Annotated in this window: 105 protein-coding genes and 2 pseudogenes (1 of these 107 only partly in view); 38 read left to right on the forward strand and 69 right to left on the reverse strand. The window is 68.0% G+C overall.

Annotated elements, in window-relative coordinates:
* Positions 1–240 (reverse strand): annotated as a pseudogene (locus ACFSXZ_RS27585) (hypothetical protein); the annotation flags it as partial.
* 524 nt (positions 241–764) lie between these two features.
* Here ACFSXZ_RS27585 and ACFSXZ_RS27590 point away from each other — a divergent pair.
* The gene (locus ACFSXZ_RS27590) at positions 765–1,292 is read left to right on the forward strand and encodes a phosphonopyruvate decarboxylase (protein ID WP_378268129.1); all 528 of its coding nucleotides are present in this window, start codon (positions 765–767) and stop codon (positions 1,290–1,292) included.
* Positions 1,276–1,890, forward strand: coding sequence for a thiamine pyrophosphate-dependent enzyme (locus ACFSXZ_RS27595; protein WP_378268130.1), 615 nt, complete (start codon positions 1,276–1,278; stop codon positions 1,888–1,890). Before ACFSXZ_RS27590 ends, ACFSXZ_RS27595 begins: the two co-directional genes overlap by 17 nt.
* 6 nt (positions 1,891–1,896) lie before the next feature.
* On the opposite strand, the gene ACFSXZ_RS27600 is transcribed toward ACFSXZ_RS27595, so the two are convergent.
* Positions 1,897–2,154, reverse strand: a complete 258-nt coding sequence (locus tag ACFSXZ_RS27600; protein ID WP_378268131.1) for a DUF1829 domain-containing protein — start codon at positions 2,152–2,154, stop codon at positions 1,897–1,899.
* Positions 2,155–2,661: 507 nt separating this feature from the next.
* Complete coding sequence (locus ACFSXZ_RS27605; RefSeq protein WP_378268132.1) at positions 2,662–3,378, reverse strand: GntR family transcriptional regulator; 717 nt, start codon at positions 3,376–3,378, stop codon at positions 2,662–2,664.
* A 222-nt stretch (positions 3,379–3,600) separates the two neighbouring features.
* Between ACFSXZ_RS27605 and ACFSXZ_RS27610 the strand changes: the two genes are divergently transcribed.
* A complete protein-coding gene (locus ACFSXZ_RS27610; protein WP_378268133.1) occupies positions 3,601–3,735 on the forward strand; it encodes a hypothetical protein in 135 nt (44 codons plus the stop codon).
* Positions 3,736–4,137: 402 nt separating this feature from the next.
* On the opposite strand, the gene ACFSXZ_RS27615 is transcribed toward ACFSXZ_RS27610, so the two are convergent.
* The 7 genes from ACFSXZ_RS27615 to ACFSXZ_RS27645 form a co-directional block, all read right to left on the reverse strand.
* Complete coding sequence (locus ACFSXZ_RS27615) at positions 4,138–5,589, reverse strand: MmgE/PrpD family protein (RefSeq protein WP_378268134.1); 1,452 nt, start codon at positions 5,587–5,589, stop codon at positions 4,138–4,140.
* Positions 5,586–6,845, reverse strand: a complete 1,260-nt coding sequence (locus ACFSXZ_RS27620; protein ID WP_378268135.1) for an NAD(P)-dependent oxidoreductase — start codon at positions 6,843–6,845, stop codon at positions 5,586–5,588. Before ACFSXZ_RS27620 ends, ACFSXZ_RS27615 begins: the two co-directional genes overlap by 4 nt.
* 2 nt (positions 6,846–6,847) lie before the next feature.
* Complete coding sequence (locus tag ACFSXZ_RS27625; protein ID WP_378268136.1) at positions 6,848–8,323, reverse strand: aldehyde dehydrogenase; 1,476 nt, start codon at positions 8,321–8,323, stop codon at positions 6,848–6,850.
* Between the two features lie 42 nt (positions 8,324–8,365).
* Positions 8,366–9,862 carry an FAD-dependent tricarballylate dehydrogenase TcuA gene (gene tcuA / locus ACFSXZ_RS27630; RefSeq protein WP_378268137.1) on the reverse strand — a complete coding sequence of 499 codons (1,497 nt, stop codon included), beginning with the start codon at positions 9,860–9,862 and terminating at the stop codon, positions 8,366–8,368.
* The gene (locus ACFSXZ_RS27635; RefSeq protein ID WP_378268138.1) at positions 9,863–10,705 is read right to left on the reverse strand and encodes a phosphosulfolactate synthase; all 843 of its coding nucleotides are present in this window, start codon (positions 10,703–10,705) and stop codon (positions 9,863–9,865) included.
* Positions 10,706–10,802: 97 nt separating this feature from the next.
* Entirely contained in the window at positions 10,803–11,303 is a 501-nt protein-coding gene (gene rraA / locus ACFSXZ_RS27640; protein ID WP_378268139.1) for a ribonuclease E activity regulator RraA, read from the reverse strand.
* A gap of 114 nt (positions 11,304–11,417) precedes the next feature.
* A complete protein-coding gene (locus ACFSXZ_RS27645) occupies positions 11,418–12,302 on the reverse strand; it encodes an AraC family transcriptional regulator (RefSeq protein WP_378268140.1) in 885 nt (294 codons plus the stop codon).
* 96 nt (positions 12,303–12,398) lie between these two features.
* On the opposite strand from ACFSXZ_RS27645, the gene ACFSXZ_RS27650 reads away from it, so the two are divergent.
* From ACFSXZ_RS27650 to ACFSXZ_RS27675, 6 genes are all read left to right on the forward strand, one after another.
* Positions 12,399–13,331, forward strand: coding sequence for an MBL fold metallo-hydrolase (locus ACFSXZ_RS27650; RefSeq protein ID WP_378268141.1), 933 nt, complete (start codon positions 12,399–12,401; stop codon positions 13,329–13,331).
* Positions 13,332–13,391: 60 nt separating this feature from the next.
* A complete protein-coding gene (locus ACFSXZ_RS27655; protein ID WP_378268142.1) occupies positions 13,392–14,246 on the forward strand; it encodes a GH12 family glycosyl hydrolase domain-containing protein in 855 nt (284 codons plus the stop codon).
* 145 nt (positions 14,247–14,391) lie between these two features.
* Positions 14,392–14,625, forward strand: coding sequence for a hypothetical protein (locus ACFSXZ_RS27660; protein WP_378268143.1), 234 nt, complete (start codon positions 14,392–14,394; stop codon positions 14,623–14,625).
* A complete protein-coding gene (locus tag ACFSXZ_RS27665) occupies positions 14,622–15,050 on the forward strand; it encodes a TA system VapC family ribonuclease toxin (RefSeq protein ID WP_378268144.1) in 429 nt (142 codons plus the stop codon). Before ACFSXZ_RS27660 ends, ACFSXZ_RS27665 begins: the two co-directional genes overlap by 4 nt.
* Before the next feature lie 191 nt (positions 15,051–15,241).
* The gene (locus ACFSXZ_RS27670; protein WP_378268145.1) at positions 15,242–20,701 is read left to right on the forward strand and encodes a prolyl oligopeptidase family serine peptidase; all 5,460 of its coding nucleotides are present in this window, start codon (positions 15,242–15,244) and stop codon (positions 20,699–20,701) included.
* Between the two features lie 199 nt (positions 20,702–20,900).
* Entirely contained in the window at positions 20,901–21,233 is a 333-nt protein-coding gene (locus tag ACFSXZ_RS27675; protein WP_378268146.1) for a plasmid stabilization protein, read from the forward strand.
* A 52-nt stretch (positions 21,234–21,285) separates the two neighbouring features.
* Here ACFSXZ_RS27675 and ACFSXZ_RS27680 read toward each other — a convergent pair whose 3' ends face one another.
* Positions 21,286–21,747, reverse strand: a complete 462-nt coding sequence (locus ACFSXZ_RS27680; protein WP_378268147.1) for an SRPBCC family protein — start codon at positions 21,745–21,747, stop codon at positions 21,286–21,288.
* A 156-nt stretch (positions 21,748–21,903) separates the two neighbouring features.
* Here ACFSXZ_RS27680 and ACFSXZ_RS27685 point away from each other — a divergent pair, with 156 nt between their 5' ends.
* On the forward strand, positions 21,904–22,998 hold the full coding sequence (locus ACFSXZ_RS27685) for an Rv2629 family ribosome hibernation factor (protein ID WP_378268148.1): 1,095 nt from the start codon (positions 21,904–21,906) through the stop codon (positions 22,996–22,998).
* Between the two features lie 188 nt (positions 22,999–23,186).
* Entirely contained in the window at positions 23,187–24,545 is a 1,359-nt protein-coding gene (locus tag ACFSXZ_RS27690; RefSeq protein WP_378268391.1) for an amino acid permease, read from the forward strand.
* Positions 24,546–24,697: 152 nt separating this feature from the next.
* Here the strand turns inward: ACFSXZ_RS27690 and ACFSXZ_RS27695 are convergent, their stop codons facing one another.
* The 3 genes from ACFSXZ_RS27695 to ACFSXZ_RS27705 form a co-directional block, all read right to left on the reverse strand.
* Entirely contained in the window at positions 24,698–27,391 is a 2,694-nt protein-coding gene (locus ACFSXZ_RS27695; protein ID WP_378268149.1) for a bifunctional YncE family protein/alkaline phosphatase family protein, read from the reverse strand.
* Between the two features lie 169 nt (positions 27,392–27,560).
* A complete protein-coding gene (locus ACFSXZ_RS27700) occupies positions 27,561–28,931 on the reverse strand; it encodes an ABC transporter permease (RefSeq protein WP_378268150.1) in 1,371 nt (456 codons plus the stop codon).
* Positions 28,928–29,869 (reverse strand): ABC transporter ATP-binding protein, encoded by a 942-nt coding sequence (locus ACFSXZ_RS27705; RefSeq protein ID WP_378268151.1) that lies wholly within the window; start codon positions 29,867–29,869, stop codon positions 28,928–28,930. Before ACFSXZ_RS27705 ends, ACFSXZ_RS27700 begins: the two co-directional genes overlap by 4 nt.
* A gap of 117 nt (positions 29,870–29,986) precedes the next feature.
* Here ACFSXZ_RS27705 and ACFSXZ_RS27710 point away from each other — a divergent pair, with 117 nt between their 5' ends.
* From ACFSXZ_RS27710 to ACFSXZ_RS27720, 3 genes are all read left to right on the forward strand, one after another.
* Complete coding sequence (locus ACFSXZ_RS27710; RefSeq protein ID WP_378268152.1) at positions 29,987–30,877, forward strand: helix-turn-helix domain-containing protein; 891 nt, start codon at positions 29,987–29,989, stop codon at positions 30,875–30,877.
* Positions 30,878–30,956: 79 nt separating this feature from the next.
* Positions 30,957–31,526: a hemerythrin domain-containing protein gene (locus tag ACFSXZ_RS27715; protein WP_378268153.1), complete on the forward strand. Its 570-nt coding sequence runs from the start codon at positions 30,957–30,959 to the stop codon at positions 31,524–31,526.
* A 99-nt stretch (positions 31,527–31,625) separates the two neighbouring features.
* Positions 31,626–31,811, forward strand: coding sequence for a hypothetical protein (locus tag ACFSXZ_RS27720; RefSeq protein ID WP_378268154.1), 186 nt, complete (start codon positions 31,626–31,628; stop codon positions 31,809–31,811).
* 17 nt (positions 31,812–31,828) lie between these two features.
* Here the strand turns inward: ACFSXZ_RS27720 and ACFSXZ_RS27725 are convergent, their stop codons facing one another.
* The 3 genes from ACFSXZ_RS27725 to ACFSXZ_RS27735 all read right to left on the reverse strand — a co-directional run bounded on the left by ACFSXZ_RS27725 (position 31,829) and on the right by ACFSXZ_RS27735 (position 33,482).
* A complete protein-coding gene (locus tag ACFSXZ_RS27725; protein WP_378268155.1) occupies positions 31,829–32,833 on the reverse strand; it encodes an aminotransferase class I/II-fold pyridoxal phosphate-dependent enzyme in 1,005 nt (334 codons plus the stop codon).
* A 138-nt stretch (positions 32,834–32,971) separates the two neighbouring features.
* Positions 32,972–33,205 (reverse strand): hypothetical protein, encoded by a 234-nt coding sequence (locus tag ACFSXZ_RS27730; protein ID WP_378268156.1) that lies wholly within the window; start codon positions 33,203–33,205, stop codon positions 32,972–32,974.
* Positions 33,183–33,482 carry a hypothetical protein gene (locus tag ACFSXZ_RS27735; protein ID WP_378268157.1) on the reverse strand — a complete coding sequence of 100 codons (300 nt, stop codon included), beginning with the start codon at positions 33,480–33,482 and terminating at the stop codon, positions 33,183–33,185. Before ACFSXZ_RS27735 ends, ACFSXZ_RS27730 begins: the two co-directional genes overlap by 23 nt.
* Positions 33,483–33,571: 89 nt before the next feature.
* Here ACFSXZ_RS27735 and ACFSXZ_RS27740 point away from each other — a divergent pair, with 89 nt between their 5' ends.
* Positions 33,572–34,759 (forward strand): TetR/AcrR family transcriptional regulator, encoded by a 1,188-nt coding sequence (locus ACFSXZ_RS27740; RefSeq protein WP_378268158.1) that lies wholly within the window; start codon positions 33,572–33,574, stop codon positions 34,757–34,759.
* Between the two features lie 183 nt (positions 34,760–34,942).
* On the opposite strand, the gene ACFSXZ_RS27745 is transcribed toward ACFSXZ_RS27740, so the two are convergent.
* Positions 34,943–36,421, reverse strand: coding sequence for a peroxidase family protein (locus ACFSXZ_RS27745; protein ID WP_378268159.1), 1,479 nt, complete (start codon positions 36,419–36,421; stop codon positions 34,943–34,945).
* 297 nt (positions 36,422–36,718) lie between these two features.
* Entirely contained in the window at positions 36,719–37,297 is a 579-nt protein-coding gene (locus tag ACFSXZ_RS27750; protein ID WP_378268160.1) for a TetR/AcrR family transcriptional regulator, read from the reverse strand.
* 84 nt (positions 37,298–37,381) lie between these two features.
* On the opposite strand from ACFSXZ_RS27750, the gene ACFSXZ_RS27755 reads away from it, so the two are divergent.
* From ACFSXZ_RS27755 to ACFSXZ_RS27765, 3 genes are read left to right on the forward strand one after another with little or no spacing between them, the layout of a single operon-like run.
* Positions 37,382–37,753, forward strand: coding sequence for a DUF4267 domain-containing protein (locus ACFSXZ_RS27755; RefSeq protein WP_378268161.1), 372 nt, complete (start codon positions 37,382–37,384; stop codon positions 37,751–37,753).
* A 26-nt stretch (positions 37,754–37,779) separates the two neighbouring features.
* Positions 37,780–38,289, forward strand: a complete 510-nt coding sequence (locus ACFSXZ_RS27760; RefSeq protein ID WP_378268162.1) for a cupin domain-containing protein — start codon at positions 37,780–37,782, stop codon at positions 38,287–38,289.
* Positions 38,286–38,615 carry a monooxygenase family protein gene (locus ACFSXZ_RS27765; protein WP_378268163.1) on the forward strand — a complete coding sequence of 110 codons (330 nt, stop codon included), beginning with the start codon at positions 38,286–38,288 and terminating at the stop codon, positions 38,613–38,615. The genes ACFSXZ_RS27760 and ACFSXZ_RS27765 overlap by 4 nt, the downstream gene beginning before the upstream one ends.
* Positions 38,616–38,725: 110 nt before the next feature.
* Here the strand turns inward: ACFSXZ_RS27765 and ACFSXZ_RS27770 are convergent, their stop codons facing one another.
* Positions 38,726–39,691, reverse strand: a complete 966-nt coding sequence (locus tag ACFSXZ_RS27770; RefSeq protein ID WP_378268164.1) for an Lrp/AsnC family transcriptional regulator — start codon at positions 39,689–39,691, stop codon at positions 38,726–38,728.
* Positions 39,692–39,807: 116 nt separating this feature from the next.
* Between ACFSXZ_RS27770 and ACFSXZ_RS27775 the strand changes: the two genes are divergently transcribed.
* Positions 39,808–41,280 (forward strand): FAD-dependent monooxygenase, encoded by a 1,473-nt coding sequence (locus tag ACFSXZ_RS27775; protein ID WP_378268165.1) that lies wholly within the window; start codon positions 39,808–39,810, stop codon positions 41,278–41,280.
* Here ACFSXZ_RS27775 and ACFSXZ_RS27780 read toward each other — a convergent pair.
* Positions 41,267–42,028 (reverse strand): hypothetical protein, encoded by a 762-nt coding sequence (locus tag ACFSXZ_RS27780; protein WP_378268166.1) that lies wholly within the window; start codon positions 42,026–42,028, stop codon positions 41,267–41,269. The two genes, ACFSXZ_RS27775 and ACFSXZ_RS27780, sit on opposite strands and share 14 nt — an antisense overlap.
* Positions 42,029–42,270: 242 nt before the next feature.
* Positions 42,271–42,684 carry a DUF6153 family protein gene (locus tag ACFSXZ_RS27785; RefSeq protein ID WP_378268167.1) on the reverse strand — a complete coding sequence of 138 codons (414 nt, stop codon included), beginning with the start codon at positions 42,682–42,684 and terminating at the stop codon, positions 42,271–42,273.
* A 229-nt stretch (positions 42,685–42,913) separates the two neighbouring features.
* Here ACFSXZ_RS27785 and ACFSXZ_RS27790 point away from each other — a divergent pair, with 229 nt between their 5' ends.
* Positions 42,914–43,729, forward strand: coding sequence for an ATP-binding protein (locus ACFSXZ_RS27790; protein WP_378268168.1), 816 nt, complete (start codon positions 42,914–42,916; stop codon positions 43,727–43,729).
* Here ACFSXZ_RS27790 and ACFSXZ_RS27795 read toward each other — a convergent pair.
* The 6 genes and pseudogenes from ACFSXZ_RS27795 to ACFSXZ_RS27820 all read right to left on the reverse strand — a co-directional run bounded on the left by ACFSXZ_RS27795 (position 43,674) and on the right by ACFSXZ_RS27820 (position 49,318).
* Positions 43,674–45,587: a CheR family methyltransferase gene (locus tag ACFSXZ_RS27795; RefSeq protein WP_378268392.1), complete on the reverse strand. Its 1,914-nt coding sequence runs from the start codon at positions 45,585–45,587 to the stop codon at positions 43,674–43,676. The two genes, ACFSXZ_RS27790 and ACFSXZ_RS27795, sit on opposite strands and share 56 nt — an antisense overlap.
* Positions 45,588–45,618: 31 nt before the next feature.
* Complete coding sequence (locus ACFSXZ_RS27800) at positions 45,619–46,650, reverse strand: chemotaxis protein CheB (RefSeq protein WP_378268169.1); 1,032 nt, start codon at positions 46,648–46,650, stop codon at positions 45,619–45,621.
* A 242-nt stretch (positions 46,651–46,892) separates the two neighbouring features.
* Positions 46,893–47,354: pseudogene (locus ACFSXZ_RS27805) on the reverse strand (phosphate ABC transporter ATP-binding protein); the annotation flags it as partial.
* Positions 47,351–47,611 carry a hypothetical protein gene (locus ACFSXZ_RS27810; protein WP_378268170.1) on the reverse strand — a complete coding sequence of 87 codons (261 nt, stop codon included), beginning with the start codon at positions 47,609–47,611 and terminating at the stop codon, positions 47,351–47,353. The pseudogene ACFSXZ_RS27805 and the gene ACFSXZ_RS27810, both read right to left, overlap by 4 nt.
* A 122-nt stretch (positions 47,612–47,733) precedes the next feature.
* Positions 47,734–48,597, reverse strand: a complete 864-nt coding sequence (locus tag ACFSXZ_RS27815; RefSeq protein WP_378268171.1) for an NAD(P)H-hydrate dehydratase — start codon at positions 48,595–48,597, stop codon at positions 47,734–47,736.
* The gene (locus tag ACFSXZ_RS27820) at positions 48,575–49,318 is read right to left on the reverse strand and encodes a histidine phosphatase family protein (RefSeq protein WP_378268172.1); all 744 of its coding nucleotides are present in this window, start codon (positions 49,316–49,318) and stop codon (positions 48,575–48,577) included. Before ACFSXZ_RS27820 ends, ACFSXZ_RS27815 begins: the two co-directional genes overlap by 23 nt.
* Before the next feature lie 156 nt (positions 49,319–49,474).
* Here ACFSXZ_RS27820 and ACFSXZ_RS27825 point away from each other — a divergent pair, with 156 nt between their 5' ends.
* Together ACFSXZ_RS27825 and ACFSXZ_RS27830 are read left to right on the forward strand one after the other, a co-directional pair.
* On the forward strand, positions 49,475–50,179 hold the full coding sequence (locus tag ACFSXZ_RS27825) for a methyltransferase (protein ID WP_378268173.1): 705 nt from the start codon (positions 49,475–49,477) through the stop codon (positions 50,177–50,179).
* Positions 50,163–50,378 carry a CDGSH iron-sulfur domain-containing protein gene (locus ACFSXZ_RS27830; RefSeq protein WP_378268174.1) on the forward strand — a complete coding sequence of 72 codons (216 nt, stop codon included), beginning with the start codon at positions 50,163–50,165 and terminating at the stop codon, positions 50,376–50,378. Before ACFSXZ_RS27825 ends, ACFSXZ_RS27830 begins: the two co-directional genes overlap by 17 nt.
* Here ACFSXZ_RS27830 and ACFSXZ_RS27835 read toward each other — a convergent pair.
* Together ACFSXZ_RS27835 and ACFSXZ_RS27840 are read right to left on the reverse strand one after the other, a co-directional pair.
* The gene (locus tag ACFSXZ_RS27835; protein ID WP_378268393.1) at positions 50,373–51,311 is read right to left on the reverse strand and encodes an iron-containing redox enzyme family protein; all 939 of its coding nucleotides are present in this window, start codon (positions 51,309–51,311) and stop codon (positions 50,373–50,375) included. The two genes, ACFSXZ_RS27830 and ACFSXZ_RS27835, sit on opposite strands and share 6 nt — an antisense overlap.
* A gap of 120 nt (positions 51,312–51,431) precedes the next feature.
* Positions 51,432–52,547: a carboxylate-amine ligase gene (locus ACFSXZ_RS27840; protein ID WP_378268175.1), complete on the reverse strand. Its 1,116-nt coding sequence runs from the start codon at positions 52,545–52,547 to the stop codon at positions 51,432–51,434.
* 215 nt (positions 52,548–52,762) lie between these two features.
* Here ACFSXZ_RS27840 and ACFSXZ_RS27845 point away from each other — a divergent pair, with 215 nt between their 5' ends.
* Positions 52,763–54,301, forward strand: coding sequence for a long-chain-fatty-acid--CoA ligase (locus tag ACFSXZ_RS27845; protein ID WP_378268176.1), 1,539 nt, complete (start codon positions 52,763–52,765; stop codon positions 54,299–54,301).
* On the opposite strand, the gene ACFSXZ_RS27850 is transcribed toward ACFSXZ_RS27845, so the two are convergent.
* On the reverse strand, positions 54,246–55,091 hold the full coding sequence (locus ACFSXZ_RS27850; RefSeq protein WP_378268177.1) for an enoyl-CoA hydratase-related protein: 846 nt from the start codon (positions 55,089–55,091) through the stop codon (positions 54,246–54,248). The two genes, ACFSXZ_RS27845 and ACFSXZ_RS27850, sit on opposite strands and share 56 nt — an antisense overlap.
* Before the next feature lie 435 nt (positions 55,092–55,526).
* Between ACFSXZ_RS27850 and ACFSXZ_RS27855 the strand changes: the two genes are divergently transcribed.
* The 4 genes from ACFSXZ_RS27855 (at position 55,527) to ACFSXZ_RS27870 (ending at position 60,155) form a co-directional block, all read left to right on the forward strand.
* A complete protein-coding gene (locus ACFSXZ_RS27855) occupies positions 55,527–56,201 on the forward strand; it encodes a hypothetical protein (RefSeq protein WP_378268178.1) in 675 nt (224 codons plus the stop codon).
* Complete coding sequence (locus tag ACFSXZ_RS27860; protein WP_378268179.1) at positions 56,201–57,499, forward strand: NRAMP family divalent metal transporter; 1,299 nt, start codon at positions 56,201–56,203, stop codon at positions 57,497–57,499. Before ACFSXZ_RS27855 ends, ACFSXZ_RS27860 begins: the two co-directional genes overlap by 1 nt.
* A gap of 236 nt (positions 57,500–57,735) precedes the next feature.
* Positions 57,736–58,902, forward strand: coding sequence for a transcription termination factor Rho, short form (locus ACFSXZ_RS27865; RefSeq protein WP_378268180.1), 1,167 nt, complete (start codon positions 57,736–57,738; stop codon positions 58,900–58,902).
* Between the two features lie 68 nt (positions 58,903–58,970).
* Positions 58,971–60,155, forward strand: coding sequence for a cytochrome P450 (locus ACFSXZ_RS27870; protein WP_378268181.1), 1,185 nt, complete (start codon positions 58,971–58,973; stop codon positions 60,153–60,155).
* Between the two features lie 9 nt (positions 60,156–60,164).
* On the opposite strand, the gene ACFSXZ_RS27875 is transcribed toward ACFSXZ_RS27870, so the two are convergent.
* Together ACFSXZ_RS27875 and ACFSXZ_RS27880 are read right to left on the reverse strand one after the other, a co-directional pair.
* Complete coding sequence (locus ACFSXZ_RS27875) at positions 60,165–61,328, reverse strand: aKG-HExxH-type peptide beta-hydroxylase (protein ID WP_378268182.1); 1,164 nt, start codon at positions 61,326–61,328, stop codon at positions 60,165–60,167.
* Positions 61,325–62,431: an FxsB family cyclophane-forming radical SAM/SPASM peptide maturase gene (locus ACFSXZ_RS27880; RefSeq protein ID WP_378268183.1), complete on the reverse strand. Its 1,107-nt coding sequence runs from the start codon at positions 62,429–62,431 to the stop codon at positions 61,325–61,327. Before ACFSXZ_RS27880 ends, ACFSXZ_RS27875 begins: the two co-directional genes overlap by 4 nt.
* A gap of 240 nt (positions 62,432–62,671) precedes the next feature.
* On the opposite strand from ACFSXZ_RS27880, the gene fxsA reads away from it, so the two are divergent.
* The 4 genes from fxsA to ACFSXZ_RS27900 all read left to right on the forward strand — a co-directional run bounded on the left by fxsA (position 62,672) and on the right by ACFSXZ_RS27900 (position 68,872).
* Positions 62,672–62,842 (forward strand): FxSxx-COOH cyclophane-containing RiPP peptide, encoded by a 171-nt coding sequence (gene fxsA, locus ACFSXZ_RS27885; RefSeq protein WP_378268184.1) that lies wholly within the window; start codon positions 62,672–62,674, stop codon positions 62,840–62,842.
* Positions 62,843–62,848: 6 nt separating this feature from the next.
* Positions 62,849–66,487 carry an FxSxx-COOH system tetratricopeptide repeat protein gene (fxsT, locus tag ACFSXZ_RS27890; RefSeq protein WP_378268185.1) on the forward strand — a complete coding sequence of 1,213 codons (3,639 nt, stop codon included), beginning with the start codon at positions 62,849–62,851 and terminating at the stop codon, positions 66,485–66,487.
* Positions 66,468–67,487 (forward strand): hypothetical protein, encoded by a 1,020-nt coding sequence (locus ACFSXZ_RS27895; RefSeq protein WP_378268186.1) that lies wholly within the window; start codon positions 66,468–66,470, stop codon positions 67,485–67,487. The genes fxsT and ACFSXZ_RS27895 overlap by 20 nt, the downstream gene beginning before the upstream one ends.
* 173 nt (positions 67,488–67,660) lie before the next feature.
* Positions 67,661–68,872, forward strand: coding sequence for a hypothetical protein (locus ACFSXZ_RS27900; RefSeq protein WP_378268187.1), 1,212 nt, complete (start codon positions 67,661–67,663; stop codon positions 68,870–68,872).
* Here the strand turns inward: ACFSXZ_RS27900 and ACFSXZ_RS27905 are convergent.
* The 4 genes from ACFSXZ_RS27905 to ACFSXZ_RS27920 all read right to left on the reverse strand — a co-directional run bounded on the left by ACFSXZ_RS27905 (position 68,830) and on the right by ACFSXZ_RS27920 (position 73,529).
* Complete coding sequence (locus ACFSXZ_RS27905; protein WP_378268188.1) at positions 68,830–71,040, reverse strand: AAA family ATPase; 2,211 nt, start codon at positions 71,038–71,040, stop codon at positions 68,830–68,832. The two genes, ACFSXZ_RS27900 and ACFSXZ_RS27905, sit on opposite strands and share 43 nt — an antisense overlap.
* A 20-nt stretch (positions 71,041–71,060) precedes the next feature.
* On the reverse strand, positions 71,061–72,077 hold the full coding sequence (locus tag ACFSXZ_RS27910; RefSeq protein ID WP_378268189.1) for a hypothetical protein: 1,017 nt from the start codon (positions 72,075–72,077) through the stop codon (positions 71,061–71,063).
* A complete protein-coding gene (locus ACFSXZ_RS27915) occupies positions 72,017–72,814 on the reverse strand; it encodes a hypothetical protein (protein ID WP_378268190.1) in 798 nt (265 codons plus the stop codon). Before ACFSXZ_RS27915 ends, ACFSXZ_RS27910 begins: the two co-directional genes overlap by 61 nt.
* A 94-nt stretch (positions 72,815–72,908) precedes the next feature.
* Entirely contained in the window at positions 72,909–73,529 is a 621-nt protein-coding gene (locus tag ACFSXZ_RS27920; RefSeq protein ID WP_378268191.1) for a TetR family transcriptional regulator, read from the reverse strand.
* A 225-nt stretch (positions 73,530–73,754) separates the two neighbouring features.
* On the opposite strand from ACFSXZ_RS27920, the gene ACFSXZ_RS27925 reads away from it, so the two are divergent.
* From ACFSXZ_RS27925 to ACFSXZ_RS27945, 5 genes are all read left to right on the forward strand, one after another.
* Entirely contained in the window at positions 73,755–74,612 is an 858-nt protein-coding gene (locus tag ACFSXZ_RS27925; protein ID WP_378268192.1) for an aldo/keto reductase, read from the forward strand.
* Between the two features lie 46 nt (positions 74,613–74,658).
* The gene (locus ACFSXZ_RS27930) at positions 74,659–75,672 is read left to right on the forward strand and encodes an NADPH:quinone reductase (protein ID WP_378268193.1); all 1,014 of its coding nucleotides are present in this window, start codon (positions 74,659–74,661) and stop codon (positions 75,670–75,672) included.
* A gap of 140 nt (positions 75,673–75,812) precedes the next feature.
* Positions 75,813–76,682, forward strand: a complete 870-nt coding sequence (locus tag ACFSXZ_RS27935) for a class II glutamine amidotransferase (RefSeq protein WP_378268194.1) — start codon at positions 75,813–75,815, stop codon at positions 76,680–76,682.
* Between the two features lie 111 nt (positions 76,683–76,793).
* Positions 76,794–77,567, forward strand: a complete 774-nt coding sequence (locus tag ACFSXZ_RS27940) for an NYN domain-containing protein (protein ID WP_378268195.1) — start codon at positions 76,794–76,796, stop codon at positions 77,565–77,567.
* 53 nt (positions 77,568–77,620) lie between these two features.
* Positions 77,621–78,028, forward strand: coding sequence for a DUF6292 family protein (locus tag ACFSXZ_RS27945; protein WP_378268196.1), 408 nt, complete (start codon positions 77,621–77,623; stop codon positions 78,026–78,028).
* 9 nt (positions 78,029–78,037) lie between these two features.
* Here the strand turns inward: ACFSXZ_RS27945 and ACFSXZ_RS27950 are convergent, their stop codons facing one another.
* From ACFSXZ_RS27950 to ACFSXZ_RS28025, 16 genes are all read right to left on the reverse strand, one after another.
* Positions 78,038–78,982 carry an acyl-CoA desaturase gene (locus ACFSXZ_RS27950; RefSeq protein ID WP_378268197.1) on the reverse strand — a complete coding sequence of 315 codons (945 nt, stop codon included), beginning with the start codon at positions 78,980–78,982 and terminating at the stop codon, positions 78,038–78,040.
* A gap of 501 nt (positions 78,983–79,483) precedes the next feature.
* The gene (locus ACFSXZ_RS27955) at positions 79,484–80,407 is read right to left on the reverse strand and encodes an acyl-ACP desaturase (protein WP_378268198.1); all 924 of its coding nucleotides are present in this window, start codon (positions 80,405–80,407) and stop codon (positions 79,484–79,486) included.
* A 113-nt stretch (positions 80,408–80,520) separates the two neighbouring features.
* Positions 80,521–81,120, reverse strand: coding sequence for a TetR/AcrR family transcriptional regulator (locus ACFSXZ_RS27960; protein ID WP_378268199.1), 600 nt, complete (start codon positions 81,118–81,120; stop codon positions 80,521–80,523).
* 34 nt (positions 81,121–81,154) lie between these two features.
* Positions 81,155–82,096, reverse strand: a complete 942-nt coding sequence (locus tag ACFSXZ_RS27965) for a quinone oxidoreductase family protein (protein ID WP_378268200.1) — start codon at positions 82,094–82,096, stop codon at positions 81,155–81,157.
* Positions 82,097–82,138: 42 nt separating this feature from the next.
* Complete coding sequence (locus tag ACFSXZ_RS27970) at positions 82,139–83,047, reverse strand: alpha/beta fold hydrolase (RefSeq protein ID WP_378268201.1); 909 nt, start codon at positions 83,045–83,047, stop codon at positions 82,139–82,141.
* An 81-nt stretch (positions 83,048–83,128) separates the two neighbouring features.
* On the reverse strand, positions 83,129–83,617 hold the full coding sequence (locus ACFSXZ_RS27975; RefSeq protein WP_378268202.1) for a YbhB/YbcL family Raf kinase inhibitor-like protein: 489 nt from the start codon (positions 83,615–83,617) through the stop codon (positions 83,129–83,131).
* A gap of 102 nt (positions 83,618–83,719) precedes the next feature.
* On the reverse strand, positions 83,720–84,748 hold the full coding sequence (locus ACFSXZ_RS27980; RefSeq protein ID WP_378268203.1) for an NAD(P)-dependent alcohol dehydrogenase: 1,029 nt from the start codon (positions 84,746–84,748) through the stop codon (positions 83,720–83,722).
* A gap of 51 nt (positions 84,749–84,799) precedes the next feature.
* Entirely contained in the window at positions 84,800–85,891 is a 1,092-nt protein-coding gene (locus tag ACFSXZ_RS27985) for a sugar ABC transporter substrate-binding protein (protein WP_378268204.1), read from the reverse strand.
* Positions 85,892–85,951: 60 nt separating this feature from the next.
* Entirely contained in the window at positions 85,952–86,977 is a 1,026-nt protein-coding gene (locus tag ACFSXZ_RS27990; RefSeq protein ID WP_378268205.1) for an ABC transporter permease, read from the reverse strand.
* Positions 86,974–88,422: a sugar ABC transporter ATP-binding protein gene (locus ACFSXZ_RS27995; protein WP_378268206.1), complete on the reverse strand. Its 1,449-nt coding sequence runs from the start codon at positions 88,420–88,422 to the stop codon at positions 86,974–86,976. The genes ACFSXZ_RS27990 and ACFSXZ_RS27995 overlap by 4 nt, the downstream gene beginning before the upstream one ends.
* A 225-nt stretch (positions 88,423–88,647) precedes the next feature.
* Positions 88,648–89,391, reverse strand: coding sequence for a hypothetical protein (locus ACFSXZ_RS28000; RefSeq protein ID WP_378268207.1), 744 nt, complete (start codon positions 89,389–89,391; stop codon positions 88,648–88,650).
* A gap of 2 nt (positions 89,392–89,393) precedes the next feature.
* Complete coding sequence (locus ACFSXZ_RS28005; RefSeq protein WP_378268208.1) at positions 89,394–90,314, reverse strand: acetamidase/formamidase family protein; 921 nt, start codon at positions 90,312–90,314, stop codon at positions 89,394–89,396.
* Positions 90,315–90,339: 25 nt separating this feature from the next.
* A complete protein-coding gene (locus ACFSXZ_RS28010) occupies positions 90,340–91,050 on the reverse strand; it encodes a class II aldolase/adducin family protein (protein WP_378268209.1) in 711 nt (236 codons plus the stop codon).
* Between the two features lie 181 nt (positions 91,051–91,231).
* Positions 91,232–92,068, reverse strand: coding sequence for an HpcH/HpaI aldolase/citrate lyase family protein (locus ACFSXZ_RS28015; protein ID WP_378268210.1), 837 nt, complete (start codon positions 92,066–92,068; stop codon positions 91,232–91,234).
* A complete protein-coding gene (locus ACFSXZ_RS28020) occupies positions 92,061–92,546 on the reverse strand; it encodes a MaoC family dehydratase (protein WP_378268211.1) in 486 nt (161 codons plus the stop codon). The genes ACFSXZ_RS28015 and ACFSXZ_RS28020 overlap by 8 nt, the downstream gene beginning before the upstream one ends.
* The gene (locus ACFSXZ_RS28025) at positions 92,543–95,992 is read right to left on the reverse strand and encodes an indolepyruvate ferredoxin oxidoreductase family protein (protein ID WP_378268212.1); all 3,450 of its coding nucleotides are present in this window, start codon (positions 95,990–95,992) and stop codon (positions 92,543–92,545) included. Before ACFSXZ_RS28025 ends, ACFSXZ_RS28020 begins: the two co-directional genes overlap by 4 nt.
* 134 nt (positions 95,993–96,126) lie before the next feature.
* Here ACFSXZ_RS28025 and ACFSXZ_RS28030 point away from each other — a divergent pair, with 134 nt between their 5' ends.
* Positions 96,127–96,630 carry an Lrp/AsnC family transcriptional regulator gene (locus tag ACFSXZ_RS28030; RefSeq protein WP_378268213.1) on the forward strand — a complete coding sequence of 168 codons (504 nt, stop codon included), beginning with the start codon at positions 96,127–96,129 and terminating at the stop codon, positions 96,628–96,630.
* 186 nt (positions 96,631–96,816) lie between these two features.
* On the opposite strand, the gene ACFSXZ_RS28035 is transcribed toward ACFSXZ_RS28030, so the two are convergent.
* The 14 genes from ACFSXZ_RS28035 to ACFSXZ_RS28100 all read right to left on the reverse strand — a co-directional run bounded on the left by ACFSXZ_RS28035 (position 96,817) and on the right by ACFSXZ_RS28100 (position 111,223).
* Complete coding sequence (locus tag ACFSXZ_RS28035; protein WP_378268214.1) at positions 96,817–97,209, reverse strand: SCO5389 family protein; 393 nt, start codon at positions 97,207–97,209, stop codon at positions 96,817–96,819.
* A gap of 132 nt (positions 97,210–97,341) precedes the next feature.
* A complete protein-coding gene (locus tag ACFSXZ_RS28040; RefSeq protein ID WP_378268215.1) occupies positions 97,342–98,130 on the reverse strand; it encodes a mechanosensitive ion channel family protein in 789 nt (262 codons plus the stop codon).
* A 239-nt stretch (positions 98,131–98,369) separates the two neighbouring features.
* Positions 98,370–99,458, reverse strand: a complete 1,089-nt coding sequence (locus ACFSXZ_RS28045; protein WP_378268216.1) for a 3-deoxy-7-phosphoheptulonate synthase — start codon at positions 99,456–99,458, stop codon at positions 98,370–98,372.
* Between the two features lie 16 nt (positions 99,459–99,474).
* Entirely contained in the window at positions 99,475–100,275 is an 801-nt protein-coding gene (gene dpgD / locus ACFSXZ_RS28050; RefSeq protein ID WP_378268217.1) for an enoyl-CoA-hydratase DpgD, read from the reverse strand.
* Positions 100,272–101,579: a (3,5-dihydroxyphenyl)acetyl-CoA 1,2-dioxygenase DpgC gene (gene dpgC / locus ACFSXZ_RS28055; protein WP_378268218.1), complete on the reverse strand. Its 1,308-nt coding sequence runs from the start codon at positions 101,577–101,579 to the stop codon at positions 100,272–100,274. Before dpgC ends, dpgD begins: the two co-directional genes overlap by 4 nt.
* The gene (gene dpgB / locus ACFSXZ_RS28060; RefSeq protein WP_378268219.1) at positions 101,576–102,229 is read right to left on the reverse strand and encodes an enoyl-CoA-hydratase DpgB; all 654 of its coding nucleotides are present in this window, start codon (positions 102,227–102,229) and stop codon (positions 101,576–101,578) included. Before dpgB ends, dpgC begins: the two co-directional genes overlap by 4 nt.
* Positions 102,230–102,240: 11 nt before the next feature.
* Entirely contained in the window at positions 102,241–103,341 is a 1,101-nt protein-coding gene (gene dpgA, locus ACFSXZ_RS28065; protein WP_378268220.1) for a 3,5-dihydroxyphenylacetyl-CoA synthase DpgA, read from the reverse strand.
* A gap of 179 nt (positions 103,342–103,520) precedes the next feature.
* The gene (locus ACFSXZ_RS28070; protein WP_378268221.1) at positions 103,521–104,858 is read right to left on the reverse strand and encodes a cation:proton antiporter; all 1,338 of its coding nucleotides are present in this window, start codon (positions 104,856–104,858) and stop codon (positions 103,521–103,523) included.
* A gap of 12 nt (positions 104,859–104,870) precedes the next feature.
* Complete coding sequence (locus ACFSXZ_RS28075) at positions 104,871–105,947, reverse strand: alpha-hydroxy acid oxidase (RefSeq protein ID WP_378268222.1); 1,077 nt, start codon at positions 105,945–105,947, stop codon at positions 104,871–104,873.
* A complete protein-coding gene (gene hppD, locus ACFSXZ_RS28080; RefSeq protein WP_378268394.1) occupies positions 105,944–106,942 on the reverse strand; it encodes a 4-hydroxyphenylpyruvate dioxygenase in 999 nt (332 codons plus the stop codon). The genes ACFSXZ_RS28075 and hppD overlap by 4 nt, the downstream gene beginning before the upstream one ends.
* A gap of 309 nt (positions 106,943–107,251) precedes the next feature.
* Entirely contained in the window at positions 107,252–108,442 is a 1,191-nt protein-coding gene (locus tag ACFSXZ_RS28085; protein ID WP_378268223.1) for a cytochrome P450, read from the reverse strand.
* 14 nt (positions 108,443–108,456) lie between these two features.
* Positions 108,457–110,205 carry an amino acid adenylation domain-containing protein gene (locus ACFSXZ_RS28090; RefSeq protein WP_378268224.1) on the reverse strand — a complete coding sequence of 583 codons (1,749 nt, stop codon included), beginning with the start codon at positions 110,203–110,205 and terminating at the stop codon, positions 108,457–108,459.
* Positions 110,202–110,378 (reverse strand): hypothetical protein, encoded by a 177-nt coding sequence (locus ACFSXZ_RS28095; RefSeq protein ID WP_378268225.1) that lies wholly within the window; start codon positions 110,376–110,378, stop codon positions 110,202–110,204. The genes ACFSXZ_RS28090 and ACFSXZ_RS28095 overlap by 4 nt, the downstream gene beginning before the upstream one ends.
* Positions 110,375–111,223, reverse strand: a complete 849-nt coding sequence (locus ACFSXZ_RS28100) for an alpha/beta fold hydrolase (RefSeq protein ID WP_378268226.1) — start codon at positions 111,221–111,223, stop codon at positions 110,375–110,377. The genes ACFSXZ_RS28095 and ACFSXZ_RS28100 overlap by 4 nt, the downstream gene beginning before the upstream one ends.
* A 275-nt stretch (positions 111,224–111,498) precedes the next feature.
* Between ACFSXZ_RS28100 and ACFSXZ_RS28105 the strand changes: the two genes are divergently transcribed.
* Complete coding sequence (locus ACFSXZ_RS28105) at positions 111,499–112,782, forward strand: aminotransferase-like domain-containing protein (protein WP_378268227.1); 1,284 nt, start codon at positions 111,499–111,501, stop codon at positions 112,780–112,782.
* Positions 112,783–112,833: 51 nt separating this feature from the next.
* Here the strand turns inward: ACFSXZ_RS28105 and ACFSXZ_RS28110 are convergent, their stop codons facing one another.
* A complete protein-coding gene (locus tag ACFSXZ_RS28110; protein ID WP_378268228.1) occupies positions 112,834–113,298 on the reverse strand; it encodes an acyl-CoA thioesterase in 465 nt (154 codons plus the stop codon).
* Between the two features lie 40 nt (positions 113,299–113,338).
* A protein-coding gene (locus ACFSXZ_RS28115) for an ArnT family glycosyltransferase (RefSeq protein ID WP_378268229.1) crosses the window boundary here: on the reverse strand, positions 113,339–113,871 show its 3' portion. 1,132 nt of this gene lie beyond the right edge of the window; only the last 533 of its 1,665 coding nucleotides appear in the window; its start codon lies beyond the right edge, outside the window; it ends in the stop codon at positions 113,339–113,341.

Below are 113,871 nucleotides of genomic sequence, written 5' to 3' on the forward strand. Positions count from 1 at the left end.
CAACGCCACATTCGCACACACCGCCGCCAACGTGTCATCAACCGGAACCGGCAAACCCTCGGCCGGCGCGGACGGCCGGGGTGCCGGAGTCCCTTCGATGACCAAAGGACGCCGCGGAGCCTGCGGGCTGTCCAGAAGATGCGCCGCGACCTGCCGTGAGCGGGAGAGCAGAGTGCGCGACAGATCGATGAGCCGTTGAGTTCGCGCCACCATCCACTCCCGGTTGCTTGCTCGTCCCACAGGCCGACGGTGTCGCTATGCAATCAGACGAGCGCCTTAGGTGTCCACCGCTCGCGTGATCTTGCCATGCTTCGCGACACTGAACGCAGCGGGGGTTCCGCCGGGAACACCGCATCGCGCCATTCGGGTAAGCGCTTCCCCCAATTGGAGTAGGTATCATCGAAGGCACGCATGATGCCGGAATCATCCCACTCCTCCGCTTTCGCCAGCCACATGAGTGGCGCGACGCGAAGTACCGACGGCCGTCCCGCCTCGCTTTCCATCGTGGATTTTCCTGGCGGGACTACTCCCCTATTGCACCAAAGCCGGTCAGTCAGAGGGGAAGCGGACGGTCGCGGTCCGTACTCACACCGTCCGTCAACGCGATCGACCGGGGCGGCTCCGACCGCCTTGCCCACCAAAATGTATGACGATAGTATCAGCCGACGGCTACGCCCCGTGGTCGGCCGAAGGGAGCGCGATGTCCCGCCGCACGACCTCCACGGCTCCCCTCACCGCCGCGAGGTGACCAGATTGGAAGGACGATGTCCACTCGAACACCCACCGCTCCGGCCTGGCCGGACCAGCTCTACGAGGTACTGCGGGCGAACGGGTACACCCAGTTCGCCTACGTGCCCGATTCGGGCCTGAAGCGGATCATCGAACGCGCGACCGACGATCCGGACGCGATCGCGCTGCCCCTCGCCAACGAGGGTGAAGGAGTCGGCATCGTGACCGGCTGCTACCTCGGGGGTTCGCGAGGTGTCCTGCTCATGCAGAGCGGGGGTGTCGGGAACTGCGTCAACTACCTGTCGCTGGTGCGGCACTGCGCGGTGCCTTTCCTGTCCGTCGTGACCATGCGCGGAGACTGGGGCGAACAGAACCCGTGGCAATATCCCATGGGCCAGGCGGCCGAGGGGGTCCTCAACGCCATAGGCGTCCAGACCCTGCCGGTGCACCACGCCGAGGAGGTGGCGCCGACCGTGGAGGCCGCGGCAGGCGCGGTCGAGCGTGCCGGTCGTGCCGTGGTCATCCTGCTCAGCCAAAGGTTGCTCGGTGTCAAAAAATTCTGAACCCACGTTGTCCCGCACTCCGGCCCTGCGCGCACTGGTGCCCGAGCCGGACCGCTACCTCATCGTCGCCGGACTGGGCACGCCGTGCTTCGACGCGGCCCGGTTGACCGACGACGGCGACAACCTGTTCGCGATCGACGGCGCTATGGGGACCGCCACCGCGGTCGGTACGGGTCTCGCCCTGGCCCAGCCACGCAGAAGGATCCTGGTCATCACCGGCGACGGCGAACTGCTCATGAGCCTCGGCTCACTCCCGACCGCGGCGACCGCCGCGCCGCCGAACCTGTCGATCCTCTGCATCGACAACGCCGCCTGGGGCCTGACCGGCTTCCAGCGGACCCATACCTCGTTTCGCACCGACCTCGCCGCGGTCGCGGCGGGCAGCGGCATTCCCGCGTCCACGACCGTGGCCGTCCCGGCCGACCTGCCCGCCGGAAAGTCGTTGCTGGAAGACGACACCCAGGTCACCTTCGTGGTCCTCCGCGTCCCGCCCGAACCGCCGGAGCCCTACGCCTTCGAGCGCGACGGCCCACTGTGCCGGACCCGCTTCCGCGACCACGTCCTCGGCGGCGCCCCCTCCGCGGCGGTGACTCGATAGGAAGTTCTATGCGGCCAGCGCCTCAACAATTTCATCTCGATGCGACCATGGATGAGCCGTCACCGAATATCTGTTGAACGCTTCGACAATGTCCGCGGCTACGTCTCTCTTCGTGTCATTGATCAAGGCATAGAACTGTGTGTCCGTTCCGCGGGCGTCACGGGTGTCGTTGATCGCGAAAAGCAGGTTCTCGACTCGATCCCGACGCGGACTGTTGACCACCTGGACAATCCGCTCCGGAGCATGCCGCGACTTGGGAATCACGAAATCCAAGATAGGTGGCTTTTGATCCATGAATAGTATGACTCAACAAGCAGGTCCGCATTGTTGTTCATGCCAGCCCTCCTCGCAGGTCCGGAGTCGGCAGGTTGACGGCTTTACAGAAGTGGTCAAGCGCCGAGGTCACATCGGCCACTCCCTCCACCTGCTCGGCCCAGAATACGCGGTTGTGATCGACGGACGAGACATTGCTCGGGCGGCGTGGCGGTGCGATTCGTTCTTGCCTGGCGGCTGAACGTGCGGGCTCCTCGCTGGGCAAGTCATCACATCACTCGTACGAGGAGATGTCGGGCTATCGAGTTGGCAGTGAGTCAGTTGACCGCGCGACGTTCGCTGTGACCAGTGTGGAACGTACCTCACAAGGTGTTGAATCTCTGGAGGTGCGGCCGCCCGTGACTCGCTCGTTGTATCCGGATGGCGCCAGACGACACGTAAACGAGATCGTTCACGCCGATCAGCGAGTGGCTGCGCCCCACGGGCTCGCCTAACCGCTCAGTGCGCGGTGGCTTCCGCGGGGCTCGTGTGGGGGGTTTCCGCGGCGCGGGCCGCCGACATCACGTGCCGTTCGCTGGCGGCGGCCGCCGCGTCCGGATCGCGCGCCTCGATGGCCTCCACGATGGCCTGGATTTCCTTCAGGGTCTTCTGCACCCGGCCGGGCTGCGACAGCGAGCGGGCGCGCATCAGCCGCACCCGGTCCTGGAGACTGCCGAGCAGCGAGCGCAACTCGGCGCTGCCGGCACCGTCGAGCATCAGGGCATAGAAGCGGTCCTTGGCGTCCAGGCGCTCTTGGATGTCCTTGGCACCCTTCAACAGCCTCGAAAGCTCCTTGAACCCCTCCCTCAGTGCCTTCACCTGCTCGTCCGTCGCGCGTTCCGCGAACCGCCGCCCGACGCAGGACTCCAGGAGCGCGCGCACCTCGTACAGGTCCGCGACCTCCTCTTCGGTGAGGGAGACGACGACCATGCCCTTCTGCGGGATGGTCGCCACCAGTCCCTCGGCGGCCAGCTGCCGCAGCACCTCCCGGATCGTCGTCCGGGACACGCCGGTCCGCTCGATGAGTTCGCGTTCGATCAGCCGCTGTCCCGGCTTGAAATGGAACTCCAGGATGGCGCGGCGAATGACCTCGGCCGCCTGCTCACGAAGCGGAGCGGCGACCCGGCCCACACGAAGGGAAAAGTCGCCGGCTTCTTCGCTCTCGATCGTCATCATGTCCCCAGGGTGGGTCGACGGCTCCAGCGATTGAAGGACTGTATGACAGTCTAGCGCCCGCCCGCCTGCTCCGAGAGCCCGCCGGGCCTTCGACGGCTTCCGAAAAAGGTTTCCGCAAACACCGGCGATGACCACGGTGAGCACAGGTATGATGACTCGGAGTTTTACGCTGTCGTCGGGGTAAGGGAGGCTCGACGTGCGGACGACAACGGGGACGTCGCGGTGATCGGACGCGACCTCACCGAGAACTACGCCGGCCGCCTGCCGGAGGGCACCAGCGTCGGTTCGGGCGAACGCCTCGTGGTGATCCCGAAAGGCATGGCAAGGGCAGCCAAGGCGGACATCCCCGATGCTTGATCTGCTGGCGGGCGCATCCGGGGAACGGCCCCTCGCACGTGCTCGAACAACATGCGCCCGCGCGGTACCAGTTCCACGACCTGCTCCGGAGCATCTACGTGAGCCGGAACCCGTTCGAGGATTGGATCGCCACCGCCGAGATCTGTCTCGGAAGGGGTCGCCGTCAATGCCCTCGGCCTGCTGAACTGGCGACGTCGCAGACTGACCACAGCCACACGGCGGTTCGAGGAAGCATTGGGCATCTTCCGCGGTCTCTCCAACCGCCGATGGCGACGAGAGCGAGGCACGGACCCACGCGATGGAGGCCGCGGCGATCCTGACCGAGTTCGACGATCCCCGTGCGAAGCGCGTCCTCGACCGGACCGCCGGCCTGCGTACGTGACCAAGAGTCCACTTTGGACCTCAAGCCGCCCGCACGGCGTCCAGGCAGTCGGTGACCGGGGCGCCCGAAGCCAGTGCCCGCACGGCGGCGACGAGCCGTTGCCGGGCCGGGAGGGTGAGAACCTCGGCTGTCACGCGGTCGAACTTGGCGACCGCGGCGTCCCATCCGCGGCTGGTGGCGGGTGTGCACTCCCCATAGCGGGACACCATGCGCCCATCGGTCAGGAAAACGTCCACACGCGACACGTTCGGGTCGGGGTAGGCCTCCTCCGCGCGGCGGTCGAGTTCCAGAGTGACCTTCCGGGCGAGGACTCGTGCCGGGTCCTGGGGGTCGTCCGCCACGGCCATGATCCGTAACGGCTCGTGTGCCTGCCCGAGCAGGCCCAGCGCGACACAACACTCCATGCTGTATTGGACCGACATCGCGTCTTCGGGATCGGTGTCGCTGTTCTGGTCGAGCGCTCGCCGCGAGGTTCCGACGACGACGAGTTCGACCAGCGCGGGATCGCCGATCTCCCCGGCGATTTCGTCGGCGGCCCGAACGGCACCATGCAGGGCTCCGCACGCGGCATAGGGCTTGAGGTAGATGTCGTCGACGACGTAGTGCTGTGAAAGGCCGCGAGCAAGCGCCTCGACGTCGGCTTCACCGTAGCCGAGGATGTGGACCAGGCCGAATTTTCCGGTCAAGGGCGTCGCTGGTCCGTCGAAGCCCTCGGGGACCAGCGAAGCGGCCAGTACGCCCGCCTCGGCCGCGCGCCCGGCGTGCAGTCGTTTGACCATTCCCGGTCCGTTGGTGAACGCCTTGATTCCCGCGCCGAGGGAACCGGCGATGCCCACGGCGCTGGCCACCCCACGCGCGTCATGGTTTGCCAGCATCGCCACGGCCGCCGCGGCGCCGGCGGGGCCGTGCTGGCCCGTGGCGTGGAAACCGAGTTCCCCGGCCCGCAGTCCCGTGGCGACTCCGATGCGCCCCATCACCTCGTAACCGCCGACGATGGCCGTGATGAGCCGCCTGCCGTCGGTCCGGTTCGCGGTCGCGGCGGCGACGGTCGCGGGCACGATGACGCAACCCGGGTGCGACATCGCCGGGAAATACAGGTCGTCGAGATCGAGCGCGTGCCCCGCGGTGCCGTTGACCAGCGCCGCCGTCGTGGCCGGTACCGGCTCCCGCTCGCCGTAGACGAACGCTCCCCCGCCCGCGATGCCCGCCGTACTGTGCCGATCGTTACCAATCCGACCACAGCCACGGCGGAAACGGGTGTCGACAAGCAGGTCGGCTGCGGACCGTCTCCGTCTGCTTTTGGTCGGACTGGTAACGCGACGGAGCGCCTGGGTCCACGGCATCCGCGCGCCCAGGAGCGCGCACCCGAAATGGTCCAGGATCAGCGCCAGACAGGACTCGACCGTCGCGGCGGGAAGCGCGGAAAACTCAAGCGAGCCAAGGAAATCGTAGAGCTCGCCTTCCGCCTTCATGGCAACTCCGCGAGCACCGTGCCGACATCGGCGTCCGGGCCGAAACGCACGGCCAGGGACAGCGCGACATGCCGCGCGACTTCGAAGATCGTCGCCGGCACGTCCAGACGCGCCGCGTGCTCGGTCGCGGCGTCGACTTGACCGGCGAGATCGGAGAAGCGCCAGGTGAGCCCGGAATGGTCACCCGAGAGCACCGCGCGCATCGTGTCGCTGCCACCGGATCCGCGTTCCATGTACTCGGCGGCCAGTTTCACGGGCAGTCCGTGATGAGCGGCCAGGGTCAGCGCCTCCAGCGTCACCAGCGTGGTCACCGCGGATGCCGCGGTCGCGAGCGTGGCCAGATCTCCTGCCTCACCGCCCTCGGACGCCAGAGCGGTCACCGGCTCCCCGATCGCGGCGCCCCGCTCGAGCCACCGGATGACGATCATGTGGTAGTCGTCGCCATGTCCGTGCGCGCGCACGCCGCGGTAGTACGACTCCGCGAGGCCGGTGAAGAACGCGGGTTGCCGCGCGGAACGAGCCAGCGCGCCGCACAGGCCGACGTCCTTCGACATGTAGCGCGTGCTGAACCGGCCGGGCCCCAGGTCGTCCGGCAGCACGTATCGCTCGATGTGGTTCGTCAGCACCCAGCTGTCGGCGCCGTGCGCGGCCATCGCGTCGAGGACCTGGCGTGAGGTGAAGCCCAGGCGTGCACCGAGGACGAACGCCTCACACGCCAGGATGTCCAGCGCGGCGACCACCATGTTGTTGACGATCTTCGCCGCCTTGGCCGCCTCGATCCCGGCCGTCGGCAACAGGTCGGTCGCCATCGCGTCGAACGCCGGCCGCAACCGGGTGAGGTGCTCCTGGGGCCCGCCGAGGAACAACGCCAGGGTGCCCTGCTGTGCGGCCGCGGTGCTGCGGGTCAGCGCCACGCCCACGGTCTCGATCCCTTGGGGCGCGAGTTCGTCGGCGACCCGCCGGATCGTCGCCGGAGAGATCGTGCTGAAGTCGACGTAGACCTGACCGGCGTGCCCGTGCTCGCGGACCTGCCCGCCGACCGTCCGGACATGTACGTCCGCCGGCAGCACGCTGAAGATGTAGTCCGCGTCGGCGACCGCGGCCGCAACCGATTGCGCGACCTGGCCGAAGCTCTCCGCCTCGGCCAGCCGCCGCTGGTCGACGTCGAAGAGCACGAGGTCGATACCGTCTGTCTTGGCGAGGTTGCGGGCCATCGGGAGCCCCATGGCGCCCAGGCCGACGAAGGCGATGCGCATGATCACGTCCCCAGCACGAACGGGTCTCGGACGGTGTCGGACAGATCCAGCATGGTGTTCTTCACCCGCGTGTACTCCATGAGTCCTTCGACACCGCGCTCACGCCCGTACCCGCTCCGTTTGACCCCGCCGAACGGAGCCTGAGCCGCGGAGGTCCGGTAGGTGTTGATCCACACCGTGCCGCTCTCGAGTTCCCGGGCCACCCGGTGCGCCCGGTTGAGGTCGCTGGTCCACAAGCCACCGGCGAGACCGAAGTCCGTGCCGTTGGCGATTTCGATCGCCTCCTCCTCGTCGGCGAACGGTGTCGCGGCGAGGACCGGGCCGAAGACCTCGTTCTGGGCGAGGCGCATGGCGGGCGTCACGCGGCCGAACAGGGTCGGCTCCACGAACCAGCCCTCTTCGAACGCGGGTTTGCCACCGGTCACCAGTTCCGCGCCGTCGGCCACGGCCTCCTCGATCATGCGGAGCACGTGCTCGAACTGTCCCTCGTGCGCGGCAGGCCCCATCTGGGTCTCCTCGGCCATGGGATCACCGAGCCGGATCGCTCGGGCCCGTTCGGCGACCTGCTCGACGACCTGGTCGTAGATGCTTTCCTGCACCAGCAACCGGGATCCCGCGACACACGTCTGCCCGGCCGCGGCGTAGATCCCCGACACCGCGCCGGGAATCGCGCGGTCGAGGTTGGCGTCTTCGAAAATGATGTTGGCGCCCTTGCCGCCGAGTTCCATGGTCAGCGGTATCACGTTGCGGGCCGCGTTCGCCGCGATGTGACGGGCGTTCCCGACACCCCCGGTGAAGCTGATCATGTCGACCCCGGCGTGACTGGTCAGCGCGGCGCCGGTGTCCGCGGCACCGGTCACGACGTTGACCACGCCGTCTCCGAACCCGACGGACTGGAAGATCTTCCCCAGTTCCAGCGTGCTCGCCGAGGTGTGTTCGGACGGCTTGATGATGACCGTGTTCCCGGCGGTCAGCGCGGGGGCCAGCTTGTTCGACAGGGTCTGGATCGGTGAGTTCCACGGCGCGAGCAGCACGACGACGCCGCGGGGCTCCCGCACGGTGAAGTCGAGGAACATCGGGTTGTCCAGCGGTTTGGTCTCACCGGTCAGCTTGTCGGCCATGCCCGCCATGAACCGGAAGTTGCGGACGGCGAAGCCGATCTGGTTGCGGTTTTCCTTGTAGAGCTTGCCGTTGTCGCGAGTTTCGATCTCGGCCAGCCGGTCGGTTTCCCGTTCGAGGGCGTCGGCGAAGGCGAACAGCAGCTTGGCCCGCTCGTACACGCCCATCCGCCGCCAGTCGCGGAAAGCCTTACGCGCCGCGGAAACGGTGCGATCGACATCCTCGGCCGTGGCGGTGCCGACGACGGCCCAAGCCTGCCGGCGGTAGGGGTCGACGGACGGGAACTCCGCGCCGGAGGCCGGCGTCCACTCGCCTCCGACGAACAAGTTCCGATAGTCCGCGAGCGCAGGGGCTCCCATATGTCCTCCTCAGCTTCTTCGCCGAAGATCCGGCAAGCGGATTCAGGCGTGTGCGACGACTTCGGCGGCGCGGCGCCCGGCGAGACGGCCGAGTACGGCGCCGGAGGTCAGGCCGGTTCCGCTGGCGTAGTTGAAGTAGTAGAGGCCCCCGACCATCTCCCCGCAGGCGAACAGTCCGGGTATCGGCCTGCCGTCCTCGTCCAGCACCGAGGCGTCGGTGCCGATCCGCACACCACCGAAGGTGAACGTGATGCCACAGGTCACTTCGTACGCCTCGAACGGTCCCCGCTCGAGCTTGCGGGACCAGTTGGACTTGTCGAACCTCAGCCCCTTGGTGCCTCGCCCGTCCTTGACGTAGGGGTTGAAGTCCACCGACTCGTCGACCGCGGCGTTGTACTCCGCGACTGTCCTCAGTAGATGGTCGCGGTCGACGCCACGCGCCGCGAGCTTGGCCGCGAGCTCTTCGAGAGTGTCCGCCCTCGTCCGCGCCGCCTCGGGATTCTTCGTGCGGTACTCGTCCATGAGCTGCTCTTCGCACTGCGCGTCGAACAGTTGCCAGGCTCGTTGCTCGTCCTGACGCAGGACTTCCCTGCCGTAGCGCGCATAGGTGTACGCGCCGAAGTCCGAAGCCTCGTCGATGAACCGTTCTCCGTGGACGTTCACCGTGATGCCGAACGGATAACTCTCCCGCTCGAAGATGTGGTTCGCCTTCGGGTCGCCCGCGTCACGGGAGCCGACGCTCCACGCCACCGCGTGACAGCCGGACCAGTTGCCGTACAACGCGGCGCCGAGGTCCTGGGCGATCCGGATGCCCCGGCCGGTGTTGTACCGGGAGGCCCGCACCCGCGCGAGGTCCCAGCCGGGGCCAAGGGCACGGGTGCGCCACTCGGGATCGGCCTGGAAACCACCGGACGCCAGGATGACCGCGTCGGCGTCGTGGAACACGGTCTCGCCGTGCGCGTACCGGCTGACCAGCCGGAATCCTTCCGCGCTCCGCTCGATCGAGCGGACGCCGACGCCGTGCTCCCGCCGGATGCCCGCGTTGTCGGCGGCTTTCAGCAACGCCGCCATGAGGCCCGGCCCCGCGCCGGACACCTCGACGAACCCGCCGTGCCAGCCCGGCCGGGTGTGCCGCACGCGGCCCGCGCTGTCGACGACGAGCCCGGACAGGAACGGCACCTTGTGCCCGCTCAGCCAGGTGATGGCGTCGTAACTCGTCCCGACGACGGTTTCCGCCAGTTCGGCATCGCACCGGTAGCCGGTGACCCGTCCCCAGTCTTCGAGGAAGTCCGCCTCGCTGTACTTGGCGAAGGCGTCGATCCCGGTCGAGGGGTCCATCCCCAGTGGACCGACGATCGCTTCGAGTTGATCGAGACCGTCGTAGGCCACCCGGAACAGCCCGCCGGTGAAGTACGAGTCGCTTCCCGAACCGTCGGCGGGGCCACGGTCCAGCAACAGGACTTCGGCCCCTTCGGCCCGGGCGGACAGCGCGGCGCACAGACCGGCGTTCCCGCCTCCGACCACGACAACGCGCGCCATCTATTTCTCTCCCGGCTCGGTTTTGTAGGTGACGATCCGCCCCCACAGGTCGCTGGTGCCCCACACACCGCTTCGAAGGCTCTCCAGGTGGATCGCCTGCGACTGGTCGATGAAGAGGTTGACCTCGGGGCCGAAAGTCTTGATGTACCAGGCATAGACCGACGGATCGGCCGCTTCGAAGACGATCCGTTCCAGACCGAGTTCGGCCACGAAAGCGGCCGGCACATCGGTACGCCAGGTGGTCACCGACTCCGTGACCCCCTCCGACTCCAGCACGATGTAGTCGGCTCCGGCGTCGAGGGCGGTGACGGCTCGTTTGATCGCCCAGTTGACGGGCAGCGAACCCGCGCGCTCCAGTTCCCCTTCCGACGAGGTGCCGCCCGCGCCGAACTGGATGCCGACCTCGGCCTTGACCTTCAGCCCGGTCGCCTTCGCGCGCCGAACCAGGCGGACGAAGTCACCGTCCGGGATGGCGAGCATCCCCGCCGAAACCTCGACCACGTCGTAGCCGATTGCCTTGATGGCCTCGAAATACCGCTCGACGGCCTCCGCGCCGCGGGTGACCACCCACTCGATCGCCCCACCGGCACCGGCTTCGACATCGTGCGCGTGGCACACGTCGATGTATTTCCGCTGAACCTCGGGCGGGAGAAGGATCACGCTGGGCGCGGGGATCTTGACCCAGTCCACGAACGGGGCGGCCGCGACCAGGTAGTCGTCCAGATGAGCGGGGCCGAAGGTGTTGTAGAACGGCCCCCTGACTTCGGTGATGCCCATCGTGGCCGGTTTGGCCGGCCGCTGGTTCATCCGCAGGAACGACAGGTCGTGCTCGGCCTTGAGCATGCGAGGCTCGCCCTCTCCGTCGGCTCGGGGCGGTCAATACCGTATGCCTGTCATACAATACTACCATTCACCCGATGTCAACGATCACGCTCGGTGATCAGCTTGACGCCGCGGAGAACCCCGGTGGCGCGACCACGACGCCGTCCTCGTCGGCCCAGAGCGTGCCGCCCGGCAAGAAGGTCACGCCGCCGAAGGTCACCGGAACGTCGATCTCCCCGCGCCCGGTCTTGCCACTGCGGCGGGGCACCACGCCGAGCGCCTTGACACCGATGTCCACGGCACCGAGCCCCACGCTGTCACGGGCCATGCCGTAGACCAGGACGCCGGTCCAGCCGTTGCGCGCGGCCGTGCCGGCATGACGGTCGCCGATCAGGGCGCACCGGGGCGAGGCCTCACCGTCCACCACCAGCACACATCCTTCGCCCGGCCCGGCGAGCACCTCCGCGAGCAGCTTGGTGTCGTCCACGCACTTCAGAGTCCTGATACGGCCACCGAACCGGCGCCGCCCGCCCAGATCGCGGAACTGCACCTCCGTGCACGCGAGTTCGGGATGAAGGTCGAGGAGGTCGCAGGTGGCCATGCCGGTTTCCACGTTCACCCTTGTCTCCCGCCCGGTATCACGATGAGGCATCCTGAGTATTGCATGACAATCATACAATCCGACAGGACTCGTGTCACCGTTGTCCGACCCTTGGAACGGGGCGCGTGCCGGTCACGCTCCGCGATCGGATTCGACGCGGTAGCGTCCCGGCGCGAGGCCGGAATGACGCTTGAAGGCGTGCGAGAACGCGAAAGGCGAGCCGTAACCGACCTGCCGTGCGATGGCGGGCAGCGGCAGATCGGTCTCGCGCAACAGGTGCGCGGCGGTGGTCATCCGCCACCACGTCAGATACGTCATGGGCGGTTGCCCGGTCAGGGCGGCGAAGCGGCGCGCCAAGGTGGCCCGCGACAGGCCGACCCGCGCCGCCAGGTCCTCGATCCGCCATGGCGCGGCCGGTTCGGTGTGCAGTGCTTCCAGCGCGGCGGCGACTTCGCGGTCCCGCAGGGCCTGGGGCCAGCCGTGCGCGGGGTTCTCGTCGAGCCAGGTGCGGACGACATAGACGAGCAGCAGATCCAGCAACCCCGAGATCACCGCGTCCCGCCCGGCCCTGCCGCCGGCCACCTCCGCCGCGAGCAGGTCGATGGCCGCGCGGAGTTCGGGATGACGCCCGAGTTGGGCCGGGAGATGAACCACCTCGGGCAGGTCCGCCAGCACGGGATGACTCCGGGTGCGATCGAAGCGGTACTTCCCGCACAAGAAGTCGGTCTCGCCTTCCGGGTCCTCCACCGCCGTCTCGAACAGCACGGCGCCGTCGGCCCGGGGAGCGTGGGACAGGACGTGCGTGCTTCCGTGCGGGAGCAGGACGATATCGCCGGTCGCCAACCGCAACGGCGGTTCACCCTCCGACAACAGCCACCCGGTTCCGCGCAACAGCACGTGGAAACCCGCACCGTCGTAAGGATCGAACCGGTAGCACCACGGGGCTCCCACGCGAAGCCGGTTCGACGCGGGCCGTCCGGTGCGCATCGCCGCGACCGCGTCGCTCAACACGTCCACGATGCCTCATCATAACAGTCGATGTTGAGACGTATGAGCATTCATTTGATGCATATGAGCATTGGAAAGCTCACCAAGTCCACCTACCGTCGCGTCATGCACAGTTTCAGCATCGGCGAGGTCGAAGTCGTGAAGGTTGTCGAGTGGCAGGGCGAGATCGCTCCCGCGCGGTTCGTCGTCCCGGACAGCCCGCCCGAGATCTGGCAGGACAACGAGTCCTGGCTCGCCCCGGATCACTGGCACCCGGAGACCGACACCTATCACGCCGCCGTGCAGACCTGGGTGCTGCGCAGCGAAGGCAAGATCGTCCTCGTCGACACGGGGATCGGCAACGACCGGCACCGGCCGCAGATCCCCCTTTTCGACCACCTCGCCACCGATTTCCCGAACCGGCTCACCGAGGCCGGCGTTCGCCCGGAGGAGGTCGACGTCGTCATCAACACGCACATCCACTACGACCATGTCGGCTGGAACACGCGACTGCGCAACGGTGAGTGGACGCCGACGTTCCCGAACGCCACCTACCTGATCCCCCGGACCGACCAGACCTACTTCGACCCTCGCAACGCCCATCGCCGCCCGGCGCCCCGCAGCGAGCACGAACAGCTCCGCCGGGAGGGCAGTCTCATCGTCTACGCCGACAGCGTCGCGCCCGTGCTGGATCGCGCTCTGCTGTGGACGGGTTCCCACCGCGTCGACGGCAACATCAGCCTGGAACCGGCTCCCGGCCACACTCCCGGGTCCTCGGTCGTCCGCGTTTCGTCGGGTTCCGACCGTGCCGTGTTCGTCGGGGACATCCTGCACAGTCCGGTCCAGATCCTCGAACCGCGCTACAGCAGCTGTTTCTGCGAGGACCCGGGGCTCGCCGCGACCACCCGCCGCAGCGTGCTGGAACGCGCCGCCGACAACAAGGAACTCGTGGTGCCCGCGCACTTCGCCGGTGCCGGCGCGGCCGAGATCCGGCGCGACGGCAGCCGCTTCACGGTCAGCCGGTGGGCGTCCACGGTGAGTGAGAATCTCCTCCCCTGAACCGCGACCGCGCGCGAGCCGTGTACCAGTCTTGAGCGCGAGACCGTGAGGAGAGTGTCGATGGACCATCCGCTGGCCCAGACGGCGTTCCGGGTGTCGATCACTTTGGCGACCCTCGGGTTGGGCAGCGCGGCCGTGGCCGCCCTCGGTGGCGTGGTCCTGCTCGCCTTTTCGACCTCGACGTCCGCCGAGACCGGACCCAAGGTGTGCGGCAAGGACTCCGTCGTGGCCTCCGACGGCGGGAGCTACCTCGTGCAGAACAACGTGTGGGGTGCGGACACCCCGCAGTGCGTCTCGGTGGGCAAGGACGCCTTCTCCGTGGACAGCGCGGACCACGACCGTCCGCCGAACGGCGATCCCGCGGCCTACCCGTCGTTGGTCAAGGGCTGTCACTGGGGAAAGTGCTCGACCTACAGCGGTCTCCCGGTCCAGGTCTCCACCATGCCCGAGGTGACGAGCGACTGGGTGAGCAGACAGGCCGATTCGGGTACCTACAACGCCGCCTACGTGGTCTGGTTCAACAGCACGCCCTCGACCGGCGGTGCGCCGGACGGCGCCGAACTGATCATCTGGCTGAGCAGCCACGGCGGTATCCGGCCCGGCGGCGAGCGGATCGCCGCCGGCGTGCGGCTCGCCGGCGCGACCTGGAACGTCTGGTTCGAGCAGGCCCAAGGCCACAACCGCATCGTCTACCAACGGGTCGGCGACGTCTCCGCCGTGCACGGCCTCGACATCCGCGCCTTCACCGACGATTCGGTGGCGCGCGGTTGGATCCGGCCCGAGTGGTACCTGATCGGCGTCGAAGCCGGATTCAACCTCTGGAAGGGCGGAGCGGGCAACGCCGTCGACCGGTTCTCGGTTTCCGTCGGCGACTCCCGGCGACTACCGGCACCCGGAAGCTCCGGCACCGGCTGAACTCCCCGGGCGGTGACAGCCATGTGGTGGGCGAGCGCGTGACCCTGTCCGGCAGTGCCTCCTTGCTCCGTCGATCCTGGACCCGCCGTTTACGAGCAGCATCACTGATGCTGCCCAACTAGCATCACTGATGTACACTGGGCTGGTGAGAACGACTATCCGGCTTGATGATGATGTTGTCGCCGCTGCCGAGCAACTCCGTCGCGAGCGGCACATCGGCTTGAGCCAGGCGGTGAACGAACTCGCCAGAATCGGTTTGCGGCGGGGCAGTTCACCTCGACCGTTCCACCAGCGCACCGAACACCTCGGGTTGCGTGTCGACGTGACCAACGTAGCCGAGGCCCTCGAACTGCTCGACGACATGGATCACGATCGGTGATCGTCGACGCCAATGTTCTGCTGTATGCGGTGGACCGCGGCAGCGCCTTCCATGAGCCGTCGAAGTCCTGGCTGGAGCGCGCGCTCAACGGTCCGACGCGCGTCGGTTTTCCGTGGGTTTCGTTGACGGCGTTCCAGCGGATCGCCACCCATCCGCGAATCGCCGCAAATCCGCTGAATCCGCAAGTAGCGTGGTCGCATATAGAAGACTGGCTCGAAGCCGACCAGGCATGGGTCCCCCATTCTGGGGAACGTCACGCCGAGATATTCGGGCGGTTACTCGTCGAGGGTGATCTCCACGGCAACCTCGTCACCGACGCCCACCTCGCCGCGCTCGCGATCGAGCACGGCGTCGGCGTCTGCTCGTTCGACTCCGATTTCGCACGCTTTCCTCAGGTCATGTGGGCCAACCCGGCACATACCTGACACCACAGCTGCGGCGGCGGGAACTCCCGGCCCCGGGACCGGCTGAACTCCCCCGGCAGTGCCAGCCGTGTCGTGGGCGAGGAGGCACGCGACATGCACCAACGGCGGTGGTGGTACCCGATCTTGGAATCCGGCCTGACCCGGCCACCGGACCCGGCACCGTGGCCCGTTCGGGTACGCGGGTACCGCGTATGGCGCTGATCGTCAACGACGACCTGCGTTTTCTCTTCTTGTTCGTGACGGGGGACGAGTTTCCCGACGCGAACGAGGATTTGTTGCGTGCGCTGGCCCATGCGTGGGAACAGGCGGGGCGGCGCTTACGGGACGAGGTGGCTCCCGATCTGCGACGCGCGATCGCGCCGATCGAGTCGACGTTCCAGGGCCTGGCCGCACAGGCATTCGTTGCGCGAATGGCACCGTTCGTGCTGGGCAAGGACAACTACATCGATTCCTCGGCTGCGTTCTTTTTCGAGGTCGCGGCGATTCTGCGGCAGTTGGCCCTGGATGTCGAGTACCTGAAGTATGTGGTGATTCTCGAGTTGAGCACGCTGCAGAACGAGTTCGTCTGGGCCTTCGCGGCGGGCGCGGTACTCGGTCCGGCGGTGCTGTCCTGGCTCACCGGCAGGGTCGCGATGACGCGGACCGCGCTCGAGACCTTGCTCGAATGGTTCAACCTCCGGTTGGGGACCATGGGTGAGAAGGCGGCAGTGGGTCAGGAACTGCTTCTCGGGATGACACTGAGCATAAGTAACCAGATGCTGATCACGGTCGCGGCGCAAGAAATGCAGTTCGCCAAGGGCACACGGACCGAGTGGAGCCGCGAGTATCTTTCCGACGCCGCGATGGTGGGTTTCGTGGGTGGTCTCCTGATGCCGCCGGCGTTCGAACTCGGCCGCCGGGTCGCCAGGGTCGTCAGGTCGGTGACGGAGTTGCTGGACGCTGTCCTCCGGAAGGCACACGGCGCACGGGATTGGCATCGCGCGTTCGCGGTCGGGGTGGCGCACGTCTTTCGCGAGTCGGTGCACGAGGGAACGACGGCGACCGTCGCCAATGCCATTCTCACCCAGCAACTGACCGTGAGCTGGTCGGACTTCACCGCCGGCGCCTCCTCCGGTGTGGCGCGGGTTTCCGGCCACCTCCTCGGCCACACGGCCAGGAAACTCGGGATCGCCGCAACCGCGGCAGCCGGGAGCACCGTTGACACCGAGCCTTCCCTGACCGAGAAACCGGAACCCGCGACCAAGACCGGTGGGACCTACCCGGACGAAAAACCCGGCACCACGATGCCCGGGCCGCAGCCCTACACCGGGGAGGCTCCCGGGCGCGATGACCTTCAGGACGGGGCAGATCCGGACGAGTTGCCTCCCCCCTACCACGCTTCCACCGGCGAAGTGCGATCCGTCGGTAACGGAGAACCTGACAAACCGACGACAGCACCGAAATCGGTGGTGGAATCGGTGGTGCCCAAGACGATTCCACCGGAAATGGCGGGTGGGCGGCCGCGACCGCGTCTCGATATCGCCGGGATCGCGTCAGGGTTTCCGAAGACGCTGTTGGACGATCCGAACCGCCTGAAGACGGCGGAGGACATCGTGGCCAGGACCCATCACGTGGACAAGCTACGTCAGACGGGCCACTACGACCACACGCTGTTGGCTGTCGCGGGCACGGCCGAAGGCAGCGGGACGGGCAAGGCGACGCAGTTGTCGCTGCGGGTCGCCCACGAGTGGGAGACAAACCTGCCCCCCGTGGCACCCGGCGGCGCCCCGACGTCGGAACCCGGCCCGCGGACCGAATCGTTGTGGAGCAAGACCGAGAGCGAAACCGCCGAGGACCGCTACGGACTCTCCTCGTGGGCACCGCAGTTCCACGAGGTGGCCGGGAAAACCGACGCGGAACAGCTTTTCACCGCACTCGATTACCAGGCCGGTCACCGGCCCGGTCGATCCGCCGGAAGTTCGGCGTTTTCCGCACAGCCCCCGGAGGAAATCGAGGGCGGACTGGCGGCGGTCCGTGACCGGATCGACAAGGCGGGCCGAGGCGCCAGAGCGATCGTGTTCGTGCCCCCGCGCACCGGCGGACCGGGTGGGGTCTGGCATGTCGTGCACGAACCCGGTGGCGTGCGCCTGAAACGGCACGACGGTTCACCGGCCGACACGCTGCCGGACAAGACCGACCCGGTATTGGCGGTCGGGCTGGACGGGGAGGACAAGGTCGTGATCGCCGACACCGTCGACGCGCGGTGGAACACTGCCGGACTCGACGAGGCCCGGACGAACGTGATGTTGTCGCAGCTCAAGCCCGGTGAGCGCAACCGGAGACTGCAACTGGCGGCGACCATGTCGTGGGCGGCGGCCGACCTCAGCGGCCTCACCGACACACGCCGCTTCGCGCTCATCCGGGCGACCGCCGGAGCCATGGCGACCACGCAGGCCAGGGGGCACGCCGGCCCGGACATCGAAGGCGCCCGGCGGTTCACCGAACACCTCGCGCGGCAACTCCGGATCACGTGGCCAGAGGAGACCGACTCCGGCTCGTGGACGGTCCGCCGGACCGCACAACACGCTCTGGGGACACCCGAAGCCAGGCCAGAACAGTTGGGCGAACACACCGGCATCGCGCGCGATGTCATGGACACCGTCTTCGACCGTGCCGAAACCGAACGGCTGGCACTACGTTCCGCCGTCTTCCGCACCATCAACGACGAAGTGCGCACGAACGGCGAGGAGGCCGCCACCGAACTGGCCATCAGCATGGCCGGCGACCTCGGCCTGGCCAACCCCGAATTCGCCCTCCGCTACCTCCGCGACCAAGCCGACCGGGCCGACGCCGCCTTCAAAACCCCAGACGCACTCGCCGCGGCACGTCCCGTCGTAGCACGAGCAAACAACCTCGCACAACTCGAACTTCGCGGCCTGGAAAGAATGGTCACCATCCTCGTCGCCACCAAACTCAGGGACGGCGAACAAGCGGCATCCGCCTATTCACGATGGCTCGCCCGATTCCTCAACACCACGCCGGAACACGAAACCCCACGCGGTCCACTATGGACCGAAGAGCGAGTGCTCACCGCCGGAACACGAGCCGCGCGGACACTGGACCCGGTCGAACTCCCCCGGATCCGCCGCCAGGTGGTCACCATCGTCCAGCGCTACGCGGCCGGCCCCGAACTCGCACGCACGCCCGGACTACGCGACGCCGTGAACTCACTGGTCGCCGAAGCCTTGCTCGGCCCCGGCCGGTTCGCGCGAAAACGAGCCAAAGCAACCCGGCTGGCCGCCGAAATCTCCCGGGATCTAGGACTCGGCTGGACACGGGAGAACTTCGCGCGAGCCGTCGACATCGCGCGTCGCTCACCGAGACCGCCACAGGTCCTCCTCGACCACGCACGAGACTGGGTGCGACGACGACACGATCCGAAGAAGTTCGACGACGAGAACATCACCGAGCAGAAACTGATCGCGGTCGTCGTCGTAACCGCGGAAACAGCCGGTATCACAGTGGACAACCTCCTCCCCGAAGAAAACCCCACCAAGGAACAACGCCTCACCAAAGCAGCAGCAGAAGCACACATCGAAGCGATCGCCGCCGCACTCGCCGACGGCCTGGACACCACAGCCGAAGACCCACACCTCTGGCTCGAAGACCTGACCGGTGAAGCGGCCAAGAACTGGGTCGAAGCCCGCAACGCCGAAACCACCGCCGCACTGACCGAAACCGAACGCTTCACCCGCATCCGGGACGGGATCCTCGAAGTGTACGAGTCCGAGGACCAGGTCCCCTACGCCTACCGGACAGGTGATTACTTCTACAACTTCTGGCAGGACAGCGAGCATCCGCGCGGTCTCTGGCGGCGTGCCACCTTGGAGGAGTACCGCAAGGACCAACCAGGCTGGGAGATTTTGTTCGACCTGGACGAGGTCGCCACCACCGAAAACGAGGACTGGTTCTGGCAGAGCGCCAAATTGCTGGGGCCGGATTACCGCCGCGCACTGATCCAGCTGTCCCGAGGCGGAGCGGACGCGACCGTTGTCCGCGAGTTCGACCTGAAGCAGGGCTCCTTCGTCGATGACGGTTTCGTCCTGCCCGAGGCGGCCAGGCACCAGGTCGAGTGGATCGACGAAGACCGAATCTACGTGAGCACCGATTTCGGTGCGGGATCGCTGTTCAAGTCCGGCCTTCCCCGGGTGATCAAGGAATGGCGCCGGGGCGATCCGTTGTCCAAGGCGAAGACGGTCTATGAAGGCGAGCCCGGTGACGTGATGGTCTTCGCCCGTCACGACGCTGTCCCGGGATACGAGCGCGACTTCATCGGCCGATGGATCGACGCCAAACGGCTGGTGACGTTCCTGCGTACGCCCGACCGTCTGGTCCGCATCAACGTGCCCGACGACGCACGGACGTCGGTGCACCGGGACTGGCTGCTCATCCAGGTCCGGTCCCCCTGGACCGTGGCGGGCCGGGAATACCGGGCGGGCACACTGCTCGTCACGAACTTCGATGCCTACCTCGCCGACAGTCGCGACCTGACGGTGCTGTTCGAGCCCGACGCGCACACCTCACTGCAGTCCTACGACTGGACCCGCGACCACCTGTTGCTGACCACACTTTCCCACGTGCAAACGGAAATGCTGGTGCTCACCCCGGAACGCGGCTGGCACCGAGAGCCACTCGCCGGAGCGCCGACGAAGAGCATCGTCCAGGTCCTCGGCACCGACCCTCAGCACAGCAACGAGTACTTGCTCTTCGTCGACGGCTTCATCGAGCCCTCCAAGCTCCTCTATGGGCACGTCGGTAGCGAGTCGGCCACGCTCAAGCACGAACCCGCCTGGTTCGATGCCGAAGGCATGGTCGTCGACCAGTATTTCGCGGAGTCCTTGGATGGCACGAAGATCCCGTACTTCGTGGTGCGCCACGAGGCCGGGGACGGCCCCAGGCCCACTCTGCTCACCGGTTACGGCAGTTTGGAGCGCTCGCGGTTGCCGTCCTATGAGGCGGAAGTGGGGCGGGGCTGGCTCGCCCGCGGCGGCACCTACGTCCTCGCGAACATCCGTGGCGGCGGCGAATACGGTCCGCGGTGGTACACCCCGACGGTGAAGGAAGGCCGGCACCTGGTCTACGAAGACTTCGCCGCGATCGCCGCCGACCTCGTCAAGCGGGGGATCACCACCTGGGACCAGCTGGGCATCCAGGGTGGGAGCGGCGGCGGACTGCTGATGGGCGTGATGGTGACCCGCTATCCCGAACTGTTCGGCGCGGTCGTCAGCCACAAACCGTTGCTGGACATGCGCCGCTTCCACCGGCTGCTCGCCGGCGCGACGTGGAAATCCGAGTACGGTAACCCGGACGACCCGGCGCAATGGGCTTTCATGCAACCCTATTCACCGTACGAGAACGTCTATAGTGGACGCTGGTATCCACCGGCGCTGATCTTGACCAGGGGGCTCGACGACCGGGTGCACCCCGGGCACGGGCGCAAGATGCTGGCCAGGATGCTGGAACAGGGCCACGACGTCTTCTTCTACGAGATCAAGGGCGGGCACGGCGACCTCAGCACTGACGACGCCGTCCTCGAGTACGCGCTTACCTATGAGTTCTTGTGGTCGATGCTCACCGCGATCGATCCCACGATCTCGCCCGGCCGTTCTTAATCGATAAAGCTACGGCGCTGCAGTGCCGTCCGACTAATCGAGCTGATACGTGCTGTTCTCGCCGGTGAGGGCAAGCCGCCCGATCTGGCCGTGATGAACCAGGGTGCGCCAGAGCGCGCCGGGAGGACAAGTGAATAACCCCACCCGGCCATGGGTACTTCTCGGAGAGACCCTTACACGCGAGAGAGGGGTGACGCGGATGCCGCGGGCATGGAGCGACAAGCGCGAACGACAGTACGAACATATCAAGGACTCGGCCGAAGACCGTGGCTACGGCGAGCGGCGGGCCAAGGAGATGGCGGCCAGGACGGTCAACAAGGACCGCGCGCAGGAAGGCGAGTCCCGCCGGGCGAGCAAGACCTCCACTCAGGACATGTCGCCCGAGCGACGGGGTGGCAAACGGTCCGGCAAACGCCAGGGGCCGGGTGGCCTGACCCGCGACCAGCTCTACAACGAGGCCAAGCAGCGGGGTATCGAGGGCCGGTCGAAGATGTCCAAAAAGGATCTTCAGAAGGCACTGGGAAAGTCCTGACAGACGAACGGGCCGGGGTGCGAAGTTCGCACCCCGGCCCGTTGTGCGGTGATCAGCTGCCGGGGCGGTCGACATCGCCTCGCCAGGCACCGGTTTCGCGCCCCTGGTTTTCGATGAACTTCTTGAAGCGCACCATGTCGCTCTTCACCCGCCGATCCAGAATCCCCGTCCTGTCCGCCACGTTCTCGACGAAACCCTCCGGGTCGATGTCCATCTGCGCGGTCACCCGTGTCCGGGCGTCACCGAGGCGGTGGAAGGTGATGACGCCGGCGTGGTCGGGGCCGGAGTCCGAACGCCAGGCGATCCGCTCGTCGGGGTGCTGTTCGGTGATGGTCGCGTCGAACTCCCTGTCGACTCCGCCGAACTTGGTCACCCAGTGGGTGTGTGTGGCGTCCGTCTGACGGATCTCCTCGACCCCCTCCATGAACTCGGGGAACGATTCGAACTGGGTCCACTGGTTGTACGCGGTGGTAACCGGTACCTCGACATCCACGCTTTCCATGATGGTACTCAATGTTCTCCTCCTTGGTTTCTCTTTTCCTTTGCCTACCCACGGGTGCACAACGCGCAAACACCCCAACCCGTACACCGGCGATGACGACCGAGTGATTGACACGGCGCCGGGCCGGGTACAGCCCGATCAAGTAGGCCGATCAACGAGGAGTCCGAAGTGCATACGGCAAGTCTTCGCACGCTGACCGAGGACGAAGGTCCGTTCGTCTCCGTCCACATCGACGAGTCCCACGACACCGAGGACGCCGCCAAGCGGTTACGGCTGCGGCTCAAGGAAGTCGAAGCGGAACTGGACGAGCAGGGTGCCGACCGGCCGACCACGGACGCGGTCCTCCGGGCGATCCAGGAGAGCCCACCACCGGTGGGCTCCGCCGGGCGCAGTGTGATCGCGGCGCACGGCCGGGTCCTGCTCGACCGCAGGCTGGCCGCGCCGCCCCCCGCTCAGGTGGCCCGTTTTTCCGCTTTGCCCTATCTGCTGCCGGTGTTCTCTCACACGGTCGAGGAGCCCGACCACGTCGTGGTGCTCGTCGACCGGACCGGCGCCGACATCACCGTGCACCATGCCGACGGGTCCGTCGAGACCGAGACCGCGCACGGCCGGGAGCACCCGGTGCACAAGGTCCGGGGAGGCGGTCCTGGCCATCGCGACATTCAGCACCGCGCCGAGGAAACCGCCCGGCACAACCTCGAAGAGGTGGCCGAGCAGGTGGCCAAGGCGGTCGAGCGGGCGCGGGCACGGCTCGTCGTCCTCGCCGGGGAGGTCCAGGCGCGGTCGGCGCTGCACGACCTGCTGCCGGAGCCGGTCCGGCGGATCACCAGCGCCGTCGACGAGGGCGGCCGTGGCCCCGGTGCCTCCGAAGCCGGCCTGGACCGCCGTATCCACGAACTGCTGGTGGGCAGGCAACTCGCCGTGCTCGACGATGCCGCCGAGCGGTTCCGGGCCGAGAGCGGCCGCGAGTCAGGCCTCGCGGTGGGCGGCCTGCGAGGCGTCACCGATGCCCTGGCCGAGGCGAACGTGGCGACCGTGCTGATCGGCGACCCGCCCGAGGCGACCGTCTTCACGGGGCCCGAGCCGACCCAGATCGGCGTCGAGAAGCCGCGGTTGGAGGCCGTCGGCGTCGCGTCCCCGAGCGAGCGGCGGGCGGACGAGGCGATCCCGTTCGCCGCGATCGCCGTCGGTGCCGACGTGGTGGTCATGGACGAACGGCTGGACCTCCCGGAGGGCTTCGCCGCGCTCCTGCGCCATGCCTGAGCCGAAATCCCCTAAGGGAAGCTCAAACTTGCCCGCGTTTCATTGTGCCGTCGTGATGGAGGCCACCATATTCACCGGACATGACTGACTTGTCGAATCCAGCGGACAAGACCCGGCAGGCGGCGAAGGAACATTTCGCCCACGAGGAGGCCGGGTACCAACAGGGCCTGGGCAACCGGCATGTCCAGATGATCGCCGTCGGTGGTGCCATCGGTACGGGGTTGTTCCTGGGCGCCGGTTCCCGGCTGCACACCGCCGGGCCCGCGCTCGCCATCGTGTACGCGGTCGCCGGGGTCTTCGGCTTCCTGGTCGTGCGTGCCGTCGGTGAAATGGTGATGCACCGTCCGTCCTCCGGGTCGTTCGTCTCCTACTCCCGCGAGTTCCTCGGTGAGAAGGCCGCCTTCTTCGCGGGCTGGATGTATTTCCTGAACTGGGCGACCAGCGGTGTCGCCGATGTCACCGCCGTCGCCAAGTACACCCAGTTCTTCTGGCCCGGTCTGGACCAGTGGATTCCGGCGCTGATCGCGCTGTTCGTGATCCTCGCGGTGAACCTGGTGTCCGTTCGCCTGTTCGGCGAACTGGAGTTCTGGTTCGCCGCGATCAAGGTGCTGGCGCTGGTCGCCTTCATGATCACCGCGATCGTCGTGCTGGTGCTCCGGCATCCCGTCGACGGCCACGCCACCGGCCCCTCGCTGGTCTTCGACCACGGCGGCTTCTTCCCCGCCGGCGTGCTGCCCGCGCTGATGATCCTGCAGGGCGTGGTGTTCGCCTACGCGGGCATCGAAATGGTCGGGGTGACCGCGGGTGAGACGAGCAACCCCCGCAAGGTCATCCCGAAGGCGGTCAACTCCGTCGCCTGGCGGATCGCGGTGTTCTACATCGGCTCCGTCCTGCTGCTGGTGATGCTGCTTCCGTGGAGCTCCTACAAGAGCGGGGAAAGCCCGTTCGTCACGTTCATGTCCAAGCTCGGCGTTCCCGGTGCCGGTGGCATCATGGACATCGTCGTGCTCACCGCGGCACTGTCCAGTGTGAACTCCGGCCTCTACTCCACCGGCCGCATCCTGAAGTCGCTGTCCTCGGCCGGTTCGGCACCGAAGTTCACCGCGAAGATGAGCAGGAACGGCGTTCCCTACGGTGGGGTCCTGCTCACGGCCAGCGTCTACGTGGTCGGGGTGATCCTCAACCTGGTGGTGCCCAGTTCGGCCTTCGAAATCGCGCTGGAATTCTCCGCCGTCGGCATCATCGGCATGTGGTCCATGATCATGATCGCGCACCTCGCGATGCGCCGGAAGGCCAAGCTCGGCGAACTGGCCCGGCCGGACTACCGCCTGCCGGGCGCGCCGTTCACCAACTACCTCACGCTCGGCTTCTTGCTCCTGGTGCTGGCGCTGAGCTGGTTCAACGGCGAGACCGGCCGGATCATGATCTACTGCCTGCCGGTCATCGCGGCGGCGCTGGTGGCGGGCTGGTTCGCGGTACGCCGAAGGGTCGCCGAGGTCTCCGCCGAACGCGCGAGGGCGCACCGGTTCACCACGGAAATCGAATAGCCGGCCCAGGAGAAGTCCCCGGCACGAAACTTTCGTGCCGGGGCTTTTTCTGGAAACGCGCCCAGCTTGCCGGTACCCGTGGGTAAAACACGAGAAAGGCCCCTGACCGGCGGCAACACCGGCCAAGAGCCTTTCCTCGTGATCCGGCGTGATCAGCCGTCGTTCTCCGAGGACGGGAGGTAGGCGCCCGGCACGTCGGCCGGAGCGAAGACCTTGTCCTCACCCGGGTAGGGCTGGCTCCACTCGTGCGTCTGGTACCACGTGAGGTGGTTCATCTGCGCGGGGTTGGCGAAGTCGGGCCTGGCGTCCGCACCGGTCAGGTGCTGCTGTGACTCCCACTGGTCCCACTGCGCCGCGAGCCCCTGCTTGTCCGCGGGCACGGCGGCCGACGGCGCGGGTGCCGCCGCCGGGTTCTGCGCCGCGGGGGTGTCCACGCCGCAGGAGGGAGCGGTCTTGAGTCCGTCGGTCAGCGAGGTCCGGTTCGGCAGCGCCGCGAACGGCGTGAAGTCGGGCGCCTGGGTGAAGGCCTCCCGCATCGGGGTGGCGGCGCTGTCCTTCTGGTTCATCGGGCGGATCCCGAGGATCTGCTCGATGGTCCGGATCATCGTGATCTGCGAGTAGTAGTGGTCGTCCACGGTGCCGTGCTTGGCCCACGGGCTGATGATCTGGATCGGCGCACGGTGGCCGTCGACGTGGTCGAGCCCGGCCTGCGAGTCGTCCTCGACCACGAAGATCGCCGAGTCCTTCCAGTACGGGCTGTGCGAGATGGTGTCGACGATCTTGCCGACCGCGAGGTCGTTGTCGGCGACCTGGGCGGCCGGGCTCGGCGGTCCACCGGTGTGGTCGCTGGACAGCCAGAACATGGTGAAGTCGGCCGGGCCGTTCTTCTCGAAGTCACGCTTCCAGATCTCGTACCGGTAGATGTCCGGGACGCTGGTGTCGAACTTCGGGAAGCCGGGCACCGACACGCTGTTGAGCGACGGGATCGGCGAGGACGAGACCATCGGGTAGGCGGTGTTCTGCCCGGTCGCCTGCATGTTCTTGGTGTCGCAGTACAGGTTCTGCCAGCTCGCGCCGGCGGGCTTGGTGAGGAACTGCTGGAACTCGCCGAAGTCCCGCACGCTCTTGCCCGCCGTCTGGGCACCGGTCCAGATGAAGCCGCTCCGCTGGTGGCCGAGCGCGTCGTCCTCGGTGTCGTAGCTGCGCGCGTACTCGCCGGCCGAGGACTCGGTGTACTCCGGATCGTCGGCCTGCATCAGCCAGTTGTGGCCCTCGGCGGAGTTGGTGCCGATGTCGTAGGTGTTGTCGTAGAGCCCGAACTGCTGCGCCAGCGCGTGCTGGTTCGGCGTCACGTTCTCCCCGAACTGGGCCAGCGAAGAGTCGCCGTTACCGCGCGGGTCGTCCCCGTAGACCTGGTCGTAGGTGCGGTTTTCCTTGACCAGCAGGAAAACGTGCTTGATCGTCGACGGGTCGCCGAGCCGCTGCGGTACCGGCACCGGCCGTGCGTCGCCCCGGCCGTCGGCCAGCGAGGCCGCGCCACCGTGCCAGCCGTTCTGGGTGAAGACCTTGCCGGTCTCGGACCTGATGACGCGGTCGTCCGGGAGCTTGAACCGCTGCAGGCTCGACGTGGTGTCGTGGGTACCGTGCCCGGCGCTGGTGGTGGGGCGGCGGGCGTCGATGCCGCGGGTGTTGGAGATCAGCACGTCATTGCCGGAGGCCGTGACTTCCGCGGGGAAGTAGTCCGTCGGCAGCAGACCGACGTAGCTCACCGGCTCCTTCGGGCTCGCGTAACGGTAGACGGCGAGCGCGTTGGCGCGGCCGAGCGTCACCAGCAGGTGGCCGTCATCGGTGAGGGTCACCGCGTCGGGCTCGTAGCCGACCGTCGCCTCCGGCCACGGCTGCGTGGCAATGGTCTGAACCAACTGGTCCCGGGTGGTGTCGATGACGGAGACGTCGTTGCTGGCGGTGTTGGTGACGAACAGCGCGCCCTTCTTGGCGTACAACGCCGTCGGGTGCAGGCCGACGTCGATGCTCCGCACGGCGGCGGCCGGGTTCGCCAGGTCGATGACGCTGACCGTGCCGGTGGTCGTGGCGGCGGTCGACGGGTCGGCGGGCACCGGGGTGTTGTAGGAGTTGATCGTGGTGTCACCGGGCCTGGCCGGACGCCCGCCCTCGTTGCTGACGTAGAGCTTGCCGCCGACCGTGACCAGGTCGCGCGGGGCGTTGCCCACGGCCCAGCTCTGCTTGATGGCCCCGGTAGCCGCGTCGATGGCGACCACGCGGTTCTGGCCGTTCACGGCGGAGTACACAGTGGACCCGTCAGGCGAGAAGACGGCCTGGGCCACCAGCGCGTGTTTGGGCCCGTCCGCCGCGATCGGGACGGCGACCGGGTTGGCGACGGTGCCGTCGGGATTCACGGTGAACTTGGTGTAGCCGTCGCTCTGCCCCAGCCACAGCTGCGAACCGTCGGGCGAATACGTGGGGCCCTCCTGGCCCACGTCGTTGCCCTTGATGCGCAGGTTCGCCGACGCGGAGTTGCCGACGAGCTGCTGCACCTTCCAGTTCTTCACGTCGACGATGGCGAGCGCCATGCCGCCGTCGGTGACCGAGGCCGCGAGGTGGGCGCCGTCCGGGCTCGGCGAGGACGACATGATCTTGCCGTTGTTGATCACCAGCCGCTCCCCGTAGGGCGCGATGTACTGGTCGCTGGAAATGACCTCGCCCTGATCGGTGATCTGGCCGACCTGCTGGTGGCCGAACTGGTTGGTCTGGGCGAAACCGGTGCCCGCGGCGGCCACGGCGACCGCCGCCGTGCCCGCTCCGATCAGCGTCGCCCGGCGGCGCAAACGTTGACCGAGAAGCCCGGAACGGGTCTTCCCGGCACGCCTTCTGCGGCAGTTTACCGATTCGACTGAAAGTAGGCGGAGACGGTCCGCAGCCGAACCGCTTTCAAAGACCTGTTTCCGCCGTAGCTGCCGTCGGGTCGGTAAACGGCGGCACAGTACGTGCATTCGGTCATCCCTTCGAGGTGGTAGAGAGAAGCTCGACATTGCCGTCGAACTGCCAAAGTGGGTTGGGCTCGTCCCCGGCCGGGGTCCGGACCTGGAAGTAGCCGTTCACTTCCTTGGGTCCGTCGCCGTCGGCCACGTATCGGCCGTCCGGGCCGACATCGAGCTGGTAGATGGCCGTCCCCGTGGCGGCGACGTCAGGCAGATGCCAGGACACCACGCAACGCCAGTCGTTGCCCGGACCTTCGGAGGCGACCAAACCGCCGCCCTTCGTGCACGCCGCCGTCGCCGCCAGCTGCGCCTCGGTGACATCGGGGCGATTCAGCTCTTTGGTCTGCAGACGGTAGAGATGGGCGAACGCGGTGGCAAGAGACCGCTGCACCTTGTCCTGCCCGATGCCGGATCCGAGCGCGTCCACGGACGGGACCGCCACCGTGACGACCGCGACGGTGACGACCGCCAGTCCGGCGAGGGGCAGTGCGCCCACGGTGATCGCGCGGCGCGCCGATCCGTCGGATGTCAGGTTCGTGAAGTCGCGCCGCAGAAAGAGCAGACAGGCCAGCAGGGTCGCGGTGAGTGCCCACACCAGGCTGACCACGACGCCGATGAGGAGCGGCCCCAGCTGGGCCGGGCTGGTGAACAGACCCGGCCACGCGATGAAGGCGTAGCCCGGCAGGGAAAGGCGGACGGCCACCGGCAAGGGCAGTGTCTGGGCCAGTTGCATGGCCAGCGCCACCACCGCGGGCAGCAGCAGTCCCATCGGCGACCGTCCTAACGCGACGGACCCGAGCAGCCCGATGGCGGCGAGCGCCAGCGTCGGAGCGAGCCCGCACAGCCAGGCGAGGAACACCTTTCCCGCCGCGTCGCCGGGGTCCAGCAGGTGCCCGTCGAGACCGGCGAGCGGACGGCCGCCGACGGCGAGGACACCACCGGCCACGCTGGAAACGGCCATCCCCACGACGAACACCAGAATGACGGTGAGGCTGGCCAACGCCTTCGCGGTGAAGATCCGCCGAGGCGAGGAAACCGCCACCAGCAGATGACGCCAGGTCCCGAACCGGTCCTCGGAGGCGAACACGTCCCCGGCGACCAGCGACGTCAGCAGCGGAAGCGCCCAGGCGCCCGCGAAACCGAGCATCACCAGCGACCCCGCCCACCCCGTGGCGTTCATCCAGCGCCCGAAGACCGTGTCGACGGGCAGCGAACTCTGCTGGCTCACGACGGCGACGAAAAGCCCCGGCGCGATCCAGCAGGCGAGGACCAGCAGGCGCACGCGCCATTGCGCGAGCAGCTTCACCAACTCGAAGCGGTAGGCACGAGCCACCGAGACGGGACGGGCCGCCGCGGTCTGCTCGGTCTGCTCGAGCATCGCGGTCATCGGTCGGACTCCTGCTGCTCGGTGAGGGCGAGAAAGGCGGCCTCCAGCGGCGAGACCACGGGAGCCAGCTCGCGCAACGCGATGCCCCCGCGCACGAGTCGCACCACCAGTTCGTCCAGCGCGGGCACCAGCGCCCGCACCACGAGCACGTCGGCGTCCTGCCGTGGCCCGGAATCGTCGACGACGCGGATCCCGGCCGTGTCGGCGGCGACCCGGTGAGCGGCCGTCGGGTCGGAAGTGAGCAGCCGGTAGTCGAGTTCGCGGTTCTCGGCGGCGAGCTTGCCCAGCGGGCCGGAGAACACGACGCGTCCGGTCGCGAGGAGGGTCACCTCTGAACACAGCGTTTCGACATCGTCCATCCGGTGGCTCGAAAGCACGATGGTGGTTCCGTCCGTCGCCAGGCGGGCGAGGACACCGTGCACGTGCTTCTTCCCTGCCGGGTCGAGTCCGTTGGACGGTTCGTCGAGCACGAGGAGCCTGGGCTTGGTGAGCAGGGCGGCGGCGAGCCCGAGGCGCTGACGCATGCCCAGCGAGAAGCCCCGGACCCGGTCGTCGGAGACATCGGTGAGCCCGACCTGGCCGAGGACGTCGTCGATCTCCGGCGACCGCCGGTCACCGCCGCGCAGGGAGACCAGCGCGGCGAGGTTTCCTCGTGCGGTGAGCGACGGATAAAGCCCGGGCCCGTCCACGAAACCCGCGACGCCGTCCGGACCGGCGAGCGCTCGTCCGACCGGCGTACCCAGGATCTCGAGTTCGCCGCTGTCGGCGACGGCCAGGCCCAGCAGAAGACCGAGCAACGTCGTCTTCCCCGCTCCGTTCGGCCCGACCAGTCCGTGGATCTGGCCCTGTGCCACGTCCAGGTCGATGCCGTCGAGCGCGACGACATCGCCGAAACACTTGGTGATCCCGCGAGCCCGGATCGCGAGGCCTGCTTCCATACGTCCCTGCCTTACCTGGTCTGCAAGAAACTTAGGCACGGTAACCAACCTCGGCGGGAACGGCAGGTTGAACGTTCATGGAACGAAGGGCGACCTCGAAGCGGTAGTTTTCCCGTCATGGCCGACCACGGAGAAGCCGAGTTCACGAAACGTCTCGGCGCCGAGATTCGCACCCGCCGCCTGGCGCGGGGCCTGTCACTGCGTGCGCTGGCCAAGGAACTCAACCTCAGCGGACACGGCAACCTGGTCGACTACGAACTGGGCCGCCGGATCCCGCCGGAGAACCTGGTCGACGCCTGTGAGCGGGTCTTCGACATCTCCGACGGCGCGCTGCGGAACCTGCGTGAGAAAGCGCTTGCGGAACGGGCGAACGCGCAGGTGGAGCGAATGCTGCGGACACCGGAGGAGACCACGCCCGAACCGGACACGGAACCGGTGGCGAGCCGGCCCCGTCGTCGGTGGATCGCGGTCGCGGTCGCGGCGGCGATCGTGGTCGCGGCCGGAGCCGGCGTCGGAGTCCGGCAAATGCGGAGTTCGGGCTCGTCGGCTTCGGCGGTCCGGTTCGGCTTCGAGGACGGTGACCAACGGTGGAGCCAGTTGTGGGGTGTCAAGGTTCTCGACTATTCCGTCACCCAGGTCGTGGCATACGAGGGGAAACAATCCCTCGCGCTCGTCGCGACCGGAGCGACCAACGAGAACAAGGCCAAGGCGATCGGGGTCACCCATGGCCTGGAAACCCTGAAACCCGGCATGAAAGTAAGCCTCTATCTCCGCGTACCGACCCGGCAACGGGCCAGTGTCCGATTCTTCGCCTACGACTCACAGTCGCGCGAACACTGGGCGCGGGAAACTCCGGTAGGCGGGGAAGCCGCGCTTCCGGACGGCAACGAGTGGAAACGCTACGAGTGGACGGTGCCGGACGTCGATGTGGTGCACGCGATCGGCATGGAGATCTACCAGTGGACGGAGTCGCCGGTGACCGTCTGGCTGGACGCGGTCACCTGGTGATCAGCCTCCGTCCGGCCGAAGGATATCCGCCGTGTGGGTGGGTAGTCCCTACGGGACGGACGAGAAAAGGAGGCCGACGATGGATGCGCTCGAAGTGCTACGCGAAGACCACCAGCAGGTTCTCGACATGCTCACCCGGCTGGAGGCCACGCCGACCGTCGCGGCCGGCACGAACGGCGAACTCCTGGGCGCGCGGAAGAAGCTGGTGACGGAGATCGTGGTCGCCGAATCACGGCACGAGGCGGTGGAGGAACGGTACTTCTGGCCCGCGGTCCGCGGCGAAGTACCGGGCGGTGACGCACTCGCGGAGCACGCGGTCGACCAGGAACGCGCCGCCAAGTACCTGCTCGCCGCGCTCGAAGAGACACCCGCGGACCATCCCGACATCGACTCCATGATCGAACGCCTGATCCACGAGGGACGCGAGCACATCGACTACGAACAGAACGAGGTCTGGCCGAAAGTACGCGAAGCCATCGACAAGGACGGCCTCGACAAACTGGGCACCCGTCTGGCGGAGGCCAAGAAGACCGCACCGACGCGGCCGCACCCGGACACCCCGTCGGCGGCGCCCGTCCAGAAGGCGGTGGGCCCCCTCGCCGCGCTGACCGACCGGATCCGGGACTCGATCGGCCGGCGGCGCACGTAGGTTCGGCGTTTCGGCGTCCGGCTGGAGGGCAAACCCACGCGAGATGTCCATGAACGACCTCCCCCGCGACGGAAAGGTTCACCTTGAGTCGCCACGGCGATGATGATCTTCGGGACCGCCTGGGCGACGATCGGGATCACGTCCCTCGGCTCACCGCCCGGTAGCCGCTCGGTGGTACTGGGCATCTTCATGCTCATCATCGCCGCGCTGGTCGCGCTCCAAGGCGGCCTCAACGAACAACTCGGCCGTATCACGCAAGAAGCGGGAGTCCGGCACCAGCTGTAGCGCGCTGCCCGGACGGTTCAGGGAGAGAACCGTCCGGCGGCATCGACGAACGCGTCGTTGGCGGCCTTTTCCGCGATGGTCACCCGCACTCCTTCTCCGGGCTTGCCGCAGACCACGACACCGTTTTCGGCACAGAAACCGGTCAGCGCTTCCGCGTGCTCCGGCGTGGCGATCCACAGGAAGTTCCCCTCGCTGGGGGAAACCTGCCAGCCCTGCTCCACCAGGGCCTCGCGAACCCGGTCCCGTTCGTTCCTGGTCTCGGCCCATCGGCGGGCGATCGTTTCGTGCGCGGCCAGAGCGGCCATCGCGGCGTCCTGCGCGACGCTGCTGACCCGGTTGAAGAAGGTCGTTCCGCGCAGCCGTTCGGTCACCTTGCCGTGCGCGACGAGGTAACCGACGCGCAGACTCAGCAGGCTGTAGGACTTCGAAAAGGTCCGGACCACGCAGACCCGGTCGTCGTTCCGGTACAACTCGATGCCGTCGGCGACCTCGTCCGCCGAGAAGTCCCGGTACGCCTCGTCGATGACAACGACGACATCGGAGGGCAACGCGTCGAGAAACGCCCGCATCGCCGCCGGGCCGACCGCGGTACCGGTCGGATTGTTGGGATTGCACACCAGCACCATGCGGGTGTCCGGGGTGACGGCGGCCGCCATCGCGTCGAGGTCGTGCACGTCGCCGGCCAGCGGCACGCCGATCGTGCGTGATCCGGCGTTGGCGGCCATGATCGGATACGCCTCCCAGGACGGCCAGGCGTGCACCGTGGCACCGGACGGCCCGGCAATCGTGGTGAACAGCTGCTGCAGCAACGAACCGGAACCCGGGCCGACGAGAACGTCCGTAGCGGGCACGCCGTGATGGTCCGCGATCGCGGCGCCGAGTTTGGTGCTGATGGCGTCCAGGGTCAGATGCGCCCGCTCGATGGACCGTTTGGCGGCCTCCTGTACTTCGGGCAGCGGCGGATAAGGGCATTCGTTGAGCGACATGTCGAAGAAATCGCCGTCGGCGACCTTCGGCCGCATCCTGTTCCAGCTTTGATCATGCACGGGACATCACACTCGATTCTGTGCGCGTATCAGACTGAGCAGGGATGCGCTCCCCGGTTTCGGACCCGAAAGTTTCGGTGCCACTCGGTCAGGAATCAACGGACTCGGGGTCGGTTACACCTGATCTTGTCGGATCGGGTGAGCGGCCGTCAATGCACGACGGCGAACCGCCGACGCGGGAACGGTCCGGCCGGGGACCGGGAGACGGCGTTCCAACTCCGCCATCCACCGCAACATGGCACGCGGCCGGTTCCACGCGGCGAGTCCGACAAGCCGGCCTGCCCGCAGGAATCCGGTGACGTCCTTGGCGAGTTCGACCGTGTCGTCACCGGACGACGGATCCGGCAACCACCAGCTTGTTGTTGGTCAGGTGCACACCCAGGGATTCCTTGGTGCTGATCCAGTGCCGTACCTCGGTTTTCCTGGCGAGGTCGACACGGTGATCCCGCTGAAGCCTGGTGACGGATTCGGCGATATGGGGTCCGAACCGGTACAGAGCGAGCGGTTCGCGGAAGCCGAACGGCTTGACGACATAGTCGTCGGCGCCCATCTCCAGCAGCAGGACCCGAAAGGAGGGCGGGAAGCGACCATTCGCCGTCATCGCGGGCGGCCGCCGAGCGATCACCTCACCACCGTCTCGCCGGTATCCTGAGGTTTCGCGATCTACCGGACTCGCCCACATGCCGGCGGTCAGCGCGGCGAGGGGAACGAGCGATGCGACACGAAGTCAACGAGCGCGCCCGTCCACTGCGCGGCACCCGGCCCCGTAACCGGCGCGCCCTCATCATCGCGGCCGCCACCGAGCTGTTCTACGAGCATGGTTACGACCTCGTCGGCATGAGCGACCTCGCCGAGGCCGTGGAGATCGGTCCGTCGGCGTTGTACCGGCATTTTTCCGGAAAGCAGGAGCTGCTCCGCGAGGTCGTGCTCGACGGCTTGAGGGCCTTCCGGCAGCTGCTCGCCGAACTCGATCTCGCCGACCGGGACCATGCCGTCCCGACGCTGGCCCGCCTCGCGCTCGACCATCGCGAGTTGGGCGTGCTGTGGCAGCGTGAGACGCGCAATCTCACCCCTGAAGCCCGGTCCGAGCTGCGCGAAGAAGTCCTGCGCATCGACGCCACCCTGGCCCGGCTGGTGCGTCTCGCACGTCCGGAAGTCTCCGCCGCCGCGGCGAAGGTGATCATGTCTTCCTTCACCGCCGTGCTGATCAGCCCGTCCTTTCACCGGATCGAGCTTCCCCGGGGCGAGCACGAGGCGGTACTCGCCGTGCTCGCCAACGCCGTGCTCGACTCCCCGGTGCCGCACATCGGGCCGGTCCCGCGGACCCCGGAGCCGTCCCTGCCGCCGATCCTGCCGCGATCACGTCGTGAAGCGCTGTTGACGCTGGCGATCCGGCTGTTCTCGCAGCAAGGCTATGCCCGGGTGGGCATCGAGGACATCGCGGCCGCGGCCGGGACCTCCGGGCCCAGCGTCTACGCCCACTTCCCGACCAAGATCGACATGCTGGTGACCGCGATCGACCGGGGCAACGCCGCACTGCTGATGGACCTTTCGCGCGCCTGCACGACGGCCACCGGCCCGTCGGAGGCGCTGAGCGGACTGATCGGCGGTTACACGCGCGTCGCGCTCGCCCATTACGACCTGATCGGCCTGCTCGTCACCGAGATCAGGCAACTGCCCGATGACGATCGGCACAAGGCGCGCCGGGCGCAGCACGAGTACGTCGCCGAATGGACACAGCTGCTGCGCGATCTCCGCCCCGAACTGGAACCGGCCGCGGCGCGGACACACGTGCACGCCGCGCTGAGCGTGATCAACATGACCGCGCGCGTCCCCTGGCTTCGCGCCACGCCCGGCATCGCCGAAGCCGTCGAAACGATCTGCGGCCGGCTCCTCGGCTGACCTCCGCGTTTGGGAGGAAGGAGTGTTTACTCGGCCGGAGGCGGCAACGGTGATCGCCCGCGGCATCGGCTGCCCGCCGGAGGCCGCTGCACGCGGCCGGACACGCTTTTCGTCCGGCCGCCGATAAGGCACGGACTATCCGTAGTAAACACTCCTTCCTTCCGAACGAGCCCGAACGAGCCGTCAGGCGTGGTGGACGACGCCGGCGAAACGGAGCAGGTCCGCGATGCCGAACGCGCCGTGGTCGCCCAGTGTCGGGCGCCATTCCGGGTACGCGGAGCGGTAGGAGGTGGGGTCGGCGTCGAGCAACCCGATCAGGACTTCGGCGACGAGCCTGCTGCCCACCGGGCCGAGATGCGCGCCACCGGCGAGGACTTCGGCCTCCTTGAGGATGTAGTACCACAGGTAGATCGGGCCGCTCGTGGCCAGTTGCTCGTCGGTGAGCGGGGTTTCCCCGATCTTGCGGGCCACGTCCTGTCCGGACGGCAGTCCCTGGCTTTCACTGCGGAGCAGGTTGCGCACCGCGAGCGAGGCCACGGGCCGGGCCAGCGCGCCCTCCTTGGCACCCGGCACCGCGGACACCGGGAGGTCGAGCAGCTGGGTGTTGAGCGTGGCGTTCATCTTCTTGGCGAACTGCGGCGCCCGCCGTGAGGTCACCGGGAAGAAGAAGGACCAGTCCACGGCGTGTGCCTTGTCGACCGGGCCGCCGCGCAGGTCCGTCCGGGGCGTGGTGGCCGCGTCCGGGTCGTCCGGGAAGATCTTCGCGGCGAATTTCTCGTTGATCCGGTAGCTGGAGCGGATCGTCGGGTGCCCGAACCGGTAGGCCGCGACCGCGAACTCGGCCGGGATGAACGGCCGGTCGCCTGGCCGGAAGAACCGCGGCCCGTTCTTCTCCACGTCGTGCACGACCTTCGGGTCGGCGATGATGGGCAGGAACTCGTGCACGATGATCCACTGGTAGTGCCAGCGGACCAGCCGCTGCGCGGCGGTGAACACGGTGTTGTAGTAGTTGTCCACGTCGAGCAACTGGTCCAGGGTGGCGCCCGGCTGTTCGGTGCTCGGTTCGTCCGGCGGCTTGGGCGGCAGGAACTGTCCGAAGGCATCCGTGACCGAGCCGTCGCGAAGCTTGTCGACCACGCGGTTGTGGAACTTGATGATCGCCAGGTGCAACTGGGCGAGGATCATGTTCTCGTCGTTGCGCGGATCGCCGATCAGGGCGGTGCCCGCCGCGGTCCGGCCCAGATCGACACCGTCGGCCGAGTGCGTCAGTTTCGTCTGGTGCGAGTCCTGGTCGTAGAGGTACGGGCTGACCACGGGACCGTTGCCGTACACCGAATCCAGGTCCAGCCGCGGCGACCGGAAGTCGGTCAGCGCGTTCGGGTCGGATTGCCGGTCCAGCGCCGAGGTGGCGTCCAGGGTGAGGTCGTGGTCGGTGAACTGGCCGAAATAGGTGAAGCCCGCGGGAAAGTTCGGGTTCTCCTGGCCGTCGGTGGTCTGACCGCCGTCCATCAGCCCGCCGGGCAACCCGAACTTCCGGGCGAGATCGAGCCCGGTCGGCCGGCGCGGTTCCAGCGTCGGGAACATCCGGCCGAAGCTCCCGGCCACGACCGTCCGGCCCTGCGGAATGGTCAACCCACGCAATGACGAACCATGTGCGCTCATCACGAATTCCCCCTCGTGAAAATGAAGACAGAACAATTTCACCGACCGGGCTCGCGACAAGCCGGCGGCAGCGGAAACGAATATCCGGAATCAAACAGACATACTGTGCATACGAATCCCCCTCCTCGGACGCGATCCTGGAGCTCCACGGAGATACGCGGAAAGCACCAAAGACCGCCGGACCCGAGTAAGACTCCCCCAAACGTGTGGCGAGATTATCAAAACCAGGCAGTCGCGTCAACAAATCCGGTCGCGAGGTAATTCATGGCGAATTGATCGCGAAAACAAGCCGGCGCGTCAGCCGCGGCGATCGGTGAAGCGCGCCAGAAGCAGGGCGAGGCGCCGGTCGCGAGCCACCGCGGGGAGCCGCCCGCTCCGGGTGAGCGTGGTCAGGCCGTGCAGCGCGGCCCAAAAGGTCTCGGTCAGCAGGCCCACGTCATCGCCGTGGGCGTGGGGCCGAATCGCCTCGGCCAGTTCGTCGAACCCGGCACGCAAGGCGGCCGGCGCCTCCGGCGTGGCGAACGGCAGGTCGGCCGCCTGACTGAACATCGCGTCGTAGAGGGCGGGGCGCCCTTCGGCGAAGGCCGTGTACGCCTCGGCGACCACCGCGAGGGCCTTACCCGCGTCAGCCGTTTCGCGGGCAGCACGCAGCCGGTCGGCCAGTTCGGCGAAGCCTTCCAGCGCCACCGCGGCCACGATCGCGTCCTTGCCCTTGAAGTGGCTGTAGAGCACGGGCTGGCTGTACTCGACCTTCTCGGCCAGCCGACGCGTCGTCACCGCGTCCCAGCCCTCGGTCTCGGCCAGCTCGCGAGCCGCCGCCACGATCAGCTTCTCCCGCTCCGCGCGCTCGCGCTCCCGGCGCGTCCGGATAGTCATACCTTCATTCTAGCAACGCTAGACCTGATGGCAATGCTCTGATAGCGTCGTTCGTGTTGCTAGCGTTGCTAGAAAGGAGCGGGCATGCTCACCCCCATCGCCTACGGTCTCGCCATCCTGCTGGACCTGATGATCCTGTTCATCGGGTGCCGTTTCCTGCTCGCGCCCCGCCCGGCGGCCGCCGGCTACGGAGTGCCCGCGAAGGCCGACGGCGACCCCGCCTACCTGACCGTCAAAGGCCTCCGCGACGGCGCCTACGGTCTGGTCGGCCTGGCCCTGCTCGCGTTCGCCGGGGCTCGCGCCGAAGCATGGTTCATGCTGATGGTGGCCGTGGTGCCGCTGGGCGACACGATCGTCGTGCTGCGCAACGGCGGCACCAAGGCGGTCGCGTTCGGAATCCACTTCGCCACGGCGGTCCTCGTCCTCGCCTGCGCCGCCCTGCTGTTCGTCCTCTGACCGTCCACTACCACCAGGAGGCCGCCATGTCGCTCTTCGTCCCGGACTTCGCCGACTCCGTGATCGTCCGCTACGCCGACGCCGAGGTCGTCGGCCGCGCGCCCACCACCGTCCGGCTGCTCGCCGACGCGAGCGCCACCGGCGGCGCCCTGTCCACGCAACGCGTCACCCTCACCGACGGCGCGGACGGGGCGAAACCACACCACCACGCCAATTCGGCCGAACTGTTCTATCTTCTCGACGGCACCGCCCAACTGCTGTCCGGAGACCAGGTGGTGACCGCCGAACGCGGTGACCTCGTGATCGTCCCGCCCGGCCTGGCCCATGCCTTCGCCGCCGCCCCCGGCCACAACGCCGACATCCTGATCGTCATCACGCCGGGTGTGGACCGCTTCGAGTACTTCCGCCATCTCGAACGCATCGCCTACGGCAAGCAGCCTCCGGAGTCCCTCCTGGACGTCCAAGAGCTCTACGACACCTACTTCCGGACCAGCTCCGGCTGGGAGCAGGCCAGGGCACAGCGGCCGGGCGAATGAGAGCTGTTTACTACGGACTATTCGTAGTAAACGCTCTTCAGCCACGCGGACCGATCGTGGTGCAGTACTGGCGCGACGCCGAGAAACTCCAGCGGTTCGCCCGCGACTCGCTCTTCCCCCACCTCGAGGCTTGGCGCTCCTTCAACCGCAAGGTCAAGCACACCGGGGACGTCGGCCTCTGGCACGAGACCTACGTCGTTCCGCCCGGCGGTTACGAATGCGTCTACGGCAACATGCCACGCGTCGGGCCCGCCGCCGCCGGTGAGCACGTTCCCGTTGCCCGCAAAGGGGAAACCGCGGCCGACCGGCTGCACCCGCGGGCCTGACCCACCCGTCTCCCACCACCACCCTCAACGGACACGCTCCGCGCGACAGCCACACCCAGCGTCTCCCACCACCACCCTCAACGGACACGCTCCGCGCGGCGGTTACCCGTTTACGGCCGGTTCGCGGCCCGCTTGACGGTCCTGATCACCGGTGCCGTCTCGACGTGGGTGATGGCAGGCAACGAAGCGACCCGGGTGGTCAGGTAGCGATACAGCTCCCGCTGGTCCGCGCACACCACGCTCGCGTACAGGTTCGTCGGCCCGGTCGTGGCGGCGGCGAAGGCGATTTCCGGATGCCCGGCCAGCGCCACCCCGGCTTCCTCCAGATACGCGGGAGCGACCGAGAGCCAGAGCAGGGTTCGGGTGCTGACGCCGAACAGGCGACCGTCGACGTCGACGTCCGGATACAGCACCCCCCGTTCGCGCAGTTCCGTCATCCGGCGCCGGACCGTCGTCGGTGACCAGCCGGTCACCGCGGCCAGTTCCTCGAGTCCGGCTCGGCCGTCGGTGGCGAGCGTGGCGAGCAGTTTCCGGTCGCCGTCGTCGAGTCGCACCGGCCCCGGCCGGATCGGCACCGGGGGCGGACGCAACCGTTCGATCGCGTCCTCGTCCAGCGAGCCGAGCTTGGCGACCAGACTTTCGGGACCACCGTAGAAGGCGTGCAGCACCGAATGCGCGGTCACGCCTTCCACGCGCGGGGTGCGCGGAAGCTTGGTCAGCAGCAACGTCTCGCTCTCGGCCTCGCTTTCGGTGCGCACCGTGCAGGTGATTTCGGTGCCGCCCGAGGTGAGGCTCACCCAGGACGTGTCCGGGCGCCTCGCCAGCGCCTCGGCGACCGCGACCGACGCTGCGGGGGCGCAGCGCACCCGGAGGAACCACAGCACCGCGCCGAGCGCGGCCGGGTCGACCCCGCCGAGCACCCGCACCGCTCCGGCTGACCGCAATTTCGCGTACCGGCGGGCGATGGTGCGATCCGACACGCCAAGAACCTCGGCAATGGTGCTGAACGGGGCCCTGCCGTCGATCTGCAAGGCGTGCACGAGCCGACGGTCCAGCTCGTCGTAGTCGGATTCCACCGGTACCAGCATAGTCAGTGTCGGATATCGACGCGTCGAAGCCGGTTTCTGGCACCGGGGCCTGCGCTGGGCGGAGCGTTGCTCCCGTCCTGATCGACACGACCAAGGGAGAATCCATGGACACCGACGTGCTCATCGCCGGGGCCGGGCCGACCGGCATGACCGTGGCCAACGAACTGCGGCTGGCCGGAGTTTCGACCGTGCTGGCCGACCAACTGTCCCAGCGCAGCGAATTGTCCAGGGCAGGCGGTGTGCAATCCCGGACGCTGGAAGCACTCGACCAGCGCGGCCTGCTGGAACCGTTGCTGGCCACCGGAAACTACCCGGCCGCCACCGGTCACTTCGCCGGTATCGCGCTCTCGGCCGACCACGCCCGGCAGCGTCTGCCGTGGCGCTCCGTGCCGCAGGTGAAGATCGAGGAATTCTTCGAACACCACCTTGCCGCACACGGCATCCACGTCCGGCGCGACCACCAGTTGACCGGTCTGGCCCAGGACGAGCACGGAGTCACCGCGACCTTCGCGCACGGTGCCACCATCCGCTGCCGTTACCTCGTCGCCGCCGACGGTGCCCACAGCACGGTGCGATCGTTGCTGCGGGCCGAATTCCCGGGCCGGCCGGGCACCGCGACCGTGATCGCCGCGGACGTGCGGTTGAGCGGCGCCGAAGGGGTGGCGTCGCACACCTGGAGCGACGACGGGCAGTGGGTGGCGCTGTTCCCGCTGGGCACCGATCCGCAGGGCAGGCCGCTGCGCAGGCTCGTCCTGGGTGGCCCGGGAGCGCCGTCCAGGGATGTCCCCGTCACCGAGGACGAAATCCGCGAGGGACTGCGTGCTGTGTTCGGAACCGGCGTCCGGTTGCTCGAACTTCGTTACGGCCGCCGCATTTCCAACGCGGCCCGGCAGGCCGCGCGCTACCGGCACGGGCGGGTGTTCCTGGCCGGCGATGCCGCCCACGTCCATCTTCCGCTCGGCGCGCAGGGCATGAACACGGGCATGCAGGACGCGTTCAATCTCGGCTGGAAACTCGGCGCCGCCGTGCACGGCTGGGCGCCGGAAGACCTGCTCGACACGTATCACACGGAGCGGCACCCGGCCGGTGCCGCCGTACTGCGCAACGTCATGGCGCAAAGCCTGCTGATGGACTGGACCGGCGCTCGCGAACCGGAAACGGCAGCCGTCCGGGAGATCTTCAGCGACCTCGTACGGCTGCCGAACGTGCAGCACTATCTCGCCGATCTGCAGTCCGGAATGGCCATCCGCTACCCGATGCCGGGCACCGACGACCATCCGCTCGTCGGCCGTCCTTCGCCGGATCTCGGCCTCGGTCCGGTCCGGGTCCACGAACTGCTGCGGTCCGGGCGCGGTGTGCTGCTCGATCCGGACGGCACCTTCGCCAAGGTCGCCGACCTCTGGTCGGACCGGGTGGACCGCGCGGGCCAAGGCGCCGACGTCGAGCCGATGCTCATCCGGCCCGACGGCTACGTGGTCTGGGCCGGTCACGCGGACGATCTCGAACCGGCACTGACGCGCTGGTTCGGAGAGGGGCGTGGCACGGGCCCGCGCGGTCTCCGGGTCAGCCGACCGTGACGGTCACCGCGGCGGTGTGGAGCACACCGCCGGTCTTGAACTGCACGAACAACCGCCACGGGCCGGATTTCGCCAGCATCGCCTCGAAGCTCAGCGCGGGTCCGCCGTGATCACCGTTGACGGTGCCGTGCGGGTGTAGGTGAGCGAAGGCGAGGTCACCGTCACGGAAGGCGGTCAGGTGCGCGTAGGTGTCCAGGTAGGGCTGCAGATCGGTGACCGGCCTGCCGCCCTGGGACACCGTGACGGTGAGGTCGTGGCTCATCCCGGCCATCAGCCGGTCACCGGCCAAGGTCAACGTGTAGCCGTCGACCGAGGTCGTGGTGGACGCGGGCGGCAGCGCGGTGGAAGCCGCGGGACCGGGCACCGTGACCTCCCGGCTGAGCACCAGCGGGACGGCCTTGCCGGAAGCGTCCTTCGTGATGAAGGAGGTGTAGGCCCGGTAGCTGCCGGGTGCGACCGCGGCCAGTGGTGCGGTCCAGGTACCGTCCCCGGCCATGGTGGGGTGGACGTGCTGGAAGCCGGTGAGGTCCGAACGGATCAGGTAGAAGTGCATCAGTTCGGTCTGGTCCGGCTCGAACGCGGTCACTGTTTTCCCACTGGTGTCGGTGACCCGGAAGGCCATCGACGTGGCTTGCCCGGCGGGCAGCGAGGTGGTGGCGGGGGCGAACCGGAATCCGTCCGATTCCGGTGCCAGCCCGTCGCCGGCAGGCATGTCGTCCATGCCCGGCATCCCGCCTTGTGCGGACATCGGACCGGAGGTGGAGTGGTTCATTCCGGGCATACCGGAGGAATCCGTTGTGGCGGAACCGCACGCCGCCACCAGCACACCGGTGACAGCGAGCGTTCCGAGGCTCAGCGCAAGACGACGTGAACGAGCACGAGTGAACATCGAAAAGTCTTTCTTTTTGACCGCAAGCGTTTTCGGATGCGGAAGTGAACAGGTCATCGCGAGCGAGCGAGCCGGGCAATGGCTCGCTCAGCACGGACCTGTCACGTCCGGGAAACGCACAAAGTGGTCAGAAGCCGTGATCCGGTGCGTGGCGGCGCCCGGTGAGTTCTCGGGTATCGGCCGCCGAGGTCCCATCCGGCGAGCGACATCAGCGCGACGGCCAGGGCGAGCAGCGACAGAGCCTCGAAGACATCGCTGCCGCGCGGGGCGGGCGTGAAGAGGCAAGTCGCTCCGTGAACGGCATGCGGCGCGGCAGCCTGCTCGCTCTGCGCGAGAACACGGGAAGCCTGGTCGCCATGGGCCGCCGTCGCGCCCGTGGTCATGGTCGTGGCCGGCATGTCGGTACTCGCCGTGCAGGCTTGCGCCGACAGTCCGTGCATGAGGAACAGTCCCGTGAGCACGGCGCAAACGATCAGCAGCCGGGCACCTGCCCGGGCCTGCCTTCTGTCACGCATCCGTTCCGCTCTCATGGGCGCCGCCAAGATACTCCACGCCTGAAGGCACGGCTGCCCATGCCGGAGCAAGGGGGACCCGCCCCCGCTCGCGAGGGCTCGGGATACCTGCGAACGGAGGCGGGAGTTCGTGATCCCCTTGCCCGAGTTACCCCGTGCCGCGCGGGGAAAACACATCCTTGCGGACTCGCATAACTCGGCGGTACCCGGGCAATACTTGTGGTGACTAAGGATGACGAAGATCCGGCAGCGGGAAGTGTGTCCGGTGAAGGATTCGACGGAAATCGAAGTGGCCCAGCGCGAGCAGGCCGGGTGCGCGATCGCGAGATTGACCGGACGGCTCGACTCCCTCAACTATCTCCGAACGCGGGATCAGCTGATCAAGCTGGCGCTGGAGGAGCCCCGCGCGGTGGTCGTGGAGGTCGACGGCCTCGAAGTGCCCTCCGAGCCGTTACTGACGGTGTTCTCGGCGGCGTGGATGAAGGTCAGCCAATGGCCGGGCGTGCCGATCCTGGTGGTGGCCACCGACGTGATCCGGCGGAGGTGGCTGAAGCGCTGCGCGTTCAGCAGGTTCGTGCCCGTTTTCGCGGATATCGACGAAGCCGTCGATTCGCTGGGGGTCACGCCGATGCGCCGCCGGGCGACGATCGATCTCGCGGCCGAGCCGTCCAGCGCCGCGCTGGCGCGCCGGTTCGTCCGCGGGGTTTGCGCCGAATGGTCGGTCGAGCCCGAAATCGAGGAAGTCGTCTGTGTGGCCTCGGAACTGGTCGAGAACGTGGTCAAGCATGCGGACACCGTGATGCAGTTGCGGCTGGAACTGCGCGATCGGCTGCTGACGGTCGCCGTGCGCGACGGGAGCCCACATCAGGCCGTGTTGCGGCAGAGTCAGTCCGGACTGCCCGTCGGACTGGGTTTGCGCATTGTGTCCCATTTGTCCCGGACCTGGGGCTGCACACCGGACATCCGGGGCGGCAAGGTCGTGTGGGCGGCGTTCAAGGCCGGTCCGGAGTGGTTCTTCCGGAAGTTCCCTCCGTGGCGGTCTGGCTGACGGCACTGAGGGCGCCGGCGGTTTCCATCACGAGGATGGCACCGGTCGAGTGCCCACGCCGGTTCCGCAACGCCCCGCACGAAACCCGGATCGTGACCTGCCTCCCCCGCCGGTTGACCGCCTCCACCACGACGTCCTTGGTGTAGGAGGGATCGGCGAGCGCGGGCCGGACGACCGGGCGAAGCTCGGCCACCGGCAGGCCGATGTCGAGGTTGAGCAGATGCTCGCCTTCGGTCTCGTCCGAGCGCAGGCCCCACAGTTCCTCCGCGCCCGCGTTCCACGCCACCACCCGCATCTCGCGGTCGACCACGATGACGCCCGCGCGGAGTGAGGTGAGGACCGACTCCAGGAATTCGTTGAGGTCGTCGAGTTCGCCGGTACGGTCCCGCAGCGCGTTGTTGATCGTCTGCAGTTCGTCGTTGGTGGACTGGAGTTCCTCGTTCGTGGTCTCCAGTTCTTCGTTGGTGCTCTGCAACTCCTCGTTGGTGGTCTCCAGCTCCTCCACAGTGGACTGAAGTTCCTCGTTGGTGGTTTCGAGCTCCTCGGTCGTGGACTGGAGTTCTTCGTAGGCGCTCTCCCGCTGCCGGTTCGCGTTCGCCAGTTCGGCGATCAGCCGCTGGCTCGTGGTGATGTCGTGGAACACCACGGACACGCCCAGCGGCTCGTCACTCGCCGAAATGAGCGGCGTGACGTGCAGTTCGAGCGCCAACATGTCCCCCGGCCCGCGCTGCCACTCCACGTCCTTGACCCGCAGCGCGCGCCGCTCGTTCCTGACCTGCTCGACGTAGCCACGCAATTCGACCGGGCGGTAGGAGATCTCCAGGTCACGCAGCGGGCGGCCGAGATCGCGATCGGACAGCCCGAAGATCTGCTGGGCCTGCTGGTTGACCAGGATCAGGAGGTCTCCGGAGTTGACCACGATCTGCGCGACCGGGGTCACCCCGAACGCCAGCGCGCGCAGTTCGTCGGCCTCGCCGGGTTCGCCCCGGCGGTCCTGCAGGAAATGGTGCCCGAACAGGGAACCGGCGAGCGGCGCGTTCGGCACCTTCCGGAACACGCGGTGCTTGAGATCGACCGGATCGAACATGCGGCTGTGCGAGAGCAGCATTTCGGCCTTGCCCATGAACAGCACGCCACGCGGCAGCAACGCGAAGTGCAGCTTGCGCAGGATGTCGGCCTGGGTGTCGGCGTTGAAGTACATCAGGGTGTTGCGGCAGACGAGCAGGTCGATTCGCGAGATCGGTGCGTCCTGCACCAGGTCGTTGCGGCCGAAGATGACCGAGCGCCGCAGGTCCTTGTGGAAGACGAACCGGTCGCCCTGCCGCTCGAAGTAGCGCCGGACATAGCTCTCGGGCAGCCCGTCGATGGCCTTCTCGGGGTAGCTGGCCTGCCTGGCCTGGGCGAGCGCTTCCTCGTCGACGTCCGTGGCGTAGATCTTCACCCGTTGCCGGAACTCCTCCATCCCCAGCGCCTCGGCGAACACGATCGCCAGGCTGTACGCCTCCTCCCCCGAGGAACACCCCGCGCTCCAGATCCGCACCTGGTCACCGGGACCGCGCTCGGCGAGGATCATGGGAATCACCTCGGACTGCAGGTAGTCCCACGCGTCCGGATCGCGGAAGAAGGCCGTCACGTTGATCAGGATGGTGTTGAACAGCCTGGCGAACTCGTCGGTGTTGGCCTGAAGGTGGTCGAGATAGTCGGTGTACCCCTCGAACCCGACCTGGGCCATCCGCCTGCGGACCCGGCGCATGAGGCTGCTCCGCTTGTAGCCGGTGAAGTCGAAGCCGCGAGCTTCCTTCAGATGGCCGAGTATCGCCTCGAAGCCCTCGTCGAGTTCGTCTTCCACGCCCGGCACCCTATCGGCCGGTTGCGGGCCGGGGACCCGGTCAGGCCGTTTCACCAGCCGTGTCCTTACCTGGCGGGGTCAGTCCTTCGTAGAGGAACCGGCGCAACACCTCGACCGCGTGGGAGCGCTCCTCGCGGTGCCGCCGGTAACGATCGGCCACGAGCGGGAAGCCGCGTTCGTCGGCGTCATGGCTCATCCGGGTGGCCAGATCGCGCTGCTCCTCGAGCGCCCGCAACGCCGCCCACAACGCCTGCTCGACTTCGCGGGACTGCTGCTCGAACAACGCCTGCGCGGTCCAGGCATGCCCGACCCGGCAGCGATACCGCGTGTCACGCCCGTCGAGCGAAAACAGCACGCCCTGGCAGTCCGGACACGCCAGACCGGACGGTTTGGACACTTCAACCACCTCCGGCCCCCCGTTCGGCGGGGAAAGCCCGGACACCGAGGCAAGGACCTCGGCCTCGTCGATCTCCGACAGCGTGGCCGTGCCGTCGATGTCCACCATCTCGCGCACGTATACGGCGAGGGTCGGGCCCATCTCCTTGGCAGGCAGGATGAAGTCCATCCTGACCCTGGCGAGTGCGTTGTCCGGCATTCCCCGGTACAGCGCGTCCTCCGGCTCCTGCACCCCGGCGAGCCCGCCCCGGGCCTTGATCAGTTCCAGTCCGGTCGTGCCGTCGTCGAGCGCACCGGAAAGCACCACCCCGGTCGCCGCCGGGCCGCGCGACCGTGCCGCTGAGCGGAACAGGGTGTCGATCGCGGGCCGGTGCCCGTTCTCCGTGGGCCCGTGGGTCAACTGGATCGTCGTGTCGTCGACGAGGAGGTGGTGGTCCGGCGGCGCGGTGTAGATGTGCCCGTGCTTCACCTGCTCGCCGTGGCGCGCGCTGGTGACGGGGAGCGGACCGGAACGGCGAAGGATCGCCGGGAGCGCGCTCGCGCCACCGGGCGGCAGGTGCAGGACCACGAGCACCGACCCGGCGAAGTCGGCGGGCAGACCGGCGACGAGGTCACGCAGCGCCTCGACCCCACCGGCCGAGGCTCCGACCACAACCAGGTCCCGTGGCCTTTCCACCTGCGGCCTCCGAATCCCGTGCTCGCCGCTCCTTGGACCCGCCCGTCTCCACCACCCTCAACGGACACGCTCCGCGCGGCGGTGACACCCAGCGTACCGCGCTAGCCGTCACCTCACCGGTTTGTGTACCGGCGGGTAACAGGTCCGTCAGCCGAACCGGCCGTGCACGTAATCGGCCGTGTGAGGATCGACGGGCGAGTCGAACAGGGTGCTGGTCATTCCCTGCTCCACCACAGAACCGGGCGCGCCCTGTTCCACAGCCCGCTTCTGGTCAGGCACTCTTCGACGAGATCGTCGCGCTCGTTCCGGTGGACCTTGGTGCCGGTCAGTTTGAGACCGGCCGTGACGTTGTCGTAAATGGACATCGCGGGAAACGGACTGGGTTTCTGGAACACCATCCCGATATGGCGGCGCACATCGGTGAGTTTCCACGACGAATCGTAGATGTCGGTCTCCCCGAGCAGGACCTCACCGGCCAGACTCGCGCTCGGAATGAGTTCGTGCATCCGGTTCAGCGTGCGGAGGAACGTGGACTTCCCACACCCGGAAGGCCCGATCAGCGCGGTGACCGAGCGCGCGGGCATCGCGAGCGAGATCCGGTCGAGGACCTTGTGCTCGCCGAACCACGCCGAGACGGAACGTGCTTCGAGAGTGGCGGACTCGACCTCGGCGATGTCCAGGTGCAGTGGCTGGGTGACCGTCACGTGATCCTCCGGATTTCACAGCAGGTTCGGGAGCAGCGAAGCAACAGTGCGGGAAGCTGCGCGTCGGCGGGCAACTCACCGTCGGCGCCCACCGGGTTCCCCAGCGTGTCCATGGGGCTCACGACGCCGATCGTGTCCGGCCACGGCGTGAAGACCGGCCTGCCCAGACCGCCCACCCCGCTCCCGGCGACGACCGACGACGAGACCAGCAACGACACCCAGAGCCACAGGCGTCTCCACGCCACGGGCACGGGCACGGGCACCCTCCAGGGATCAGGCTTCACCACGGTGTCGTTTCCAAGCGCCGATCCAGGCCCATCACCGGGCCGGAAGATGAACAACGGACGTCGCCGAACCGAGAAGTGGACGCCGTGCGTGGTTACTGGCTGAGCTCCGAGATCACCGTGCCGACCTCGGCCACGAGATCGCGCGCCAGCAGCCCGGTCACCCCCGTCCTCGGGATCAGCCGCTGTCCGGCGAGCGCGTGCACGTGCGTGGCCCAGCAGGCGGCCTGCGCCGGAGTGGCCGAGCGGGCGAGGTAGCCGCCGATCAGGCCGGCCAGCACGTCACCACTGCCGGACGTGGCCAGGTGGATGTGGCCGCCGCCATCGAACCACTGCTCGCCCCCGGGCGTGGCGATCGCGCCCATCAGCGTGACCACCGACCGGTATCGCTCGGCGATTTCCGTTGCGGCGGCGGAGAAATCCGTCACGTCGTGGCCCAGCAGGTACTCGGCCTCGGTCCGGTTCGGTGACAGCACGCTCTGGCCTGCCCACGGCTCGACCAGCTCGGGTTTCCGGCTGAGTGCCCCGAGCGCATAGGCGTCCAGCACGAGGCGGGACTCTTCGGCCACCAGCGGCAGAATCCGTTCCAGGAGCGCGAAAGTCTCGTCGACGTCGGTCAGCCCCGGGCCGATCACCACCGCACGCGCCTTCGGCAGCACGTCGGCCAGCACCTCGGCCGCCGCGCGGGACACCGCGCCGTTTTCCGTTTCGGGCAGCCCGAACACCGAAGACTCCGGCATGGCGACCCCGAGCGCGGTGGCGTGCCGCTCGCTCGCGCCGAGCTGGAGGGTGCCCGCGCCGGCGCGCAGCACCGCGGTTCCGCTGAGCAGCACCGCTCCCGGCACCGTGCGGGCTCCGCCGAGCACGAACGCCGTGCCGCGGTCGTCGCTGCGCACCGGCCAGTTCCGCAGCAACGCGGGGGTGACCGGCGTGACGTCAGGTGAGGGAGGGCGCGGCATCGTCATCCTCTGTCGGTGGGGTGTCGGTGGCGTGCAGGTGCGCGGTCTCCTGCGCTTCGGTCAGGCGGTAGCGGCCGTCGGCCACGTGCTCCCAGCCGGTCACCGAGCCGTTGGGGACCTCCGTGCGGGCGGCCACGCGCAGCAACTCGCGTTCCGGGATACCTTCCAGGAGGTACCGCAACGCGTACACGGTCATATCGTGCGCGACCAGCAGTACCCGCCGGCCGGCCGCGTCCGCGTGCAGTTCCCGCAGCAACGAACGCATGCGCAGCACGACATCGGCCCACGACTCACCGCCCGGCGGCCGGTAATAGAACTTTCCGTGGCGGCGCTTGCGCTTCAGTTCTCCTGGCTGACGCTCTCGCACGCCCTTGCTGGTCAGCAGGTCGAGCACACCCAGTTCGCGGTCGCGCAACCGTTCGTCGACCACCGGCGCGCGCGGTACCCGCGCACCACGCTCCGCCGCGACGGCAAGCGCGGCCCGCGCAGTCTCGACGGCCCGCACGTACGGCGACGCCACGACGAGATCCACCGGGCTTCGCGCGAGCCACTCCCCGGCGGCCGCCGCCTGCTTCTCCCCCAACGAGGTCAGCGGCACGTCAGCGTCACGCTCGGCGATGTCGATCACCTCGAGCCCACCGGACTCCGCCTCCTCTCGCGCGACATTGCCCGTGCTCTGCCCATGGCGGAGCAGTCCCACCCATGCCATCCGCGTACTCACGCAAGCCGTAGTACCCACAAGTGAACGTTGCTAAAAATCCCCTTTGGCGTGTGATCTCCGCTTCTCCGGGTTTGGCGCCGCACGGACGGGTATTCCTCGCCTGCCGACACGGTCGACGGTGGTCGTGTCACACCACCAGAAAATCCGGGAGTGCCCATGGCCACCACAATGGAACGTTTCCCCACCTGTCCCACCGCGACAGAGATGCCACCCGCGCGGTTCCGGCTGCCCGGGGTGTATCGCCCGCAGGACGACACCCGCCTGCTGGCGTCGGTCGTCGCCACCACACGGATTCCCGCGGGGGCCCGCGTGCTGGATGTCTGCGCCGGAACCGGAGCGGTCGCCCTGACCGCGGCGCTGACCGGCACGGGCGAGGTGACCGCGATCGACATTTCCCGGCGGGCGGTATTGTCGACCCGCCTGAACGCCTGGCGCCTGAGACTTCCGGTCAAGACCCGACGTGCGTCCTTTGTGGACATGAGCTGGCCGGACCGGTTCGATTTCGTGCTCGCCAACCCACCGTATGTGCCCTCCGCCGCGACCACCGGCCCGGCGGGCCGTGACCGGTCCTGGGACGCCGGACCGGATGGCCGGGCGCTGCTCGATCCACTGTGCACGATCGCGCCACGGTTGCTGGCGCCGGGCGGGTGCCTGCTGCTCGTGCACTCGAGTGTGTCCGGAGTGGACATCACACTGGACATGCTCGGCTCGGGTGGTCTGCGCGCCGGTGTGGTGGCCCGCCGCCGCATCCCCTTCGGCCCGGTGATGCGGGCGCGCGCGACGTTCCTGGAGGACGCGGGGCTGATCGACGTCGGTCAGCGCCACGAGGACCTGGTGGTGATCCGTGCCGGCCTCCCGTGAGGAACCGCGACGCCGGGTGATCGTCGAGCCCGGCGGTCCCATTCTGGTCGAAGGACCGGTGGAGTTGTCCTTGGCCGACGGCACCACGGTGCACTGCGACCGCTTCATGGTCGCGATCTGCGCGTGCCGGCGCAGCAAGCGATATCCGTTGTGCGACACCAGCCATCGCCGGAAGGTCCGCCAGAACCCGGACTCATAGCGGTATACGCAACGAAGAACGCCCAGCCGCCCAGCATCCGAGCAGATGTTCCGCGAACAGTCGCTCCAGCAGGTCGGTCGCCTGGATGCCGAAGACGATGTCGCCTGCCAGATTCCGATCCTGCTCCAGCAGGCCGCCCACGACGTCCCGGCGCATGACCTGCTCGTGCACGGCGTCGGCCTCGATGTGCTCGGTGTAGAACAGCCGGCAGGGCGCCTGGGCGTCGAGCCGGGCGAGCGCGTCGTCCATCCGCTGCGCGCTGGGCCCGGTGGTGATCTCGGCCGCGGTGAAATGGCCGGCCAGCGCCGCCCGCCACCGCCGGTGCAGGCCGAACAGGGACATCATGGTGACCGGCGCCAGCGCGCACGCGGGCACATGCTCGACATAGTGCAGGTAGTCCGGTGACATCCCGGCGGCGGCGAGCAGGTCGGCGAACAGCCGGGCGTGCACCCGCTCGGCGTGGCCGCCGCCGAACTCGTCGAACTCCACCGCGACCAGCGCCGCCTTCGGCCGTCCCGACAGCCGCGGGATGACCCACGCGTGCGGGTCGGCCTCCTTGAGGTGATAGATCGAGCGATGCGCGAAGAACTCGCGCATCTGCCACCATTCGGCCTCCTGATTCAGAAAGTGGCTCAGGCCCTGGCCGGGAACGGGCTCGACCAGCAGCGCGTCCAGTTCGCCCATCACATCGTCGCCACCGGCGACCCGCTCCCGGATGGCGGCCAGGAACGCCTTTTCGAGCGCCGCCCTCAGCCGCAGCAGCGCCGGCTCCCATTCCCAGTCCGCGGTGACACCCGCGAAGCCGCGATAGTGCAGTTCGTAGCAGGTGTGCAGCGCCAACTGGAGGTCATCGCCGAACGGGTCGGCCGCGCGCAGTTCGGCGCCGGGCATCCGGACCTCGTGCGGCGGTTCCCGCAGCGCCTCCACCACCATGGCCGAGAGCGGGCCCCGCGCGGCAGGCAGGTCCGCCTGGTCTCGCGCGGCGCCGGGTGCGGGAACGGCCAAAGTCGTCGCTTTCTCACTCACCTGAGGCGTATACCCGGAACCGGCAGTTCAGTCACCACCGGAGGCCAGCGCCATCAGCCGCGGGACCTCCGTCACACCGGCCGTCGCGGCGAGGTGCCGTTGCCGGGCGGCCCCGCTCGTGCGCCTCAGCAGTGCCCGGACCTCGTCGAGGTCACCGGTGTCTTCCAGCGCGTCACGGAGATGGAGGAGCAGTTCCCGCACCAGCGCGGTGGCGGGAACCTTGGTTTCCCGGGCCAGATCGATCGCCGGTCCGGACAGCCCGTACCGGGCGGCCGACCACACCGCGGCATCGGCCAGTCGCGACAGGGATCCGGCTTCCCTGCCCCGGTCCAGCTCCGCCAGCGCGGTGCGGACCAGCGCCCTGGTCAGCAGCGCCTGCAGCACCGCATCGTCGACGTCGGCGGCGGTGTCCGCGACGCGAAACTCGACGGTGGGCAGGCGTGGTGACGGCCGCGCGAACCAGAACGTCTGATGGACATCCGCGAGCACCCCGCAGTCCACGAGACGCGTAACCGCGGCCTCCCAGGCGCGATAGCCGGTGGTGGGCGACGCCAGGCCGGAACCGGGAAAACGGGACTGCTGCACGATGCGCCAGCTGCCGTACCCGGTGTCCCGGCCGTCGTGCAACGGCGAGTTGACCGACAGCGCCAGCAGTGTGGGCAGCCACCGGTTCACGTGACCGACCACCGCCACCGCGAGATCCTTGTCCGGCACGCCGATATGGACGTGCAGACCGCACGCTTCGTAGTCCCGGACCACCCCGGCATACAGCCCGTCGATCCGGGCGAAGCGAGCATCGGCTCCGGCGTCGCGCCCGGAATCGTGCGCGGTCGTTCCGCGCACCGGTGGTGTGCCGACAGGCACCACCAGCACATCCACGGCCCGTGCCGCCTCAGCCAGCGCGCGACGACCGGCCCGTAACTGCTCCCGAAGCACGCCCGTGTTCGAGCAGACCCCGGTGGCCGCCTCGATCTGCGAAGGCCGCAATTCCCGCTGCACCGTGCCACCGCCCGGCAGTCTGATCGAGGCCAGCTGACCGACCACCGCACCGGCCGCTCCTACGGTGACACCGCGCTCGGGTTCGACCAACAGGAACTCTTCCTCGACGCCGATCGTCTCGCCCGCCGCCCCATCCACGTTCACGCTCGGGCATACCACCACTCCGGCCGCGCTACGCATGATGTTCTTCGCCCAGGTATGCCGGATTCGCCCGCCGAGCTGTTATCTCTTCGTGTTGTGAATTTCCAATCAAGCAAGTTCAGCAAGAGAATACTGTTGACAGAGCCTTTTTCGGTAAGAAGTGAACAGTGATACAGGCTGTTGACACTTAGTAAACAACACGGCGGAGAGGGGCGGCTGTGTACCTCACTCAGGCACTGCACCGCGCGGTCCAACAGGCACCAGGGGAACCGGCGACGATCTTCGACGGGCGTACGCGCACCTGGGCCGAGTGCGCCGAACGGGTGGCCAGGTTCGCCGCGGCACTGCGGGCGCTGGGGGTCGGTTCCGGTGACCGGGTCGCGATCCTGGCCCACAACAGCGACGTGTACCACGAGTTCCTGCTGGCGGTGCCGTGGGCGGACGCCGTGGCGGTGCCGGTCAACACGCGGTGGAGCGGCCCGGAAATCGCTTTCGCGCTGCGCGAGTCCGGCGCGGCTGTGCTCGTGGTCGACGACACGTTCGCCCCGATGGTGCCCGAACTCGCCCGGCACGCCCCCGGGTTCACCGTGGTACGCATGGGCGCGTTGCCCCAGGATGCGCTGGACCTCGAGGCGTCGATCGCCGGCACCGCGCCGGTCCCCGACGCCCGGCGCGGCGGCGACGCGCCGGCCGCCATCTACTACACCGGAGGCACCACGGGCACCCCGAAAGGGGTCGTGCTCAGCCACGCCAACCTGCTGGTGTCCGCGCTCGGTACGGCGGCCACCGAGGCGTTCGTGCTGCCGGGCGGGCGATTGCTGCACGCGGCACCGATGTTCCACCTCGCGGACGGCGCGTCGTGGGTGGCGCGCAACGTCCTCGGCGGAACCCACGTGATCGTGCCGGGATTCACCCCCGCCGGGGTCGCCAAGGCCATCGAGGAACACCAGGTCACCGACACGCTGCTGGTGCCGACCATGATCCAGCTGCTGGTCGATTCCCCGGACGCGGCGGACTACGACCTGAGCAGCCTGCGCAGGCTGCTCTACGGCGCATCGCCGATTTCCGAGGCGGTGCTGGACCGGGCGGCGAAGCGGCTGCCGACCGCCGAGTTCACCCAGTTGTACGGAATGACCGAGCTGTCCCCGGTCACCACCGTGCTCACCCCGGCGGACCACGCGGCACCCGGTCTGCGCCGTGCCGCGGGGCGGGCCGCCCCGCACGCGGAAATCCGGGTCGTCGACGCGGAAGATCGCGACGTCCCGGCCGGCACGGTGGGTGAAGTCGTTTCCCGGGGCGCGCACGTCATGCTCGGCTACTGGAACCGTCCGGACGAGACGGAACAGGCCTTGCGCGGCGGGTGGATGCACACCGGGGACGGTGGCTACCTGGACGAGAACGGGTACCTGTTCGTGGTCGACCGGATCAAGGACATGATCGTGACCGGCGGGGAGAACGTGTACTCCGTCGAGGTGGAGAACGTTCTCGCCCAGCATCCGGCGGTGGCCGCGTGCGCCGTGATCGGCGTGCCGGACGACACGTGGGGCGAACGGGTCCATGCCGTGGTCGTGCTCGCCGACGGCGCCACGGTGGACGCGGACACTCTCCGCGAGCATTGCGCCCGGTCCATCGCACGGTACAAGGCACCCCGGTCGGTGGAGTTCACCGCCGCGCTGCCCATGTCGGGCGCCGGAAAGATCCTCAAGCAGGAGTTGCGGGCACGCCATTGGACGGGCGAGCGACGTTCCGTTTCCTGAACCGCGGCGGACGGCGGTCCAGGAAGGCGGCGACGCCCTCCAAACCGTCCGGTGCCGCGGCCAGTTCGGCGATGGTCCGGCTTTCCGCGTCGGATGCGGTCCGCGGATCGGCGGGACCTGCCGCCAGCAACGCTTTCGTGGCGGCCACGGCGCTCGGTGACGTGTGCGCCACCATTTCCCTGGCGTAGGTCTGGGCCTCGGCGAGCACCTCCCCGGCGGGCAGCACCCGTGACACCAGACCGGCCGACAACGCCTCGGCCGCGTCGATCAACCGTCCGCTCAGCAGCCAGTCCGAGGCCCGGGACGCGCCGACCAGACGAGGCAGGAAAAAGGTCGACGCGCCTTCCGGGCACAGCCCGAGCCGGGTGAACGGGAAACCGAACCGGGCGGAATCGGCCGCGAACCGGACGTCGGCGGCGAGCAGGACCGTCGCGCCGCCGCCGATCGCGTCACCGTTGACCGCGGCGATCACGGGCACCGAAAGCGCGGCCATGCGCAGGGTGGTGCGCCCCGCCGGTTCACGGAATTCCTTTCCGCCGTAGCCGCCGAGCCCGGCCATCAGGTCGCGCACCGCCGTGGGTCCGGTCGACAGATCGGCGCCCACGCTGAACGTACGGCCGTTTCCGGTCAACACCAGGGCACCGATGTCCGGATCCGCGTCGGCACCGGCCATGGCCTCCACCAGGGCCGCCAGCAGTTCCGCGTCGAGCGCGTTGCGGGGACCGCGGCTCAACCACAGCGTGGCGACGCCACCGTCGTCCTCCCGGCGCACGAGTTCTTCGCCGGCCATCGCTTCGGCCTTCCCATGGTTGACAAAGCTCTCCGGACATCTTGATACCACGGCACTTCACGAAGACCGGACCGGATCCGATTCGAAATTCACTTCCAGGAACTTCGGTGTGACGCCGCACACCCGGGCGAGGCCGGTGTGTAACGCGTCGGGAGACTGGGCGATACTGGTGACGGCTGCCCGGCATGTGTGGGTGCGCCGGAAACCGCGATCGAGGTGGAGGTGAGGCTCGTGCAAAACAGTGAGCCCCCCAGTAGTACCCGGTCGCGGTTCACCGTGACGACGCTCTGACGATTCGTCCCGGTTTTCCTTTTCCGTTCGACAGCGCCTGCGATTTCCGCCCCTTGCGCCGGTTGTCGCATTCGCCGGTCGTGCGCGGTGTTTCCGTGACCGTTTCCTCCATTTCCTGTTTCGTCATGCCGTCTTGTGGTGGAGGTGACTGTGGTCAGCATGCTGGGAGCCGAGTCGTTGCGGCGACGGGCGCGGCACGTGCGGGCGCGCCGCGTGGTGCGGGGCGCGCTGGTGTCGTTGTCCGGGTTGCTGGGCCGGCCGGTGTACAACCAGGCCGATGCCGAGATCGGCCGGCTGGTCGACGTGGTGTGCCGATGGGCCGGTGAGCCGTATCCGCCGGTGACCGGGCTGGTGGTGAAGATCGGGCGGCGACGCGCCTATGTCCCGGCCGCGGTCGTGGAACGGATCGAGCCCGCCGGCGTGCGCCTGCGCTCGGCCCGTCTGGATCTGCGGGACTTCCAGCGGCGCGACGGTGAGGTGCGGCTGGGGCACGACGTGCTGGATCACCAACTGGTGGACACCGACGGAATCCGGGTGATCCGCGCCTCCGATCTCTATCTGTCCGAAATGGACACCGAGTTGCGGCTGGTGGGCACCGAAGTGGGGCTGCGGGTGCTGGCCCGCCGGATCGGCCCGGCTCGCTGGCGCACCCAGCCGGCCCCGGACAAGGTGATCGACTGGTCCGCGATCCAGGCGCTGGACGTCTCGGGGCCGGAGGGTGTCGCACCCCGGCAGGTGCGGCTGCGCACGCCCAACACCGCCCTCACCGCGTTGCGCCCGGCCGACCTGGCCGATCTGCTCGCCGAGCTGGGTCGCTGATGGAGACCACGGTCAGCGACGAAGTCCGCCCGGCCGAGCCTCCGCGCGGCGGGCGACGGTGGCGTCGCCGGCTGGTCGCCGCCCTCGCGGTCGCCGGGCCCGGTCTCGTCGCGGCGAACGCCGGTAACGACGCCGGCGGCATCGCCACCTACGCCTCCGCGGGCGCCCAGTTCGGCTACCGCACCCTCTTCTTCATGGTGCTGGTCACCGTCGGCCTGGTGGTCGTGCAGGAAATGTGCGCCCGGCTCGGCGCGTACACCGGCGTCGGGCTCGGCGCCCTGATCCGCGAACAGTTCTCCATCCGGGTGTCGGCCTTCGCCCTGCTGTGCTTCGTCGTCGCCAACGTCGGGCTCGTGGTGTCCGAGTTCGCCGGAATAGGCGCCGCGATGCAACTCCTGGGCGTGTCCCGGTACGTCTCCGTACCGATCGCCGCGGCCGCGATCTGGGGCCTGGTGGTGTTCGGCTCCTACCGTTACGCCGAAAAGATCTTCCTCGTCCTTTCCCTGGCCTTCCTCGCCTACCCGGTCTCCGCGATCCTGGCCCACCCCGACTGGCCCGAGGCACTCGGCCGGCTGAGCCTGCCGCACTTCGTGGCCTCGAAGGATTTCCTGCTGCTCGGGGTGGCGCTGATCGGCACCACCATCACTCCCTACATGCAGTTCTATGTCGCCGCCGCCGTCGCCGACCGCGGCATCGGCCCCGCCGACTATCCCCGTGAGCGCGTCGACACCGTCGCCGGGTCCATTTTCGCCGACCTGATCAGCATTTTCGTCATCATCGCCACCGCCGCCTCGATCACCACCCGCGCACCGCTGGACTCGGCCGCCCAAGCCGCCACCGCGCTCGAACCGGTGGCCGGCCGCTTCGCCGGGCAGTTGTTCGGCCTTGGCCTGCTCGGCGCCTCCGCGCTGGCCGCCGCCGTGGTGCCCCTTTCGACTTCCTACGCCGTCGCCGAAGCCGTCGGGGTGGAAAGCTCCGTCTCCCGCGGTTTCCGGCAAGCACCCGTGTTCCTCGGCCTGTTCACCGGGCAGATCGTGGTCGGCGGCGCGATCGCCCTCATCCCCGGCAACCTCATCGAACTGCTCGTGCGGGCCCAGGTCCTCAACGGCATCATCACGCCCATCCTGCTGGTCTACGTGCTGATCCTCGCCAACCGCCGCAGCGTGCTCGGCAAGGCCGCCAACGGGCCCGTCTTCCGTACCGTCGCGACCCTCTGCGTCACGGTCGTCGCCATCCTGTCCGTCACCGTCCTGGTTCAGACCATTCTTGGCTGGTTCGGCGTCGGCGACGGAAGCTGAACCGGGCGAGCACGTTGCGCGTGCGATCGCCAGCCGGTACGCTCACAGTGTCTTACGCTTGCGGGCTCAGGACGATGTCCCCCACAAGCATTCGCGAGTTTCCTCTTCCGTTCCGCTGAACGTGTGCTTCGTCGAAGCCGTTCCCAACGCGAACAGGACGCTCTCCGCGGCCCATGCCGGACTGTTTCCGGCCCGCCGCATCTCCTCTTCACTCACCAGCACCGAAAGAATCCATTATGGACAGTAAAGAAACCTCTCCCGAATCGCATCCGGAAGATGCACAGCGACCGGTCGCCGGGGTGCTCGACATCGTGGACAACCGCGCGTTCCTCCGTGTCGAGGGTTACCTGGCCACGCCACACGATGTCCACGTCCGTCCCGGCCTGATCCACGCTCACGGGCTTCGCCGCGGCGACACCGTGACCGGCAGGGCACAGCCGGCCGGCCACGGTCGCAAACACCCGTCCCTGGTCCACGTCGACACGGTCAACGGACAGCATCCGCAACGAGCCACCGCGCGCCCGATGTTCTCCGAACTGGTCCCCGTCCACCCGCGCGAGCGTCTGCGGCTGGAAACCGAACCGCACGCCCTGACCACCCGCGTGACCGATCTGCTCATGCCGGTCGGAAAGGGGCAGCGAGCCCTGATCGTGGCGCCGCCGAAGGCCGGAAAGACCTCGGTGCTGTCCGCGATCGCGCACGGGATCAGCAAGAACCACCCGGAATGCCACCTCATGCTCGTGCTGGTCGGCGAGCGCCCCGAAGAGGTCACCGACTTCGCCCGCGCCGTGCCCGGCGAAGTCATCGCGGCCACCTTCGACCAGCCACCGGCCGAGCACACCGCACTGGCCGAGTTGGCCATCGAACGCGCCAAACGCCTGGTGGAGATGGGCCGGGACGTGGTGGTGATGCTGGATTCGCTGACCCGGCTCGGCCGCGCCTACAACCTGGCGGCGCCCGCCTCCGGCCGTATTCTTTCCGGCGGCATCGATTCCGCCGCCCTCACCCCGCCCAAGCGGTTCCTCGGCGCCGCCCGGGCGATCGAGAACGGCGGCTCCCTGACCATCTTCGCCACCGCGCTGGTCGACACGGGATCGGCCGGTGACACCCTGATTTTCGAGGAATACAAGGGAACGAGCAACGCCGAACTCGCGCTGGACCGCACGATCGCGGCCAAACGCGTCCACCCCGCGGTCGACGTGAGCAGAACCGGTACCCGTAAGGAAGAGCTTTTGTGCTCACCCGCGGAACTGGCGGCTACTCGGGCACTGCGCCGCGCCCTGCACCGCCGAGGGCCTCAACAGGCGGTCGACGCACTCCTCGACGGACTGCGGAGCACGCCCACGAACGCCGATTTCCTCACCCAGATCCTCAACACGACACCACGCGACGGCACCCGGTGACCCCGGCGGCCGTTGGACGAGAACCCCCGGAATCGGTACCGTGATCGACAGAAGCGGAGGTTCTCCTGGTGACACTGCCTCTCACCCGCACCTGCCCCCATGCGCCGAATCCCGAGTACCTCCGGCTACAGGAGGAAGAACCCGTCTATCGCGCGATGACGCCCAGCGGAGTGGAAGCATGGGTGCTGACGCGGCACGAGGACATCCGGATCATGTTGTCCGATCCGAGATTCAGCGCCGACCGCACGAAACCGGGTTTCCCGTCGCTGTTCGCCATGCCGCAGGTCAAGGCGGGCAGCGTGCGGTCGCTGCTGTTCATGGACCCGCCCGAGCACGGACCGGCCCGTCGCGCCGTCCTCGGCGAATTCACCGTCAAGCGGGTGGCCGAACTGCGCCCCCGCATCCACCGGATCGTCCACGAACACATCGACGCCATGCTCGCCGGACCACGGCCGGCCGACCTCGTCCGGGCACTGGCGCTCCCGGTCCCCTCACTCGTGGTCTGCGAACTGCTCGGTGTCCCCTTCGCCGACCACGAATTCTTCACCGAGCGCGCGACCACCCTCCTGAAACGCGACACACCCCCGGAGGGGCGGGGCCAGGCCATCGGCGACTTGAGGTCCTATTTGGACGAACTGGTGGCCGGAAAGGAGGCCGACCCGCCCGACGACCTGTTCGGCCGCCAGATCCGCAAGCAGCGCGAAGCCGGTGGCAAGGCGGATCGCGAAGCCTTGGTGAGTCTCGGTTTCCTGCTGCTCCTCGCCGGACACGAGACCACCACCAACATGATCTCGCTCGGCGTGTTCGGGCTGCTCCGGCATCCCGCCCAGCTCGCCGTGATCAGGGCCGATCCCGCGAAGACGCCCGGCGCGGTCGAGGAACTGCTGCGCTACTACAGCATCATCGACGCGGGAATTTCCCGGCTCGCACTGGACGACATCGAAATCGGTGGCGTGCGCATCAAGGCAGGCGAAGGCGTGGTGGGCCTCCCCCATGTGGCCGACCACGACCCGGAGGTCTTCCCGGACCCTCTGCGGTTCGACGTCGAACGGGGAGCCCGGCACCATCTCGCCTTCGGCTTCGGCGCCCATCAGTGTCTCGGCCACAATCTCGCCAGGGCCGAACTCCAGATCGTCTTCGATGCGCTCTTCGCCCGCATTCCGGACCTCCGGCTCGCCGTTTCCGAAGACCAGGTGCCCTTCAAAAGCGACGCGAATGTCTACGGCATCTACGAATTGCCGGTCACCTGGTAAGGAAAGACGTCAATCCCAGGACCTGGCCCGCTCCAGGATTCCCTTCACGAAGAACTCGCCGGCGGGGGTGAGCAGGCCACTGCCGAGCAGGGTCGCCGCCGTTTCCACGACGGCCGCTTGCCATCGCCCGAACCGCGCCTCGTCCCGCCCCCGCCAGAAGTCGGCGACCGACAAATGCGCGTAGATTCCGTGCAGCAACGGTAAAGCCGGCCGGGGGTCCGGCCGCCATGGGGCGTGGAAGGTTCTGTCGTCGTTCTTGTCCACCAACGGAATCAGGTCGTCGAGGGCGCTCAGTTTCGTGTGCTGCACCTCGTGTGTCAGGGTCACCGCCGCCATTTCCGGGCTGAGCGGCAGGGACATCGCCATACATCCGAAAGCGTCCTGTGGGGTGCCACTGGCCTGATGGACGCCGTCGCCCCGCAACGGGATGAGAGTGCGCAGCGCGCATGCCACCTCTTCGGCCGCCTCCGGGCGGTGTGCGGCCAGGATTCGCCAGCCCTGTGCCAGGATTTCGCGCCATCGCGTGCCGATCCGTTCGGCCGGGACCACCGGCGTCGTGCCGAACCAGCCACTTTCCCAGTTGTCGGCGAGAATTTCCAGCCGGAGGCCACGGTGTTCGGCGGTGAGACGAGGCAGGCTTCGCCAGCCGTCCCCACCCGCGCGAAGGTCGACGGCACCGCGTCCGGTTTCCAGAATCGCCTCCCGCGGCGAAGACACGACCCGCGCTCGACCGTCATACTCGGCCACGCCGAGCGTCGGCAAAGTGAGCGCGCCGTCGATGGAGGTGATCTCCACGGTCGCCGTGACCGCCGAACGCACCACGGCGGCGGCGGCCACGGAAGACAGCCAACCGGGCGTCGCCTCGTCGACCCGGCCTTGATCAAGCTGTAGCGCGGTGCGCAGCAGCCACGCGCTCACCGTCGGATAGTCGAGGACTGCGGCGACCGCTTCCCGATCCCACGCTTCAACCGCGACGAGCGTCGCGTAGGCGTCCTTGACGATCGCGGCCTGCTCCCCGCCGGCCTTCTTCGCCAACTCCAGCAGGGCATGCGCGAGCAGCCGGTCGCGGCTCGACCGCACGGCCGCCAGGGCGGCGATGGCCGCGGGACCACCGCGACCGGCCGCGAGCGCCGCGAAGGTGCGCGCGGGCAGATGGTGAAAAGGCACCTTCATGGCCGTCGCAGCGCCGCGAGTTCCCGGCCGATTCGCCCGCGGATGTGGGTGATGAGCGCGAACAGATCCGCGCAGTACACCGAAGGGTGGCCGAAAGTGTGGTCGGCGCCGAAGCGGTGCGCGTACAAACCGCCTCCGCACGAGGCGAAGACCTCGCACTCCGCGCAGATCGCCGACCGTGGTTCCGGGATCGTCAGCGGGAGCGCGTCGTCGAACGAATCCGTCAGGACGTTCAGGCCGGTGGCCGCCGCACCCTCGTAGGCGGCCGTCAGCATGTCGGAACGTTCGATCGCGCCGTCGGTCTCCACCACGACCGACGCGGGTTCGGTCAGCCCGAAGCCTTCCACCGCCGACGATCCACCCAGCACAACGGCCATGATCTCCTCGAACATCCGGACCCTGGTCTCCGGCGGGCGATGTGCGCACCACCGGTCGAACACCGGGATCAGCCAGTCGGCGTAGGGGGTGGCGCCCGGTTCGTGTCCTGGCGGCGGTCGCAGCCAGTTCCCCTGCGGCAACAGGAAATCGACCTTGGGCGGAGCGAACTCCAGCAGGCTCTCGTAGGTGGTGACCGGATCGTTGCGCAGGTCAACGGTGCAGAGCAGACCGGTGAACAGCGAACGGTGTGGTCCCGAGGAGAGCAGGCGCAGAGCCCGGCTGACCGCGGCGTGGCTGCCCGTCCCGTCGCGACGCCGTCGATGGCGGTCGTGAGCGCGCCTGTCGCCGTCGAGGCTGACCGCGACCTTCACGCCGAGCCGTCGCAACACCTTCAGGTAGCCGTTGTCCAGCACCATTCCGTTGGTCTGGACACTGACGCCGACCTCGAGGGAGGACGAACGCAGCGCGGTTACGCACCTTTCGACACCGGCGGGACCGGCGAGCAGTGGCTCGCCACCATGCAGCACGACATGAACCGCGGAAAGGCCGTGATCACGGGCGTGCTCGAAAATTTTCCTCGCGGTACTATTCACTATTTCGGGTGACATCGTCCGCGGGCGTTCGCGCCAGCGCTGGTCGGTCATGGTGTAGACGTAGCAATGGTCGCAGGCGAGATCGCAGCGACTGTGGATCTTGAGGATGAACTCGCGGAACGGACCCGGCATAACGCCTCTGACCTCCCCACCAGTGCGGCAGCGCAAGCAAACCATATCCGATGGGCACCGCTTCGCCCGTCGCGGAAACGAAGTTGGGCCATCCGGAGGAAACGCCGGTAATCCGGCGGGTCTGTGTCGTATGACGCATTGGGCGGCGCCGCGGTCGAGTACCATGAATTGCCCGGCAACCGCGCCGAGAACCCGGGAAAAAGCGGGTTTTTTTCGAACCGGAAGGGGAGGCCACCCGGAGTGGACAACGACGAGTCCCCTGGGGAGTCCCGTCTCGTGGACTTGAGCGAGATCACCCTGGAAATGATCAGCAGACTGGACGGCTCCGTATTGGCCGAAGCGTTGACTCGCGTCCTCCGCGAGAGCGGCAGTCCGACCGAACGGTACGCCGCGTTTCAGAACAAACTGTGAGCGACGATGAATCCTTCCGCGAACACGGCGCGTTCCCTCCGGATCGTCGCCTTCACCTCGTCGACCCGGGGCGTGGGCCGGACCTGTGCCCTGGCGAACGTGGCCTGCGTGCTCGCCTCGGCGGGCCACCGGCCCCTGATCATCGACAACGGGACCGACGATCCCCGTGTCCACGCCTATCTCCAGGCATTTCTCGCCGACGACGAACCCGGCGGCGAAACCGCCGCCCTCGCGCGCTCCTTGCTGGCCCTGCCCACCCGGACACCGTTGGCAGGCAACCGGTACCGGTTACCGATTCCGGGCGCGGCGCCGATCGACAGCATGGCCCTCGACGGCGCGCAGGCGGCACCGACCCGCACCGCCACCCTCGAACCCGGCCTCCGTGAGCGTGTCCGCGCCGCGGGATACGACTACGTCCTGCTCGACGTGTCCGCGGGCACCTCGGACGAAATGACCAAGCGGCTGGCCTATCTGTGCGACACCGTGGCGGTGTGCTTCCATCCTCGCGCCAGCGACGTCGACCACGCCGGAACGATCGCGCGCGCCCTTTCCGCCCAGGTGCCCTTCAGGCTCGACGTGGTCGCGATCGTGTTGCAGATCGACGATCAGGACAGCGCCGTCGCGCGCAACATCAGGGATCACGTCCACGCGCGATTCGAGGAGGCAGGCGGGCCGGACGTGACCATCTCCGTCACCGAAATCCCCTACCACCCCCTGGGCATGCTTTCCGACCACGCGGTCGCCGTCCTCTACGAAGCGCCGGGCGCCGAAATGTCGGATGCCTACGTCGCGGTCGCGGACCAGATCAGCCTGGGCCACGTCCGCCGGATGACCGCGTTGCCGGCCAGGGCCCAGGAAGGTTACCGGTTCTCGCTCGGCATGGGCCGGCGCGAGGCGCCGCCACGGATCTTCCTGTCCTACGCCGCCGAACACCGGTTGTGGGCGGACTGGATCTCCGACGTACTGGAGGCGGGTGGCGCGCAAGTGGCCTCCCTGCCGGAAGATCCCGCACCACCGGCGCGGGGCGGCCCGCTTTCGGTGCTGCGGATCATGCATCCCCGCCTTCCCGCCGCCCCCGGCGACGCCGAGGTGCTGACGGTGCGGGTCGACGACGGGCCGGAACCGGTCATGATCGATCTGCGCGGTCTGAACGCCGAGCGGGCGCGTCGCCGGTTGCTGCGCCATTTCGACCTGTTCGAGCGGCAGGAGGGGGACTCGGGGCGCCGGCGCGAACTCTATCCCGGCGATCCCGTGCGCCGGCCGGGACGATCCGTTCTCCCGCCCCGGGACGACCGGTTCGGCGGGCGCGAAGCCGAGCTCGACGAGGTGCGCGACCGGCTCCGCGCGGGCACCCGCGTGGTGACCTGCCGGCTCGACGGCGAAGCGGGAGCAGGCAAGAGCGCCATCGCGCTCGAATACGCGCACCGTTTCACCGCCGACTACGACCTGGTGTGGTGGATTCCGGCGGAGGACGAACGCTCCATCCGCGCGGCGCTGACCGCACTGGCCGCGGAACTGAGCCTTTCCGGAGCCGACAGGCAGGGCGCCGCGCTCGAAGCGCTCGGCTCCCCCGAGCGGTTCCGGCGGTGGCTGCTGATCTACGACAACGTGCCGGATCCCGCCCGCCTCACCGGTCTGCTGCCCGACCACGAGAACGGCCACGTCATCGTGACCACCCGCACGCCGTCGTCCTCGGCTGTCCACATCGGACGGTTGAGCCAGGACGAGGGTGCCGCGCTGCTGGCCCGGCTGGTCACCGGCCTGCCGGTCGAACACGCCGCGCGGATCGCCGGTCTGGCCGACCGGTTGCCGTTGGCGCTGCGGCTGGTCGCGGCGTGGCTTTCGGTCACCGCCGCGAAGATCCGCCCCCAGGTCACCAGCGGGGACGCCGCGGCGCGCTGGGCGGCCGACGAGTTCGCCGCCCGCTGCGAAGCCCAGCGGCGCGAGGCCGCGGCGGACTCTCTCCCGGAGTCGCTGGGCACCACGATCGGCCTGATCACCGATTCGCTCGCCGAAGACGACCTCGGCGGCGTCGCGCTCCGGCTCGCGCAACTGTGTTCGTGGCTGTCTCCCGACGGCGTGGCGCTCCGGTTCCTCCGTAGCCCCGCGATGATCCGCGCGCTGGCCGAGGTCGCCAAGGACCCCGAGGCGCTGGAGCTGGATCCCTTGGAACTCGACCAGGTTCTGCATCGGGGCGAGCAGTACGAGCTGTTCCGGATGAACTGGGAAAGGCCGGCGCGGTTGAGCATGATCCGGCCGGTTCAGCGGCTGCTACGGGCCGCGCAACCGCCGGACGAGGCGGAGGAATGCCGCCGGGCGGTCCTTTCCGCGCTCGCCGCGTTCGCGCCCACGAGCCCGGAACCCGAGGCACCGCAGGACCTCGCGGACTTCGCCGAGTTGCAGCGCCATCTGGAACCGGCGGGCGCGGCCGGAAGCCCGGACATCACGGTCCGGCGGTGGCTGGTCGACCAGGTGAACTACCTGCTCCGCCTGCCGGACAAGGAATCCGCCCGTCAGGCGGTCGAGCTCAGTGAGGCCGTGCTGGCAGGCTGGATGCCGGAGACCCGAGCCGAGTCCTCGCTGAGGATGCGGCTGGAATTCCAGCTGACGAACCTTCGCCGCGCGGCCGGAGAAGACGACCGGCTGCTGCTGGCCTGGGACAACGGCCTGCTCGAAGGACAGCAGGAACTGCTGGGCCCGGACCATCCCCGCACGTTGAAGACCTGGCGCAGCCGCGGCGCCAACCTGCGGGGCCTCGGCCGGTTCGCCGATTCCTGTGCCGCGGAGCAGAAAACGCTCGCCGGTTTCCGGGACCGGCTGGGCGAATTCCATCCCGATACCCGCCGGGCGGCCAACAATCTCGCCTACACCTATTTCCTCACCGGTGACGTGGGTTCGGCGGTCGACTTGGAGCGCCGCAACCGCGACATCCGGCTGGCGCTCTTCGGCGACGATCACCCCGATGTCTGGGTGTCGGCCTGCAACCTCGGCGTGTACCTGCGTGAGCAGGGTGCGTACGCGGAAGCCGGAGCCGTGTTGAGCGACGCGCTCCAGCACGTCATCGCGATGGAGGGACAGGGCACGGATCCCGCGCAGGAACTGCGGATCCGGTGGCATCGCGCGATTTTGCTGCGCCAGATCGGCAAGTTCGACAGCGCGTTCGAGCAGAACCTGGAAACGCGACGGCGGATGCGGCGGCTCTTGGGCACGGCCGACCCGCGTACGGCGGGCTGCACCCTCAGTTTCGCCATCGACTACCACTTGAAGCACGACACGGAGGCCGCGATCAAGCTGCTGGAGGAGAGCCGGCGCGCCTTCCCCTCGTCGGAGTCCCGGCACGTCTACACGGCGTTGCACCGCCTGAACCTCGCGGTCCTGACGCGCGAGCACTCGGCCGAGGTCAGCGCCGAACTGGCGGACTGGCTCGGTGAAGACCACCCGTGGTCGCTGGCGGGCAAGATCAATCACGCGAATGCGCTCGCGTCTCGCGGGGCCGTGGGCGAGGCGGACGCGCTCCTCGCCCAAGCGCACGACGAATGCCGGGAATACCTGCCGAAGAACCATCCCTACACCGCGCTGGTGGCCGAAAACCTGGCGGCATCGCCATCCGAACGGAAGGACATCCATGTCGACCTGCCCTTCTGAACCGTCCGAGATCCGCCTGCAGCGTGAGCCCCACGTCGACGCCAAGTACCAGGCGGCGATGGACCTGTGCCGCAACGCCATGGAAGACGTTCCCGTGCTGCACCATCTGGCGCACTTCACCAGGGGAAGCTTCGACTTCGCCTATGACCGGCTCGCTTCCCTGCCCGGCACGCCAGTGGAACGCGACATCTACGTCCGGACCGGCACCCAGATCACCAACGCGGCGGGCGAGCTGGACCGGATGCTCGCCGCGACCGAGACAGGCGCGCTCATCCGCACCGTCGTCCACGGCCCGCGAGGGCTGCTGGTCTGTGACTCGGTGATTCCCCAGGAGCATGTCATCGGGTTCTGCCACGATGCGTCGGCCCTGCCCACCGAGGACGCCTCGCCGGCGGATCTCGCCGGCGCCCGGCAGGTGGACAGCGCGATCGGCAGGCTGGTGACCGACCTGCGCGCGTTGATCAGCCAGCCGCCGCTGAACCCGGGCTCCTGGATCACCCCGAAACCGGACGACCCCGAGGACGCGGTCGTGGCGTCCCCGAGGAAAGTTTCACCACCGCATGTGGAAGACGAAGGCGGCGGCACGGTTCTGACCGATCTGCTGACCGGCCCGCTCTCCCCGGCCGACCTGCAGTTCGTGGCCTACTGCAAGGATTTCCGCGTCCTGTGCACGGCCGATCAGCTGGCGCACCCCGACATCGCCCCGTATTTTCACCAGATTTCCGTGACGGAGCGCCGCGAGTTCTACCAGGAACTGGGCCCGGCCATGCCGGCGTGGGTCCGGAAACTCGGGAGAATGGCCTCGACCGTAATCGGCCCCCGGCTCGAACGCGTCGTGCTGGATGTCGAACAGGGCGCGGTGTACTACTACCGGATCCGGCCGGGTGAATACCTGATCGGCGTGACGATGGACCAGGGCCGGGTGGCCGTGACCGACAGTAAAATGGCCGCCCTGACACTCGCCTGCCGAAAAGAATTTCGTCCCGCGATCGGGCGTTGAGCCTTTTCTGATCATTGGCTACCCTGACTGTGTCGTTCGTTACCAATCCGACGGCAGCCACGGCGGAAAGAGGTGGCGACAAGCAGGCCGGCTGCGGACCGTATCCGCCTACTTGCGGTCGGATTGGTAACAGGCGGGGCGATGACCGAACACGCCAACGGCCGGAGCTTTCAGTGACGGGAACAGCGGGTGGGGGAAAGCCGGGATCCGGCCGCCGGCTGGTGGTCATGGCCGCCGCGGTGGGCGCCGGCTGGCTGATCGTCCACCTTCCCGGGCTCGGCCATTTCACGCACAGTTCCGCCTATCTTTACGGCGCGACCACACTGCTGGCCATCGGCCTGTTCGGCAGTACCGCCGGAATCTCCCTGCCGTCGCTGAAATCCCATGCCGGAATCGTCGTCTCGGCCGTCACCGTCGGGGTCGTCCTGAAGGCCGCCCTGATCACCGCGGTGATGTACTGGGCGTATCCTCAGCCGCTTTTCCTGGTCGTCGGCATCGCCATCGCGCAGATCGACCCGCTCTCGGTCGCCGCGTTGCGCGACTCGTCGCGGCTGTCCGAGGAAGCCAGGTCGATCCTCGCCGCGTGGTCGTCGTTCGACGATCCGGTCACCACACTGCTGAGCCTGTACGCGACCGCACTCGCCGTGGACATGATGGGCGAGACCGGCACGTTCTCGATCATGAGCGTCGGTTCGTTCCTGTTCAGCCTGCTCCTCAACGCGGTGGTGGCGATCGTGGCGGCCGGCGCCTGGTGGGTCCTGACCCGCCGGGCAGGCCTGCGGTTCATCACCGACGAGCGCCTGCCGTCGAAGCCGAACATCCTGGCAACGGTGCTGCTGGTCGTCATCATGGGGCTGGCCGCCTGGCAACTGCTCTTCCTCGGCCTCGCCGCCGCGGGCCTGTTCTTCCGGCCGTGGCTCGGCCCCTGGCTCGATCGAGCCACCAACGGCGCCTTCCTCCTGGCCTCAGGCGGCCTGGGCATGCTGTTGCTCAATGGCGTGGACCTCACGAAAGGCCTGTTGCTGGGCGTCACCGGGTTCGCCGCTCAGGTGGTCGTGGCGCTGATCCTCACCGTCCGCCTTCCCTCGAAGGCGGACCGAGCCTATTTGGCCGTGAGCCAACAGAATGGGATCACCGCGATCATCCTGGCTCTGGTGCTGGAGCAGAGCCTGCCCGGCGTGGCCGCCGTCGTCGCGCCCGCGATCGTCGTGATCAATCTGCTCCACCTGGCCTCCACCCCGTTGGTCGGCAGGGTGATCGACCGGCGGAAACGCTTCAGGCCGGTTCCCCCGTGGTCCTTTCCCCTGCCGGAAGCGGCACGACCGACCGCCCCGGAACCGGATCAGTCCGACGTGCCCGCGTCCGCGGACAACAAGGCGTCCTGAACTCGTCCTCCGAAGCCGCTCAGCGCGAGGTATCCCCGTTGACGGGGAGTTCCCGACGCCCTGGTGGCGTACAGTTCGAAATCCTCGAGATCGTTCAACCGGAACACCGGGACCTGATCGTAAAGACTGTCGTAGTTGTGACAGAGCGCGCTCAAGGTCGTCCGGTCGGCGTCACGCTCCTTGCGCACGTACCGCCGGTACCAGTCCGTCACTTCACGCTGGAATTCGGCGAGGAGACTACGGATCACGGCCGCCACGCCCATCGCTTCGAACACGCGCGTCGACAACGACGTTCGCAGTGCGTCCCGTGCCCTGATGCCGCCGGACAACGCCTCGCGAATGGCGTTGTCCACCTTGCCCGCCACCGACAACGCCTCGTCGGCCTGGTCGAACAACCCCGTCACATCCGCGGGCAAACCGGGTGAGGGCGCTTCGCCGGCTTCGCTCCGCGTGGGCTGGACCGCCTGGGCCAGGTCGTCCAATGACCGGTGGAACGCCGAGAAATGGTACTCCGAAGAGGTTCGCATCGTGTCGACGCTCGCGGTGAGCTGCTGCAGGTAAAGCCTGGTGTTCGTGTACTGCCGGTTCATCCGTTCGAGACGGTTGCGCAGCAGGACGACCGGGTCCTCCGAGGAGGCCGACTCGAACACCGAGATCCGGCCGGCCAGGATCGAGCTGAGCCCGCCCTGGAAGGTCCATTGGTCGTACATCAGCGGTTCGATACCGAAGAAGTCGGTGATCTCGTCCTGCAGAACCGACGGCAGGAAGCCGACCACCACCAGAACGGTGTCGGCTCCGGGAGCCGCTTTCCGGATTTCGATGGCCGCTTCACGCAGCGGAGCCACCTCGTCCGCGTCGAAGATCGAACCGGTCACGATCACCGCGCAACCGGATTCCTCGTCACCGAAGGGTATCCAATAGTCGACCCGCACGTTCGCGCCGAGGCGGTGCTGCCGGTAGTAGAGCAGCCCCTGCGCGTCGAGCACCGCGCGCACCTCGTTGCGCACACTGTCCACAGTGTCCAGTACGATCCGGTCGCGGGCGACTTCCCGGATCATCGGCTCGGTGACCGCGGTCCGGACGTCGACCGCCCGGCGATAGAGGTGATGGCACAGCCGGATGAACTGGCGCGCGACGCCATCGGTGATCTTCAGCAGGTAGCGCACGGTATCCGGCGAAAAGGGCCACAACGTCGCCTCACCGCCGGCCGCGACCTTCGCGCGCGTGATGTAGGTTTCGGCGTCTTCGGTGGTCAGCGGCGCCATCCGGATCACCTGGCCGAGCCGCTCCACGGAGTCCTTGCCGACCACGTCGATGTAGTCCTCGAGGCCCACCAGGACGAGCAGGCCGTCCGCGGCCGCGAAAACCTGCAACAGCTTTTTCACGGCCGCGATCGTCGCCGCGGCCGGATTCCGCGCCGTGGACAACAACTTGTGCAACTCGTCGATCAACAACACGAACGAGTGCCCGCGCCGGCCGTAGAGCAGCGCGAAGACCCCCATGGCTTCGAGCACCAGCTCATCGGTCGCGATCGGGTCCCGGATGCCGCGGTCCACCAGGATCTGGTCCGGTGCCCCGCCCCGGAACCATTCCCACGCCGCGTCGTAGAAGCCCTCCCGCAGCAGCAGGGTCAACGCGATCGAGAACTCTTCTTTCTGGGTGACGTCGGTCAGCCTGCTCCGCAACCGGGCCAACAGGTCGCTTTCGATCAGATTGACCCTGTCGACCAGCTCGAGCGGGTCCAGCTGCCCGGCGCGCAACGGGCGCGCGAGCGCCTGGGTCAGCTCGGAGGATTCCAGCTCGTCCGCGACGAGGTCGGCGTAGTACTCGCGGACGCGGCGCGTCACGTCCCTCTGGTCCAGCCCACGGACGAAGCTCTTGTACAGGGCGACGAAACCTTCTTCGGACGCCTCGAGCGAGATGGTGTAGGTCAGCGATCTTCGGGGCGACCCGGCGATGTGACGGCCCATCTCGGCGACCAGGTGCGTCTTTCCCGTCCCGTACTCCCCGACGACGGCTATCACCGTGCCCCGGGAGAAGGTCGCGGGCGCCGACAGGTACTCGTCGAGCAGCCGGCGGGCCTCACGGATGGCCGCGGTGTCGAGGGTCAGCGTCTCGTGACCGGTCGCGACCGCCTGGGTGGGAAAGGGATTGCCCGGAGCCGGCACCTCACTCCTCCGCCCGCTGATCACGACGCACCGTCCGGCTGCGCGGTGCGGAAGAAGTAATCGGTGAAGTGTTCGTAGGTCACTTCCCGGGATTTTAACGAAGCCATCACTTCCGGGACATCGTCGAACTCTTTGTACACTCCATAGAGCAATGCGTGTAGCCATTTGATGGAACGGCTGTTCTGGGCGAGCAGCTTGCCCATCGTCTGCTTGGTGACCAGGGGTATCTCCCGGCCCGCCTCGTCCGGGCCCTGCCTGGCGTTCGCGAAGAGCCAGCCGTCGTCACGGTTCAACGGCCCCACCTCCAGCATGAGCGGTGGCCTGCCCTCACCCTGTCCCGCCTGGACCGATCGTCGCACATCGTCGCCATACCTGCTCTCGGCAAAGAACACCAGCCGGGGAAGCCTGGCCAGACCGACGTAGCTCGCGATCTCCCGACCGAGTTCCGACCTGGGCAGAATAATGATCCCCACCTGACCGGATGGCAATGCTCTGAGCAGGTATTTGTAGACCGTTTCGATGCCCGCGTGATGGTCTTCGTCCTTCTGGGGCAGACGATCACGAAGTTCGTTCAGCCGCCGATCCAGCTCCTGCACGTGCATTTCGGAGACAACGCTGGTTTCGCTGCTCAAATGGTAGATCAAGTCCTCGAGGACCTGTTCCATTCTCACTCTGAGGGACATGTGCGGCAGCGTGGAGGCCGCCAGCGGAAAGATCTGCGCCCGATCGCCGAGTTGGCCGGACAGCCACGCGGCACAGCGATTGATCAGGGAAGTCTTGCCGCAGCCGTCCTTTCCCGTCACGACGACCAGTCGACCGTGGGCCCGGAAGCCGCCCAGCGGTCCGATGGATCGCTGAAAGCGGTCGAACTCGTCCTGGGTACTGTCGACCTTGACGTAGTACTTCTCGTGGTCGTACAGGTACGGGCACAACGGGTCGTCCGGGGCCTCCATGCCGGGAATATGGTAGGGATTCTTCACTGGGTCGAGACCTTCGCTTCGCTCGGACGCGTCGTCCCGCGCATCGCGCGATGCCATCGCCACGGCTGCTCCAATGCTCCTACCACATCGTCGATTCCGGCGGACAGACCCTTCAGGGCCCGCTCCTGTTTCTCCGCCCGCGCTTCCGGTGTATCACCGGGCGCGAAGGTGTTCATCTCCTCCCCCAGCAACGGCTCGTCCATCAGCCTGTCCTTCAACCTCCCCGGCATTCGCCAGCCGGCGCGGAGAATCGCGATCTTGCGCAACTGGCCGGCCAGTTCGTCCCTGGCGGCCAGCATCTCCACGTCCACCGGGCGCCTGCCGCTCGGAGGGCCGAACCACTTCCGCTGCTCGGCCCGCACGGTTTTGCGAAAGTTCCGCGAGGCTTCGCGCAGCGCGTCGGCGAGCAACCTGCTCTGTGTCCGTTCGTCCCGCCAGAAACCGGTGACCCAGGTCAACGCCGCCCCCGCGACGAGCGGGATCAACGCGGTCAGCGCGGTTTTCGCCGGGCTCGAGGGCACCGCCTGCTGTTGCGGAATCCGCGCGGCGGCGGTCAACGCGTCGCATGCCCGGGTGAAATCCGGGCCTTGCCCCGTACTCGCCGCCGCGGGGGAAATTCCCAGCGCCGTCGCGGCATCGCTCAGCCGGGCGCGCTGGTCCGCGGAAAGGCAATAAACCTTCGCGGCGTCGTCGGCCGGGGCCGTACCCGCGGAAACGCCGGAACCGGTGAAATACCACAACGCGGCAGCGCCGGCCACGACGACTACCGCGGCCAGTCGGCCCGCGAACCCCATGCATCATTATTCGACGGATAACGGAAGTTTGTAACGCATTCGGCCGGCCGGACCAGTCAAGTCACCGGATCGGCCCAATGGTCCCCCGCTTTCGTCAACGAGGACGCGGTCTTTTGCTTCTTTCCGAAGGCCGTGCCCGGATGCCGTCGAGGATGAGCGCGATCACGGCATCGGATTCCGCCTCGATCCCGGGGGTGGACCACTCCACGGCGTAGCCCGGATCGCGGAATCGACAGGTGGCGTCCAGCATCGCTCGCGCGGTCACGTCCGGGTCGACGGCGGCGAAGTCGCCACTGGCGATGCCGTCGACCACGATGGCCCGGATCCGGGCGAGCAGGTCGTCGACATGGGCGGAGAACACGGCGCTGTGCTCCTTCGCCAGTACGCGGAAGGTGGCGAACAGTTCAGGGTCTTCCTTCGCCTTCGCCCGTTTCGTGGCGACCATGGCGGTGAGCAGACCACGCAACCGATCGTGCGGCGCCGACCCGGGCCCCTGATCCGCCGCGGTGAGAGGCTCGCGCATCCGGCCGAGCCAGCACTGGATCACGGCCTCGCGCAGCGCCACCTTGGACGGAAAATGCCGGTACACGCTCCCGTGGCTCACGCCGAGCGCCCGCGCGACGTCGAGCACCGTGGTCTTCTCCGGCCCATGGCGGCGCAGCAGTTCCTCGGTGACCGACACGATCGTCTCCGCGTCGAGCGGCTCCCCGCGCATGAAGTCTCCGTTTCGAGCAGGTAGGAGGCCTGCTGGACGTCCTCGGCGAGCAACGTATGTCGGCGGGCCGACAGGTGTCAAACTCTGTCAGCCATTCATCCGACTGACAACTATTGATTTTTGTCATCCAGTGGTTGTAACTTACCGGCACGGCATACCAGCCGTGGCCACCGACCGAGGAGACCTCTCATCAGCGCCCCTACCGCTTCTTTCGCCGGCCGCGTCGTGTCTCGCATCGGTTACGGCGCGGCCCAGCTCCCCCGGCTGCACGATCGCCGCGGTGAAGCCGTCGCACTGGTGCGTCGCGCGATCGAACTCGGCGTCGATCACCTGGACACCGCCGAGTTCTACGGCTTCGGCTTCGCCAACCACGTGATCCGCGAGGTACTGCGGCCCGACGACGACGTGCTGGTCGTCACCAAGATCGGCGCCGATCCCAACCCGGGCGGGCCCCTTCCCCTCCGGACGGCGCAGCGGCCCGAGCAACTGCGTGCCAGCGTCGAGGACAACCTGCGCAGTCTCGGCGTCGATCGGCTCCCCGTGGTCAACCTGCGCCGTCTCGACACCGGTCCCGGCGTCCGTCCCCACGGTGACCAGGTCGTCGACCTCGACGACCAGCTGGCGGCGATGACCGAGCTGCGCGACGAGGGCAAGATCGGTGCGATCGGGCTGAGCAGCGTCACCATCGACGGCCTGCGCCGCGCCCTGCCGGCCGGCATCGCCTGCGTGCAGAACGCCTACAGCCTGGTCGCCCGCGACGACGAGGAAATGCTGCGGCTCTGCGCGGCCGAGGGCGTCGCCTGGGTGCCGTTCTTCCCGCTGGGCGGAGCCTTCCCCAGCATGCCCAAGGTCACCGACGAGCCGGCCGTTCACGCCGTGGCCGGATCCCTGGGCGTGACGCCCTCCCAGGTCGGCCTCGCCTGGCTGTTGCAGCACGCCCCGAACGTGCTGCTCATCCCCGGCACCGCCGACACCGCCCACCTCGAAGCCAACATGGCCGTCAGCGACATCGTCTTCGACGACGCCGCCCGCGCCACCCTCGACGCCGTCGAATCACGCTCCGGCAACGTTCCGCTCGGCTGACTTCCCCTTTCCCTCGGCACCAGAAAAAAATGAGGTAAGGCTTCCTATGAAGGCCATCGTCTACCGCGAGAACGGCGGCCCGGACGTTCTCCGGCTCGTCGACCGTGACCTGCCCGTGCCCGGCCCCGGCGAGGTTCGCGTCCGGGTCGCCGTGTCCGGCATCAACCCGACGGACTGGAAGTCACGCGCGCTCGCGCCCATGGGGTTCCCCGAGATCACTCCGGGCCTGGACGGCGCCGGCGTGATCGACGCTGTCGGTGAGGGGGTCGACCGGAGCCGGACCGGCCAGCGCGTCTGGGTGTACATGGCCGCTCACGGGCGGCCGACCGGAACCGAAGCCGAATTCACCGTCTTGCCCGCCGAGCAGGCCGTGCCGCTGCCCGACGAGGCCAGTTTCGACCTCGGTGCCTCACTCGGTGTCCCGGCGATCACCGCGCATCGCGCTCTCACCGTCGCCGAGGACGGGCCGCGTCGTCTGCGACCCGGAGCGCTCGAGGGCAAGGTGGTCCTCGCCGCGGGCGGGGCCGGGGCGGTCGGGCGCTCGGTGATCCAACTCGCCCGATGGGCGGGCGCGACGGTGATCAGCACGGTCAGCGGTCCGGAGAAGGCCCGGCTGGCCACCGCCGCCGGTGCTCACCACGTGGTCAACTATCGCGAGGGCGACCCGGCCGCCGAGATCCGCGAGTACGCTCCGGATGGCGTCGACATCGTCGCGGAGGTGGCGCTCGGCGCGAACTTCGCGCTGGACCTGGCCGTGCTGCGGACGCGCGGCACGATCTCGGTCTACGCCAACGACGGCGACAAGCCGATCGAGCTGGACCTCTGGCAGAACATACTGCTGAACACGCGCCTGCAATTCCTCGTGCTCTACACGGTCGGTGCGGACTTGCTCGCCGAGGCCGCCGAGGACATCTCCGCGGCTGTCCGCGACAACGCGCTGCCGGTCGGCGAGGAGCACGGCCTGCCGCTGCTCCGCTTTCCGCTCGACCGCACCGCCGACGCGCACAAAGCGGCGGAAAACGGCGCGGTCGGCAAAATCGTCCTGGACATCACGTCGTGACGGACAACCCGCTCGGCGGCGGACCCGTTACCGGCTGAATGGTCCATACCACGGGAGGATTCGACAGCACACCTCATTGGTTTGGTTTCGCGACGCGGTGGTAGCTGGAAGCGAGTTCGCGACGAAACGGGAGGTGCGCGATGTGCCGGTTGTTCGGGATGACCGCGAGCCCGGAGCGGGTGCGGGCGACGTTCTGGTTGCTGGAAGCGCCGGACAGCCTCGCGCGGCAGAGCCGCCGCGAGCCGGACGGCACCGGCCTGGGCGTCTTCCGCGCGGACGGCACGCCCGATGTCGAGAAACAGCCGCTCGCCGCCTACCAGGACCGGCAGTTCGCCGAGGAAGCGAAGGAACGGGAGTCGACGACCTTCCTGGCCCACGTCCGTTATGCCTCGAACGGCGGCCTGGATCCACGCAACACCCACCCCTTCACGCAACGAGGCCGGATCTTCGCCCACAACGGAGTCATCGGAGATCTGGACACATTGGACGATGCGCTCGGTGAATACCGGGATCTGGTGCGAGGCGACACGGACTCGGAACGGTTCTTCGCGCTCATCACCCGCTCCATCGACCGTCACGACGGAGACATCACCGCCGGCATCACCGAAGCCGCCCACTGGGTCGCCGAGCGGCTCGGCGTCTTCGCGATCAACATGATCCTGACGACGCCGTCGGAACTGTGGGCCTTGCGTTATCCGGACACGCACGACCTTTTCGTGCTCCAGCGCGCGGCGGGCGGCGGGCACGGTGATCGTCACCTCGAACACGCGAGCCCCGCCGGCCGGATCCGCGCCCGGTCCGGGGCGCTGGCCGAGCACCCCGCGGTGGTCGTCGCGAGCGAAAAGATGGACGAAGACCCCGGCTGGCAGAACCTGCGCTCCGGTGAACTACTGCACGTCGGCCGGGACCTGGCCGTCACCCGGCAGGTGGTCCTCGACCGGCCGCCCCGCCGCCGCCTCACTCTCGACGATCTCGGCGCCCACGCGAAGGCATCGCAAACGGGACGATGAAAAGGTCCTTCAGCGACCGCAGGAAGAGGGGCGGGCCCGGAAGACGCGAGGGTGGACCGCTGTGCTTGTCTTTGCCGTGTGCGACAGCATCCGACGAGGAGGGGTCCGGTCATGGCCGAGGAGAGCGCGGTCAGGCTCGCGGTGTTGATCGACGCCGACAACGCCCAGCCGAGCATCATCGAAGGACTGTTGGCCGAGGTCGCCAAGTACGGCACCGCCCACGTCAAACGCGCCTACGGTGACTGGACCGGCACCAGCCTCAAAGGCTGGAAGGAACACCTGCTGGCCCAGTCCATCCAACCCATCCAGCAGTTCGCCTACACCACCGGCAAGAACGCCACCGACGCCGCCATGGTCATCGACGCGATGGACCTGCTCTACTCCGACCGCTTCGACGGGTTCTGCCTCGTCTCCAGCGACAGCGACTTCACCCGTCTCGCCGCGCGCCTCCGGGAATCCGGCCTGACCGTCTACGGCTTCGGCGAACGCAAAACCCCCAAGCCCTTCGTCGCCGCCTGCGACAAGTTCATCTACACCGAAAACCTCACCGCCTACACCGTCACCGCCGCACCCACCGAAACCACCAAACTCGCCCCGCGTCCCACCGCCGCGCAACTCAAGCAGGACACCGCCCTGGTCAACCAGCTCCGGACCGCGGTGGAAGCCGCCTCGGACGACGACGGCTGGGCACCCCTGGCCACCATCGGCCACATCCTCACCCACCAACGCCCCGACTTCGACTCCCGCAACTACGGCTACGCCAAACTCAGCGATCTCATCACCGCGACCACCCTCTTCGACATCGAACGCCGCAGCCCCGGTGACGGCAAACCCGCCATCCCCTACGCCCGCGACCAACGCCGCCGCCAGGACAAGAAACCCTGACACACCGGGAGGGAACGGATCGTTGTGCATGCCCGCGACATAGCCTGGTGACCATGGACGAGCGCACCAACGGGACAGCGACCCTGAGCCACGGGCTGGCCGGATACCTGCGAGCGGTGGCCGAGGCCGTCGGTGTGCCCGCCGAGGCGACTTCGTTCGAAGTCAGCGACACGGCGACGGCCTACCTGGGATTGGCGCGCCGGTGGTCGGAACGTCCCGGCGAGGACCTGATGCTGATCTGGAGCGAGCAGCACGGGTGGTCGGTCGCCGTGGAGACGAACCCCGGGGCGGCACCCATGGTGGTGGCCTACCTGGCGGGCACCGACGTCGTGCCCGCTCCGGACGTGGTGGCGCGATTCGTCACCGACGTCATCGCGGGGCAGCGAGCGGGCTCGCCGCCGCGGCCGGTCTTCCCGAACGAGCGCCACGAGCTTGCCGAGCGTCTGGCCGAGTACGCCTGATCCGGCCTCTTACGCCGATTTGGTGAGCGCCGCCAGCCGCTTCGGCGTCGGCCACCGGACCTGCCACGCCCAGCCCAGCTGCTCGAACCACCGGATCAACCGCGCGGAGACGTCGATCTGTCCCCGCAGGACCCCGTGGCGGGCGGACGTGGGGTCGGCGTGGTGGGAGTTGTGCCAGGACTCCCCCATGGACAGCAGAGCCAGCGGCCAGAAGTTGGCCGACCTGTCGCGGCTGGTGAAGGGCCTGTCGCCGATCATGTGGCAGATCGAGTTCACCGACCATGTCACGTGGTGCTGGAAGGAAACGCGGGCCAGTCCGGCCCACAGGAACGCGGTCAGGGCTCCCCACCACGACATCGTGATCAGGCCGCCGAGAATCGGGGGAACCAGCACGCTCGCGCCGACCCACAGCGGGAACAGCCGGTCGACCATGCGGATGTCGCGGTCGGCCACGAGGTCGGGGGCGAAGCGGTCGACGTTGGTCGTGTCGCGATCGAACAACCAGCCCATGTGCGCGTGCCAGAAGCCCTTGGCCAGGGCGAGCGGCGAGGTGCCGAACAACCAGGGCGAGTGAGGGTCGCCCTGGCGGTCGGAAAAGGCGTGGTGGCGACGGTGGTCGGCGACCCATCCGATCACCGGGCCCTGCGCCGCCAGTCCCCCCGCGACCGCCAACCCGATGCGCAGCGGACGTTTGGCCTTGAACGCGCCGTGGGTGAAGTACCGGTGGTAGCCCACGGTGATCCCGAGGGTGGACACCAGATAGAACACCGCCGCGATGGTGAGGTCGAGCCAGCTGACGCCCCATCCCCAGAAAACCGGGACGGCCGCCAGCAGGGCCAGGAAGGGCACGAGCAGGAACGCCCGGATGGTCACCATCTCGAGCGGCGTACGCGTGCCGGAGATGACCGGTTTCGGTGCCGGTTTGGTATGCCCGGCGGAGGTTACGTTGGTCATGGGACCTCGTTTCGGTTGTTTGTGGACAGTCCGAGACGAGTGGGATCGTGCACTTCTACCGCGTCAGAAGACGGCGGCGAGACGACGGGGTGACTACCGCCGTGGCCGCGGGACCGCCGCAACGGCCGGCCGCGCCGAGAAACGAACCTGCCGCGCGGAATCTGCGTTCCCTTCGGACATCGCCTCACTCTCCGGCAGCTCGGCCTCCGGGTGACTGAACACCAGCGGTGCCGCGGCCGGCCGGGACGAGGGGGGATCTGTTGGGGGCATGAAACTCCTTGAGTGGCAACGGTGGGCGGATGCTCGAATCCGCCGCGAAGAAGGAAGAAGGACGCGCCTGCCGGCAAATCAGGGTCCGAGACCGGTGAGGGAAGCCGGAACCGACCGCCTGTCCGAGATGGACGACCACGGCCTCCACCCCACCGTACCCGCCGCGGCCCGCGGCCCGCTACCTGGGCGCGCGAAGGCCACCGGCGTAAGTGCGAGGCACACCTCGTCCGATCAGGACGAGACCTTGGCCGCCGCGTGCGCGCGCCGTTCCTCGAAACGGCTCGCCTGCGTGTCAAGCCGGGTGAGGAAGCTCGACAGCTCGGTCCGCGCGGCCTCACCGACGGCGTTCAGGCCTTCGAGATCGAACACGCCCCAGTGCCGCAGCAGGGGCGAGACGACGTCGTCGTGATGGATCCGGAGATCGTAGATTCCGGCTTTGGCGATGGCGGCGGCCTTACGGGCGAAACCGGGGATGATGCTGCCCGGCATCTGGAACCCGATGACTTCGTCGGCGATCGCACGCATGGCCTGGTTCGGCTCGATCTCCAGCGCCGCGGTCATGAGGTTGCGGTAGAAGAGCATGTGCAGGTTCTCGTCCGCGGCCACGCGGGCGAGCAGCTTGTCCGCGATCGGATCCTGGGTGTGACGGCCGGTGTTGCGGTGCGAAATCCGCGTCGCCAGTTCCTGGAACGACACGTAGGCGAAAACGTTGAGCAGGGCCTTGTCGCCGCTGTCGAAGCCGGTCTGCATGGTCTGCATCCTGGCTCGCTCGAGTTCGTCGGGGTCGACACCCCGGGTGACCAGCAGGTAGTCACGAATGCAGATGCCGTGCCTGCCCTCCTCGGCCGTCCACCGATGCACCCAGGTGCCCCACGCGCCGTCCCGGCCGAACGCGCGCTCGATCTCCCGGTGATAGCTGGGCAGGTTGTCCTCGGTGAGGAGATTGACCTCCATGGCCGTCCTGGCGATGGGCGAAAGACCGGACTGGCCGGGCTCCCACGGCAGTCCCCCCAGGTCGCCGAAGTCACGGCCCTGGCTCCAGGGCACGTATTCGTGCGGCATCCACTCCTTGGCCACCTCGAGATGGCGGTCGAGGTTCGTGGCGACCGTGGATTCGAGATCCAGCAGCAGGCGGGTGCTCTGCGATGACGTCAAGGTGATCGTCTCCTTCTTAGGAGCACCAACCTACGGCATCGTAAGTTACCGCCGGGGTACGACGACCTGGCCGGCACCCGACAGGGTGACGCAAACCCCCGAACCGGCGACGGTCAAGGACCGACGTGCTCGCAGAGGCCGTCGCCGTCGGTCGCGCCCACCCCGGACAGCACGCCGCTCACGACGTCCCGGACGAACTTCCGGTCGAGCTCACGATGGCCGAAGAGCACACGGAACACGATCGGCGCGGCGAACAGGTCCATCAGCAGATCGATGTCGAGCCCGGAGCGGATTTCGCCGCGCGCCTCACCCTTCCGCAAGGATTCGACGCACGCCTCCCGGCGGGGCTCCCAGACCACGGCGAGGAATTCCTTCCGCAGTTCCGGATCGTCGGCCAGATCGGCCGTCAACGCCGGGAGCACGTTGCCCAGGGCCGGGTCGGCCATCCCGACGCGAAGCGCTTCGAGATGGCCGACCAGGTCGCAGGAGGTGCACCCGGTGTCCATCTCCGCGACGCCGGTGCGCTCCTCCGCCAGGGCCGCGACCACCAGTTGCTTCTGGCTTTTCCAGCGGCGGCGGATGGCGGGCTTGGTGGTACCCGCGCGCTGGGCGATGGCCTCCATGGTCAAGGCCGTGTAGCCGACCTCCCGCAGGAGCGCGGTCACCGCGGCCAGCACCGACTGGTCGATGCGCTCGTCCCGGTGCCGTGCCATCGAACCCTCCCGCCCGCGATCGATGGGACGAATTCTACCCTTGGCGCAGGACCACCTTGCCGAACGACTGTCCGCGGTCCACCCGCTGGAGCGCGGTGGCGGCATCGGTGAGCGGGAAACTCCGGTCGACTACGGCGGAAAGCTTGCCATCGGCGAGCAGGCCGACGACCCGGTCCCAGGACCTACGGCGATCTTCCGGTGTCAAGGAGTTCAGGCTGAACGCGAGCAGCGTCGGCGAATTGTGGAAGGTGCGGAGCAGCGCGTCGAACGTTTCGGTCCCCGGGGCTCCCGCGGCGCCGCCACAGAGGACGTAACGCCCGTTGGGGCGCAGCAGTTCCAGGTGCTCGTGCACCTGCGGGCCTGCGACGGTGTCCACGATGACGTCGTAGGCGTCCTCGGGCAGGGCGGACTGGGTGCGGTCGACGACCTCCGTGGCCCCGAGCTTCCGCAGGCGTTCCCCCCTCTCCGCGGACGAGGTCACCACGGTGACCTCCGCGCCGAGGGCGTGCGCGATCTGAGTGGCGAGCACACCGATCCCGCCACTCGCGCCGCGGATGAGCACCCGTTCACCGGAGGAGACCCCGGTCCGGCTCAGCGCGCCCTCCGCGACCAGCGCGTTGAGGCCCAGCGCGACCACGTCGACCGGGTCGGCACCGTCCGGGGCGGGAAGCAGTTGGCCTGTGCCGACGGCGACCCGCTCCGCGTAAGCGCCGAAGTCGGGGAGCGCCAGAACCCGCTTCCCGACGAGGTGTTCCGGCACGCCAGGACCGGCTGTCCGAACACGGCCGACGGCCTCCAGGCCCAGGACGGATCCGGCACCGGGAAAGGGCGCGTACTGACCCCGTAGTGCCATGACGTCCACATAACCGACCCCGATCGCCTCGACATCGACCACGGCCTGTCCGGGACCGGCAGCCGGTTCCGGCACATCGGCCAGGGCGACTTCCTGCGACGCCTCGACGACCACCGCTTTCATTGGTGCACACCTTCCTATTACGTTTCGATCCGAAACGGAACGTTATTTGGCGGAATGATCGCTGTCAAGGCTCGTGGCGGCACTGGCTCTGGTGGTGCTCCCCGGGGAGGCGATGCGGGCAAGGGTCTCCGACACCAGCGCTTCCGGGGCGACTTCGGGAATCCAGTGCCCGACCCCGCTCAGTTCGACGAACCGGTAATCGCCGGTCACGTACTCGCCGCACAGCTCCGCGCCCGCCCGCCGCAGCGCGAGATCCCGGTCGCCCCAGAGGTAGGTGGCCGGCACTCCGACCGGGCCCAGCTTCGCGAAGTCACGGGTCATCGCGCGGTAGTAGTTGAGCTGCGCGGTGAACACGCCCGGCCGCCGAGCCGCTTCCAGGTAATGCTCGACGAGGTGACGCGGCACCGCCGGGGGAAACCACGCGCGCAACCGGCGCGCGTCGTCCTCAAGCATGACGCGCTCGGCCTTGCCGGACCTGAACAGGCCGAAATAGGCCGATCGCTCCTGCTGGTCCGCGTCGGTGGCGAGCGCCCGGCCGAAGGCGGCCAGATGCGGCACCGACGCGGCGGTCAGGCTGCGCACCCGCTCCGGATGCCGTGCCGCGATGAACCAGGACACCGTGGCACCCCAGTCGTGACCGACGAAGTGGACGCTGGGCAGGCCAAGGACGTCGAGCAGGCCGAGCACGTCCTCGACCAACGCGTCGATGCGGTAGTTGTCCGGCCCGACCGGGCGGGCACCGGGTGAGTAGCCGCGTTGGTCCGGGGCGATCACCCGATATCCCGCCGCGGCCAGCGACGGGGCGACACCGGTCCAGGACGCCCGACTCTGCGGAAACCCGTGCAGCAGCAGGATCGGCTCGCCCTCACCCGCCACCGACAGGTCGAACACCTGGCCACCCACCGCGAGCTTGGTCTGGGTTCCCCAATACGGATCCCGGAAAGACGGCATTTGGTACCTCCCGGCTTGTGCGGCCGGTCCCGCCACGCGCGGAACCGGCCATTCGCCCGTTTCGGTTCCCGGCTGACGTCCTCAGCCGGCGGCTTCCGCCGTCGGGCACAGGACCGCCCGGCCCAGAATGTGGCCGAGGAAATTGAATCCGAGAAACGCGGGTGTGCTGTTCTCGTCCACGCCGATCTTTTCCACGTCGAGGGCGTGCACCACGATGTAGTAGCGGTGGACACCGCTACCGGGCGGCGGAGCGGCGCCGATGTAGCGGGCGGCGCGAGCGTCGTTGGGGATCTGCAGGGCACCCGATGGCAGGAGTTCTCCGGTGCCGTTTCCGGCATCGGAGGGCAACTCCGTTACCGAGGCGGGAAGGTCGGCCACCGCCCAGTGCCAGAACCCGGACCCGGTGGGCGCGTCGGGGTCGTACATCGTCACCGCGTAGCTCTTCGTGCCCTCCGGCGCACCCGACCAGGACAGCTGAGGTGAAACGTCCTCCCCTCCCGGGACGCCGAAGATGCCCGACCACTGCGCGGCAGGCAACGGTTTCCCCTCGACGACATCCTTACTGGACACCGTGAAAGCCGGAACCTCGGGCAACCCTGCGAAGGGATTGTTTCCCGACATCTGAACTCACTTTCTCTTTGTTCGAACAATTTACCTGTGCCGAAAACGCCGCTACGGCACCAGAATCGCGCGGCCCCGGATCCGGCCGGCCGCGAGATCCTCGAACGCTTCGACCGCGTCCTCGAGCGCGTACCGGCGAGTGCGCAAGATGATCTTGCCGGACTGAGCGAGCGCCATCAACTCGACAAGATCGGTGTAGGAACCCACCATATTGCCGACCACGCTCTTCCGACCGGAGACCAGATCCGCCGTGGGAATCCGCAACTCCCCGCCATAACCGACGACGAACAGCGAGCCGTCCGCCCCGGTCATCGCCCAGGCGTCGTTCTCCGCGCCTTGCTCGGCGACGAAATCGAACACCACATCCGCGCCCTGACCCTCGGTGAGGTCCGCCACCGCGGCCACGTGATCACCATCGGAGACCACGGTCTCGTCCGCACCGATCCGCGTGGCCAGGTCAAGCGCTTCCCTGCTGCGATCCACCACGATGATTCGTGCCGAAGTCAACGCCGTCAGGGCCTGGATCCCGATATGCCCGAGGCCACCGGCCCCCTGCACCACCGCGACCGAACCGGGCCGCAACAACGGCACCGCCCGCCGCACCGCGTGATACGCGGAGATGCCCGCGTCCGCCAAAGCGGCCACCTCCGCCGGATCCGTCTCGGGATTCAACCGCACACAGGCCCGCTCGGTGGTCAGCAGATATTCCGCCATGCCACCGTCGTGATCGGACACACCCGGAAAGAAGGCGTTGGAACAGCCCATATCCCGGCCCCTCCGGCATGCCGGGCACGCCCCGCACGACGGCTGCGGATGCAGGATGACCGTGTCGCCAACCTTGACCTGGGTCACGCCATCGCCCACGGCCTCGACCCAGCCCGCGTTCTCGTGACCTATCGTGTAGGGCAACCGCGGCCCCATCATCTGGGCCCACTGCCCCTCGATGATGTGCAGATCGGTACGGCAAACCCCCGCGCCACCGATCTTCACGATCACGTCGAGCGGACCCGTCAGCTTCGGCTCCGGCACGTCCTCGACGACCGGCTGCTTGTGGTAATCGTGCAACCGCACGGCCCTCATGTGTTTCCCTTTCGTGGCGGCTTTGCCGGGTGAGAGGTTCTTCTCGGCGCCCTATCGCCCGAGATCGTCGTATTTCAGCAGGTAGGAGTCGGCGGACGGCACCGGAAGCGGGGTCTTCGACGCGTCACCGTCGAACAAGGTGTCCACATTGGACTTGGTCACGACGCGGAACGGCGTGAGCGTGCGATCCGGAATCTTCTCACCGGCCGCGATCGCACGGCTCATCGCGAGAAGGTAGCGCGGCCACTCGGACAGACCCGCGTCGCCCTCGGCCACCCAGATCGGATTCGTCCGCACACCGGCCAGCGCGCTGGGAAGCGCACCCGTCGACGCGAGGAGGACATCCTTCTGCCGCCCAGCCTGTTCGAGCGCACGGAGGACACCCGGGACCATGGCGTCGTTCAGCACGTCGATGACGAGTTTCTTGCCGGCGGGAATGGTCTGCAGGACGCGCTGCGTCGCCGCGTAGGCGCCGTCGACGGTGCCGACTCCGTCGACAAACTGACCGCTGGCACCGATACCGGTCGTGGTCAGGGAGAAGTCGGAGGGAGCACGTTGTTCGAGACCGGGGAAATGCTTGGCGAACTCGGAGTAGAACCCGCCGACGCTGTTGATCGGAGCCATCCCGGCGGTCGTCACGCTCTCCAGCAGGACGAACATGTCGTTCGCCGCCCAGCCCCGCTCCGCCGCGATCTTGGCGACTTCGGTGCCCAGTTGGGTACCGGCACCCACCTGGTCCAGGTCGTAGAGCGAGCAGCCCGCGATGGGAAGGTTGACCGCGACGCAGGGAAGCTTCGCCCTCGTGAAGACCTGGCCGACGGAATTGGTGTTGCCGACGCCGTCCCAGTCGATCGCGACGTCCGGTTTCTGGCCGACGATGAGGTTGGCGTTGGAAAGCGCCTGCGTGGCGTCGGCGTTGTTGTCGTAGCGGTTCAGCTTCACACCCTTGGCGGTGGCAAGCCGCGCCAGGCCGTCGCCGAGTGCTTTGTACAGCGGATCAGCGTCGGAAACTCCGGCGTAGGCCACGCTGAGCGGCTTGGCCCCGTCCGCGGCCTTGTCCTGACTCCCGGTGGAGCACGCGGTGAGCGCGAGCCCGACCGAAAGTGACAGTATGGCGAGTGGGATTCTACGGTGACGAGTCATGACATTTCCTTTCCCGCACGACTCTGGGCAGGGTCTGGCCATCAGGGAATTCAGGGAAAATCAGAGAATTTTCCTGAGCAATACCTCGCGCACGCGTCCGAACGCGACGGCGACCAGCAGGATGATGCCGGTCCAAATCGTCTGGTAATAGCTGTTCACTTGCAGGATGGTGAGGCCGTTGCTGATCGACCCGAGCAAGAGGATGCCCAGCACGGTCCCGACCACACCACCCGATCCGCCGGTCAGCGCGGCTCCGCCGACGATGACCGCCGAGATGGATCCCAGAGCGGCATTCGAGCCGACGCTGGGCGCTGCCGCCAGGAGCTGACTGGCGGTGACCGCGCCCGCGAAACCCGCGAACACGCCACTGGATACGTAGACGCCTTGGACGATCGCCGAGCACCGGATCCCGGCGAGTTCGGCGGCCTCGCGGTTTCCCCCGATCGCATAGATCGCGCGGCCCAGCCGGGAATACCGCAACAGGACCAGGACCGCCAATGCGACCACCGCGAACGCTATCACGCAGTACTGGAGGTCGCCGACGATGCGGTCTCCCCAGAATCCGGCATCGGTCGGCAGTTCCTTGGTCTGGCCGTTGGTCAGCACGAAGGCCGCCCCACCCGTCACCGACAAGGTCGCGAGCGTGCAGATGAACGGGTTGATGCGCAGCTTCTCGACGATCACCCCGTTGAGGAGACCGACCCCACCGCCGACCGCTGCCGCGACCAGCGTGGCCGGCACGAAGGACATCGAGTCGGCCGCGATGCCGAACGTGACCGCGCCCAGCGGTAGCGCGCCTCCGACCGAGAGGTCGAACCCGCCGGACACGATGGCGATCGTCTGTCCTATCGCGACGATTCCGAGCGGCGCCGCGATGGCCGCTATCCCCGCGATGTTCGACACCGTGAGAAAGGTGTCCGACCGTGAGGAAAAGTACAGGCAGACGACCACGAAGAACAGGCCGATGCCGACCGACTGAAGAGCCGCGCGGGCGCCCCGCGCACGCAGACCCGTGCCCGTCGAACCGGACTTCGCGGCGGGCCCGGCGGGAACTTCCACTCCGTCCACTGTTTCCGTCATCTTCATAGCGGATCTCCTGATGCCAACGACAGGGCTCTGGCGGGTGTCTTCTCGTCACCGGCCAGTTCGCCGATGACCGTTCCGTCTCTCAGGATGTAGAGCCGGTCCGCCAGCTCGACCGCTTCCTCGACGTCCGTACTGGCGAACAGCACCGCTGAGCCGGAGGAGGCGAGGACGGACAGTCTCTGGTGGATTTCGCGCCGGGCACCGACATCGACACCGCGGGTGGGTTCATGCAGGACGATGAGCCGGTGCCCGACCGCGATGCGGGAACCCACCAGCACTTTCTGCTGGTTTCCCCCGGACAGGTGCCCGATCGGCTGGACCGGTGACCTGAACTTGAGCGCGAAATCCGTCACGATTCCCTCGAGGACCGCGCGCTCGCGGCTGGGTCTCATGATGCCGGTACGGGCAAGTTTCCCGAGTTGAGGCAGCGCCGCGTTGTGCACCACGCTGCCACTCAGGATGAGGCCACCGCGCTTACGATCCGGCGGCACGCCGACGATTCCCCGCTTCCTGGCTTCCCGGACATTCCGGATGGCCCCGACGTCTTGACCATCGACCAGTAGCCGGCCCCGCTGGTGCGGGCGCAGTCCGGTCACCGTCTCCAGCGCGGCCTCCTGCCCGCCGCCGCGCACGCTGAAAAGGCCGACGATTTCCCCGCCGCGAACATGGAAACTGGCGTCCCTCAAGCCGTTCGTGTCGGTGTGGCTCGTACCCTGGAGTTCGATGACGGCTCTTTCCGTCCGAACCGATCGTGCTCGCTGGAAGGTCGTGGTCTTCCGGGAACCGAGCATGCTGCCGACGAGATCCCGCTTGGTGACCTCCGACGTGGGTGAGTCCAACGCGACCCGGCCGTCCCGGAGAACGACGCACGAGTCCGTGTGCTCCAAGACCTCGTCCAGGCGGTGGGAGATGCACAGCACCGTGACGTTTTCGCCGGCCAAGGCGGCCACGGTCGCGAAAAGACGGTCGGAATCCTGCTGCGACAACGCCGCCGTCGGTTCGTCGAGAAGCAGAACACGAGCGTTCCGGGCGATCCCCTTGGCGATCTCGACCAGTTGCGCGTCCGCGAGCGAGAGGTGCGACATCGGTCTGTCGAGCGACACCCGCAGCCCCACCCGGTCGGCGAAGTGCCGCGCCTTGCGCATCATTCCGCGCCGGGAAACGACGCCGTTGCGCCTGGGCAACCGCCCGAGCAGAATGTTTTCCGCCACGCTCAGGCTCGGCAGATACGCGAGTTCCTGCGGCACCAGTGCGACGCCCGCACGCAGGGCTTCCCGCGGACTACCTGCCTGCAGTGGGACGTCACCGACGGCTATCCGTCCCGCATCGCGGCGGATGGCACCGGCGAGTATCTTGACCAACGTCGACTTGCCGGCTCCGTTCTCACCGAGCACACCTACCACGTGGGCGGTAGGCGCGGTGAAGCTGACGCCTTTCAGTGCCACCGTTGCCCCGTATGCCTTTGTGACACCCTCGACGTGCACGCTCAACCGTGTTCACCTCCTTGTGAAATTCGGGAACGATGGACAACAGGGTCCACGATCGGGTAAAAAGATCAGGGATCGACAAGGAAGCCGGTTCGCGAGAACAGGGATTCCGCTCCGGGCCGCTGTCGATGCCGGCAGAGAAAGAGGTTCAGCCTGCCGGATTGGTGAAGATCGGCACAGTACTCAGTCGCCTTCGAGCATGATGGTGTGGTCCTTGGTGACCCTGCCATCGTTATCGAGAAAGAGTATTTCCGATCCTACGGCCACGGAGGAATCAGGGCTGTTCAGCGGAACGATGTCCCAGAGGAAGAAGACCGCGTCACCTTTGCGCATCGCATGCCGGCGCGCCTGGAACCGGATCTGGCCTTCGACGTTGTTCTGCTGGTAGGACTCCGCGATTCCGTCGGTGATCGCCTGGTGCCCCTCGGCGACGAAATGACCCAGGTGCAGGCCATTCGGCGCCCAGAGCTTACGAACCAGCGCGGCCCGGGCTTCCGGGTCGGGTTCGTTGAAGACGTCGGCGAACCCGTCCGCCAGCTGCTGCGCCTGGCTCTGGTCAGGATCGTCGTCGACAAAGGTGAAGCTGTAGTCGGTCTGGATACGCCCGTCCGGCGTCGTCTTGATGACCGTCGCGCCGGTCGCGACGGGAGGTTCGGACCCGGTGACCGCCTCCCAGAGGAACATGATGACGTCCTCGTGGCTGTACACTTTGGACCCGAGACGAAACACGAGATTGATGGGCTCGACCTTTTCGACGCGCATCTGGATGATTCCACTCACCAGTTCGTCGTGGCCCTTGGCGGAAAACCCGCCGAAATGTGCCCCGTCGGGTGCCCACAACGAGGTGACCATCTCAGCCAGTACGGCCCGGTCGGGCTCGTTGTAGGCATCGGTGCATCGATCGGCGATGATCTGTGCGTCGGTCATGGTCAGGATCCTTCCGTGAAAACCGTCAGCGGGAGGTAGGCGCTGACAATCCAGTTCGGTTCGTTGACGATCTCGCTGATCTTCAGGTCGGCCGCGACGCTGCACAGGACGTAGGCCTCTTGCCGGGTCAGCCCTCGCTCGGCGACCAGCAGGCCGATCATCTGCCGGACGGCCTGACGAGCACCTTCGTGGAGGTCGTCACCGATGCCGGTGGTGACGAGATGGCCCCGGTCCGGTGTGCGCTCGAGGGGTTCACTGACCACCGCACGGGGTGAGGACGGTGCCTGGCCGGAAAGCACGTGGAACCGCAGGGTCGCCGCGACGCTGGTCTCGACGGCCGTACCGCACACCTCACCGTCGCCCTGTGCGGCGTGCCCATCACCGCAGGAGAACAGGGCGCCGGAGACCTCGACCGGAAGGATCAGCCGGGTTCCCGGACGGAAATGGCGGTTGTCGAGGTTACCGCCGATGGGCCGGGGCGGAATGGTGGAATGTTCCCCGAACTCCGCCGGGGCCACGCCCATGATGCCGAGAAACGGCTCGAGGGGAACCCGCACTCCCTCTTTGATCTCGGCCATCTTGTCGACATACCGGACCACGTGCACGTGGGCCTCGTCGAAGTCGTCGGCGAGCAGACCGAAGCCCGGCATGAACGCGGTGACGCCCTGCGGTGTCGTGACCCGCACGTCGAGGATGTCGATGGCGAGCGCGTCACCTGGCTCCGCGCCGCGGATGGCGACCGGGCCGGTGAGGATATGCGGGTGGACGAAGTCCATGCTCATCAGGTCATCGACGGAGGCGTTGGGTCCCCAGTCGAAAATCGAGGGACACTCGAAATCGACGGTGTCACCGTCGTCGATGGTCAGGGCGATCGGTGTTTCCCGGTCGAAGACGCGGTGGGTCGTCGAGGTCTTGTGGTTCATCCTGGTCTCCCGTTCGAATTCCGGCTCAGTCGATGTCGCTGTCAAGTCCGCGGCGGTGCAGAGTTCGGACGTAGTAGTCCCAAGTCCCCTTGATCATCACCTCGCCGCCGAGGACCCTGGAGTCGTCGATCTCCGCCTGGGTCATCAGCACGGGCTCGCCGGCGGCCATGACCTTGAGCTGCACTCCGCAGGAGCGTTCGAGCTCGATGGTGGACACCACCGCGTCGGCCACCGAAGTCCCGGTCACGATCACACCGTGGTGTTTCATCAGGAGCGCCTTGTTCTTCGCGAGCAGGCGAGCGACCACCGGTCCCTGCTCCGCGAGCGGCAGGCTTTCGATGTCGGTCGTGAGGTCGATTTCGCCCTCCCATCGCGCCGCATTCCTGTCGAAGGGAACAAGATTCTGATCCAGCGCGCCGAGGGCGACCGCGTTGTCACCGTGATGGTGCGCGATGCACACCACGTCCGGCCGTGCGGCGTAGATTTCGCCGTGCAAGCGGAGTGAAGGATTGATCGTTCCTTCGCCGCGCACGACGTTCAGCTCGAAATCCACCTCTCGGAGGTCCCGGATCCGGACCTCCTCCACGCTTTGCCCGAATTGGTAGGTCCAGAAGGTGTCGGAGCCGGGCAACCGCGCGGTGAGATGGGCGAGCAGACCGAGACCGAGTCCGCGCATGCCCAGAATCCGGTAACCGAGCGTGAGCTCTTTGCGGAGATCTTGACAGGGGTCAGTCACAGGAACCTCCCTGAGATACGTTACGATCCGGAACGGAACGTAAGTAGGGAGCTTATGGCCGGGCCCGCCGGGTGTCAAGGTCCTAACTGGATGGTCGGCGCTCCGTCGCGCAGAGTGCCGCAAGCCGGGATTCGCCGCGCCGGGTCCGACAGACCCGGGCTCGCCAAGCCCGGGTCCGGTGTCACCGGTCTCGTGTCGCGTCCGCCAGCCTGAGCACCCGCTCGGCCTGCGCGTAGATCGGGCCATCGACCATCCGGCCCTCGAACGTCGTGACCCCACGGTCTTCACCCACGTGCGCGAACAACCGCCGTGCCCAATCGACGCGGTCCGCGGTGGGGACATACGACGCCCTGATGGTGGCGACCTGTTTCGGATGAATGGCGACCTTCACGTCGAATCCGACGGCCACCGCGTCGTCGCACTCCGCGGCGAGTCCGGCCGTGTCGCCGATGTCCATGTACACGGCGTCGAGGGCCAGCCGGCCATGTGCCTTGGCGGCCACCAACGCCCGGGACCTGGCGTATCGGGCGACGTCGGAATACGTGCCGTCGGGCCGCCGGCTGGCGGTGCCGCCGAGGCCGGCCACCAGGTCGTCCGCACCCCACATGACGCCGATGACGTTCGCGGCCCTCGCGAGGTCGGCGGCGTACTCGATGCCCCTCGGCGTTTCCAGCAGCGCCACGACGTGGTGGGCGAGCGCGGTGACGCTCGGAACGTGCTCGGCCTTGGCGAGCATCAGCCGGGGCAGATCCAGTTCCGCGGCCAGGCGCACGTCCGGATCGTGCTGCGGGCTGCCGGCGGCATTGATCCGCACCACGGTGCGTTCGGCGTCGAACGCACCGTCGGTGACCAGTCCACGCAACGCATCGCGGGCGGCCGCCTTGTTCGCGGGGGCGACCGCGTCCTCCAGATCCAGGATGACCACGTCGGCGGCCGTGAGCGCCTTGGCGTAGCGCTCGGGCCGGTCGGCCGGGCAGAAGAGCCACGCGGGCCCTGGCGCCCAATCCAGGTCAAGCATCGGGTGCCATCCGCACCAACGTCGTGCGGACCGCCCGGGCCACGATCTTCCCGTCCTGGTTCCGGGCGATGTGCTCGAGGCTCACCACACCCTCACCAGGCCGGCTCGCCGAGGCGCGCTTGTCGACCACAAGCGTTTCCGCGTACAGGGTATCGCCGTGTTTCACCGGCGCGGGAAAGGAAACCTCCGAGAAACCGAGGTTCGCCACGATCGTGCCCTGAGTCAGTTGCGAAACCGAAAGACCCACCAAAGCGGACAGTGTGAACATCGAGTTCACCAGCCGCTCGTGGAACGGTGGCGTCCGGCCGCTTTCGTGCGCGTCGAGGTGCAGCGGCTGGGTGTTCATGGTCAGCGTGGTGAACAGCGTGTTGTCCGCCTCGGTCACCGTCCGCCCGGGCCGGTGCTCGTAGACGGTGCCGACTTCGAACTCCTCGAACCACAGGCCGCGTTGGACCACCCGTCTCGGCTGTCCGGTCACGTCAAGCTCTCCACAGCGACGCCTTCGGCGACAAGGCTTTCGCGGTAGGCGGCGATATTGGCCAGCTTGACGCCTTCGTAGCCGCGCACGAGATCGGGCAGACCCGCGATCCGGACCGCCCGCTCATAACCCTCGGGCGAGAGGTGCTCGGCGAGTTCGGTGACGACCTCGCGGTAGTGCGCCACCAGGGCCCGCTCGAGCCGCCGTACGTGGGCGTAACCGAAGACATCGAACGGGGTTCCGCGCAGTCCCTTCAACTTCGCGAGACCTCGCAGCGCCCAGTGGGATCGAGGACCGAACGACACCTTCTTCCGGCGTCCCAGCGCACGGAGCACGGGCGGGTGCAGTTTGAAGGTCACTTGACCGCTGCCGGGCACCTCGCCGGTAGCCGCATCAGCGTAACCGGGAGCTGTGAGAAGCCTCGCGACTTCGTACTCGTCCTTGTAGGCGGTCAACTTGTAGAGGAAGCGCGCGACAGCTTCGCTGAAGCGGGTTTCGTCGGTGACCGCGCGTTCGGCGTCGCGGATCCGCTCGACGAACCGAACGTAGTCCTCGGCGGTCTTCCTGTCCTGGAATCCGACGAGCTGGGCCGCCCGAACCTCGGCCAGGCGCCGAATCTCACCGTCCAAAGTAGATTCGATCGGCGGGACCGGGTCCTTCGCTCCCCCTCGCGGCGCGACCGCGGCGGCGAAGGCGCGCGGTTCCGCGATCACCGCCCGGCCCCACCGGAAGGCCGCGACGTTCGCGGACACGGCCACACCGTTGATGCTGATCGCTTCCTCGATGGCGTCGGCCGGGATCCGCAGCGCGCCGCTCTGGTAGGCGGCGCCGACCAGAAGGAAGTTGGCGGCCGCGGTGTCGCCGAACAGCTTCTCGGCAGTGTCCAGGGCGTCGAACGTGTGGAGTTCGGCGGTCACGGCTTCCAGGCGCGCGGTGAGTTCCTCCGTCGCCGGATACGCGACGGCCGGGTCGTAGACCATGTCACCGGTCGGCGTCTGGCTGGTCGAGGCGACCGCGACGGTCCCGGATGGATTCGTATACGCGAGGTTGTGGGGCTCGGCGGCGGTGAGCAGATCGAACGCGAGCAGGCAGTCCGCGGCGCCCGGCGAGACCCGGTTCGAGGGCCCGAGATTCTTCGCGGAGAACCGGAGATGCCCCGTGACCGGCCCCGCCTTCTGGCTCAGCCCGGTCTGGTCGAGCGTCTCGACGTCGTATCCGGCCAGCAGGGCGGCCGTGGCCAGCACCTGGTTCACGGTGACGATCCCGGTGCCCCCGATACCGGCGAGGAACACGTTCTGGGCGTCCGATCGGCCGCGCGACACGGGAACTCGCATCTTCGGCGGCTCGGGGATCTCGCGGCGCGCGACCCGCTTGCCGGGGTCGATTTCGACGGTGACGAAGGAAGGGCAGTCGCCGTCGAGGCAGCTGTAGTCGGTGTTGCAGGAGGTCTGGTCGATCCGGGTCTTGCGGCCGAACTCGGTCTCCACCGGGCGGACCGACAGGCAGTTGCTCTTCCTGCCGCAGTCGCCACAGCCCTCGCAGACGGCCTCGTTGATGACGACCCTGGTCGGGCGCGCCGGCAGCTTGCCCCGCTTGCGCTGCCGCCTGGCATCGGCGGCGCAGTGCTGGTCGTAGATGAGCACGGTGACCCCGGGGGTGTCCCGGAGCCGGCGCTGCGCCTCGTCGAGCCGGTCGCGGTGCCACAGGAGGGTGCCCTTGGCGAGCTTCCGGCGACGGTGGCGGCCCGGATCCTCGGCGCAGATGATGATCTGGCCGACCCCTTCGCTGGTGAGCTTGTGCGTCAGCGCCTCGATCGGCAACGCGCCCTCGGCGTCCTGGGCGCCGGTCATCGCGACGACTTCGTTGTAGAGCAGCTTGTAGGTGATGTTGACGCCCGCGGCGACACAGGCCTGCACGGCGAGCTGACCGGAGTGGAAGTACGTCCCGTCACCGACGTTCTGGAAGATGTGCTTGACGTCGGTGAACGGCGCCTGGCCGATCCACTGCGCTCCTTCGCCGCCCATCTGGGTGATCCCGACGACGGACGAGGCCTCCCGTGCTTCGAGCGTCACCATGGTGTGGCAGCCGATTCCGCCTCCGCCGACCGAACCTTCGGGCAGGACGGTCGAGCGGTTGTGGGGGCACCCGCTGCAGAAGTAGGGAGCCCGTGAAGTGGTCAGCAGGGGCAATTGGATCGGACCGGCGGGAGGCGCGGACAGCGAAAGGCGGTCGCCGAGGACCCGGCGCAGTGGTCCCGCCAACCGTCCGGGCGTCATCTCCCCGTCATGCGGGATGAGCGGCTTCCCGTCGGCGTCCTTCTTGCCGAGAACCTTGGGCGTGTGGGCGGTCCCGTAGAGCGCGTCCCGGACATAGGTCTCGAGGAAGGCGGACTTGTCCTCCACCACAAGGATCTTTTCCAGGCCGGCGGCGAAATCCACGACCGCGGCCGGATCGACGGGATACATCAGTCCCATCCGCATGATCCGGATACCGGCCCCCGCGAGCGTCGCGTCGTCGGCACCGAGGTCGACGAGGCTCTGACGAAGCGCGTCGTAGGTGCTGCCGGCGGCGATCAGCCCGACCGCTGGTGCGGGCGGGTCGACCTCGACCGGGTTGAGGTCGTTGGCCGCCGCGTAGGCGAGCACGGCGGCCGTGCGCGGGCCGAACAGATCCGCCTCCGCGGACTGGATGTGGCCCGGGGCAAGGTCGACCACGCGCTGCCGGTAGGTCCAGGGCCGCCCTTCCCAGACCACGCGCGGAGTGGTGATCCGGAGGCGGGAAACGGCTTCGTTGACCGCCCAGGCGCCGTCCGCCACATCGGCGACGATCTTCAGCGCGACGGGACAACCCGACATCCGGGACAGGGCGATGCCGTGCAGGCCCAACGTGACGATCTCGGCGGCGTTGCGCGGGAACAGCACCGGAATACCGAGCGCGGCCAGCGACCGCTCACTCACCGCGGGAACGGTCGAAGACTTGCTGGCCGGGTCGTCCCCCACGAGCAGCAGCGCGCCGCCCTTCGCGTTGACCCCGAACATGTTCGCGTGCCGCAGGGCATCGGTGGACCGGTCGAGACCGGGCCCCTTGCCGTACCAGACACCCACCACGCCGCGATAGGGCGAAGTGCCGATGGGAAGCTCCGTCTGGGAACCCCAGACCGCAGTGGCCGCGAGTTCCTCGTTGAGTCCGGGAACGAAGGTCACGTCGTTTCCGGCCAGCACGTCGGGCATTCCGCTGAGCAACCGGTCGACGCCTGCCAACGGGCTGCCCTGGTAGCCCGACACGAAGATGCCCGTCCGGCGCCCCGCCCGCCGGTCCAGTTCGTGCTGCTCGATCAGCAGCCGGGCGATCGCCTGCACCCCGGTCAGCAGTACGGACGGAGCACCGGTCCGGTACCGGTCGTTCAGGTCGTAGGTGGTCGCCGTGTCCGGCGGGGCCTGGGTCATCGCTGTTCCCTCCGCTGGAACGGGCACACTGTTGAGATAAGCTTTGGTATACGGCGCGGACTGGTCAACGTGTCCGTCCACAACTATGCAGAATGCCAAGGTGGCCGGGACCGCGAGCCGAATGGATGACCACTATGACAACCTTCGACCGACTCGATGCCGAGATCATCGGAGCGCTGGAGGAGGACGGGCGCGTCGGTGTCGCCCAGCTGGCGAGCGAACTCGGCGTCAGCCGCAACACGATCCAGGCGCGAATGCGACGGTTGGAGGAATCCGGTGTCCTGCGCGGTTTCCGCCCGGAACTGGACCTGGCCTCGATCGGCCTGCCGGTCCAGGCGCAGATCAGCCTCGAGATCGATCAGCGCAAGATGGAAGAGATCATCGAAAGGCTCGCGGAGGTGCCGGAGATCCTGGAGGCGCGCACCCAGGCCGGGCGCGAGGACATCGTGGTCCTCGTGGCTTCCAGTTCGGTCAGCGACATCCAGCGGATCTCCCTCGATCTGGTCACCATCGCCGGAGTCCGGCACACGGACACGACCCTGATCATCAACACGGTTGTCCCGTACCGCGTATGGCCGCTCCTCGACCGGCACACCGCGGCGAAGGGGTGGGGTCGCTCCACTCCCCCGCCACGGTGACCCGCCCAGTGCCTGTTTCGAAAGCCCGTGTTTCCGCACGAGGTGAGTAGCCGCGCGCGGGTGCCGAAGGCTTCGGATTTTCGGAGGCGGGCCGCCTACCGGCCCAGGCAGGCCGACGACGAGAGTCACGGCCCGTCTACGCAAATCCGATCGCGCGCCTTTGAAACACTGCCTACGGATTCGGACTCAGCAGTTGCGCAGTTCCGGGCTCTGGTTGAGCAACTGGCCGCGCGGCGAAACGAAGTCGCGATAGGCAGCACTGTCCACTGCGGACGGTGCGAACGCGGCGACCCGGTGGCAGTTCTGGAAAGCCAGCTTCACGCCGAAATGCCGCTCCAAACCACCGCGGATCGCGTCCGACGCGAGCGCCCGCAGCAACTGGCCACGGTCGGTCTCACTGGGCGGCGGAGTGGCGTGGTCCGCGAACTCCCCCGTACCACCACGGAAATCGGCCACCACCGCGCTGACCACTTTCCACGCGTAGGGCAGGGAATCACGGACACAGGCCACGAAGTCCTCGTCACCGACCTCGCCTCGCTCGGCGCGGTCCAGCAACGCGGTGGGCACGTCCAACGACATGATGAGACCTCCAACGGTCAACGGGACAACCTGACTCCTTATTGATACTGGTTTTCGTTATCGACAGGCAAGGAACCCGGGCCGTGATCACCAGGACGGACCAACACCGCCAGGGGAATCCCGTGGCTGGGGTTACCGGGTTGAACTGTCGCCCCGGTCACCTGGAACCTGCTGGGTCGCTTCCGCCCTCCCCGCGGTGCCGGTGGCGTGCGGTTCTCGCCTGGTCTCCTCGCGGACGCCTCGATCGGCTTCGTGGCTCCGCTGCCGTGGCAACTCGTGTTCGGCGCGGTCGAGCCAGCGGTCCCACCGCGCCTGCATCGGGCGCAGCAGGCCGCCGCCCACGCCGATGACGATCACGCCACCCACGGTGGCCAGTACGGTGAACAGCACTGGTCCGGTGATGATGTTCGCGATGCCGATCTGGCTCAACGCCGCGATCACCCCGAAGGCGATGACCACCACCTGCACGAGCCTGGCCAGCATGGGGCCGTAGCTCAGCCCGCCCGTCGCACCGCCGATCAGGTCGCGCAACGCGTTCGCGATCGCGGCGGCGACGACCACGATGACGACCGCGACGATCGCGCGGGGCAGCCAGGCCACGATCGCGGCCAGGACTGCGCTGATCGGGTTGGGACCGAACACACCGAAGGCCATCTGCAACGCGATCAGCAACACGGCGTAGTACACGAGTGCCGCGACGAAACCACTGGCGTCGTACCGGGACGAAGCGAGCGCCCGTTTGATGCCGCCGCGCTCCACCGCACGGTCGAACCCGAGCCGCCGCAGTACGATCTTCACGACTTTTCGCAATCCCGCGGCGATCAGCCAGCCGATCACCAGGATCACCAGGAACACGGCAAGCTTCGGTAGAAACGCGATCACCGTGTGCAGGACATCGTTCCACGCCTGTGTGACGTTCAACGTATTCACATCCTTTGCGCGAGCGGAACACGCTCGCGTCACATCTCGAAAGGTCGATCACTCCCTTACCGGCGGTCGTGACCCTTCCGCGCAGCTACCCGTTACTCGTCATTCCCAAACAGGGCGTGAATTCTCGCGCAAGCAGCCGAGTTCTGGAGATTTATTTCCTACCGCCCAACGCTTGAATTTCGGTTCTCCGGCCGGCGCGGGCGACAATGATCGGCGAATGGATCATCTGATCAATTCCGGCGCTGCTGGGTCCGGCGGCGGGTGGCGGTCGCCGAGGCGAGGGTCCGGAGGACGTTCCGGGTGGCGGCGATGTCGATGCAGGCGTCCGTGATGGATTGGCCGTAGGTGAGTGGCCTGCCGGGGTGGAGGTCCTGACGGCCCGCGCGGAGGTTGGATTCCAGCATGACGCCGACGATGCCGCGCCGGCCGCCCTCGACCTGTTCGGCGATCTGGGCGGCGACGACGGGTTGCCGGTGGTGGTCCTTGCGGCTGTTGTCGTGGCTGGCGTCGATCACGACCCGGCGCGGGAGGCCGGCGCCGGAAAGCGTGGCGAGTGCGGTGTGGACGGACGGGGCGTCGTGGTTGGGCGCGATGTTGCCGCCCCGCAGGACGAGGTGGCAGTCCGGGTTGCCCAGGGTGTGCAGGATCGCGGGCATGCCGCTGGGGTTCACGCCGGGGACGACATGGCGTGCCGCGGCGGCGCGGATCGCGTCGATGGCGACGGTGATGTCGCCGTCGCGGCGGTTCTTGAAGCCGACGGGCATGGAAAGGCCGCTCGCGAGCATGCGGTGGGTCTGGCTCTCCACGGTGCGGGCACCGATGGCGCCCCAGGAAACGGCGTCGGCGAGATAGGCGGGAATGGTGGTGTCCAGCCATTCGCACGCGGTGGGCAGGCCGCGTCCGGCGATCTCCAGGAGGAGGTGCCGCGCGGTTCGCAGACCATGGTTGACGTCGCCGGACCCGTCGAGGTGGGGATCGTTGATGAGTCCTTTCCAGCCGCCCACCGTCCGGGGCTTTTCGAAGTACACGCGCATCACGATCAGCAGGTCGTCGGCGAACCGGCCGGCCGTGGTGGCGAGACGGTCGGCGTAGTCGAGCGCCGCGGCGGGGTCGTGGATGGAGCACGGGCCGGTGATCACGAGCAGCCGGTCGTCCGTGCCGTCGAGGACACGGACGACGGCATCACGGCCTCGTCCCACCGTGTCGGCCACGGCGGGGCTGAGCGGCAACTCGTGGTGCAGCAGGGCGGGGGTGACCAGCGGGACCATGCGGTCGATGCGCTGGTTGTCGAGATCGAACGCGGCGGCGGTAACTGTCATCTCTTCTGGCCCATCTTCACCTGTAATGCCCGGTCCAGACCGGATCCCGATTTTCGGTAAACGCCCGCACGCCCTCGATCGCGTCGGTGCTCCGCCGACGACGCTCTTCCCATTGATACGAAGTGGTGAACGCTTCCTCCAGCGGGAGGTCGAGCGATCGCAGCGCGGCCTCTTTGATGGCCCGGATCGACAGCGGAGCACCGCGGACGAGGCTGTCCGTCCATCCGGCGACACACCGATCCAGTTCGTCCGGCGGCACGACCTCGTTGACCAGTCCGTGGCGGAACGCCGTTGCCGCATCCATCCGGCGCCCGGTCAGCAGATAGCCCATCGCGACCTTCTGGGGCAGCTGACGCGGCAGCCGGAACACGCCTCCGGCCCCGGGGACCAGGCCGAGCCGGACCTCCGGCAAGCCGAACACCGAATCCTCGGAAGCGATGACGATGTCACAGGCGAGCACCAGTTCGAAACCACCGCCCAGCGCGTAGCCGTGCACCCTGGCGAGCACCGGCTTGGACAGCGTGAATCGGTCGGTCAGCCGGGGATGGCCCGCCTGCCCCCGGCTGCCGAACGTCGAGGCTTCCACGCCCGCGTCGTTCAGCACCGCGCGTTCCTTGAGGTCCTGGCCGACGGAGAACGCGCGGGTTCCCGCGCCGGTCAGCACCACCGCCCTGATTTTGTCGTCGGCCTCGACGTCATCCCAGATCCCGGCGAGTTCCTCGTGCATCCGCCGGTCCATCGCATTCAGCACTTCGGGCCGGTTCATCGTCACGGAGGCGACGTGATCCTTCTTCTCGTACCGCACCCTCTCGCTCATGCTCGCTCCCCCGCCGCGAACCTGCCGACCTTGCCGATCACGTCCGCGCCGTAGATCCGCAGCGCCTGCTGCAGGGCGAACTCGGCCATGTACCGGGCGAACTCCTCGGGCGATTCCTCGGCCAGATTCACCATGCGCCGGTTGGCCGGCACCGCCTCCTCGTCGAGGCGGGCCAGTGCGGCGTCGATCGCGCCATCCATGTCCTCCGGCTCGACGACCTCGTCGACGATCAACTGGGCGTCCGGCTCGTCCGCCCGGATCCGGCGGCCGCCGAGGATCACCTGCCGTGCCACGCGGGGCCCGGTGAACCGGGTGAGCCGGAAGTTCGACGCGCCGGGGATGATCCCTTCCTTCGCCGCGGGCAGGCTGAAGTAGGCGTCGGACGCCGCGACCACGTGGTCGAAGACCAGGAGGAGCTGCGCCCCGCCGCCGATGGCGAACGCATCGACGGCCGCCAGCCAGGGTTTGTCGATCAACCGTGACCGCCACGAACCGCCCGTGAACACGCCACGAACGATCTTGTGGAGATAGCCCAGTTCCCGCCGCAACAAGAAATCGACCAGAGGGATGCCGCCCGTGCTCAGCTTCTTGAGGTTGATGCCCGCGCAGAACACCCGGCGCCCCCGGTAGCGGGGATGGCTCATCTCCCCGCCCCGCACCAGCCCCACCCGGACGGACGGGTCGAGCAGCGCCAGGTCGACCGCGGTCTCCAGGTCGTCGACCTGCTGCGCGTCCTCGGCGTTCAGGCAGTCGTCCCGGCACAGGGTCAGGTGCGCGACGCCGTCACGGCGCTCCAGCCGGACCGCCTCCATGCGCACGAGACCGGACTCGGCGAATTCAGGCAGCAGGTCCAGCGCCCGCGGAGTGGGCCTGAGCATGGCGTCGAGCAGGTGCGGACCGGCCTTGGAGGCACGCAGGATCCCGCGCAGGAAAATGCCCTGGTCGATCTCACGCCCCTCCTTCTCCGCCTGCCGCCGCGAGCGCTCGGCCGCCATCTGCTCGTCCGTGGGCACCAGGCCGGGGAAGGCGCGGGCGGCCGCCCGGACCAATTCGTCGATGCGCAGATACCGAGTGCGGCCCGCGGTGAGTTCTTCGTAGATTTCCTCGGCGTGCGCTTCCACATAGTCCGCGCGCATCGTCCTGATCCTGTCCAGCGCCGAGGCCGCCTCATCGCGCTGCGCGGCGGTCCGGGCGGGAGGCGCCGGAAGCTCGGCGAGCAGGTCGTCGACCTGTTGGGCCGCTTTCGCCAGGACGCGGCGATCGAGCAGCGGACCTGGCGGCAGAGTCGTGAAATTCGTTGTCACGACACGGCTTCCCGTCGCAAGGCCCGATCCACCGCCGCCAGGTGAGCACCGAGCGCGTCTTCGAAAGTGGTCGAGCCGGCTTCGAAGATCAGTTGCCGGCGAATCGCCGCCTCCGCGCCGTCCACGGCGTCCGCCGCCTCGGCCAGCTCGGCCAGCGTCGTCGCCGGGTCCTCGGAGACCTCGTCGATCAGGTTGAGGGCAAGCGCGCGCTCGGCCTCGATCGGGGCTCCGAGCAGCACAGCCCGCCGGATGCCGGCCGCGCCGGCCTGCTGGGTGAGCCGGTGAAGGCTCATCCCGGGCCAGGTGGCTCCGCCGACCCGGGAGAGGAGCAACCGGGTCCCCGGAGCGACGATCCGGACGTCGGCGGCGAGGAGGAGGTCCAGCGCCGTTCCGGCGCAGTCTCCCGAGGCGACCGCGATGGTGACCCGGCCGAGCCGTTCGAAGCGGCGCACGGCCCGTTCCCATTTGGAGACAAGGCCGACGGCCAACGCGTTCGGCAGCCCGGTGGGCGGAACGCCCGTGACGTGGATCGTGACCGGGCCGGACTCCGGACGGTCCTCGGCGCGATCGCAGAGGTCGTTCAGCTCCTCGACCGATGCGGCCGACAACGGCCGCGCGCCGTCGCACCGAAGCATCAGTTCGTCGTTCATGTCTTTCCGCCTCACCATTGGACGAGCGCCGTTTCGATCGAGGAGCCGGGCCCCATGGTCATGAGCACCCCGTAGTCGCCGGGCCGGGTGACGCCTTCTTCGGCGAGCCGCTCGTAGGAAAAGAGAAAGGAGCCGCTGGAGAGGTTTCCGTAATCACGCAGCACACCCGTGGTGTGGCGGACGTCGTAGCGGCTCAGGCCGAGATTGATCACAATGGCGTCGATCACCTTTTTGCCGCCGGAATGCACCAGCCAATGGCCGATGTCACCGCGGCGCAGCCCCGTACCGGACAACAGCCGGTCGATGACGATCTCGGCGTGCGCACCGACCACGTAGGGAATCTGCGGATCGAGAAAGAAGCTGAACCGGTCCTGGTCGCGATCCCAGTCGTACCGCATCGCGTCGATCGCGTCGGTGATGAGGTAGCTCGCGAATTTCAGGACACGCGGGCCGGGCACCCGTCCGTCTCCGGAAAGGACGGCGAGGGCGGCGGACCCGTCGCCGAACAGGCTGTTGACCACCGCGGTCCGCATGGTTCCGTCCAGGGCGTAGGCAGCGGAACACGCCTCGCTGCAGACGAGGACGCCGAGTTCACCCGGGTGCGCCGCGGACCAGCCCGCGAGCACGCTGAGCGCGTTCAGGCCCGCGTTGCAGCCCATGCCCACGATGTCCGAACGACCGCAGTGCGGGTCGATACCCAGTTCACGAATGATCAGTGCGCTCAGGCCGGGGGTCAGGAAACCGGTCGAGGTGACGCAGCACAGGTGACGCAGGTCCGAAAGCGTCGCTCCCGCCGACTTCAGGCAGGCCTCGAGCGCCCGGCATCCCATGTCGACCGCGATCTTCTTGTGTTTGTCCAGGAGATCGCCCTGCGGTTCCGGCGCGCGGGCCCCGCCAGGCCCCTCCGGAGGGAGCGTGAGAAACCGCCGATCGATCGCGCTGTTCAGAAAAATCGACCGGATCTTGGGATCCTCTATACCGAGAATTTCGAGGAGCTCGGTTTGAGAATAGGACGTGTCGGAAACGGCGGTCCCCACGCCGGCGACCCTGGTGATCTCGGCCGGTCCGGTGAGGAGGGAAAGATCCTCGGCCCGTGCGATACCGGTCGTCATCGATACATCCACCCCCATGTTCTGAGCTTGCTCCGGAGAAGCGGCTTGAACTGCGACGCGCTCATCTGTGTCCCCTTTCACGAAAAGAAAGAGCCGGGCGACTGGCCCATCTTCGCACCGGTCACCACGCGGTGATCCGTTCACGGGTTGGACAATGATGATCCGGTGCTTTCATCGAGCTAATGGGATCCGGATGTCGTGGTGTCGGTCCACGCCCGGTGCTCGGTCTCGCGAACCTGCTCTTCGGCGGTCTGCTCCAGTTTGGACATGGCGAACCGCAGGATCGGCGGAGCCATCAGCGAGGTGACGATCGAGGTGAGGATCACGATGGTGTAGATCTCCACGCTGAGAATGCCCAGCCGGAGGCCGACCATGGCCACCACGATCTGGATCACGCCCCGCGCGTTGAGCCCGGCGCCGAGCGCCAGCCCTTCCCAGCGGTTCAGCCCGCTCAGCCGTGCGCCGGTGTACGCGCCGACGAACTTGCCCGCGATGGCAAGGAAAAGCACCGCCAGCCCGGCCAGCAGCACCTCCGGGCGGACCAGCGCGGTGAGGTCCATCCGCAGCCCGGCCGTGGCGAAAAAGATCGGCGCGAAGACCGACAGGACGACCGTGCGCAGGGGGGCGAGCTTGGCCGGGTCCACCTTGCCTGCCGACCCGATCAGGATGCCGCAGACGAAAGCACCGAACACCGCCTCCAAACCGAGGGCCTGCGTACCGGCCGAGGCGAGGAGGATCAGGACGGCCGCGACGGCGACGGTGAGCCCGGGGACGTCGGACCTGGCGGCGACGCGCAGCACTCCCCGGACCAGCGGTCTGCCGAGGGTGAGCGCGAAAACGATGATGGCGATCAGGTAGGCGAGGGAGGCGAGCGCGGTGCCGGCCGACACCGCGTTGACCGCCATCGCGCTGACCACGGACAGCATCAGCCAGCCGAACGCGTCGTCGACCATCCCCGCGGTGAGCGTGAGCTGTCCGACGTTGCGGTGCAACAGTTTCATGTCCATCAGGGTCTTGGCGATGACGGGGATGGCGCTCACGCACAGTGCCACGCCGAGGAAAAGCGCGAACACGGTGATGTCGGTGCCGTCCGGAACCAGCACCTTCGGCACCACGTAACCCGCGCCGATCCCCAGCCCGAGCGGAAGGAGCAGGCCGCCGATGCTGACCCCCGCGGCGGTGACACCGCGACGGCGGACAAGCCGCATGTCCATGTGCATGCCGGTCAGGCCGACCAGCAGCACGACGCCGATCTGACCGACGGCGTCGAGAAGGTGGTACTGCTCGGCGGTGGCCGGGAACAACCAGCCGTGCGGTCCCGGTGCGACCCAGGCCAGCAACGACGGACCGAGAATCACCCCGACGAACAACTCGCCGACGACCGACGGCATCCCGAACCGGCCGGCCAGCCGGCCGAGGACGACGGCGAACAGGAGCAACAAGCCGACCTGGAGCAAGAAGATCAGGAGACTGTGAGCGGCGATCGGAGCGATCGGCGCGGCGTGTGAGTGAAGCACTTTCCTCCTTGTTCAGCCGTACTGGGAGACTCTCGTGCTCAACCGGCGGGCCGCGCTCACCGAGTCGCAACCCGCCAGGCCCAGGACGTCCCGGAATTCGGCGGCGAGCAGTTCGAGCACCTGCTGGACGCCGTCCTGGCCCGCCGCGGCCAGCCCCCACATCACGGGCCGCCCGACCAGCACGGCCGACGCGCCCAGCGCGACCGCCTTGAGGATGTCCCCGCCACTGCGGATTCCCCCGTCCAGCAACACCTCACAGCCGACGGAGACGGCGGCGGCGACCTCGCCCAGCACCTCGATCCCGGGCACCGCACCGTCCAACTGCCGACCTCCGTGGTTGGACACCACGATTCCGTCGGCCCCCGCCTCGACGGCACGACGAGCGTCCTCGACCGCGAGGATTCCCTTGAGCACCAACGGAAGATCCGTGCGCGCGCGGACCGCCGCCACGGACTCCCAGTCGGCCGGGGCGAACTCGCGCGCGGTGTGGTCGGCCACGGCCGAAATCCCCTGCGTACGGCGGTGCGCGGCCGCTCCGGCGGCGAAGTTGGCCGCCCTCACCCCGTCCGGCAGCGCGAAACCGTTCCGCATGTCCCGCAACCGCCGCCCCATCCACGGCACATCGACGGTGAAGACGATCGCCTCACACCCGGCGTCCTCCGCGCGGCGGACGAGTTCCAGAGAACGCTTCTCGTCACGCAACCAGTAGAGCTGGAACCACGGCCTGCCACCGACAGCCGCGATCTTCTCCAGCGGAACGCTGCTCAGTGTGCAGATGATGTAGGGCACGCCGGCGTCCCGGGCCGCGCAGGCCGCCGCGATCTCACCGTCGGGATGGAACAACCGCTGGTACGCCACCGGCGCGACCGCCATCGGCAGCGCGGTGCGCCGGCCCAGGACCTCCACCTCGGTGGTACTGCCGGTCAGGTCGCGCAGCATCCGGGGAATCATGAAGATCCGCTCCAGCGCGGTGCGGTTGGCCGTCAAGGACGCCTCGGCGCCGCTGCCCCCGGCGAGAAAATCCCAGATCTCGCCGGGAAGGACGTCCCGGGCAGCACGTTCGAAGTCGTCCAGGCAAACGTGCGTCATCGGCGGGCGGCGCCGAGTTCGCTTTGCCCGGTGCGTTCCAGTTCCACGGCCTCGTACAGGGCCTTGATGTTGGCGCTGCCGAAGGTGCCCGCCCCTTGCCTTTCGATGATTTCGAAGAAGATGGTGTGGCGCGGATGGGTGGAGGCGGTGAAGATCTGGAACAACTGGCCGCCGTGGTCGGAGTCGGCGAGCACGTTCGTCGACCGCAGGTCGTCCAGGGTGTGCGTCTGGAGCGTGATCCGATCACCGAGCATGTTGTAGTAGGCGTCCGGAGTCTTCAGGAACTCCACCCCGCGCCGGGACAGCGTCCGGACCGCGCGGACCGCGTCGGCGCTGCTGAAGGCCACGTGCTGAATTCCCGGCCCGTGGTGCTCCTTGAGGAAATCGTCGATCTGGCCCGGGTCGGCACTCGTGTCGGGCTCGATGAGGGTCAGGGTGACCGCCCCGGAGGCGCTCTGCACCACGGTCGAGTTCATGGCCTGAGCACCCACCACGATGTGCTCTTCGAAAATCTGCCGGAACCCGAGGGCGCGCTCGTAGAACGCCACCGTGGGGCCGAGGTCCCCCGCGGTCAGGCAGACCGCGAAGTGATCGATCCCGAGCAGGAGATCCCCGCCCTGACCGGCGTCGGGGGCTTCGCCGCTCCGCACCAGGGTGTGCACGACGTCGCCAAAGCCGCCGATGGTGGCCGTGACCGGTCCCTGGCCTCCCTTTGTGGGCTCACGGACGGCGGTCGCCCCGCCTTGCAACGCGGCCTCGAAAGCGGCGGCCACGTCCGGAGTGCGCAGGGCGATGTCAGCCACCCCGTCACCGTGTGTCTGAAGGTAGGTGGCCCCCGGATGACGATCCGAGGTCGGCTCGGTGAGGACCAGTCTTATCGGCCCCTGCCGCAGCGTGACACTCCGGTGGTCGGCCGACCGGCCCGTGGCGGCGACGGCGAAACCATACTTGTCCAGCCAGCCGAACGCGGCCGCCTCGAGATTTCCGACGTACATTTCCACGTGGTCGATCTCGAAATTCTGCACTGACGATCCAGGAGTCAAGACATTCCTCCCCGAAATAGACGCGATGCTCGTTACCAATCCGACCAAAAGCAGGCGGACACGGTCCGCAGCCAATCTGGCTGTATAGACCCGTTTCCGCCGTGGCCGTGGTCGGATTGGGAACGATCGACACAGTACAGGATGGCCTTAGGACAATTCCGCATCAATGGTGTCAGATTGACACCTAATAGTCCACATTGGACAGATGTGACATGGGTTCTCCGGTGAGGACAACGCTCCTCACCGGTGAACCGGCCCGGGTCAACGCCCGGTGAACCGCACCGGAAGCTCCCGGTACCCCTGCACGACGATCGCGCGCAACCAGGCCGGTTCCTTCACCAGCTCCACTCGCGACACTCGCTCGGCCAACTGCCGCAACACGACCGACAGTTCGATCCGCGCGAGCGCGGACCCGAGGCAGTGGTGCATACCATGGCCGAACGCGATGTGCCGGTTGGGTTTTCGCCCGGCCCGGAACGTGCGGGGATCGTCGAACTCGGCTGGGTCGGCGTTCGCGGCGGGCAACCACGCGACCACCGGGGTGCCGGACGGCAGATCGCGGCCGTTGATCGTGACCTCACCGGTGCTCACCCGGAGCACGTGCATCGCGGGCGAGGTCCAGCGCAGCACCTCCTCCACGACCGTGTCGATGTCCGTGCTCCCGTCCCGCAGAGCGGTCAGCAGGCCGGGCACCGTCGCCAGCGCGTGCACCGCACCGGTGATCGCGTGGCGCGTCGTCTCGTTGCCGCCGATCAGCACGTTGTCGCAGTTGAGCAGCACATCGTCGGTCGTGAGGTCGTCGTCGCCCACCAGCGTGCTGACGAGGTCGTCACCGGCGCGCTCGCGGCGCGCGCTGATCAGCTCGTCGAAGTAGACGAGGATCTCGGTGTGCGCCTGCCGGGGCGTCATCCCGTCGAACAGTTCGTCCTCACCGCCGAACGCGTGGTTGGTCAGGTCGATGAGCATGTCCTGGTCCTCGGCGGGCACACCGAGGATCTCGCACACGACCGCGGCGGGAATGCGCGGGCCGATCGCCGTGGCCACGTCGCACACCCCGCCGTCGAGCACCCGGTCGAGCACGCCGCCGACCTCGGTCCGCACCCGCTCGGTCAGCCTGCGCGCGGCCGCCCGGGAGAGCAACGGCCCGACCAGCCTGCGCAACCTCCGGTGCCGCTCGTGTTCGGAGACCACCATCATCCGGCCGCCCGAGGTGTCCGGGTGCTCTCGGTCGAAGCCGATCATCATTCCGTACTCGGAGGTGAACGGCGCGGACGGCGCGAGGACCGCGGCGCACGCCCGGTGCGAGAACACCGACCAGAAGCCGGCGGGTGAACTGCCCGGTTCACTCCACACCATCGCGTCTTCCGCCACCAGCTCGCGCCAGCGGGCGTGACGTTCCAAAGTCGTGTACAGATCGGGGTTGCCGAGATCCACAGCTTCCGTCGTCCGCATGAATGGTCTCCGGGTCACGTCAGTGCGCTGTCGAGCACCTTGGCGAGTTGCGCCACGGTTGGCGCGTTGAAAAAGGCCTGCACCCTCAGCCGGATGTGCAGCCTTTCGCGAATACGGCCCACCAGCCGGGTCGCCAGCAGCGAGTGACCGCCGATTTCGAAAAAACTGTCCTCGACGCCGACGCTGCCGACACCGAGCACTTCGGCGAACAACTCGGCGAGGAGGATCTCGGTGGGGGTGTTCGGCGCTCGCCCCGACGTCGCCCGCCCAGCGTTCTCGTCCTCGGGAGCGGGCAGGGCGGCTCGGTCGATCTTGCCGTTCGGCGATGTCGGCAGGCGCGGCAAGCCGACGACCACGTCGGGCACCAGGTAAGCGGGGAGCTGTTTTCGCAACGGTGGCAAGAGATCTTCGGCCGTCGCGCGGGTGCCGGCCACATAAGCGACGAGCCTGTTCTCGTGCTCGGTGACGACGGCTTGGGCCACGCCGTCCGCCGCGAGCAGCGCGGCCTCGACCTCCCCCGGCTCGATCCGGTGCCCACGAACCTTCAGCTGATCGTCGGCGCGGCCGGCGAAGACGAACTGGCCATCCGGCCGCGTCCGCACCCGGTCACCCGTGCGGTACATGCGGGATCCCGGATTGCCGAAAGGATCCGGCAGGAAACGCTCAGCGGTCGCGGCCGGTCTGCGGAGGTAACCGCGGGCGACGCCAGGGCCCGCCATGTACAGCTCGCCCACCTCCCCGTCCGGGACGACTCGCAGCCGGTCGTCCAGAACGTAGGTGCGGACACCGGTGATCGGCCTGCCGATCGGTGGCGTGCCCTCGCCGGTCAGCGGATCGCTCGCGGTCACCGCGACCGTGGCCTCGGTCGGGCCGTACGCGTTGATCATGACGCGGTCCCGGGCCCAGCGTCGCGCGAGGGGAGCCGGGCACGCCTCGCCCGCGACCAGGAGAGTCAGTCCCGTGGGCAGACCACCGGCTTCTTCCAGCGGCACCAGCGCGGACGGTGGCAAGGTGACGTGCGTGATGTGCTGGTCCCGGACCAGCCTGGCCAGCAGCTCACCCGGGACCAGGTCCGACGAGGGAGCCAGCACCAGGCAACCGCCGGCGGCCCACATCGGCCAGAACTCGGCGACGGCGGCGTCGAAGCTGGGTGACGCGAAGGCCAGCAACCTGCTGTCCGGCAGGAGCCGCTGGCGGCGCACGTAGTCCTCGGCGAGGTTCGGTATCCCGCGATGCGTGACCACCACGCCTTTCGGCCGCCCGGTCGAGCCCGAGGTGTAGATGACATAGGCGGGATGGTCGGGAAGCAGGGGACCGAGCCGCTCCCGGTCGTCCAGGTTCGGCTCGGATCCGCCCGCCTCCCGCACCACGCTCAGGACGACCGGAGCACCGGCGACCTCCTGCCCCGGCAGGCCCAGCAGGCAATGCGCCGACGTGTTGTCCACCATGTACCGCCGGCGTTCCTCCGGATAGTCCGGATCGATGGGCACGTACGCGCCACCGGCCTTGTGCACGGCCAGCATCGCGACGACGAACTCGATCGACCGCGGCATCGCCAGCGCGACCAGGCGCTCCGGGCCGACGCCGTGCGCCACGAGCCGGCGCGCGAGCCGGTTGGCTTCCGCGTTCAGCTCGGCGTAGGTGAGGGTGGTGGAACCCATCGCCACCGCCGGCCGTTCCGGCACGGCGACGGCGGTCGCTTCGAACAGCGCGGGCGTCGTCAGTGCCGCGGGGACGGCGTGGTCCGCGAGCGCGATCGTCATGCTGTTTCCTCCGCTGTTTCCTCCGCGGCTTTGCGCGCCTCCGCGATCGTGTCGACAGGGCGCTCCTTCCCTGCACGAGTCGCGTCGGACGGATGGGCGCCCTGCCGCCCCGATAGCGGAAAGAAAAGGCGCGCGCTCTGGTCATCTTGGGAGCCGCGACTCAACACGATCATGTTGTCTCCTCCACGCCTCTGCTCGCCCCCAGCGCTGCGCTGGAGTCCTTGCGGAGCGACGCGATCAGCTCGCGGTTCACCGCTTCGGGGTGCTCCAGGTAACCGAAGTGGCCGCATCCGGGGATCGTGCGGTGCGTGGCACCGGGGATCGCGGCGGCCAGCTCCAGCCCGGCCGCGGGCGGAGCGACGAGGTCGTGCTCGAACGAGATGACGTGGCAGGGCACCTTGATCGCGCTGTAGGCCTCGCGGCGATCGGGCAACGCGCTCAACAACAACTGTGCCCGAACCCCTGGGCCCCACGGCTCCGAAGCCGCGAGCAGGTCGAGCCAATCGCCGGCGAGGTCGTCGTCGGCGAGCGTCGCGGGCCCCAGGTTGTGCAGGGCGCGAACGGCGGCGAGATAGCCCGGCGGCAACTCGATTCCGCGCTCGATCAGCTCCGCCTCGCCGTCGGCGAGCACCCGCTGGACGAGGCTGCTCCGGCCGCAGGCCGCCATCAGCACGACCGCCTCCAGCGACTCCGGGTGGGCGAGTGCCAGTTCCTGCGCGATGTAGGCGCCCATCGACGTGCCTGCCACGCGGCACGGCGCCACACCGAGGTGCTCGATCAGGGCGGCCACGTCCGCGACGAGATCGTCGATGGTGAATCCGTCGCTCCCGTCGTCGCTGGGCGGGATCCCGCGATTGTCCATGGTGATCACCCGGAATCCGGCGGCGCGGAGCGCGGGCACCTGGTGCAGGTCCCAGACCGAACTCGGCGCCCCGGTGCCGGTCAGCAACAGAACGGGCGGACCGTCGCCCTGGTCGTGGTAAGACAACCGGATCCCGTTCTCGGTTGTCATCAGCATGGTGGTCCTCCCCGGGTGCTTCTCCCGCACGGATGTGACCGTACCTTCGGATATCGAATATCTGGAGGAGTCCGGGATGGACAATCCGCGAAATTACCAATCCGACCAAAAGTAGGCGGAGACGGACCGCAGCCAATCTGGCTGTATAGACCCGTTTCCGCCGTGGCTGTGGTCGGATTGGTAACGATCGACACAGTGGCTGGGTACCGGGAAAACACCGGAGCGTCCACGGCCCCTGCTTGACACTTCGACAGGGTACGGAAATCCTAGCCTCCATGGATTCGAACAGTCTGTCAACCCGATTGAGCATGGAGACACTGCACGGATCGCTCACCGATCCGGCCATCTCGTCGATGAATCTGCTCAACGAGCTGATCGACGAATATCCCGTGGCGATTTCCATGGCAGCGGGCCGCCCGTACGAAGAGTTCTTCGACATCCGCCTCGTCCATTCCTACATCGACGCCTACTGCGCCCACCTCCGGCACGACCGGAAGCTGGACGAGGCCAGTGTCACGCGCACGATCTTCCAATACGGCACCACGAAGGGCGTCATCGCCGATCTCGTCGCGCGCAACCTCGCCGAGGACGAGAACATCGACGCCGCTCCCGAATCCGTGGTCGTCACCGTGGGCGCCCAGGAGGCGATGTTCCTGGTGCTCCGTACGTTGCGGGCGGATGAGCGGGACGTGCTGCTCGCCCCCGCCCCCACCTACGTCGGCCTGACCGGGGCGGCACTGCTCACCGACACCCCCGTCTGGCCGGTCCGGTCCACCGAGAACGGCATCGATCCCGACGACCTCGTCCTTCACCTGAAACGCGCCGACGAACAGGGCAGGCGGATCCGGGCCTGCTACGTGACACCCAACTTCGCCAACCCCACCGGCACCAGCATGGACCTGCCCGCCCGGCACCGCCTCCTCGAAGTCGCCGAGGCCAACGACATCCTTCTCTTGGAGGACAACGCGTACGGGCTCTTCGGATCCGAGCGCCTCCCGTCGCTGAAATCCCTCGACCGGTCGGGAAACGTGGTCTACATCGGATCCTTCGCCAAGACGGGCATGCCCGGCGCCCGGGTCGGCTACGCCGTGGCGGATCAGCAGGTACCCGAGGGAGGCCTGCTCGCCGACCAGTTGTCGAAGCTCAAGGGCATGCTCACGGTGAACACCTCCCCCATCGCCCAGGCGGTGATCGCCGGCAAGCTCCTTCTCAACGACTTCAGCCTGACCAAGGCCAACGCCCGGGAAATCGCGATCTACCAACGCAACCTGCGCCTCACGCTGGCCGAACTCACCCGCAGGCTCGGTGGCTGCCGCGGGGTCGGCTGGAACACGCCGACGGGCGGCTTCTTCGTCACCGTCACGGTGCCCTTCGTCGTCGACGACGAACTGCTCGCGCATGCCGCCCGCGACCACGGGGTGTTGTTCACCCCGATGCATCACTTCTACGGCGGCAAGGGCGGGTTCAACCAGCTCCGGCTGTCGATCAGCCTGCTGACGCCGGAACTGATCGAAGAAGGCGTCTCCCGGCTCGCCGCGCTGATCACCGCACGCCTCTGAAGCCGCGGCGCTTCACGGCTCCCGATGTCCGTCGGCGCTTCCGAATCCGCGTCAGGGCAGATAGCGCTCGAGGAAAGCACGCTCGGGGGCCGTGAAGCGCCGCGGCTTGGCGGTGTCCGGGTCGACCGCCGCGAACGTCGAGCAGGCCTCGAGGAACACCTCGTCGTCCGAGCGGATCTCCGCCGCCAGGTCGCCGCTGGCCCCGTTGACCTTGGTCACCCACGACTCGATCCGCACCGACCGGTGCCGGAACTTCAGCGGCCTCCGGTAGGCGACCTCGTGCCGGACGATCACCATCCCCACCGAAGGCAGCCCGTCACGGTCTTCTCGCAGCGCGCCCGCGTAGTTCAGGTAGAGGGCGATCCAGGCGTCCTCCAGATATTCCAGGAAACGGGCGTTGTTGACGTGGCCGTGGGCGTCGATGTCGGCGAAACGGATCCAGCGGTGGTAGATGTGCCGTCCGGAAACGTCGTCCGGCCGAACAGAGGCCGTTAACGCGGTGACGACCTCGGTCATCGGCTACCCCTTATCTTCGTTGTCCTCATGGCAAACCGGCTCAGCCGCCTTGCTCGACGCCTTTTACCACCACCGGTCCGGCGTTGGCGTCGAAGGAGTTACCGGAATACTCGGGATCGAGTACGGACGCGGCATAAGTCGCCGGCGCGGCCAGAATCGCCGCGACGCCGACCGTGAGTCCGGCCGTGACCACGGCGGTGGAGGCGGGTTTGGCCACTCGTGCCAGAGCCAGCAGGACGATGGCGGCCGCGCCGAGGACAAGCGTGCTCCAGAATGCCCACGGCAGAAAGCCGGGATAACCGGACCACAGCCAGGCGACCCAGACCATTTCGGCCACGATCACCAGCGGCAGTAGCCAAGCCTGCCCGCCCCCGCCGCGATACGCCCGCCAGAACCACACAATGCCCATGCCGGACAGGGCGGCGACCGGCGGCGCGAGTGAGGCGACGTACGCGGTGTGCGGGACGGCGGTCACGCTGAAGGCCAGGCCGAAGGTCACCAGCCACACGCCCCACATCACCATCCCGCCGCGCTCCGGGTCGGTACGCTCGGCGTGACGCCGCCACCAAAGCC

This window comes from Amycolatopsis pigmentata (genome assembly GCF_042684065.1).
GTDB lineage: Bacteria > Actinomycetota > Actinomycetes > Mycobacteriales > Pseudonocardiaceae > Amycolatopsis_E > Amycolatopsis_E pigmentata.

Excerpts from the sequence above, each read along its gene's own strand:
- ACFSXZ_RS27690 (WP_378268391.1), top strand. The coding sequence starts at position 23,187 with ATGATCGCCGTCGGTGGTGCCATCGGTACGGGGTTGTTCCTGGGCGCC.
- ACFSXZ_RS27790 (WP_378268168.1), top strand. The coding sequence starts at position 42,914 with ATGACGAAGATCCGGCAGCGGGAAGTGTGTCCGGTGAAGGATTCGACG.
- ACFSXZ_RS27865 (WP_378268180.1), top strand. The coding sequence starts at position 57,736 with ATGGACAGTAAAGAAACCTCTCCCGAATCGCATCCGGAAGATGCACAG.
- ACFSXZ_RS27765 (WP_378268163.1), top strand. The coding sequence starts at position 38,286 with ATGAGAGCTGTTTACTACGGACTATTCGTAGTAAACGCTCTTCAGCCA.
- ACFSXZ_RS28030 (WP_378268213.1), top strand. The coding sequence starts at position 96,127 with ATGACAACCTTCGACCGACTCGATGCCGAGATCATCGGAGCGCTGGAG.
- ACFSXZ_RS27850 (WP_378268177.1), bottom strand. The coding sequence starts at position 55,091 with ATGGCCGGCGAAGAACTCGTGCGCCGGGAGGACGACGGTGGCGTCGCC.
- ACFSXZ_RS27815 (WP_378268171.1), bottom strand. The coding sequence starts at position 48,597 with ATGCCGCGCCCTCCCTCACCTGACGTCACGCCGGTCACCCCCGCGTTG.
- ACFSXZ_RS28085 (WP_378268223.1), bottom strand. The coding sequence starts at position 108,442 with ATGCGGACGACGGAAGCTGTGGATCTCGGCAACCCCGATCTGTACACG.
- ACFSXZ_RS27650 (WP_378268141.1), top strand. The coding sequence starts at position 12,399 with ATGCACAGTTTCAGCATCGGCGAGGTCGAAGTCGTGAAGGTTGTCGAG.
- ACFSXZ_RS27860 (WP_378268179.1), top strand. The coding sequence starts at position 56,201 with ATGGAGACCACGGTCAGCGACGAAGTCCGCCCGGCCGAGCCTCCGCGC.
- ACFSXZ_RS27720 (WP_378268154.1), top strand. The coding sequence starts at position 31,626 with ATGATGATCTTCGGGACCGCCTGGGCGACGATCGGGATCACGTCCCTC.
- ACFSXZ_RS27980 (WP_378268203.1), bottom strand. The coding sequence starts at position 84,748 with ATGAGGGCCGTGCGGTTGCACGATTACCACAAGCAGCCGGTCGTCGAG.
- ACFSXZ_RS28100 (WP_378268226.1), bottom strand. The coding sequence starts at position 111,223 with ATGCTGATGACAACCGAGAACGGGATCCGGTTGTCTTACCACGACCAG.
- ACFSXZ_RS27635 (WP_378268138.1), bottom strand. The coding sequence starts at position 10,705 with ATGCTCAAGGCCGAGCACGACCTGTCGTTCCTGCGGATGAACCAGCGG.
- ACFSXZ_RS27930 (WP_378268193.1), top strand. The coding sequence starts at position 74,659 with ATGAAGGCCATCGTCTACCGCGAGAACGGCGGCCCGGACGTTCTCCGG.
- ACFSXZ_RS27760 (WP_378268162.1), top strand. The coding sequence starts at position 37,780 with ATGTCGCTCTTCGTCCCGGACTTCGCCGACTCCGTGATCGTCCGCTAC.
- ACFSXZ_RS27935 (WP_378268194.1), top strand. The coding sequence starts at position 75,813 with ATGTGCCGGTTGTTCGGGATGACCGCGAGCCCGGAGCGGGTGCGGGCG.
- ACFSXZ_RS27880 (WP_378268183.1), bottom strand. The coding sequence starts at position 62,431 with ATGCCGGGTCCGTTCCGCGAGTTCATCCTCAAGATCCACAGTCGCTGC.
- fxsT (WP_378268185.1), top strand. The coding sequence starts at position 62,849 with ATGAATCCTTCCGCGAACACGGCGCGTTCCCTCCGGATCGTCGCCTTC.
- ACFSXZ_RS27970 (WP_378268201.1), bottom strand. The coding sequence starts at position 83,047 with ATGCCGTCTTTCCGGGATCCGTATTGGGGAACCCAGACCAAGCTCGCG.
- ACFSXZ_RS27785 (WP_378268167.1), bottom strand. The coding sequence starts at position 42,684 with ATGCGTGACAGAAGGCAGGCCCGGGCAGGTGCCCGGCTGCTGATCGTT.
- ACFSXZ_RS27625 (WP_378268136.1), bottom strand. The coding sequence starts at position 8,323 with ATGGGAGCCCCTGCGCTCGCGGACTATCGGAACTTGTTCGTCGGAGGC.
- dpgD (WP_378268217.1), bottom strand. The coding sequence starts at position 100,275 with ATGAGCGAGAGGGTGCGGTACGAGAAGAAGGATCACGTCGCCTCCGTG.
- ACFSXZ_RS27990 (WP_378268205.1), bottom strand. The coding sequence starts at position 86,977 with ATGAAGATGACGGAAACAGTGGACGGAGTGGAAGTTCCCGCCGGGCCC.
- ACFSXZ_RS28000 (WP_378268207.1), bottom strand. The coding sequence starts at position 89,391 with ATGACCGACGCACAGATCATCGCCGATCGATGCACCGATGCCTACAAC.
- ACFSXZ_RS27915 (WP_378268190.1), bottom strand. The coding sequence starts at position 72,814 with ATGGGGTTCGCGGGCCGACTGGCCGCGGTAGTCGTCGTGGCCGGCGCT.
- ACFSXZ_RS28075 (WP_378268222.1), bottom strand. The coding sequence starts at position 105,947 with ATGACGCACGTTTGCCTGGACGACTTCGAACGTGCTGCCCGGGACGTC.
- ACFSXZ_RS28105 (WP_378268227.1), top strand. The coding sequence starts at position 111,499 with ATGGATTCGAACAGTCTGTCAACCCGATTGAGCATGGAGACACTGCAC.
- ACFSXZ_RS27895 (WP_378268186.1), top strand. The coding sequence starts at position 66,468 with ATGTCGACCTGCCCTTCTGAACCGTCCGAGATCCGCCTGCAGCGTGAG.
- ACFSXZ_RS27835 (WP_378268393.1), bottom strand. The coding sequence starts at position 51,311 with ATGGTGGTGGAGGCGCTGCGGGAACCGCCGCACGAGGTCCGGATGCCC.
- ACFSXZ_RS27710 (WP_378268152.1), top strand. The coding sequence starts at position 29,987 with ATGGCCGACCACGGAGAAGCCGAGTTCACGAAACGTCTCGGCGCCGAG.
- ACFSXZ_RS27910 (WP_378268189.1), bottom strand. The coding sequence starts at position 72,077 with ATGGCATCGCGCGATGCGCGGGACGACGCGTCCGAGCGAAGCGAAGGT.
- ACFSXZ_RS27620 (WP_378268135.1), bottom strand. The coding sequence starts at position 6,845 with ATGCGCATCGCCTTCGTCGGCCTGGGCGCCATGGGGCTCCCGATGGCC.
- ACFSXZ_RS27700 (WP_378268150.1), bottom strand. The coding sequence starts at position 28,931 with ATGACCGCGATGCTCGAGCAGACCGAGCAGACCGCGGCGGCCCGTCCC.
- ACFSXZ_RS27875 (WP_378268182.1), bottom strand. The coding sequence starts at position 61,328 with ATGAAGGTGCCTTTTCACCATCTGCCCGCGCGCACCTTCGCGGCGCTC.
- tcuA (WP_378268137.1), bottom strand. The coding sequence starts at position 9,862 with ATGGCGCGCGTTGTCGTGGTCGGAGGCGGGAACGCCGGTCTGTGCGCC.
- ACFSXZ_RS27670 (WP_378268145.1), top strand. The coding sequence starts at position 15,242 with ATGGCGCTGATCGTCAACGACGACCTGCGTTTTCTCTTCTTGTTCGTG.
- ACFSXZ_RS27825 (WP_378268173.1), top strand. The coding sequence starts at position 49,475 with ATGGCCACCACAATGGAACGTTTCCCCACCTGTCCCACCGCGACAGAG.
- ACFSXZ_RS28110 (WP_378268228.1), bottom strand. The coding sequence starts at position 113,298 with ATGACCGAGGTCGTCACCGCGTTAACGGCCTCTGTTCGGCCGGACGAC.
- hppD (WP_378268394.1), bottom strand. The coding sequence starts at position 106,942 with ATGTACGTCGGAAATCTCGAGGCGGCCGCGTTCGGCTGGCTGGACAAG.
- ACFSXZ_RS27615 (WP_378268134.1), bottom strand. The coding sequence starts at position 5,589 with ATGAAGGCGGAAGGCGAGCTCTACGATTTCCTTGGCTCGCTTGAGTTT.
- ACFSXZ_RS28005 (WP_378268208.1), bottom strand. The coding sequence starts at position 90,314 with ATGAACCACAAGACCTCGACGACCCACCGCGTCTTCGACCGGGAAACA.
- ACFSXZ_RS27675 (WP_378268146.1), top strand. The coding sequence starts at position 20,901 with ATGCCGCGGGCATGGAGCGACAAGCGCGAACGACAGTACGAACATATC.
- ACFSXZ_RS27715 (WP_378268153.1), top strand. The coding sequence starts at position 30,957 with ATGGATGCGCTCGAAGTGCTACGCGAAGACCACCAGCAGGTTCTCGAC.
- ACFSXZ_RS27775 (WP_378268165.1), top strand. The coding sequence starts at position 39,808 with ATGGACACCGACGTGCTCATCGCCGGGGCCGGGCCGACCGGCATGACC.
- ACFSXZ_RS28035 (WP_378268214.1), bottom strand. The coding sequence starts at position 97,209 with ATGTCGTTGGACGTGCCCACCGCGTTGCTGGACCGCGCCGAGCGAGGC.
- ACFSXZ_RS27705 (WP_378268151.1), bottom strand. The coding sequence starts at position 29,869 with ATGGAAGCAGGCCTCGCGATCCGGGCTCGCGGGATCACCAAGTGTTTC.
- ACFSXZ_RS27985 (WP_378268204.1), bottom strand. The coding sequence starts at position 85,891 with ATGACTCGTCACCGTAGAATCCCACTCGCCATACTGTCACTTTCGGTC.
- ACFSXZ_RS27920 (WP_378268191.1), bottom strand. The coding sequence starts at position 73,529 with ATGCGCGGGGAGCCGCTCGACGCGGAGACGATCGTGTCGGTCACCGAG.
- ACFSXZ_RS27745 (WP_378268159.1), bottom strand. The coding sequence starts at position 36,421 with ATGAGCGCACATGGTTCGTCATTGCGTGGGTTGACCATTCCGCAGGGC.
- ACFSXZ_RS27725 (WP_378268155.1), bottom strand. The coding sequence starts at position 32,833 with ATGCGGCCGAAGGTCGCCGACGGCGATTTCTTCGACATGTCGCTCAAC.
- dpgB (WP_378268219.1), bottom strand. The coding sequence starts at position 102,229 with ATGAACGACGAACTGATGCTTCGGTGCGACGGCGCGCGGCCGTTGTCG.
- ACFSXZ_RS27755 (WP_378268161.1), top strand. The coding sequence starts at position 37,382 with ATGCTCACCCCCATCGCCTACGGTCTCGCCATCCTGCTGGACCTGATG.
- ACFSXZ_RS27655 (WP_378268142.1), top strand. The coding sequence starts at position 13,392 with ATGGACCATCCGCTGGCCCAGACGGCGTTCCGGGTGTCGATCACTTTG.
- ACFSXZ_RS27740 (WP_378268158.1), top strand. The coding sequence starts at position 33,572 with ATGCGACACGAAGTCAACGAGCGCGCCCGTCCACTGCGCGGCACCCGG.
- ACFSXZ_RS27960 (WP_378268199.1), bottom strand. The coding sequence starts at position 81,120 with ATGGCACGGCACCGGGACGAGCGCATCGACCAGTCGGTGCTGGCCGCG.
- ACFSXZ_RS28015 (WP_378268210.1), bottom strand. The coding sequence starts at position 92,068 with ATGCTTGACCTGGATTGGGCGCCAGGGCCCGCGTGGCTCTTCTGCCCG.
- ACFSXZ_RS27605 (WP_378268132.1), bottom strand. The coding sequence starts at position 3,378 with ATGATGACGATCGAGAGCGAAGAAGCCGGCGACTTTTCCCTTCGTGTG.
- ACFSXZ_RS28095 (WP_378268225.1), bottom strand. The coding sequence starts at position 110,378 with ATGATCGTGTTGAGTCGCGGCTCCCAAGATGACCAGAGCGCGCGCCTT.
- ACFSXZ_RS27965 (WP_378268200.1), bottom strand. The coding sequence starts at position 82,096 with ATGAAAGCGGTGGTCGTCGAGGCGTCGCAGGAAGTCGCCCTGGCCGAT.
- ACFSXZ_RS28090 (WP_378268224.1), bottom strand. The coding sequence starts at position 110,205 with ATGACGATCGCGCTCGCGGACCACGCCGTCCCCGCGGCACTGACGACG.
- ACFSXZ_RS27950 (WP_378268197.1), bottom strand. The coding sequence starts at position 78,982 with ATGACCAACGTAACCTCCGCCGGGCATACCAAACCGGCACCGAAACCG.
- ACFSXZ_RS27780 (WP_378268166.1), bottom strand. The coding sequence starts at position 42,028 with ATGTCCGCACAAGGCGGGATGCCGGGCATGGACGACATGCCTGCCGGC.
- ACFSXZ_RS27940 (WP_378268195.1), top strand. The coding sequence starts at position 76,794 with ATGGCCGAGGAGAGCGCGGTCAGGCTCGCGGTGTTGATCGACGCCGAC.
- ACFSXZ_RS28025 (WP_378268212.1), bottom strand. The coding sequence starts at position 95,992 with ATGACCCAGGCCCCGCCGGACACGGCGACCACCTACGACCTGAACGAC.
- ACFSXZ_RS27750 (WP_378268160.1), bottom strand. The coding sequence starts at position 37,297 with ATGACTATCCGGACGCGCCGGGAGCGCGAGCGCGCGGAGCGGGAGAAG.
- ACFSXZ_RS28045 (WP_378268216.1), bottom strand. The coding sequence starts at position 99,458 with ATGACAGTTACCGCCGCCGCGTTCGATCTCGACAACCAGCGCATCGAC.
- dpgA (WP_378268220.1), bottom strand. The coding sequence starts at position 103,341 with ATGACGACCGGTATCGCACGGGCCGAGGATCTTTCCCTCCTCACCGGA.
- ACFSXZ_RS27945 (WP_378268196.1), top strand. The coding sequence starts at position 77,621 with ATGGACGAGCGCACCAACGGGACAGCGACCCTGAGCCACGGGCTGGCC.
- ACFSXZ_RS27590 (WP_378268129.1), top strand. The coding sequence starts at position 765 with ATGTCCACTCGAACACCCACCGCTCCGGCCTGGCCGGACCAGCTCTAC.